This window comes from Amycolatopsis sp. lyj-108, from assembly GCF_046549005.1.
In the GTDB taxonomy this organism is placed as follows: Bacteria; Actinomycetota; Actinomycetes; order Mycobacteriales; family Pseudonocardiaceae; genus Amycolatopsis.
This window is the reverse complement of sequence record NZ_JAJPWQ010000001.1, coordinates 454,700-564,972: the sequence shown is the minus strand read 5'-3', so window position 1 is coordinate 564,972 and position 110,273 is coordinate 454,700. Positions and strand designations below refer to the sequence as shown.

Genomic DNA, 110,273 nt, shown 5'->3' with positions numbered 1-110,273 from the left:
CGACATCGACCTGCACGGGTTCTTCGGGTTCTCGGAGACTCGCCCCGGCTTCGGCGATGTGCGCGTTTCGGTGGAGCTCAGCGGGCCTGCGGGGGCGGAGGTCTACGAGGACCTGAAGCGGCAGGTGGACGAGCACTGCCCGGTGCTGGACCTGTTCCGGAACCCGACGCCGGTGAAGACCTCGCTCGCCTGAGACGCGCTATGAAAGGTCCTTTCCTTGCAAATTTTGCAAGGAAAGGACCTTTCATAGCGCGCGTAAGAGGGTCAGACGAACTCGTGACGCACGATCGTCTGCTCCCGGCCGGGACCGACGCCGATCGCCGAGATCCGCGCGCCCGAGAGCTCTTCGAGCCGCTCGACGTAGGCCCGCGCGTTCGACGGCAGCTCTTCGAAGGTGCGGCAGCCCGAGATGTCCTCGAACCAGCCCGGCAGCTCTTCGTAGATCGGCAGCGCGTGGTGCACGTCGGTCTGCGTCATCGGCATGTCGTAGGTACGGAAGCCGTCGACCTCGTAGCCGACGCACACCGGCACCTTCTCCAGCCCGGACAGCACGTCCAGCTTGGTGAGGAAGTAGTCGGTGATGCCGTTGACCCGCACCGCGTAGCGCGCGATGACGGCGTCGAACCAGCCGGTGCGCCGCGAGCGGCCGGTGGTGACGCCGAACTCGCCGCCCTGTTTGCGCAGGTACTCGCCGGACTCGTCGTCCAGTTCGGTCGGGAACGGGCCGGAGCCGACGCGTGTGGTGTAGGCCTTGAGGATGCCCAGCACGGTGCCGATCTTGCCAGGGCCGATGCCCGAACCCGCGCTCGCGCCGCCGGAGGTCGGGTTCGACGACGTCACGAACGGGTAGGTGCCGTGGTCGACGTCGAGCAGGGTGCCCTGCGAGCCTTCGAGCAGCACGGTCTCGCCGCGTTCGAGGGCCTGGTTCAGCTGAAGGCGCGTGTCGGCGATGCGGTGCGCGAACTTCTCGCCCGCGGCCAGCACCTCGTCGGCGACCTGGTCCGCGTCGAGCGCCTTGCGGTTGTAGACCTTGACCAGCACCTGGTTCTTGAACTCCAGTGCCGACTCGACCTTCTGCCGGAAGATCTTCTCGTCGAGCAGGTCCTGCACGCGGACGCCGACGCGGGCGATCTTGTCCTGGTAGCAGGGGCCGATGCCGCGGCCGGTGGTGCCGATCTTGCGGCTGCCGAGGTAACGCTCGGTGACCTTATCGATCTCCACGTGGTACGGCATGATCAAGTGCGCGTCGGCGGAGATCAGCAGCTTGCTGGTGTCGACGTCGCGTTCCTCCAGCCCGGCGAGTTCGTCGAGCAGTACGCCCGGGTCGATGACGACGCCGTTGCCGATGACGTTGGTGACGCCCGGCGTGAGGATCCCGGACGGGATCAGGTGGAGGGCGAAGTTCTGCCCGTCGGGAAGGACTACGGTGTGGCCCGCGTTGTTACCGCCTTGGTAACGCACGATCCACTGGACGCGGTCGCCGAGCAGGTCGGTGGCCTTGCCCTTGCCCTCGTCCCCCCATTGGGCCCCGATCAGCACGATGGCCGGCATGTGACACTCCAGGTGTTCGGCGACTTGTGGTTTGGCGCTGGTAAATGCCGGTGCATGAGCGTAACGGAGGGCCTTCGGGTGCGCGGAATAGTGGTGGTCTGTCCCGAGGGCGAGCCCACACTCCCGGAGATCGACGACGTCGAAATGGTGCGCGTTCCGAGCCGCCCTGGCAAGGCGGATATCGACCCCTTGCTGGGGGAACACGATCACCTGGTGGTCGCGGGCACCGACGCGGACCTCGCGGCCGTCGCGCTGCGGCTGTTACGAAAAGAACAGCTCTCGGGCGTGTCGCTCGGATTCGTGCCGTCGTCGCCCGACTCCGACGTCGCCCGCATCTGGAGCCTGCCGACGCAGCCGCTGCGTGCCCTCTCGCTCGCCCTCCGTGGTGAGGTCGATCCGGTGCCACTGATCCGCGACGACAACGGCGGGGTACTGGTCGGGCGAGGGGTGATCGGGATGATCCGCGGGGTGGCCTACTGCGACGAGCACACCGTCCTGCGCGGGCCCGCGCGCTCGATCGAGGTCGAGCCCGACGCGAGCGGCCCGGGGCTGATGGTCCGGGTGACCAAGGGAACCCTGTTCAAACGGCCTTCGACGCAGTACGCGCGGGCGTTCCAGCTCGGCTGCATCCCGACCCGGCCGAGCAGCGACGGCGTCGTCCATCCGCGCGCGATGAGCCGCTGGACCTGGTACCGGCACACCGAGGACCTCCGGCTGGTCCGCGGGCTCGACTAGGCGCTAGCCCGTTCGGCCCAGAACCATCAGCTGGACTTTCCGAAAATTTTTCGGCGGCGTACACCGGGTCCTACCTGCTCGTGACACCCTCCGTTCACGAATAGCCAGCAGAGTGTCATCCGATGGTGTTGCGTGGGTCATATCCGTCCCGCATGGTGACCAGGTCCCCAAACCTGACACGGAGGCGGCAATATGCCAACCGCGCTTGCTGTTCGTCGCTCCTTCACTGTTCTCGCCGTCTCGGCGATCGTCTCGGCAGGCGTCGCCGGTGTCGCCGAAGCGACGCCCCCGGGCATCCCCTCGGCCGACACCGCCAAGACCCAGCTCGCCGCGCTGACCGTCAAACCGGACGGTTCGTCGACCGGGTACAGCCGCGACAAGTTCCCGCACTGGTCCGATCAGGGCAACAGCTGCAACACCCGCGAGGTCGTGCTGAAGCGGGACGGCACGAACGTCCAGCAGGACAGCAGCTGCGCCGCCGTCTCCGGCAGCTGGTCCAGCCCGTACGACGGCGCCACCTGGACCGCGGCGTCCGATGTGGACATCGACCACGTCGTGCCGCTGTCCGCCGCGTGGCGCACCGGGGCGTCGTCGTGGACCACCGCGCAGCGGCAGGCGTTCGCGAACGACCTCAGCGCGCCGCAGCTGATCGCCGTCACCGACAACGTCAACCAGGAGAAGGGCGACAAGTCGCCGGACGCCTGGAAGCCGCCGACCGTCGGGTACTGGTGCACCTACGCGAAGATGTGGACCACGGTGAAGTACAAGTACAAGCTCTCCATCAAATCGGCGGAGAAGACCGCGCTGACGGACATGCTCAACCGCTGCTAGACCTGGTCGATCCGTGAGGGCCTCCTTCCCTACCTTGAGGGTAGGGAAGGAGGCCCTCACGGACTTTCGGGGCTGTCAAGCGGAAAGGTGGGACGTTTCGCGGGCTGGGAGCCGGACTCAGTATGTGGGCGGGCCTCAAGGTCGTGATTAGCGTGATTCGGGTCGGCGCAAGTAAAAGCGCCCCCGTTCCCCGCTGGAGGCCACCCGGTGTCCCGTACCGCCGCCACTTCTTTACTCGCGCTCACCGCACTTTTCGTCACCGCCTGCTCTTCCGCGGGCGGTTCGACGGGTGCCGACGCCGGACCGCCCGAACCCGGCGGCACGTTGCGCCTCGGGATCTCGTCGAGTCCGGACTGCGTCGACCCGCAGCAGGTCGGCACCAACGCTTCGCTCAACGTCGGCCGTCAGCTGGTCGATTCGCTGACCGACCAGGATCCGGCCACCGGTGAGATCAAGCCGTGGCTGGCCGCAAAATGGGAGAGCAACGCGGATTCGACCGCGTTCACCTTCCACCTGCGCGACGGCGCGACCTTCTCCGACGGCAGCCCCGTCGACGCCGCCGCGGTCAAGACGAGCTTCGACGCGATCAAGGCGCTCGGGCCGAAATCGCAGCTCGGCTCGGGCTATCTGGCCGTCTACAAGGGAACGACGGTCGTCGACCCGAAGACGATCAAGATCGAGTTCTCCGTTCCCAGCGCGCAGTTCCTGCAGGCCAGCTCGACGATGTCGCTCGGCGTCCTCGCGCCTGCCGCGTACAAGAAGACCGCCGATCAGCGCTGCCAAGGCGACGGCCTGATCGGCTCGGGCCCGTTCGTCTTCGAGAGCCTCAAGCAGAACCAGGAAATCGTCCTCGCCAAACGCAACGGCTACCGCTGGGGTTCGTCGCTGTTCAAGCACCAGGGCGAGGCGTATCTCGACAAGATCGCCTACAAGATCGTGCCGGAACCCGGTGTGCGCACCGGAAGTCTCGCTTCGGCGCAGCTCGACGCCATCACCGACGTCCAACCGGTCGACGAACCGCAGTTCACCGGCAACGGGTTCACCGAGCCCACCCGCCCGAATCCCGGTGTGGTGTTCAACCTGCACGCCAACGTCACCAAAGGCGTGCTCGTCGACGAAAAGATCCGCCAGGCGGTGGTCAAGGGCATCAACCGCCCCGAGATCACGAACACCGTGCTGACGCCGAACTACAAACCCGCCACCAGTATTCTCGGTTCGGCGACGCCGTTCTACGCCGACCTGTCGTCGCTGCTCGCCTACGATCCGGCCGGGGCGACGTCGTTGCTGGAGAGCGCGGGCTGGCTGCCCGGTCCCGACGGGATCCGGACGAAGAACGGGCAGCGGCTGACCGCGAAGGTCGTCTTCTCCCTGGTGTTCAACCAGAACAAGAGTGTGCTCGAACTCGTGCAGCAGCAGTTGCGCAAGATCGGCTTCGACCTTCAGATCGAACAGCGCACGATCGCCGAGAGCGTGCAGATCACGCAAAGCGGGAACTACGAGTACCTCTGGTACAACACCACCCGCGCAGATCCGGACATCCTGCGCAACCTGTTCTCCACCAAGGCGAACAACCGCAGCAAACTGCCCGCGGACAACCCGATCGACGCGCCGCTCGACGCACAATCGTCCACTGTGGACCCAGCAAAGCGGAAGCCCGCGGCCGAAGCGGCGCAGCGTGCGATCATCGAGCGCGGCTACTCGGCGCCGGTGTTCGAGCTGACCCAGGTACTGGCGCACGGGCCGAACGCGCACGGTGTCGGTTTCGAGGCGTCGTCCCGGTTGCAGCTGTTCGACGCCTGGGTGTCGGGCTCGTGAGGCGGTACCTGCTCCGGCGGATCCTGCAGGCGGTCTTCGTCCTGTGGGCAGCCTTCACGGTGTCGTTCGTGATCCTCTACCTCCTGCCGGGTGACGCGGTCAGCGCGAAGCTCGGCGGGGGCGAGGCCGGCCTTTCCGTGACGCCGGAACAGCTGGCCGCGGCGAAGGCGGAGTACGGATTCGACGACCCGTTGCCACTCCAGTATGGAAAACGGCTGCTCGCCGCACTGCAAGGCGACTTCGGCCGCTCGATCGCCACCGGGGACGACGCCACGAACATGGTCGTCTCCGCTCTGCCGCCGACCCTCGCGGTGACCGGATTCGCGTTGGTACTGGCGATCCTGTTCGGCGGCGGGATCGCGATCGCCGGCACCGTCACCCGGCATCGCTGGCTGGGAAACCTCCTGCTCGCGTTGCCACCGCTGGGGATCTCGCTGCCGCCGTTCTGGGTCGGATTGCTGCTCATCCAGTTCTTTTCCTTCCAGCTCAAGCTGTTGCCCGCGCTGGGCTCGAACGGCTTCGAGTCGCTGATCCTGCCCGCGATCACTCTCGCCATCCCGACCGGCGCGATCATCGGGCAGGTGCTGGCGAAGAGCCTTCGCACGCAACTCGCCGAGCCCTACGCCGAAATCGCGCTGGCCAAGGGGGCGAGCCGGTCGAGAGTCCACTTCGGACACCTCCTGCGCAACGCGGCCGTGCCGACGCTGACCATCGCCGGAGTGGTCGCGGGCAACCTGATCGCGGGTTCGGTGATCACCGAGACGGTGTTCTCCCGTGACGGCCTCGGGCGCGTGAGGTCGTCGGCGGTCACCGCGCAGGACATCCCGGTGGTGCAGGCGGTGATCGTGCTCGCCGCACTGGTGTTCGTCGGCATCAACCTGCTGGTCGACCTCGTTTATCCGCTGCTGGACCCGCGGATCCGACACCGGGAGACGGCCGATGCCTGACGTTCTCGTGCACACCAGGCGGCCGGGCCTGCTCCTCGCGGTCGCCGTCCTGGCCTTCGCCCTGCTGGCGGCGCTCGTCCCGGGCCTCTTCACCGGGCAGGACCCGCTCGCCGGTGTCCCCGCCGAGAAGATGCAGGGCCCTTCGCTCGGTCACCTCTTCGGCACCGACGAAACCGGGCGGGACATCTTCGCGCGAGTGGTGCACGGCGCCGCGCTTTCGTTGCAGGCGACGGTGATCGCCGTCGTCGTCGCGCTCGTGGCCGGTGCCGCGCTCGGCCTGCTCGCCGGGTTCCGGGGCGGCGCCCTCGACTCGGCGATCATGCGCTGCGTCGACGTCCTGCTGGCGATCCCGTCGATTCTGCTGTCACTTGCGCTGGTCACAGCGCTCGGCTTCGGTACGACCAACGTCGCGATCGCCGTCGGTGTCGCGAATCTCGCGCAGTTCGCCCGGCTGATGCGCGCCGAAGTGCTGCGTGTCCGCAGTGGTGTGTTCGTCGAGGCCGCCCGCGCGGGAGGCGTCCGCTGGACCGGGGTGCTCGGACGGCATGTGCTGCCCAACGCGCTCGGCCCGGTGCTCGCGCTCGCGACGCTCACCTTCGGCACCGCCGTATTGGAGGTGTCCGCGCTGAGCTTCCTCGGCTACGGCGCCACCCCGCCGACCCCGGAATGGGGCTCGCTCGTGGCGGGCGGGCGCGGCTTCCTCGCCACCGCCTGGTGGATGACGACCTTCCCCGGACTCACCGTCGCGGCCGTGGTGCTGTCCGCGAACCGGCTGTCCAGAGCGATCGAAGGAGACGTGCGATGAGCGATCTGCTGACCATCCGCGACCTCGCGGTTTCCTACAAGTCCGTCCCCGCCGTGGATGGCGTCTCGCTCTCTGTCCATAAAGGACAGATCATCGCGGTGGTCGGCGAGTCCGGCTCCGGCAAGAGCACGACTGCCCACGCGGCGATCGGGCTGCTGCCACGCGGCGGGCGGATCGAACGTGGCGAGATCACCTTTGACGGCCGTGACCTCACGAAGCTCTCCGACCGCGCTTGGCGTTCCGTGCGTGGCCGCGAGATCGCGCTGGTCCCCCAGGATCCGACGGTTTCGCTCAATCCCGTGCACCGGATCGGCGATCAGGTCGCGGAGGTGCTGCTGATCCACGGCCTGGCGGACAAGCGAACCGCCGGCGCGGAGGCGGTGAAACTGCTGCGCAAGGCCGGGATCGCGGATCCGGAGGCGCGGGCGCGGCAGTACCCGCACGAGCTGTCCGGCGGGCTGCGCCAGCGTGCGCTGATCGCCGCCGCGCTCGCCGGACGGCCGAAACTCATCATCGCCGACGAGCCGACCAGCGCGCTCGACGTCACCGTGCAGCGGCAGATCCTGGATCACCTCGAAGAACTCGCCGCCGAAGCGGACACCGCCGTCCTACTGATCACGCACGACCTCGGCGTCGCGTCCGATCGGGCGTCGCGGATCGTGGTGCTGTCCCAGGGGACCGTGGTCGAGGAAGGGACGACCGGCGAGATCCTCGCGGCGCCGACGCGGAAGTACACGCGGGATCTGCTCGCCGCGGCGCCGAGCCTGTCCGACACCCCGTTGCGTGAGCCGAAACCGCCGTCGTCCGACGTCCTGGTCTCGGTACGCGGTCTCGGCAAGACCTTCGGGACCGTCCGCGCCGTGGACGGCGTTTCGTTCGACATCGCCCGTGGCCGGACGCTCGCGCTGGTCGGCGAATCCGGTTCGGGCAAGTCGACCACCGCGCGGATGATCCTGCGGCTGGAGACGCCGACCGACGGCGTCGTCGAGTTCGACGGCGAGGACATCACCGCGCTGCGCGGCGAGGAACTGCGACGGCTGCGGCGCCGGTTTCAGCTGGTGTACCAGAACCCGTACGCGTCGCTGAACCCGAAGTTCAGCATCGAGGACGTCATCTCCGAGCCGCTGCGGGCGTTCGGCGTCGGCACGAAGGCGGAACGCCGGGCGCGGGCGGCGGAACTCGTCGACCAGGTCGCGCTGCCGTCTTCGGTGCTGAAGCGCAAGCCCGCCGAACTGTCCGGCGGGCAGCGGCAACGGGCGGCCATCGCGCGGGCGCTCGCGCTGCGCCCGGAGCTGATCGTCGCCGACGAACCCGTCTCCGCGCTGGACGTCTCGGTGCAGGCGCAGATCCTGCGGCTGCTCGCCGACCTTCAGGACGAACTCGGCCTGACGTATTTGTTCATCTCGCACGATCTCGCCGTGGTCCGGCAGATCGCGGACACCGTCGGCGTGCTGCGCGGCGGCGAACTCGTCGAACTCGGCCCCGCTCAGGACGTCCTCGAACGGCCGGGCGCGGATTACACCCGCGAGCTGCTCTCCGCCATCCCGGGCCGGAAACCGTTGGAGGCACGATGAAATTCGGGCTCTTCTCCCTCGTCGCGAATCATCCCGACCCGATTCGCGATCCGACCGGTGCCCCCAATGCGGCATTGGGGGCACCGCGGCGACGCCGAGCTGACGTCGCCTTCGTCCTCGAGAGGGCCGTCCTCATCACTCATGAGACGGCAAGCCTCAGGATCTCCCGCGCCACGGTGTCGTTCTGCCGGAAGGGAATCGCGTTGGTCCGCGGCCGGGTGAACGCCCCCGCGGACCGCGCGGACGTATGCGGCCCGAGCGCGAACCGGCGCGGATGCGGGCGGCCCTCGCCGTCGAGCATCCGGCCGTCGGAGACGCGGGTGTGGATGCGGCCGGCGAGCAGCCGGACGCCGGTGACCGGGTCGACCACGGCTTCCTCGCCGAGCGCGCCGCTGTCGCGCAACTGTCGCAAAAGGACATCGGACGCCCGGGTGATGCTCGGCCCGGGCAATCGCGCCTCGACGAGCGTCCGCGCCTCGGTCTCACCGGGAAAGCTCGCACCGGCGGCGACGAACGACCGGCGTTCCTCGTCTGCCGAGATCCGCATTTCGGCGCCCAGGAAGGAAACGAGGCCCGCTTCCTGGAGTGCGAGCAGCTCTTCGAGGCGCCGCGGCGGCGGCCCGCTGGCGAAGTACGAGAAGAAGCCGAGGAACCATCCGTCCAAATCGGACAGTTGTGACGCCGCGTCGAGCCGTCCGGTCTGGATCAGCGCGGGAAGCTGGCCCATCACAGACAGCAGTGCCATGAACGCGCCCAGATCCGCGCTGTATTCCGAGTCCGACCGGCGGCTCAGGTCCGCTTCGACGTACTCGCGCAGTTCCTTGCCGTACTCCTCGGTGGTGCCGAATTCGGCGCCCGCCATCGGCCGGTCGAGCCGGTCCAGGTCGAGCCGGTCGTCCTGCGCCGGGACCGCCCGCGCCACCAGCGCGGCGAGTTCGTCCGGCGCCGCGTCCGCGAAAGCGTCGGCGAAGACGGCGAAGTCCATGCGCACCCGCTCGGGGTGGGCAGTGAACAGCTCGCTGTAGTACGCCCAGGCGATCTCCTTCGAGATCAGCGGCCAGACGTCGCGGCGGAAGTCGATCCGGCCGGGTACGGCGCACAGCCTTTCGATGGCGTAGGCGTCGAAGAACCTCGGCAATTGCAACGGTTTCCCACGCGGGCGGTAGCCGATTTTCGCGTGGTACGGCACTCCTCGACGCGAACCGATGTGCAGCACGGGCTCGGCGCCGCTGGGGTGGTACTTCAACCCGCCGCACGCCTGCTCCTCGAAACGACCGCCGCGGCCTTCGGTCAGCAACAGCATCAGATCGACGAACGCGAGGCCGAATCCGCGTACCAGCACGGTTTCCCCCGGTCCGATCGCCGAATAGTCGACGTCGGCGGTGTAGCCGGCCGGGTAGTACGCGAGGTCGTGGCGGGCGGCGAAGTCCGCGAGCGCGGTCTCGCGATCGTCCGGTTCCGCGTCGAGATGCCCGACGGTGAACAGGACCGCGTCCGCTTCGAGGGGTTCCGCGCGATCCTCCAGCCAGAGCGACTGCGGTTCGCCGTCTTCGAGCCGCACCGCGCGGGTCCGGTGCTCGACGACCTCGATCCCGGCCGGGAGTTCGGCCAGGACCTTGCGGTGGAACCAGGTGAGGTACGCGCTCTGCAACCGTCGCGTCGGGAAGTGATCGTTTTGCAGCGCCTCGAGTTCGGCGCGCAGGCTGTCGTCGACCTCGGCGTCGAGGGTGCCCGCGCGAACCTGCCGCGCCCACTCGATCAGCGAGGGCCCCGGGCGGATCGGGCCGTCGATCTGCACGGTGTCGTCGGTGAAGACCGTGACGTCCTCGGGCATGGAGTTCATCCGCAGCAGCGGCGACTGCTCGAACCGCCAGACCCGCCCCGCCCCGGCGGGGAAGGGGTCGATGAGATGCACCATCAGACGCCGTCCGCCGAGCAGTTCGGCGGCGTTCGCGCCGAGCCGTTCGAGCACGCCCACCCCGCGCGGACCGGCACCGACCACCGCGAGCACGTAGGGACGCTCTGCGGTACTCACGAGGCCGAAGCTACGCCCGGATTCCGGGGCACGTTCGGCTTCTCAAAGAGCGGAACCGTCTCGAAGAGAGGGCTGCGCCGTTCACTCCTCCGGACGCGGACCGCTCAGCCATTCGGCCCAGCGTTCCGGCTGCGCTCCGTGGCGATCGGACACCTGCGGCGCGGGCTCATCCGACCCGCCCCGACCACACGGAGATTCCGGCCCCCGGCGAGGCGGTCACATCCGGATTTTACCGGCCAAAGGCACGAAAAAGGCGAAAGCCGCAGGTCTGGACCTCGGTACCGGCCATCGGGACATCTTCGCGAACGACCGTTCGCCCACGAAAAAGATCTCCAACTCCAGAAACCCGGCGAAAGAACCTAGCCAATCACCAACAGTCAGGAGACACTTACGTGAACGAATGACGCTTCGTGACGAGCTCGTGACCGCGTTACTCTCGGTCACGAGTTTGTCGCGTAATAAGGACCCTATTGGGGGCAACATGGCTTCGGCCGGACGGGTCACTTACCGAGAAGTGTTCGGGGTAGCCGAGTTCCGTTCGCTCTGGTTCGCCGAGCTGTTCTCGATCTTCGGTGATCAACTCGCCAGGGTCGCCCTCTCGGTCCTCGTCTTCACCGAAACCCGTTCCGCGACCCTGACCGGTCTCACCTACGCGCTGACCTACGCCCCTTCGCTGCTCGGCGGAATCTTCCTCACCGGGTTCGCGGACCGGTTCCCCCGGCGGACCGTGATGGTGGTCGTGGACCTGTTACGGGCGGCGCTGATCGCGCTGGTCGCGGTCCCGGTGCTGCCGTTCTGGGTCCTGTGCGTCCTCGTCGGCGCCGTCTCGCTACTGAACCCGCCGTTCAAGGCGGCGCAGCTGGCCTTGCTGCCCCAGATCCTCGAAGGCGATCGCTTCGTCGTCGGCATGGCGATCCGCAGCATGACCGTCCAATCGGCGCAGCTGGCCGGATTCGCGGGCGGCGGCCTTCTGCTGACCGCGCTCGAACCCCACCTCGCGCTCGCGCTGGACGCGGTCACCTTCTTGATCTCGGCGCTGTTCGTCCGGTTCGGGCTGAAGTCGCGTCCGGCCGCGGCCACCGGCGAGAAACGCAAGTCGTTCTTCGCGTCGATCGGCGCGGGCGGCAAGATCGTCTTCGCCAGCTCCGGGCTGCGCTCGCTGCTGCTGTTCACCTGGCTGATGGGCCTGCTGCCGGTGTACGAGGGCATCGCGGCGCCGTACGTCGCGTCTTCGGGCGGCGGCCCCGAAATCATCGGCCTGTTGCTGGCCGCCGACCCGATCGGCAGCGTGATCGGCGCGTTCATCTACTCGCGCTGGGTGCCGGCACACCTCCGGCCGAAGCTGATCGGGCCGCTTTCGGCGCTGACGGCGGTCCCGCTGCTGCTGTGCTTCCTGCAGCCGGGTCCGCTGTCGTCGATCGTGTTGTTCGTGTTCTGCGGCGCCTTCGGCACGGTGGCGCTGATGCAGGCGACCGCCTCACTGACGCTGGCCGTGCCGGACGAGAGCCGGGCACAGGTCATGGGCCTGTCGAACACCGGCCTGACCACGACGATGGGCGTGAGTCCCCTGATCGGCGGCATCCTGGCCGATCAAGTGGGCCCGCAGTCGACCGTCGGCGTCTTCGGGCTTGCGGGATTGATACTGACCGTCCCGCTGGCCCTGAGCTGGTGGCGGACCCTCAGCCGCGACCCCGAACGATGGCAGGAGAAAGACGCCGCACGCGCAGAACATTGAGGTGTTCCGCGCGCCGGCCCGATCGCGCGGACGTCTGGCGCGCGCCCCAGTTCACTGATCCCTACCGGCCATCGCTGGCACCTTTCCCTCGACCTCTCAGAGAAAAGTACACACCTAGGGAGCTTGTCGACAGCCCGCAAGTCGGTAGAAGCTGTCCGTAAGTAGGGGGTTTCGGAGAATGACGCAAGAGTCAGGGGGAAAGATGATCACATCGGAGGAACGCGCTGGACATCGTTCGGCTCTCACGGTAGCGACGTGGGAGCTGTGGAAGAGGCCTCGGCACTGGATCGCCTACACCGGGCTGTCCGTCGCGACGATGCTGGCACTGACGGGGGTCTTCGCCGCATCCATCGCCATTACGTCTTCGCAGGTCCTGCTGTGTTTCCTGCTCGCCGGGCTCGCCATCGCGCACACCGAGGCGACCCGCCGGATCGAGCGGCAGCGACGCAGCATGAGCGTCACCCCGCACATCAACATGACCTCGGTCTGGGTGCTGCCCGGTGCGATTCTGCTTCCGCCGCAGTTGACGGCGCTTCTCGTAACCGTCATCTATCTCCACCTCGGATACCGCAGTTGGGCCGGCCTTCGCACGGTCAACCCCCATCGAACTGTGGCGAACGCCACATCGATGACGCTGACCGCGTTCGCCGCCTGGGCGGCCGTGCAGGTCGTCGGCGCCGACGCGGCGTCGGTGACGTCGATCTGTGCCGCGAGCCTCGCCTTCTTCCTGATGAACGCCGTCTTCACCGGCACCGGCCTGTACTTCGCGGCGCCTGACAAGGCGACCATCCAGGCGCTCCTCGGCTCTTGGGACGACAACATCCTCGAAGCCTCGACGGTCTGCATCGGCGCCCTGGTGCTCGCCGTCATGCCGCATCAGCCGGTGCTGGTGCTGCTCGTCTTCCTGCCGCTGTACCTGCTGCAGCGTTCGGTGCTGATCAAGCAGCTGGAAGAACTCGCCACCACCGATCAGAAGACCCAGCTGCTCAACGCCACGACCTGGCAGCAGGGCGCCGTCCGCGAGGTCGCCCGCGCCGAACGCGAGAACGGCCAGTTCGGCACGCTGATGATCGACCTCGACCACTTCAAGAGCATCAACGACACCTACGGCCACCTGGCGGGCGACGACGTGCTCAAGGGGGTCGCGGCGCTGGTCAAGGCCGAAACGCGGACGCAGGACCTCGCCGGCCGCTTCGGCGGTGAGGAGTTCGTCGTACTCCTGACATCGTCGTCGAAGCAGGAGTCCGTCGCGGTCGCCGAGCGGATCCGGCAGCGGATCAGCGAAATGGTCATCAAGACCCAGGACAACGAGGGCAATCCCGTGGTCATCGAGCAGCGGACGGCGTCGGTCGGCGTCGCGAACTTCCCGCTCGACGGCCGGACGGTGGACGAGGTCATGGCCTCGGCCGACGCCTCCGTCTACGCGGCCAAACGCAACGGCCGGAACCGGGTCGTCTCGTCGCCGGACCTGGCGACGGTCGCCGAAGTGGCTGGAAAGCCTCTGGAGGCCGTCGCGGCCTAGCGCAACCGCTCCATCACATCGGCGGCCGCGGTCCGAAGGCGGACCACGCCCCCGACGGTGAATTCGGTGAGCAGGTCGATGAGCGCGTCCGCGTCGGGCGGCTCACCGTCCCAGCTCGCCTGGACGAGCGCCTCGGTCATCGCGAAGAACAGCGTGACCAGGGCCTTGTCCGCGCGGCCGGAATCGACGCCGTGGCTGGCCCAGCGCTGCCTGCTCGCCTCGGTGTAGACCCGCGCGAGCCGCTCACGGAGCCGGGTGAGGGCCGGGTCGCCCATGCGCTCGGCCTCGCGCAGCACGGGGAACGCCTCGGGATTCGCCGCGACGAAGGCGAACATGTTGGCGTAATTGCCGCGCGCCCAGGAGCGGAGCTCGGGCTGCGAGAGATCGATGGCGGGCGCGCCGATCGCCTCGAAGGCCCGCTCCTCGATATCCACCACGACCTGGGCGAACAGCGTCGTACGGTCACCGAACTGCTCGTAGACGGCCTGCCGGGAAACCCCCGCGCGCCGGGCGATCTGCTCGATCGTCGCGGCCTGCGCGCCGTGCACCGCGAAGACCCCGGCAGCCGCACTCAGCACCCGCGTGCGCTGCTCACCGATCGGGAGTTTGCGGGGCCGCCCTCTCGGCGCCGGACTTGACATTGTGCGCCACCTCACTGACTCTCTTTTTCGACACGTCTGTCGAAAATGTTTGTGCTCAACGAGGAGCAAGCATGCGTCCAGGATCCCGGCGCGGTGTGTCCGCCGCCGTCTCAGCGGCCACCATCGCGGCCCTGCTGACCTTCGGGGCACAGCAGGCCAACGCCGCCCCGTCCTTCTACGATCCCCCGTCGCCACTGCCCGCGGGTGCTCCCGGCGACATCATCCGGCACGAACCGTCCACCTTCTACGTCGATCCCGTGAAACTCATCAAGGCCGACGCCGACGTCCGGCGGATCATGTACCGCAGCACCGACACGCACGGCAAAGCCAACGCCGTGACCGGCACCGTCCTGACCCCGAAGGAGGCGTGGACCGGCGCGGGCGAGCGGCCGGTCATCGGCTACGCGGCCGGGACGCAGGGCGTCGGCGACCAGTGCGCGCCATCGAAAGCCCTCGCCGCGGGCACGGAGTACGAAGGCCCCTTCATCGCCGGACTGCTGCTTCGCGGCTACGGCGTCGTCGTCACCGACTACGAAGGCCTCGGCACCCCGGGCGTCCACACGTACGTCAACCGCGTCGCCGAAGGCAACGCCGTCCTCGACTCGATCCGCGCGGCGCAGCGCCTGCCCGAAGCGAACCTGCCGGACAACGGCCCCGTCGCGACCGCGGGCTATTCACAGGGCGGCGGCGCGTCGGCGTCGGCAGCCGAATTGCAGCCGTCATACGCACCCGAACTCAAACTGAAGGGCTCGTACGCGGGCGCCGTCCCCGCCGACCTGGCCGAGGTCGGCAAGAACATCGACGGGCACTACGCCTTCGGATTCCTCGGATTCACGCTGGTCAGCATGGACGCGGCCTATCCGGAGCTGAACATCCCCGCCCTGCTGAACGCGAAGGGCGTCGAAGCGTTCGAGAAGGTCAAGCAGGAGTGCACCGTGGACGCGATCTTCGCGCACGCGTTCACCCAGTCGAAGAACCTGACCAAGGACGGCAGGCCGCTGACCGCGTACCTCGGCGAAGAGCCGTTCAAGACGCGCGTCGGCGAACAGCTCATCGGGGCACGGAAGCCGGCTGCGCCGACGCTGGTCGTCCACAGCGCTCTCGACGACATCGTCCCCTACGCGCAGGGGCGGACCATGGCGCGCTCGTGGTGCGCGAAGGGCGCGAAGGTGCAGTTCTCGACTTCGCTGGTTCCTACGCACGTCGGCGGAGCCATCAGGGCTTTCCCGGAGGCTTTCGCTTGGCTTGAGGGGCGCTTCGCGGGGCTGCCTGCCGTGGGGAACTGCGGGCTGTTCTAGGGGTCACCAAGTGCCATGAAAGGTCCTTTCCTTGCAAATTTTGCAAGGAAAGGACCTTTCATAGCGCGCTACTTGAGGCCGGTGGCTTCCGCGGCGGCGGGGTCCGAGTCGCCGAGGAACGTCCGGCACCGGTCGTACTCTTCGGTCTCGCCGATCTTGCCGGCGGCCTTGCCGAGGACGGCGAGGGCACGCAGGAAGCCCTGGTTCGGGCGGTGCGACCACGGCACCGGTCCGTGTCCCTTCCAGCCCGCGCGGCGGAGCTGGTCGAGGCCGCGGTGGTAGCCGGTGCGGGCGTACGCGTACGCGGCGACGGTCTCGCCGGCTTCCAGTGCCCTCTCGGCGAGGGCGGCCCACGCTTCGCTGTAGTCGGGGTGCTCGGCGGCGACGGCGGTCGGGTCGGTCCCGGCGTCCAGCGCCGCCTGGGCGGCGGTGTGCTCGGGAAGATGCGTCGGCTGGGGGCCGAGGAGGTTCGTCATACGGTCCATTGTGCAGACCCGTCTCCCCAAGGGCGCCCCGCGCCCGACGGAGACTTCACAGCGCGCGATCAGCACCAGCGCTGTGACTAGAAGAACAGGCTCCCGAGAATGCCCCCACCGGCCAGCACCAGAGCGGCGACGAGGACCGCCGCGACGAGTCGTTTCGGCATCATGGCGGCACACCTTGCCCTGTTTCGCACGCCGACCGCAAATCCGCCACCCCTACGGGTGAACCCCGATTTTCGACCCCGAATGCCTGTCTCGTGACCTGGAGCAGGGAAGATATCCGCATGACAAAGGCGACAGAAGTGACCGGGGACCTTTCGCCGGGTGTCATCCCCCGCAGCCCCATCGCCAAGACGAGGCTGTTCTTCAAGCTCCACTGGCACCGCGGCGCGCCGGGACAGGCGACGCCGGACTGGGTGCTGAACTTCTGCTACTCGATGTGGCTGGCGGCGTTCGCCTTCAAGATGGTGGGCTCGTCGTGGGACATGTCGTGGCATTTCATGTGGTTGCGGGACGACCTCGCCCCGCCGCACCTGATCAACACCGTCGGCACGGTGATCATCATGGTGCTGGTGGCGATCCACAGCTACACCGGAATGGGTGCTGACCGGCGTTCGCTCCGGTTGATGCAGATCGGGCTCGTGGTGTTCCTCATCGCGGCGCCGCTGGACGTCATCAACCACCGCGTCAACGGTCTCGACCTGACCGCGTGGAGCCCGTCGCACATGATGCTCTACATCGGCACGGGCATCATGCAGGCCGGCGTGATCATGGGCTGGCTGAAGTACGCCAAACCGGGCCGGACGCGCACCGGTGTCCTGATCGGACTGTGGGTGTTCTTCCTGGAGAACACGTTCTTCCCGAACGGCCAGCAGGAGTACGGCATCCTCGGCCTGCGCGCCTGGGAACGCGGCACGCCCGAGGCCGAGCCGGAACTGCTGAACTTCGCCGCCGGCCAGATCGGGCATCCGGTCGACCAGGTGGCCGTCGAGTACTTCACGATGCCGATCGACGACTGGGTGTACCCGCTCTGGGGTATCGGCGTGATGGCCCTGATCTTCGCGCTGGCGCGGTACACCACCGGCTTCCGCTGGGCGGGGACGACGGTCGCCGCGGCGTACCTCGGCTACCGGCTGGTGATGTGGCCGCTGCTGCTCGGGATGGGCTTCCCGATCTCGACCGTGCCGTTCTACCTGCTGGCCGTCGGCCTCGCCGTCGACCTGGCGTTCCGCATCGGCCGCGGTCATCCGCTGCTGACGGCGGGCACCGGCGCGCTGCTGGTGACGGCGTCCGGCTACGGGATGCTGTGGGTGCAGTCGCAGTTCCGGCCATGGATCCTCGGCGACGCGCATACGGAGTCGGCGCCGCCGGTGGCCTACTGGACGGCCGTGGTCTGCCTGGTGGGGGTCGGTGCGCTGTGGGCCGCCGCCGGACCGGGAACGCGAGCGGTGAACTCGCTACTGGAGAAGCGCCGAGAGAAGACGACGCTCCCGGCCGCCTGAGGCTCTGAGTACGTGAAGGCCCCTTCACTGCGTCTAGCGCAGTGAAGGGGGCCTTCACGTTTCCGCATTTAGATGACTAATTGCGAACTGGTCAGAGCTTCTTGCCCGCGGAACCCAGCGACTGAGCGGCCTCGACGATGCGCGCGGCCATACCGGCCTCGGCGGCCTTCAGGTAGCTACGCGGGTCGTAGACCTTCTTGTTGCCGACCTCGCCGTCGATCTTCAGGACGCCGTCGTAGTTCTTGAAGAAGTGGTCCGCGATGGGCCGGGTGAAGGCGTACTGCGTGTCGGTGTCGACGTTCATCTTCACGACGCCGTAGGACACCGCCTCGCGGATCTCCTCCGGCAGCGAGCCGGAACCGCCGTGGAAGACCAGCTCGAACGGCTTCGAACCGGCCGGGAGGCCGAGCTTCTTCGACGCCGCTTCCTGGCCGCCCTTGAGCACGTCCGGGCGCAGCTTCACGTTGCCGGGCTTGTAGACGCCGTGCACGTTGCCGAAGGTCGCGGCCAGCAGGTAGCGGCCGTTCTCGCCGGAGCCGAGCGCGTCGATCGTCTTCAGGAAGTCGCCCTCGGCGGTGTACAGCTTCTCGTTGATCTCGGCCTCGACGCCGTCTTCCTCGCCGCCGACGACGCCGATCTCGACCTCGAGGATGATGTTCGCGGCCGCAGCCTTGGCGAGCAGTTCCTGCGCGATCTCGAGGTTCTCGTCGAGGTCGATCGCGGAGCCGTCCCACATGTGGCTCTGGAACAGCGGGTGCTGACCGTTCTTGACGCGCTCCGCCGAGATCTCGATCAGCGGGCGGACGAAGCCGTCGAGCTTGTCCTTCGGGCAGTGGTCGGTGTGCAGCGCGACGTTCACGTCGTACTTGGCGGCGACGACCTGGGCGAACTCGGCGAGCGCGACCGAACCGGTCACCATGTCCTTGACCTTCTGGCCGGACGCGAACTCCGCGCCGCCGGTGGAGAACTGGATGATCCCGTCGCTCTCCGCCTCGGCGAACCCGCGGATGGCGGCGTTCAGGGTCTCCGACGAGGTCACGTTGATGGCCGGGTAGGCGAATTCGTTCGCCTTCGCCCGGTCGAGCATCTCCGCGTAGACCTCGGGGGTGGCGATGGGCATCGTTTACTCCTCCTCGAAGCAGGCTGGTGCACCTCTCGGCCGCATCGTACGAGGTCGGCCGGGAGGTGCCTACAGCCGTCGCGTCAGAGGAGGACGCCGGCGAGCGCCCGGTAGACCGGCAGGGGGTCCTGGTTCAGTACCTGGATGTTGACGTGGTCCGCCCCGGCTTCGAGATGCGCGGTGACGCCGCGGGCGACCGTCTCGGCGTCGCCGTGGACGGCCAGCGCGTCGACCAGCTTGTCGCTGCCCTCGCCTGCCAGGTCCTCATCGGTGAAACCGAGTTTCCGCAGGGAGTTCGTGTAGTTGACGAGGCCGAGGTAGAACTTGACGGTGCCCCGCCCGATCTCGCGGGCCTTCGCCGGGTCGGTCTCGAGGACGACCTTCTGCTCGGGTGCGAGCAGCGGTCCTTCGCCGAGGATCTCGCGCGCCTGGCGGGTGTGCTCGGGGGTCATCAGGTACGGGTGGGCTCCCGCTGTGCGGTCTCCTGCGAGTTTGATCACCTTCGGGCCGAGGGCGGCCAGCGCGCGGCCCTCGACGGGCACTCCGGCGGCGTCGAGCGCGTCGAGGTACTCGACCAGCGCGGCGTACGGCTTCTTGAACTCCGCGGTGTGCTCCCGGTGCCCGGCGCCGATACCGAGCAAGAACCGGTCCGGGTGCTTCGCGGCGATGCGCTGGTACGACTCGGCGACCGTGGCCGCGTCGTCCTTCCAGATGTTGACGATGCCGGTGGCCACCTTGATCGTCTCCGTCGCGTCGAGGATTTCCTCCGCCTTCGCGAGGTCACCCGACGGCGAGCCGCCGAGCCAGATCGCGCCGTAGCCGAGTTTCTCCAGCTCACGGGCCAGGCCCGGGGTGAAAACGGATTCGTGCTGCCAGATGCCGATCCGGCCGAGTTCGATTCCCATGTACCGGGCCAACGCCGCGGACGGCCGATGTCTTCCCTTAAGTTCGGGGTATGGCGAAACTCGGCAACACCGACCTCGACGTCCGGGGGATCAACCTGGGCGGGAACGTTTTCGGCTGGACCGCGGACCAGGAGCAGTCCTTCGCCGTCCTCGACGCCTACACGGCGGCGGGCGGCAACTTCATCGACACCGCCGACCTGTACTCCAAGGGCGGCTCCGAGACGATCATCGGCGACTGGCTGGCCCGCCGCGGCCGCCGTGACGACGTCGTCATCGCGACCAAGACCGGCATGTGGGACGAGCGGAAGGGGCTGTCTGCGGCGAACATCGCCGCGGCGGCCGAAGACTCGCTGCGCCGGCTCCGTACCGACCACATCGACCTCTACTACGCGCACATCGACGATCCGGAGACCCCGATCGAGGAGACGTTGCGTGCCTTCGACGCGCTCGTGCGCGCGGGCAAGGTCCGCTACGTCGCGGCGTCGAACTACTCGGCCGAACGGCTGAGCGAGTCACTGTCCATTTCGGACCGTGAAGGGCTGGCGAAGTACGTCGCGCTGCAACCGCACTACAACCTCGTCGAGCGGGACTACGAGCGGGACCTGGCGCCGACGGTCGAACGTGAGAACCTGGCCGTGCTGCCGTATTTCTCGCTGGCCAAGGGTTTTCTCGCCGGGAAGTACCGGTCGAAGGACGATCTCGGCGACAGTCCGCGTGCCGCCCGCGCTTCGTCCTATTTGGACGAACGTGGTGAGCGGGTGCTCTCGGCGCTCGACGAGATCGCGGCCGATCGCGGCGTCTCGGTCGCGGCCGTCTCGCTCGCGTGGCTGTTCGCCCGGCCGACCGTCACCGCGCCCATCGCGAGCGCCCGCTCGGTCGAGCAGCTGAACGACCTCCTGCCCGCCGTCGACTTGGCGCTCACCCCTGCCGAGGTCGACGCCCTCACCACCGCCTCGCGCTGACAACCCCCGCAATTCGTCACCTACTTGCGCGCTCCCCCTCCCGCAAGCAGGTGACGAATTGCGTACTTACTTGTGGGTAGCTTACTCCGGGTAGGTTGAGGTACCGTCCGAAAGCCTTAGGGCTCGGACGAGGAGGCAACGTGGCCAAGAACAGCGTGAACGGCAAGGTCGTCCTGATCACCGGCGCCGCCAGGGGCATCGGCGCGGGGCTCGCCGAACGCCTGGCCGCGCAGGGCGCGAAGGTCGCACTGGTCGGCATCGAAGCCAAGGAACAGCAGGCGGTCGCCGACAAGATCGGCGCCGGCGCGCACGCCTGGGAAGCCGACGTCACCAGCTGGGACGACCTCGAGCGGGCCACCGCCGGCGTCGTCGAGCATTTCGGCGGGATCGACATCGTCATCGCGAACGCCGGCATCGCGACTTCCGGTTTCGTCCGGTCGGTGGATCCGGCGGCCTTCGAGAAGGTCATCGAAGTCGACCTCCTCGGCGTCTGGCGCACCTTCCGCGTCACCCTTCCGCATGTCATCGACCGGAAGGGCTACCTGCTCGCGATCTCCTCGCTGGCCGCGATCACCCACGCGCCCGGCATGGCCAACTACGCCGCCGCGAAGGCGGGCGTCGAGGCGTTCTGCAACAGCTTCCGCGCCGAGGTCGCGCACCTCGGCGTGAAGGTCGGCGTCGCGCACCCGACCTGGATCCGCACCGACCTCGTCGAGAGCGCGGACCAGCACCCCGTCTTCGGCAAGCTCCGCACCGGCATGCCCGGTCTGCTCGGCAAGACCTACCCGCTCTCCGTCGCGCTCGACCACCTCCAGGCCGGGGTCAACAAACGCGCCCGCACCGTGCACGTACCCCGCTGGGTCGGCGGGCTCAAGCTGATCCGCGCGTTCCTGCCGCCGATCATCGAGATCGGCGCCAAGAGCCGGATCAAGAAGGCCGACGCTGCCGCACTCGTGGACATCGAGCAGCGCGGCGCGTACGAATCTTCAATAACCGGCCAGGCAGGCCGGGCCGCCACGAAAAAGGGGTAACCGTATGTCCCGTCGCGACCAGATCCGCATGACGCCCGACGAACTCACCGCGTTCTTCGACGAGCAGAAGGTCATCAACGTCGCGACGATCGGCCCGAACGGCCGCCCGCATCTGGCGCCCCTCTGGTACTACCCGCACGAGTCCGGCGTCGCGACCTGGACTTATGGCACGTCCCAGAAGGCGAAGAACCTCGAGCGCGACCCGCGCGCCACCGTGCTCATCGAGGACGGCGAAAGCTACGACAAGCTCCGTGGGATCTCCCTCGAAGCCGACGTCGAGGTCATCACCGATACCGCCGTGGTCACCCAGATGGGTATCCAGCTCATGCAGCGATACGCGGGCGCGAAGCCCGGGGACCCCGTGCCCGACGAGCTCTCCGGATTCATCGGCAAGCAGGCCCCGAAGCGGATCGGGCTGATTTTCCGGCCGACCAAGATCGTGAGCTGGGACCACACGAAGCTCGGCGGCACGTACTGACGGGTAGGTAGTACTAGCAAGTAACTGTTACTTGAGGTAACGTCATCTGGGCACGAACGCCTCGAAGTGGAGGATTGCCAGATGACCGAGCGATTCAAGGTCGTGATCGTGGGCACCGGTTTCTCCGGGCTCGGCCAGGCCATCCAGCTCGAAAAGGCCGGGATCTCCGACTACGTGATCCTGGAGAAGGCGGACGAAGTCGGCGGTACGTGGCGCGACAACTCGTACCCCGGCTGCGCCTGCGATGTGCAGTCCCACATGTACTCGTTCTCGTACGAGCAGAACCCGGACTGGTCGCGGTCGTTCTCGCCGGCCCCGGAGATCTTCCAGTACCTCAAGGACGTCACCGACAAGTACCGGCTGCGGCGCAAGATCCGGTTCGGCGTCGAGCTCACCGGCGCCACCTGGGACGACACCGCGCGCCGCTGGCACGTCCACACCAAATCCGGCCAGGACATCGAGGCCCAGTTCGTCGTCTCGGGCGTCGGCGGCCTGCACATCCCGCAGGTGCCCAAGCTGCCGGGGATCGAGAAGTTCAAGGGCCAGACCTGGCATTCGGCGCAGTGGAACCACGAGTACGACCTGCGCGGCAAGAAGGTCGCCGTCGTCGGCACCGGCGCGAGCGCGATCCAGTTCGTCCCGAAGATCGCCCCCGAAGTCGACGAGCTGACACTGTTCCAGCGCACGCCGCCGTGGATCATGCCGAAGCCCGACCACGCCATGCCCGGCTGGGCCAAGACCGCGTTCCGCCGCGTCCCCGGCGTGCAACGGCTTTACCGCAACGCGCTCTACTGGTTCCTCGAAGTGCGCGCCGTCGGCTTCAACGGCCACCCCGCGATCATGAAGGCCGGCGAGGCGATCGCGAAGCGCCACATCGGCAAGGCCATCAAGGATCCGAAGCTGCGCAAGAAGGTCACCCCGGACTACACCATGGGCTGCAAGCGGGTGCTGATCTCCAACGACTACTACCCGGCGATCAACCGGTCCAATGTGGACGTCAACACCGAAGGCGTGCGCGAGGTCAAGGCGCACAGCGTCGTCGACGGGAACGGCGTCGAGCACGAGGCCGACGCGATCATCTACGGCACCGGCTTCAAGGTCACGGATGCCTTGGAATACCTGGACATCACCGGCGTCGACGGCCGCGACCTCGCCAAGGAATGGGCCAGCGAGGGGATGCACACGCACAAGGGCATCACCGTTTCCGGCTTCCCCAACCTGTTCTTCCTCCTCGGCCCGAACACCGCGCTGGGCCACAACTCCGTGGTCTTCATGATCGAGTCGCAGGCGCGGTACGTCGTCGACGCGATCGAACTCGCCGATTCGCGTGGTGCCGCCGCGCTCGACGTCCGCGCCGGCGTGCAGGAGAAGTTCCAGCGCGAGATCCAGGACAAACTCGTCAAGGGCGTGTGGACCCAGGGCGGTTGCAAGAGCTGGTATCTCGACGCGAAGGGCGTCAACCGGACGATCTGGCCCGGGTTCACCTGGCGCTACTGGCTCGAAACCCGCAAGGTCGACCCGAGCGACTACGAGCTCAGCGGGAGGTCGTCGTGACCGACCACGAACAGGTCGTCCTGCACGCGCGCGACGTCCGGTTCGACTGGGCGTCGCTGCCGATGCACTGGATCCCGGGCGAACCGCAGGCGACGCATACGATCAACGTGCTGCATCTGGCGCTGCCGGAGGGCGAACGCTGGTTCGTCGAGGTGTTCAAGCAGGCCGTGCCGCTGATCCGCGACGAGCGGCTCAAGGAGGACGTCCTCGGCTTCATCGGCCAGGAGGCCATGCACGCCGAAGCGCACGACGGCGCCGCGGAACACCTCGAAGCGGCGGGCGTCCACGTGCGGCCGTACATCGCGCAGATGGAGTGGATGTTCCGCCGCCTGCTCGGCGACCGCGACCTTTCCGCCAAGCGACGTGAGGAATGGCTGATCGAACGGCTCGCCATCATCGCCGCGATCGAGCACTACACCGCTTTCCTCGGCCAGTGGATCCTCGACGCCGAAGCGCTCGTCAAGGCGGGCGCCGACCCGACGATGCTGGATCTCCTGCGCTGGCACGGCGCCGAAGAGGTCGAACACCGCTCAGTCGCCTTCGATCTGTTCATGCACCTCGACGGCCGCTACACCCGCCGCGTGCGCAGCATGCTCGTGGTGACGCCGGTGCTCGCGTGGGTCTTCTTGCGGGGCACCAGGTTCCTCATGAAGAACGATCCGACGCGGCCGGGCAAGACGAGTTTCCGGACCTATCTGCGCGTCGCGAAGCTCGGCCTGCTGCCCTCGGGCAGGCAGCTGCGGCGCGAGATCCGGCCTTACTTCCGGAAGTCCTATCACCCCACCGAGACCGGCAACACCGATCAGGCCGTCGCGTACCTCGCGAGTTCCCCGGCCGCCTTGGCCGCCGACGAACCAAGATGACGCGGCCGCTACGGCTCGACGGCAGCGAGCGGACCGACCGCGCGATGGCGTCGCTGACCGGTGTCGTCGCGCTGTACCGCAGGCTCAGCGGGGTGAGCGGACGCCGTCGTCCACCGGTGGCCGTCGTCGACCGTGATCTTCCGCTGGTCGTCGATGAAATCCGTGCCGAAGCCGACGGCGTGGCCGGGCTGCGGCTGGTGCACGCACGCGGCGAACCGCTGCCGCGATGGCGGCCCGGCGCGCACATCGACCTCGCGCCGCGGCCGGGACTGGTCCGGCAGTACTCCTTGTGCGGCGATCCGGACGACCGCTCGGCCTACCGCGTCGGCGTCCGGTTGCTCGGCGAGGGATCGACGGCGGTGCACGCGCTGAAGAAGGGCGCTCGGATCACAGCACGGGGCCCGCGCAACGCGTTCCCGTTCGTCGCGAGCCCGGCGTACCTGTTCGTCGCGGGCGGCATCGGGATCACGCCGATCCTGCCGATGGTGCGGCAAGCGGCGGCTTCCGGCGCGGACTGGCGACTGGTCTACACCGGACGGGATGAGGCTTCCATGCCGTTTCTGGACGAATTGTCCCGCTTCGGCGACCGTGTCCGGATTCGTCCGGACACGGACTACGGGATCCCCGCTTCCGGCGCGGAGCTCCTCGAAGGGGCACCGGAAGGCGCGCCGATCTACTGCTGCGGCCCGGTTCCGATGATCATCGGTGTCCGCACGGACGCGGCGCTACGTGCTTCGGGGCCGGTGTTCTTCGAACGGTTTTCGACGCCGCCGATCGTCGGCGGCGAGCCGTTCCGCGTCGAACTGGCCCGCAGCGGCCGGATTTTGGACGTGCCCGCCGACCGGACGACGCTCGACGTCCTGCGCGAAACCGTGCCCGGCATCGCTTATTCGTGCCGCCAGGGGTTCTGCGGGACGTGCGAACTGCCGACGGTGACCGGCGACCGCGTCCGGGTCTGTGTCGAACGCGAGCCGGTCACCCTCGATCTCTGAGCTGTCAGGCTTCCTTGGGAATCCAGGAGCCGATCACCGGCTTGAACTCGCGGACGGTCCGCTCCGCGACAACACCTTCGAGGTGGTACGGGTCCTTGTTGATGATTTCGAGCAGCGCCGCTTCGTCGGCCGCCTGGTACATCGAGATACCGCCGGAGCCGTCGCCCAGCGGGCCGCCGAGCGCGACGACACCCTGGTCGGCGAGGGTGGACAGGAATTCCCGGTGCCGGGGGCGCACATCCGCCAGCTTCTCCCGCACGTACGTGATCTCCACCAGGAACCAGGCCATCGACATCTCCAAGGTCGCTCCAACAGACGCCCCCCAGCTTCTCAGGATCCGATCAGGCAGGACTCCCGCCCCACCCGATACGCTGATCGAGCGCCATGCACAGGTTGTGCTTCAAAGGGGTAAATGAACAGGTAGGGGTACATGCTCGAGGGCAATGCGGAACGCAGTGTCGAGGCGACCCTCGGCCATCTGCGCACCATGGACGGACCGGTCACGCCACCGCCGCCTGCGGCACCGCTGACCCTTGAGGATCTCTATCGCCAGCACCGGATGCGACTCGTCCGGCTGGCCATCCTGCTCGTGGACGAACCGGCGACCGCCGAAGACGTCGTCCAGGAGGCCTTCACCGGGCTGCACCGCAACTGGGGGCGCCTGCGCGACGCCGCCGCTGCCGTCGGGTACCTGCGCACCGCCGTGGTCAACGGATCACGCAGTGTGCTGCGCCGCCGCAAGACCGCCCGCGAGTACGTCGCGCCGCACGCCGTCAACGCGCGTTCGGCCGAAAGCCTCGCCATGCTGTCGAGTGAACATCAGGCCGTGGTGAGCGCTTTGTCCAAACTGCCCCCTCGCCAGCGCGAGGTTCTGGTCCTCCGTTACTACGGTGGGCTGAGTGAGGCCGAAATCTCTGAGGCCGCCGGGATTTCGAAAGGTACCGTTAAGTCAACCGCCAGCCGGGCGCTGGAGGCACTGCAGAAAGCGATGCAGTCGCCGAACTGACACCCGGCCTTAATCTCGAGCGCTGGGTTGTGCCGCCATGCTTGGTCCAGACCAATATATGCTGGGGGACGTGAGAGGCGCCGGAGATTTCGTGATCGTGGGCGGCCGGGTCGTCGCCCCGGACCGTGTACTCGACGACGGCTGGCTGGCTATCGCCGGCGGCAGGATCGTCCAAGTCGGTTCCGGGACACCCCCGGACATCGATCGCGTCGATGTCGACGGGTGCCTGGTCGTGCCCGGCTTCGTCGACACCCACTGCCATGGCGGTGGGGGCGGGTCGTTCTCCAGTGCGAACCCGGAGGAGCTGTTCCGCGCCATCCGCGCGCACCGGCGGCACGGGACCACGACCATGCTCGGCAGTCTGGTCTCGGACCCCGTCCCGGTGCTCAGGGACCAGATCGCCGCCCTGCGTGAGCTGGTCCAAGAGGGTGAACTTGCCGGAATTCACCTTGAAGGACCCTTCATCTCGAAGGCTCGTTGCGGAGCGCACGACCCGGCAACGCTGATCGAGCCGGACACGGCCACGGTCAACGCGCTGCTCGGTGCCGGCCGCGGTGACATCCGGATGGTCACCCTCGCCCCCGAACTACACGGCGGGATCAAGGCGGTCCGGCAACTGGCCGAATCGGGCGTCATCGCCGCCATCGGGCACACCGACGGTGTCGAGGACCAGATCATCCCCGCGATCGACGCGGGCGCCTCCGTCGCGACCCACCTCTTCAACGCCATGCGGCCCCTCCACCACCGCGAGCCGGGCCCGATCGGCGCCCTCCTCGACGACGAGCGGATCACCGTCGAGCTGATCTGCGACCTCGTCCACGTCCACCCGACCGTGCTGCGGCTCGCCGCGCACCACGCGGGCAAGGGCCGGACGGTGCTCATCACCGACGCCATGTCGGCCACCGACGCCGCCGACGGCAGCTACATCCTCGGCCGCCTCGAGGTCGACGTCCGCGACGGCGTCGCCACCCTCGCCGGGAACGGTTCGCTGGCGGGCAGCACGCTGACCATGGACGCGGCCTTCCGCAACCTGGTCCGCGGCGCGGGCATCGACCTGCTCGACGCCGTCCGCGCGACCTCCGGGCGGCCCGCCGAACTGCTCGGCCTCGCCGACCGGACCGGGTCGCTGCGCGCCGGGCTCGCGGCCGACGTCGTCGTGCTCGATCGCGACCTCCGGCCGGTCAAGGTGCTGCGCCAGGGCGAATGGGTCAAGGACGACGCTGCGGCTACATTGAGCGCCACGGCCCCGCTGAGCGGCGCGGTCGAAGGCGGTGTGTCGGTCAGCGACGGGTAGCGGCGAAGGGAGACCGGATGAGCGAGCCCAAGGACCCGGAGAAACTCCTGACTGACGCCTTGCGCGCACAGGCCGTCTTCGCTCCTTCGGCGGAGCGCGCCTCCGAAGCCACTACGGACAAACCGGCCGAAACGGACACGGAGAGTAGTGTCCCTTCCGGCAAGAACGAACTGCCCCCTCAGTACGGGCTGCTCTCGGGTGCCGGAGCCGACTCGCTCGAACGGGAACGCGTCGCGCTTGAAGACGCCGAAACGGCCAGGCTGGCCGAGCGTCCGACGCCGCCTCCAGCGCCTTCGCCAAGCAGCCCGCCCCTTCCCGCGTACTGGGTGCTGCTGCTCGCCGTGCTGCTGGGGCTGGCCGCCGGTTCCGTGATCGGGCTGCTCACGCTGATCTGAGCCGCCTCTCCCGTCGGGTCAAAGCACTCAGCGTCACCCTGTACCGTTTTGGTGTGATCCTGGCGCAGAACAACGTGACGACGATGGGCCTCCTGCCGGAGTGGCTGGACCCGCAGCACCTGCTGAGCGGGCTGACCGTTCCGGTCATCACCGTGCTCTGCCTGATCATCTTCGTCGAGAGCAGCATCTTCCCGGTGCTGCCCGGTGACTCACTGCTGTTCACCGCGGGCCTGTTCATCGCGAACGGCTCGATCGAGGCGCCGCTGTGGCTGGTGTGCGTCCTGGTCACCGTCGCCGCACTGGTCGGCAACGCGGTCGGCTACGGCCTCGGCCGGAAGGTCGGGCCCTGGCTGTTCCGCAAGCCGGATTCGAAGTTCTTCAACCAGAAGTACGTGGACCAGACCCACGCCTTCCTCGAGAAGCACGGGCCGAAGGCCGTCGTGCTGGCGCGGTTCGTGCCGTTCGTGCGGACGTTCATCACCTGGATCGCCGGCATCGGCAAGATGGACCCGAAGAAGTACTTCACCTACACCGTCATCGGCGGCATCCTGTGGGCCGCCGGGATCACCGCGCTCGGCCACCTGCTCGGCGGCGTCGCGTTCATCCGCGACAACGTCGACGCGATCTTCATCCTGATCGTGCTGGTCTCGGTGGTGCCGATCGTGATCGAGTACCTCAAGGCCCGCCGCGAGAAGAAGCACGCGGACACCGCGACCGGCCTCGTCGCCGAGGCCGCCGAGGACATCACGCAGCAGATCCCGCGCATCCGCGACTGACCCTTTCGCGAAGTACATGAAGGCCCCCTTCCTTGCGCCTAACGCAAGGAAGGGGGCCTTCATGTACTTGGGACGGCGGCAAAGGTGGCATGGTTGCGAATGCCATGGCCTCGGCTCAGAGGGAGAACATCGAACCGGGGTTGAAGAGGTTCTCCGGGTCGAGGGCCCGCTTGATCTGGCGATGCACCTGAAGGCCGACTTCGCCGATCTCCTTGACGAGCCACTCGCGTTTGATCCGGCCGATGCCGTGCTCGCCGGTGACCGTGCCGCCCAGCGACAGGCTGACGTCGAGGATCGCGTCGAAGGCCGTCCGCGCGCGAGCGAACTCCTCCTCGGAATCCTGCGCGTAGACGATCGTCGGGTGCATGTTGCCGTCACCCGCGTGGCCGACGACGGCGATCCGCAAGCCCACTTCTTCGCTGATCCGCTCGCAGCCGGCGATCAGTTCGGCGATGCGCGTGCGCGGCACACAGACGTCGTCGGTCAGCCAGACGCCGTACATCTCCAGCGCGGTGAGCACGACCCGCCGCGCCTGCAGCAGCATCTTGCCCTCTTCGATGTCCTCGGTGGCGTAGGCCAGATCCGCGCCGCAGTCGACGCAGATCTGTTCCAGCGCGGCGAGTTCCCGGCGCGCGACCTCGCCGCCGGAGTCGGATTGCGCGAGCAGCAAGGCTTTGCAGTCCGAGCTCGTGCCGAGGTCGGTTTTGAGGTACGCCTCGGCGGCCTTGATCGACGTGGCGTCCATGATCTCCAGCAGCGACGGCACCAGCCCCTCGCGCACCACCCGCGCGACGGCCTCGCCCGCGGCTTCCGTGCTGTTGAAGGCGGCGACGAGGGTGGCGGGCAACTGCGGCAACGGTTTCAGCGCGACGGTCGCCTGGGTGATCACGCCGAGCGTGCCCTCGCTGCCGACGAAGAGCCGCGCGAGGTCATAGCCGGCGACACCCTTCACCGTGCGGCGCCCGGTCTTCAGCAGTGAGCCGTCGGCGAGCACGACTTCCAGTCCCAGCACGGAATCCGTGGTGACGCCGTACTTCACGCAGCACAGCCCACCGGCGTTGGTGGACAGGTTCCCGCCGATGGTGCACCAGTCGTAGCTGGACGGATCCGGCGGATAGAACAGGCCGTGCTTCTCCACCGCGTTGCGGAAATCGAGGTTCACCACGCCGGGCTGCACGACGGCGAGCCGGTTGCCTTCGTCGATCTCGACGATCTGGTCGAGTTTGGTCAGCACCAGCACTACACAGCCGTCGATCGCGTTCGCGGCGCCGGACAGACCACTGCCGGCGCCGCGGGGCACGATCGGCACCTCGAACTCCGCGCACGCCTTCACCACGGCCTGCACACCCTCCGTGTCGGACGGCAGCACCACCGCGAGGGGTTTGCCGCTGGCGGCCAGCGGCATCATGTCGCGCGAGTAGGCGTCCGTGACGTCGGTGTCGGTGAGCACCGCGGCGTCGCCGAGATGCTCGCGGAGCCGGGTGACCAGGGCATGGTTGTTCATGCCCTCATCGTAGGCGCCATTACGTCCGCACTGCGGAAATTTTTTTCCGATCGAGCAGGATGAACGCCTGAACACCTGTATAGACGAGCACGGCCACACCCGCCCATGCGGTCACGTGCACCCCCTGGGTGAAGGCCTCGCGAGCCGACTCCAGGAGCGCCTGTCCCGCGGCAGGGTCGAGCTGCTGCGCGGTGGCGACGGCGCCGCCGAGGGTGTCCCGGGCGGCGTCGGCCGTCCCTTCCGGCAGACCGGACCGGTAGACCGCGGTCGCGACACTGCCGAGGATGGCCGTGCCGAGCGCACCGCCCAGCTCGAACCCGGTCTCGGAGATCGCCGACGCGGCCCCGGCCCGTTCGGCCGGAGCGGCCGAGATGACCAGGTCGTTCGTCAGCGTTTCCGACAGGGCGACACCGCCGCCGAGCAGCGTGAACGACACCACGACGTACGCGAGCCCGCCGCCGGATGACACCTGGGTCAACGCCAGGAAGCCGACCGCGGCGACCAGGAGACCGCCACTGACCAGCACGGATACCCGGATCCGCTTCGCGAGCCAGGCCGCGAGAAGCGCGCCCGCGACACCGGCGACCGTCGCCGGGAGCATCCACAGCGCGGCGACGACCGGGGTCAGCCCGAGCACCAGCTGCAGGTACTGCGGCACCAGGAACAGCAGGCCGACCATGGCGAACACGCCGAGCATGTTCGTCACCACGGAACCACTGAAGGCCCGGTTCGAAAACAGCTTCAGGTCGAGCATCGGCTCGTCGAGGCTGTTCTGCCTGCGGACGAACACGACACCGAGCGCGAGCCCGATCAGGACGCTGACCGCGGCCTTCCAGGTGAAGCCGTGTTCGGCGACCAGCTTGATGCCGTAGACCACCGGCAGCATCGCGGCCAGCGACAGCAGCGCCGACAACGGATCGAACCGGCCCGGCTTCGGGTCACGCGCCTCCGGCAGCAGGAACGGGCCGACGACCAGCAGGATCACCATCACCGGGACGTTGATGAGGAAGACCGAACCCCACCAGAAGTGCTCCAGCAGCCAGCCGCCGAGCACCGGCCCGAGCGCCATCCCGCCGGAGAACCCGGCACTCCAGACGGCGATCGCGGTCCGGCGTTGTTTGGCGTCGACGAAGATGCTGCGGATCAGCGACAGCGTCGACGGCATCAGCGTCGCGCCACCCACACCGAGCAGCGCCCGCGCGATGATCAGCATGAACGCGCTGGTCGAGAAGGCCGCGAGCACCGAAGCGGCACCGAACGCGGCGGCACCCATGAGCAGCAGCTTGCGACGGCCGATGCGGTCACCGAGCGTGCCCATCAGGACCAGCAGGCCCGCCAGCATGAACGAATAGATGTCGACGATCCACAACTGCTCCGCACCGGTGGGCGCCAGATCCTCGGACAGGAACGGCAGCGCGAACCCGAGCACCGTCATGTCCACGCTGATCAGCAGCACCGGAAGCACCAGTACCGCCAACGCCAACCACTGCTTGCGCCCCGCCATGGCGCACTCTCCTCGTTTAGATAAACCGTCCGGACGGTACAGTTACCGCCCTGATCGAAGGTAAACCGTCCAGACGGTATAGTCAACTGATATGGCGAAGACCTCGGCGAAGGAACACATCCTCGACTCGTACGAGGAGATACTCATCGAACAGGGCCCCGGCGGGGTCACCCTGGAAGCCGTCGCCGCCCGCGCCGGAGTGTCGAAGGGCGGCCTGCTCTACCACTTCGGCTCGAAGGATGCCCTGGTCGAAGGCCTGATGGAACGTCTCGCAACTCTGTCGGACGCAGACCTCGAACAGGCACGGACGGCGCCGGAAGGCGTCGTTTCCTGGTACCTGCGCACCGCCATCACCGACGTGACCCAGCGCAAGCCGCTGCACCGCACGACCATGGCGACGATCCGGATCATGCTCAACGAGCCACGGGTCGCCGAGGTCGTCCAGGTCTACAACCAGAAGATCCACGACCTGATCAGCGAGCACGTCGGCGACCCGCTGTCCGCCGAACTGATCATCCTGGTCGGCGACGGCCTCTACCTGCGGGCGGCGCTCGGCCGGGACGACGCGAGCGCCCTCCTCGACCGGATCGACGAGATCAAGGCCCGCATCCAGCGCAATTAGTCACCTACTTGCGCCGGACAGAGAGCGCAAGTAGGTGACTAATTGCGGGACAGACCGTAGACGCGCTCGATCGGGATGGTGAGCAGAACGCGCTGGTCGGCGACCATGGCGTCGCGGAACTCGGCCCAGTCCGGATGCTCGCCCCTGGCCCGCCGGTAGTGGTCCACCAGCGCGTCCACGGTCGCGTCGTCGCGCGAAGCGGCGGTCGGCGTCAACACCGCGGACCCCTCGACGACGACGTAGCCGTCACCGCTCTCGGTCGAGACGTGGAACGTCGCCCGCGGGTCGCGCCGCAGGTTCTTCGTCTTGGCGCGCGGCGCGGTGATCGAGATCAGGATCGCGCCGGCGTCCGCGTCGTAGAGGTAGTTGACGGTCGACAGCTGCGGCCTGCCGTCGCGCTTGATGGTGGCGAGGGTGCCGAAGTTTCGGTCGGCGAGGATCGCGTAGAGCGCGGAGTCGGTCATGTCTCCATCAAAGCAAAAGCGCAGCTCAGCGACCCAAGCCGGGTGAACCGGACAAACATGCACGAATAAATGTGCTTGCATGCGGCAACTAAAGTGTTGTCCGACACACAACGTCACTTTCTTCTTGCGAAGCTCTCCTGAGAGGAACATCCTTGCTCTAGGCAACTAGTTGCAGTGACCAAGCAACCGGCGAGAGAGACGGCGATGACACCCACGACACCCGGCACCAGGTCGAAGGCCGACCTCGACCTGGCCGACACCCTCGGGCACGAGCTCGTGCGGCTCGTCCGCCTGGTCAACCGGGCCAAGTCCCAGGTGTCCAAGCAGGGACCGGACGGCATCGAGCGGGCCGCGTACGCGATCCTCTTCTGCCTCATCCACGTCGGCCCCCAGCGGACCAGCAAACTCGCCGAGTTCCTGCACTCCGAGATCTCGACCATCAGCAGGCAGTCGAGTTCTCTCGTCCAGCACGGGCTGGTCGAGCGCCTGGCCGACCCCGAAGACGGCCGCGCCTGCCTGCTCGCACCGACCGCCGAAGGGCATCGGGTGTTCGAGGAGAACCGCAAGCAGCGGAACCAGTGGCTCGCCGAGGTGCTCGGCGACTGGTCCGACGACGACCGGAAAACCCTCAACTCGCTGTTCCACCGGCTGAACGACGACCTTGAAAAAACATCTCCACAGTTCGCTGACCCCGCGTCGGCGTCGAAGGCCAAGGGGGCCTGAAGCAATGAGTTCCACCGTAGAAAGTCCACCAGCCGTCGAAGAAGACGGACCCCGGCTCAGTCACCGTCAGATCGTCACGATCCTGATCGGCCTGATGTCGGGCATGTTCCTGGCGGCGCTCGACCAGACGATCGTGGGCACCTCGATCGTCCGTATCGCGAACGACCTCAACGGGTTCGACCTGCAGGCCTGGATCACCACGGCCTACCTGATCACCTCGACGATCGTCACGCCGATCTACGGCAAGCTGTCCGACATCTACGGGCGCAAGCCGTTCTACATCGCGGCGATCTCGATCTTCCTCATCGGCTCGATCGCCTCGGCGTTCGCGACATCGATGTACGAACTGGCCGCGTTCCGCGCGATCCAGGGCCTCGGCGCCGGCGGTCTGATGTCGCTGGCGATGACGATCATGGGCGACATCGTGCCGCCGCGGGAACGTGCCCGCTACCAGGGTTACTTCCTCGCCGTGTTCGGTATCTCCACGGTGCTCGGCCCGGTGCTCGGCGGTTTCTTCGCCGACTTCGACAAGCTCGGCACCGTCTTCGGCTACGACATCGCCGGCTGGCGCTGGGTGTTCCTGATCAACGTGCCGATCGCGATCGTCGCGCTGTTCGTCGTCGCCCGCGTGCTCAACGTGCCGCACCAGCGCCACGACCACAAGATCGACTGGTGGGGCGGGCTCGCGCTCGTCGTCGCCGTGGTGCCGTTCCTGATCGTCGCCGAGCAGGGCAACAAGTGGGGCTGGGGCTCGCAGAACGCCATCATCTGCTACGTCATCGGCGCCATCGGCGTGGTCGCCTTCATCTTCATCGAGAAGCTGATGAAGGACGCGGCGCTGATCCCGTTGCGGCTGTTCAAGAACTCGACCTTCACGGTCGCGATCGTCGGCGGCATCATCGTCGGTGTCGCGATGTTCGGCGCGATCATGATGATCCCGCAGTACATGCAGGTGGTTCTGGAGTTCTCGCCGACCGAGTCGGGGCTGCTGATGATCCCGCTGATGGCGGGCATCATGAGCGGTTCGATCATCTCGGGCCAGATCACCAGCAAGACCGGCCGCTACAAGGTGTTCCCGGTGGTCGGCACGCTGTTGATCGCGGCGGGCTCGTTCTTCTTCGCGCAGGTCGAGTACAACAGCGCGCTGTGGCACCCGCTGGTCGCGGCCGCGATCATCGGTCTCGGCCTCGGTGCCTGCATGCAGACGCTGATCATCGCGGTGCAGAACGCGGGCCCGCGCAGCGACATGGGCGTCTCGACCGCTTCGGCGACGTTCTTCCGGCAGATCGGTGGTACCGCGGGTGTCGCGGTGTTCCTGACGATCCTGTTCAACGTCCTGCCGGGCAACATCACCAAGGCGTTCGGCGGCAACGCGCCGACCGGTGAAGGCGCCGCGGCGCTGGGTGACATCACCACGAACACGAGCGGTATCGCGAACCTGCCCGAGGCCATCAAGACCCCGGTGCTGATCGGCTTCACCGAGTCGATCACCACGGTGTTCTACGTGGCGGGCGCGGTCGCGCTGCTGGCGACGCTGGTCCTGATGTTCATGAAGGAGATCCCGCTGCTCGGCGGCTCGGCTCCTTCGGCGGCTTCGGCTCTCGAAGGCGGCGAAGCACTCCTCGAGGAGGACGACGCACCTGTCGAAACGGCCTCCGAGAAGACGGTCGTGACCGCGCCCGTCGAACCGGGCAAGCACGCGATGACCAACGGGAACGGGGCTTACCGTGCCGGATCCGCGCAGATCAGCGGGCATGTCCGCCGGGACGACGCCACGAACGTCGCGGGTGCGGCGCTGACCCTGATCGACCACAACGGCAATCAGGTGGCCAGGACGCACACGAACGAGAACGGCGTCTACTCGTTCGCCGGCATCGTGGGCGGGCGGTACACGCTCGTCGCCAGCGGCCGCTGGTTCCGGCCGATCGCGGCGACGCTGACCGCCACCGGGGCCGGGGTGCTGCGCCACGACTTCGAACTGGTCAGCACGATCCTGCTGAGCGGGGTCGCCCGCACCGATGGCGACCGGGTGGTGCCCGACGCGCGGATCACCGTGCTCGACTCTTCGGGCGGCGTCGCCGCCGTGGCGAGGACCGACGCGGAGGGCAACTACACGGTCAGCGACCTGCCCGCCGGGACCTACACGGTGATCGCGAGCGGCTACCCGCCCGCGACCAGCCGAGTGGAACTGCTGGGCGGTGACCAGGCCGAACACGACGTCCGGCTGAGCTACGACCAGGCGCTCGACGAGCTCGTCGAGCACTAGTCGCCAGCGCTATGAAAGGTCCTTTCCTTGCAAATTTTGCAAGGAAAGGACCTTTCATAGCATGGGCAGGAGGCATGACCGGACCTTTCGGACACCCCCATTCCATGGTTCGGCCGCGTGCGGTTCTCGAAGTACACGTAGGCTCGCGTCGTGACTGAGGTGTACACCGAGGCCGCGGGCATCGGCGTTAGCTGGCTCGACACCGCCGGGCCGGTGCTCGTCTGGGTGATCGTGCTGAGCTTCATCTTCGTGGAGTGCGCGCTGATCATCGGGCTGTTCCTGCCAGGAGACTCCCTGCTGTTCGCGGCCGGGGTCGTCCTCGCGCAGCACGGCTCGGACCTGAACGCGTGGCTGCTGTCGGCCGCCGCGCTGCTCGTCGCGATCCTCGGCAACCAGGTGGGGTATTACATCGGCCGTACGACAGGCACGAAACTGATCGCGCGCCGCGGCGGCAAGGTGCTGAACCGGCACAATCTCGACCGCGCCAGAACGTTCCTGGATCGCAGGGGTTTCTTCGCCATCGTGGCCGCGCGCTGGATCCCGTGGATCCGCACGCTGGCGCCGCTCATCGCGGGGACCGCGCGAATGGATCCGCGCCGGTTCGCGCTCGCGACGGCGCTGGGCGGGCTGCTCTGGGTGCCGACGCTGGTGCTGCTCGGCTACTACGGCGCCGGTCTGCTCGACCAGCTGCCGTGGGTCAAGACGGCGGCACTGTGGATCAGCATCGCGTTCTTCGTGGTGGGCACGGCCTACGGCGTGATCCGCTACCGCCAGGAGATGCGGCGGCCCGCCGAAGAGACCGAAGAGAGCGCGGCCTAGACCTCGGGGTCGGCCCAGATCTCCAGCTGGATCCCGTCCGGGTCACGGAACACGATGACCGACGAGCCTTCCAGGGTCCGCGATCCCTTCGAAGGCGTGTAGAAAACGCCGTATTCGGAGAGCCGCGCTTCCCATTCGGCCAGTTCCGATCGCGAAGAGACCTTGAACGCCACGTGGTCCAGACCTGTCCGGCGTTCGTCGAATCGCGGCCGCTCGGTGTCCTGGTGCTCGACGAGCACGACCGCGAAACCCTCGCTCGGCGACCTGAGCACGACCTTCCGAAGACCCGTTTCGGGGTCTTCACGACGTGTGAACTCTTCGAGTTCGAGCACACGGGCGTACCAGGGCACGCTCCGATCCACATCGGTCACGGTGAGTGCCAGATGGTGCACAGACATGAGCTTGGACATCGGGGATGACCGTCCTGATCAAGAGCTTGGGGGCGCCACCAGGGTGACACAGGCGCCTGTGACGACGAGGTGATCCGCCGACTTCCCACATGAATCGTGATATCCGCCGGGAAAAAGTGTTAAAAAGTGGCTGAACCGCACGCGGACCCGATATCACCTCGTGACCGCTCCGTGGTCCCGGGTGTCAACGTCCTCCGCCGACGGTCAGCACCGTCCCGGTGGTGTACGACGCGGCCGGGGAAAGCAGCCACAGCACGGCTTCCGCGACTTCGCCGGGTTCGCCGGCCCGTCCCATCGGGATGGTCGGCGCGATCCGCTCCATGCGATCGGGCATTCCCGCCGCGGCGTGTAGTCCGGTGTGGATCATGCCCGGCGCGACGGCGTTGACCCGGACGGATTCTTTCGCCACTTCTTGCGCGACGCCATAGGTCATCGTTTCGACCGCGGCCTTGGTGCCCGCGTAATGGACCCATTCCCCGGGCGAACCGGTCCGCGCGGCGGTGGACGACAGCGTCACGATCGCGCCGCCCTCGCCGCCGTACCGGGTGGACATCCGGCGGATGCCCTCGCGGACGCACAGGAAGACACCCGTGATGTTGACATCGACGACGCGACGGACGACGTCGACGTCGTATTCGTCGAAGCGGCCGGGGGTGTTGCCGGTGATGGCCGCGTTCGCGACCACCCCGGCGAGCGGGCCGAGCTCGACGGCGGCGTCGAACAGGGCCACCACGTCGTCCTCGGACGCCACGTCGCCGCGCTGGGTGATCGCCCGGACGCCGTGCTTCCGGACCCGCGAAGCGACGTCTTCGGCCGCTTCGACGTCACCCGCGTAGTTGACGACGACGTCGTAACCGCGCGCGGCGGCCAGTTCACAGACCGCCGCGCCGATGCCTTTGCTGCCGCCCGTGACGATGAGAACGCCTGTCATATGGCGAAGTTGACCAGCGGCAGGTTCTCGAGGACCAGGTCGGCCCGGCTGCTGGTGGAGGCGATCAGATCGGCGTTGCGCTGGTCGGAACCGAGCGCGCGGCGACGCGCGTCGACCAGCGAACGGCCGTAGCGGCGGTGCCGTGAGACGAGCCGCTCGATGCGCTCGGGCTCATCGGGCGCGAGGAACCACGACTCGGCGAGGATCGGCTTCACGCCGCTCCACGGGTCGTCCTGCATGAGCAGGTAGTTCCCCTCGGTGATGACCAGCGGGACGTCGGGCGTGACCGCGACGGCACCGGCGATCGGCTCCTCGATCTCCCGGCGGAATTCGGGCGCGTAGACCGTCTCGCGGCCTTCGGCGAGCCTGCGCAGCAGGTGCACGTACCCGGCGGCGTCGAAGGTGTCCGGCGCGCCCTTGCGCTCCGCCCGCCCGAGCCGTTGCAGTTCCACCTGCGCCAGGTGGAAGCCGTCCATCCCGACCACCGCGGCCCTCGTGCCCAGCGCCTTCGCCAGGCCCCAGGCCAGCGTCGTCTTGCCGGACGCGGGGGCGCCGACGATGCCGAGCACACTGCGCTGTCCCGGCTTCGCCAGCGTCTGAGCCCTGCTCAACAGGTCCTCGAACACCGGAGGCATGGCTGTCATGGCAGTCCTTTCTTCGCGACCGCGGCCGTCCACGACCTCGGTCCTTCATGCCGCACCCGTTCGGCGGCCACCTCGTTGGCGAACTCGATCCAGCCCGGGACGTCCCCTCGGTCCCTGGCGACCGCGTACGCGAAAGCCCCGTGCCACACGTCGCCCGCACCCAGCGTGTCACGCGCCCGGGTGACCGGGACGGGGACCGCACCGGATCCGTCCGCCGTCGACCAGCACACCGGATCGGGGCCCGCGGTCGTGATCACGACCGGCACGCCGTGCTCGCGGGGGTCGTCCCCGCGGTACAACGAGGAGCAGGCGGCGATGTCGACCAGCGGCATGAGTTCGGGGAAGACCGGCTTCCAGCTCCCCGCATCGAGCACCACCGGCACCTTCCGCTCCCTGGCCCAGCGCGCGACTTCCAGTGCGACCTCCGGATGGTGCCCGTCGAGGAGCACACACCCCGGCAATTCGTCATCTAGTTGCGACAGTTGCGCGCGCAAGGATCGCAAGTAGGTGACGAATTGCGAGGAGGCGTGGGCGTTGCGCGAGACGACGGTGCGTTCGCCGTCGGAATCCCGGACGACGATGGCGCTGATCGCGGGCGGATCGGGCCGCTCGGGATCGAGGTCGACCAGGTCGACGCCGTGCGCTTCGAGGTCGGCGCGGGCGAGTGCCGCCAGCGGGTGCGCACCGGCGACCGTCAGGAGCGTCGCCCCGGCACCGAGCGCGGCCACGGTCACCGCCGCGTTCGTCGCCGGCCCCCCGGCGGCGACGTCCATCGACAGCGAACGCACCTTCTCGCCCGGCGCCGGGATCTCGGCGACGCGCTGAATCTGGTCGACGGTGCACAGGCCCGCCAGCAGCACCTTCAGCATCGAAGTACTTTTTCCCGCTGAGATGCCATCAGCTCAGCAGACCCGTGTGGACAGCCGAAGCGACCTCTTCGACCTCGCCGTTCTCACCGATCTTCAGCGCACCCGTGAGCAGGCCGACGACCTGGTTCATGGTGTGCGTCTTCGGTGAGACGACCGCGACCCGTTTGCCGAGGCGGTGCACGTGGATGCGGTCGGCGATGTCGAACACATGCGGCATGTTGTGGCTGATCAGGACCACCGGCAGGCCGCGTTCGCGGATCCGGTTGATCAGGTCGAGCACCTTGCCGGATTCGGCGACGCCGAGCGCGGCGGTCGGCTCGTCCATGATCACCGCTTTGGTGCCGAAGGCCGCCGCCCGGGCGACCGCGACACCTTGGCGCTGCCCGCCGGACAACGTCTCCACCGGCTGCGTGATGGATTTGATGTTGATGCCGAGTTCGTCGAGGATCCGCTGCGCGTCGGCCCGCATCGTCGCGGTGTCCAGCTTCCGGAACAGCTGCCCGAAGAGGTCCTTACGCCGTTTTTCGCGGCCGAGGAACATATTCGACGCGATGTCGAGCGCGGGCGCGACGGCGAGATCCTGGTACACCGTCTCGATGCCGTAGTGGCGAGCGTCCAAAGGGGACTTGAAGTGGACGGTCTGACCGTCCACTTTGATCTCACCGGAATCCGGGATCACCGCTCCCGAAAGGGCTTTGATGAGGCTCGACTTCCCGGCGCCGTTGTCGCCGACGACGGCGAGCACCTCGCCGGGGAACAGTTCGAAGTCGGCACCGTCGATGGCGGTGACCCGGCCGTAGCGCTTGACCAGGCCCTGCGCGGACAACGTAGGTGTCGTCATGACTGCCGCCTCCTCGCGAAACGGTCGACGCAGACAGCGCCGATGAGCAGGGCACCGGTGGCGACGTCCTGGTAGAGCGCGTCCACCCCGAGCTGGGTCAGCCCGGACCGCAGGACCGCGACGACCAGCGCGCCCATCATCGTGCCGAGTACGGAACCCCGGCCGCCGAACAGGCTCGCGCCGCCGAGCACCACCGCGGTGATGGAGTCGAGGTTGCCGAGCTGGAAGGCGTTCGGGTCGGCGTTCGGCACGCGGCCGAGCGCCTGCCAGGCGGCGATCCCGACGATCACCCCGGCGACGATGTACACCGAAAGGATCGTGCGGTTGACCTTGATGCCGGACAGCCGCGCGGATTCCGGCGCGTTGCCGACCGCGTAGACGTGCTTGCCCCACGGCGTCCGCGTGAGCGCGTACCAAAGGCCAAGGTACATCAGCAAAGCGAGCGTCATGCCGTAGGTGATCGGGATGCCGCCGAACAGGTACCGGCGGGTGCCGAGCCATTTGAGCAGTTCGTCCGCGACCGGGACGGCCTGGCCGTCGGCGAACAGTTTCGCCGCCGCGGTGAGCACCGTCAGCAAGCCGAGCGTGACGATGAACGGCGGCAGTTTGATCCGGGTGACCAGCGAACCGGTGACCATCCCGATCACCACCGTCGCCACGATTCCCAGCAGCAGCGCCCAGATCCCGGAGACGCCGCCGACCACGAGCTTCGCCATGATCAGCGTCGCGAGCACCATCGCGGCCGCGTTGGCCAGGTCGATGCCCGCGGTCAGGATGATCAGCGTCTGCCCGAGCGCGAGCGTGCCGACCACCAGGGACTGTTGCACCACAAGGGAAAGGTTGTCGAGGTCGAGGAAGGTGTCCGTCGAGAGGGAGAACACCACGATCGCGACGAGCAGGGCCAGCGCGGGCCCGACGGCCGGTGCGCGCAGGAAGAACTCACCGATCGACGGCCGTTCATTCCCTTTGAGGGTTGCCGTGGTCATTTCGTCCCCCAGCAGTTCTCGAGGCCCCACTTGGTGTCCTGGCTTTCCACGCCGGGGATCGGCTTGTCGGTGATCACCGCGGATCCGGTGTCGACGAACCCGCTCGGCTTCTTGCCGGTCTTGGCGTATTCGACGGCGGCGAGGACGCCCTGCTCGGCCATCTTCTTGGGGAACTGCATGACCGTGGCGGCGTACTGGCCGTCGCGCACGTTCTTGACGCCTTCGCAGCCGCCGTCGATCGAGCCCATCACGATCTGGTTCACCAGGCCGCGGGCCTGGAGCGCGGCGTAGGTGCCGCGGCCCATCGGCTCGTTCATCGTGTAGACGGCGTTGATGTCGGTGGTGCGCTGCAGCAGGTTCTCGACCCCCTGCTGCGCGAGGCTCTGGTCGCCGTTCGCGGGCGTCTTGCCCTTGATCTCCGGCGAAGCGTCGGTCAGCCCGATGCCCTTGAGGAACCCGGTGTGCCGCTGAGTGTCCACTGTGGACCCGGCGGTGCCGTCCACCATGAGCAGCTTCGGCGGCTTGCCCGCCAGCACGGCCTTGACGTACGCGCCTTGCCTGCGTCCGGCCTCGAAGTTGTCCGTGGCGAAGGTGGCGTCGACGGCGGTGTCCGGTTCGGTCGCCGTGTCGAGCGCGATGACCAGCACCCCGGCCTTGCGGGCGCGGTCGATGGCGTCGAGGACACCGGTCGAGGAACTCGGCGTGATCAGGATGGTGTTCGCACCCTGCTGCATGAGGTTCTCGATGGCGCGGACCTGGCCGTCGTTGTCACCGTCGAACTGGCCGGCGAGCGCGCTGAACTCCGCGCCGTTCGCCTCGGCGGCGGCCTTGGCGGACGCTCTCAGTTCCACGAAGTAGGGATTGGTGTCGGTCTTGGTGACCAGGCCGACCTTGGCCTTGCCACCGCCGCCCGCGTTCGAACCGCCACCCCAGTGGCGTTCGACGGTGCACCCGGCCGTGGTCACCGCGAGTGCGGCGGCCATGGCGAGCGCGGCGAGACTGCGCTGTCTCATGGGGATGCCCTCCGATTCAAGGCTGTCCGTGATGGACCGGAAGGTAGACAGGGTTATGCTCACTCGCAAGCGTTTGCGCAAACGCTTGCCCAGACTCTCTCGACAGAGCACTTCACGAGGATTGGTCATGCCGCCGTCTCGCTCGTCCCGGCCCACCCAACGCGACATCGCCGAGCTGGCGGGGGTCTCGATCACCACCGTTTCCCACGTGGTCAACGGGACAAGGGCGGTGGCCGAAGAGACCAAGCTGGCCGTCCTCCGCGCGATCGAGCAGACCGGCTACACCGGTGACGCCATCGCCCGCTCGCTGGTGACCGGCGGGACGAGGTCGATCGGCGTCGCGATCTCCCTGGTCGCGAACCCGTACTTCGCCGTCCTGATCCAGGCGATCGAACGCGAGGCCGCACTGGCCGGGTACACGGTCTTGCTCGCGGACACGCACGACACCGTCGACACCGAACGTGAGACCGTGCGGACCCTGCGTTCGCGCCGGGTCGACGGGTTGCTGATCACGCCGTCGCCCGGCGACGGTTCGGTGATCGGCGAACTCGTCTCGCTCGACGTCCCGACCGTGCTCATCGACCGGCTCTCCACCCGCACCGACGTCGACCAGGTCGGCGCCGAGAACATCCAATCGACGTCCGCGCTGACGGCGCATCTGGCGTCGCTCGGGCATCAGCGGATCGGCATGATCAGCGGCACGGCCGGGCTGAGCACCAGCGAGGAGCGGATCCTCGGCTATCGCTTGGGGCTCGGCCGTTCGGGTCTGACCTGGTCGGAGGAGCTGGTCGCGTGCGGGCAGTCCTCGCAGGCCGGCGGGGCCCTCGCGCTGAGCACACTGCTCGCGCTGCCCGAGCCGCCGACCGCGCTGGTGGTCGCCAACGACACGATGATGGTCGGCGTGCTGCACGAGTTGCGGCGCCGCGGGCTGCGGGCGGGCGTCGACCTGCCGGTCGTGGTCTACGACGACGTCGAATGGGCCGATCTGGTGGATCCGCCGCTGACCACGATGGCTCAGCCGATCGAGGAGATCGGCACACAGGCGGTGCGCCTCCTGCTGGCCCGGATCAACGATCCGGCACGCAAGGCCCAGACGATGCGTATTCCGCCTACGCTCCGCCATCGCGCGTCCTGCGGATGCGCTCTCGTTCACTCACATTGATGATTGTTGGGAGACTTTCCGGTCTCACCGCCGAGCGACGCTCCGTCAGCCGTTACCGTCATTCAGGCTCGTATGAAGGCGTGGAGCGATGACCGCATTGTCCCCGGCGTTACCCCTGTGGGAGGACACCCCTGTCACCCACCGGTTCGGGGTGGCCATGGCGATGCACGCGAACCCGTATTCGGGTGAACTCGTCCGCGCCATCCGCCGCGCCGCACGCCGTCACGGCTGCGAAATCACTCTCGCCGACACCGGGGACAGCGTCGCCGAAGAAGCCGCGGTCATCCGTGCGCTGCGGGCGGACCGCGTCGACGGTGTGCTGCTCGTCCCGGCGGCAGGCGACGAAGCGGTGATCAACGGACTGGTCCGGATGGGCGTGCCGACCGTGCTCGTCGACCGGATGGCCGGCCGCAACGACGTCGACCAGGTCGGCTCCGAGAACATCCAGGCCGTGTGCGCGCTCGTGCGGCACCTCGCCGGGCTGCGGCACCGCAAGATCGGCTTCATCTCGGGCGAAGAGGACATGACCACCTACGAGGAGCGGGCGCTGGGCTACCGGCTCGGCCTCGGCCGCTCCGGCCTCCGGTGGACGTCGCAGCTGGTCGCGTGCGGGCGGTCCACGCCGGGCGGGGCGGCCGCCGCGACCTCGAAACTGCTGGACAGCTGGCCGTCGCCGACCGCGCTCGTGGTGGCGAGCGAAGCGATGATGATCGGCGTCCAGTACGAGGCGCACCGGCTCGGCATCCGGATCGGGCGCGACCTCGCGATCGTCGGCTACGGCGACATGGAGTGGGCGGGACAGGTGACCCCGGCGGTCACCACGATGGCGCAGCCGATCGAGGAGATCGGGCGCAAGGCCGTCGAACTCCTGCTGGCCCGGATCACCGACCCTGAGCGACGACCCGAATCCGTACGGCTCGCACCGCGCTTCATACACCGTCATTCGTGCGGCTGCTGAATCACTACAGCGCCGATTGACCCTCAGCGGTGAAGAGTGCTTCGGATCTCGCTGGTCAGAAGCCCGCCGCCGGGTGATGATGGCGGAATGACCGAGCTGTGGACCGTGCACACCGCCGACCTCGACGCCGCCGTGCTGAAGGCGGCGCGCGCCCTGCTCGACGACGCGTTCGACGGCGATTTCAGCGACGACGACTGGGAAAACGCCCTCGGCGGCATGCACACGCTGATCTGGGAGGGCGGCGAGCTGATCGGGCACGCGTCGCTGGTCCAGCGGCGGCTGGTGCACAACGGGCGGGTCCTCCGCACGGGTTATGTCGAGGCGGTCGCCGTCCGGTCGGATCACCGGCGGCGCGGGCACGGCGCCGCGATGATGGACGCGCTGGAGCGGGTCCTGCGGAAGGCTTACGACCTCGGGGCGCTTTCGGCGTCCGAGGAGGCTCTGGAGTTCTACGCGTCGCGCGGTTGGCTGCTGTGGCGCGGGACTTCGTCGGCCATGACGCCTTCGGGCGTGGAGCCGACGAAGGAGGAAGACGGGTCGATCCACGTGCTGCCGGTGGGCGTCACCCTCGATCTGGACGGGGAGATCACCTGCGACTGGCGTGCGGGCGACGTCTGGTGACCGCCGCAATTAGTCACCTACTTGCGACACCCGTCGTGCTTGCGCGCCCTTTCGACCGTCGCAAGTAGGTGACTAATTGCGAAGGGTGGCCGCGGCCTCCAGGAGCATCCACGCGCTCACCTGAACGGACAGGTCACGTTCCGGGGCATCACCCGCGAGGGGCAGCGAAGGCGCCGGAGTCGCCCAGTCGGCGCTGAAGAGCGGCCCGTGCGGCGTCTCGGTGGCGCCGGACCAGCAAGCCTCAGCCGACCGGATGACCAGGTCGCGCGCGATCCCGCTCGGCGACAGCGGCGCCGCGAGCGCCAGGTACCGGGCCAGGATCCCGCCGAACAGGCCGCCGTCGCCGCCTTCCTGCCCCCGGATCACCCCGTTCGGCGCGACGTGGTCCGCGACCGCGCGGATCGTGCGCTTCACTCTGTCCATTTCGGACAGTTCGAGGCAAGCGCCGAGATAAACCCCTTGGCAGTACGTGAAAATATGCTTCACCAGCTCGCCGCTGCCGACGCGCAGGCCGTCCCACACCAGCCCGCTCTCCGGATCGACGAGCCGCTCGGTCATCCAGTCGGTCAAACCACGAGCGTGCTGTGTCGCACCTTCGCGGGCGTGGAAGATCGCGGCCGGGCCGTTCGCGGGGGCGTTCTTGAAATCGTCGCCGACGCGCCACCAGATCCCGCCGCCGGCGTCGTCGGTCCAGCCTTCACGCAGCCGCGAGCTGATCGCCTCCAGCCCGCCGCGGACGTCCAGCCCGAGCTGCCCGGCGCGTTGCAGCGCGAGGCCGAGCCAGGCGATGTCGTCGTAGTAGTCGTTGATCCACTTGCCGAAGTTGCGCAACCGCACGGACAGCACGAACCGGTCGATCAGCTTCAACCGATCCGGTGAAGGATCTCGCAGTTGCGCGTCGACGAGGGTGTCCAGCAGATGCGCCTGCCACCAGTAGTTCCAGTGCCAGTGGACGCGCTGGCCCATCGAGGGCGGCCAGCCGCTACGGCCGAGCACGGTGCCGGGCAGTCCCCAGACACCGCGCAGATGCCGGTCGCGGATCGCGCGCTCGGCGGCCGCGGCCCGGTCGGCGAGAGCAGTCATCGCGCCATCATCCCTTGCCCGCTGACATACCGCTCAGTATGTTGGGAGGACTCCCGAACCCGCGAGGTGCTTCATGACCACGGCGCACGTGACCTGCCCGCTCTGCGAAGCCACCTGCGGGCTGGAGGTGACGATCGACGAGAAGAGCCTGGTCACCCGCGTGCAGGGGGACCGCGAGGACGTCTTCTCGCAGGGCTACATCTGCCCGAAGGGCGCTTCGCTCGGCGCACTGCACCACGACCCGGACAGGCTCACCGCACCACTGGTGAAACGCGACGGCGAGTTCGTCGAAGTCACCTGGGACGAGGCGTTCGCCGAGATCGACCGGCGGCTCCGGCCGATCATCGACGAGTACGGCAAGAACGCCGTCGCGGTGTACTCCGGCAACCCGACGGTGCACAACGCGGCGCTGGTGCTCTACGGCCGCGTGTTCTTCAAAGCCTTGGGCACCAAGAACTTCTACACCGCGACCACGGTCGACCAGATGCCGAAGCACTTCTCCTCCGGCTACCTCTTCGGTGACCCGCAGGCCATTCCCGTCGCCGACCTCGACCGCACCGGACACCTGCTCATCCTGGGCGCGAACCCGTTGGTGTCCAACGGAAGCCTGATGACCGCGGCCGACACCAGGGGCAGGCTGCGCGGGATCCAGAAGCGCGGCGGCAAGATCGTCGTCCTCGATCCGCGCCGCACCCGGACCGCCCAGCTCGCCGACGAACACCACGCGATCCGGCCCGGCACCGACGCGTTGTTCCTGTTCGCGCTGGTCAATGTCCTGTTCGCGGAGAACCGGGTCGATCCGGGAGAGCACGTCAACGGCGTCGACGAGGTTCGCGTGCTCGCGGAGCCGTTCACCCCGGAGGCGGTCGCGCCCGCGACCGGGCTCGACGCCGCCGAGATCCGCCGCATCGCACTCGAACTCGCGGACGCCGAGCGCGCCGCGGTGTACGGCCGGATGGGGACCACGACGCAGTCTTTCGGCACCATCGCGAGCTGGCTGGTCGATGTCGTCAACACGCTCACCGGCAACCTCGATCGCGAAGGCGGCGTGATGTTCCCGCTGCCCGCGCTCTGGCGGCCGCGCCGGTCTTCGCCGTTCACCAGCGGCCGCTGGACGAGCCGGGTGCGCGGGTATCCCGAGGTGCTCGGCGAACTGCCGGTGGCCACGCTCGCGGACGAGATCGAGACACCCGGCGAGGGCAGGGTGCGGGCGCTGGTGACCATCAGCGGCAACCCGGCGCTGAGCACGCCCAACTCCGCGCGGCTCACGGAAGCGTTGCGGCAACTGGACTTCATGGTCTCGCTCGACGTGTACCTCAACGAGACCACGCGGCACGCCGACGTCATCCTGCCCGGCCCGTCACCGCTGGAGCGGCCGCATTACGACGTCGCGCTGTACGCGCTCGCCGTGCGCAACGTCGCGAACTGGACTCCGCAGCCGCTCGAAACGGACCTGCCGCAGGAATGGGTGACCCTGCTGCGGATGGCCGGGATCGCCGCCGGCCAGGGCCCGGACGTCGACGTCGCCGCCTTCGACACGATGGTCGCCGGCGAAACGGCGCGGCGCACCGGCGTCGACCTGTCGCTCGCCGAAGGCCGCACGGGACCGGCGCGGATGATCGACCTGATGCTGCGCGGCGGACCGTACGGGCTGAAACTGGCGGACCTCGAAGCCGCCCCGCACGGCATCGACCTCGGCGCGCTGAAGCCGCGGTTGCCGGAGGTGCTCACCACCGCCAGCGGGAAGGTCGAGCTGGCTCCGGACGCGATCACGAAGGACGTTCCGCGGCTGCGAGCGGAGTTGGAAAAGACACCGGACGGCGGTCTGCTGCTGATCGGACGGCGGCACCTGAGCTCGAACAACTCGTGGATGCACAACCTGACACCGCTGGTCCGCGGCGGGAACCGGTGCACCGTCCAGGTTCACCCGGACGACGCGTCCCGGCTCGGGCTGACCGACGGCGGGCTCGCGTCGGTGACGTCGCGGGCGGGAAAGCTGGAAGCCCCGGTGGAGGTCACGGCCGACGTCCGGCCCGGCGTGGTGAGCATGCCGCACGGCTGGGGTCACGACGTCGACGGCACGCGCACGCGGGTCGCGGCCGCGCACGCCGGGGTCAACTCGAACCTGGTCGCCGACGAGACCCTGCTCGACGTCCCGTCCGGAACCGCCGTGCTCAACGGCATCCCCGTCGAGGTCGCCCCCGTCTAGCCCCCCGCAATTAGTCACCTACTTGCGGCCGGTGACTCGCGCTTGATCGCCCGCGGAAGAGCCGCAAGTAGGTGACTAATTGCGGGGGTTCGGGTCACCAGGCTTGAGACAGGTCGGCGTGCTGCCGGATCCAGGCGTGCATGACGATCCCGGCGGCGACGCCGGCGTTGATCGAGCGGGTCGTGCCGAACTGCGCGATCGAGACGACCAGCGCGGCCGTCTTCTGCGCCTCGGCCGACAGACCCGGCCCTTCCTGGCCGAACAGCAGGACGCAGTCACGCGGCAGTTCGGCGGTCTCGACGGGCTGCGAGCCGGGGGTGTTGTCGACGGCGACCACGGCGAGCCCCTCCGTCGCGGCGAAGGTCAGCAGCCCGTTGACGTCCTCGTGGTGGAGAAGGTGCTGGTAGCGGTCGGTCACCATGGCGCCGCGCCGGTTCCAGCGCCGCCGCCCGACGATGTGCACCGCGGCCGCGGCGAACGCGTTCGCCGTCCGGACCACGGTGCCGATGTTGTGGTCGTGCTGGAAGTTCTCGATCGCCACGTGGAACGGGTGCCGACGGCTGTCCACATCGGACACGATGGCCTCGCGCCGCCAGTAGCGGTACGGGTCGACGACGTTGCGCCGGTCGCCGTTCGCCAGGAGTTCCGGGTCGTAGCGCTCGTCCGAGGGCCACTCGCCCTCCCACGGACCGACGCCGATCTCTTCCTTCGCCACCCATTCGGTGGGACCGGCTTCTTCCTCAGTCACTCGGTGATTGTCACTCAGCCCATGCTGACGCGGTGCGCCGGTGCTTCCCCGTCGTGGTGGCGGTGCCGCCAGCGCTGGACCGTGCCGACGTAGGAGATGATCACCGTCGCCATCGCGATCACGACGACGATCGGCAGCGACGAGCGCGGGAACACGGTGTCGTACAGGTAGTAGGCGTTGAAGCCGCCGGGCAGGTCGCCGAGCCCCTGCTGGTGCCGGAAGTAGTTCTCGGCCGCCGTCAGCGGGCAAGGCCACGGGAAGACGTTGACGAGGACCCCCCATGCGGCGAAGAACACATGCACGAAGATCACCTTCGGCCACCGCCACGCGAGAAAACCACCGAATCCGATGAACAACAGCGCGAAAATGTGCACCGCGACTGTCACGTTCGCCAGGAAACCCGCCACCTCAAGCCCCCTTTCACACCCCTACCTGGGACGTTACCCCTCTCGTATTGAGAAACGCTCACGAAAAAACGGGGCATCCTCCGTTCGCACGGAGGATGCCCCGTTCGGGACGCTTTACTCAGGACAGACCGAGGTCGTCCTTGTTCAGAATGTAACGGTATTCGAGGCCTTCCTTCTCGATGGCCTCGCGCGCTCCGGTGTCCCTGTCGACGACGGTCGCGACGCCGACCACGTTCGCTCCGGCCTCGCGCAGCGCTTCGACGGCGGTGAGCACGCTGCCGCCGGTGGTCGAGGTGTCCTCGACGGCCAGCACGCGCTGCCCGAGCACCTCGACGCCTTCGATCCGGCGCTGCATGCCGTGCGCCTTGGCGCCCTTGCGGACGACGAACGCGTCGAGCACGACACCGTCGGTGGCCGCGGAGTGCAGCATGGCCAGCGCCACCGGGTCCGCGCCGAGGGTCAGGCCGCCGGCGGCGACGTAGTCCCAGTCATGCGTGAGCTGGCGGAGCAGCTTCCCGATGAGCGGGGCGGCCGCGTGATGCAGCGTCGCCCGCCGGAGGTCGATGTAGTAGTCGGCTTCCTTGCCGGAGGACAAGGTGACCTTGCCGTGCACGACGGAGAGTTCGCCGACCAGTCTCGCCAGTTCGAGTTTCGCCGCTTGATCAACACCGGGGTACGCCACGGCCGAGAGTCTTACACACGGCTCGTGGCGCACCACCGGGGTGTTTCCCGCAGTGCGCTCAGTCACTGCCGGACGTCGCGGCGTCCACGGCCTGCCCGCGGGTCGCCAGCCAGGCCGGGACCAGGGTCGCCACCAGCGCGAGCGCCGCCGCGAGCCCGATGATGGACAGGTAGATCAGCGGGGAGCCCATCGGCAGCAGGGAATCGGTCGCCACCAGGCAGAACGGGACGATCGAGCCCGCCGCGACGACGGTGCCGAGCACGATCCCGAGCAGCGCGACGAGCCCGCCTTCGTAGCCGGCCATCCGCAGCACCTGCGCCCTGGTCGAGCCGGCGAGCCGCTGGAGGCCGAACTCGCGGCGCCGCCGCACCGTCGCCATCACCAGCGTGTTGGCCACCGAAATCACCGTGTAGGCGATGATCATCCCGACCAGCAGGTAGTTCACCCACGCGCCGACGGCCTGGTCCTTCGCGTGCGCCGCGACGAGCGCGTCCCGGTCGCCGACGGACACCGGCTGCCCGGCCGTCGCCTCGCGAAGCCGTTCGGTGAGCGCCGCCGGATCGACGTCCGGGGTGGCGCGGACCAGCATCTGCGGGGCGAGCCCGGCGGTGGTGTGCGGGGCCAGCAGCCCGGCCGGGAGTAGCAGGCTCTCGAAACCGCGGCGCTGGCTGGTCACCGCGACGACCTTGACGTCGACCGGGGTGCCGTCGCCGAGCCGCAGGCTCAGCTTGTCGCCGACGCCGCGGCCGAAGTCCTTCGCGAAGGCCTCGGGGAGCGCGACGGTCATCCCGGTCAACGCCTTCAGGTCGCCCTGGGTCACCTTGGTGTCGGTGGTCGCGGCCGCGCCGGAGGCGGTGAGACCGATCGCCGGACGGCCCTCGTCGGAGGAGTCGTACGGCTCCTCGAGGAACACGCTGCTGGTGACGTACTCGGACGCTCCGGCGACCCCGGGCACGGCCTGGATCCGCTGGACGAGGTCCGGGGACAGCCCGCCCGCCGCGGAAGCGATCACGGCGTCGGCGCGGACGTCTTCGGTGAACGCCTGGTTCGCCAGTTCCTCCTGGGTGGTCTGCAGGTAGATGTTCGCGGTCGCAATCCCGACGGCGAGCATGATCGGGGTGACCGCGCCTGCCGCCCGGACGATGCCGGCCCGGGTGTTGAGCACGGCGAGGTGCCCGGCGATCCCGCCGAACAGGCGCATCGGCCACTGCAGGATCGCCGTCATCACCTTGGCGACGCCGGGAGTGATCATCGCGACGCCGAGCGCCCAGAGGATCACCGCGGGTCCGGCGGTGCTGGCCGCGATCGGGCCGGTCATCACCGCGACGGTCACGATGGCCAGCGCGGTGCCGCCGCCGAAGCAGAGGGCTGCGAACACGACCCGCGTCGGGGTCAGCCAGCGGCGGGTCACCGCGGCCTCGGCGAGCGCCTCGGTCGGCCGGATCTTCCCGGCGCGGCGGCCCGCGAAGAAGGCGGCGATGAACACCGCGAGCATCGCGGCGCCCGCACCGACGACGGCGGGCAGCCAGCCTTGGTAGAACTGCAGAACCCCGGGCACCACACCGTTTTCGACGAGCTGCCCGAACAGCCACTCGCCGAGGAACGGGCCGAGGACGGCGGCGAGCGCGGTGGCGAGGAGGCCGACGGCCAGCGCTTCGCCGAGCACCATGCGCCGGAGCTGGCGCGGGGTCGTGCCGATCGCCCGCATCAACGCGAGTTCGCGCGAACGCTGCTGGGTGGACAGGCTGAGCGTGCTGGCGACGACGAACATCGCGACCATCACCGAAAGCCCACCGGACACCGCGGCGATGACGATCAGGTTGGCCCCGCTCGAATCGGCCTCGGGGAACTCCGCGACACCGCGGTCGATCCCGCTCAGGACGTTCGCCCCGGTAGCGACCTCGGCGACCTTCGCCCGCACCGCTTCGAGGTCGGCGCCAGGGTCGGTGAAGACGCCGATGACGTCGGCCTTGCCGGGGTACCCGGAGAGCCGGGCGGCATCGGCGGCGGAGAAGAACATGGCGGCCTGCGTGATCGAACGCGGCGCACCGGCCACGCCCGACACCCGGAAGCCTTCGATCTCGCCGTGGGCGGCGACGTCGATCCGGTCGCCGGGTTTGAAACCGGACGTCGACTCGACAACGACCTCGCCCGCGGCGGGCGCGACCCCGTCGGCCAGCGTGTACGGGGTCAGCGTGGCGGAGTCCCAAGCGTGGCCGAGGGCGGGCTTGCCGCCCGCCGCGAGCGGGAAGCTCACTTCACCGACGACGTCCGAGACACCGGGGACGGACCGCAGCCGGGAAACCAGCCCGTCGTCGAGCCGGACACGCTCGGGGAGTCGCGCGTCCTCGAATTTGCGCTTGTCATCGGCTTCGAGGGAGGCGGGGTCCGCCTTGGGCAGTGCGAAGGTCTGGCCGCCGGTGACGACGATCGGCGCGGCGGCGAGGCGCTGGGGTTCCGCGTTGCTGCGGATCCCGGTCTCCATCAGGCCACCGCAGGAGGCGACGATCAGCGCGCCGAAGAAGACGGCGATGAAGGTGCCGATGAATCCGCCCTTGCGCAGGCGCAGGGTCCGGAAGGCGAGTCGCAGCATCACGCACCGGACCTGACCTGGCTGCCCCAGGCACCCAGGTGGATCATGCGTTCGGCGACGACGTCCGCCGTCGGCGCGTGCAGTTCGTCCGCGATCCGGCCGTCGGCGAGGAAGATGACGCGGTCGGCGTAGGAGGCGGCCATCGGATCGTGGGTCACCATGATCACCGTCTGGCCGGTCGTCCGGACCGAATCGCGCAGCAGCGCGAGGACTTCGGCGGCGGTGCGGGTGTCGAGCGCGCCGGTCGGCTCGTCGGCGAAGACCACCGCGGGCCGGGTGACCAGTGCCCGCGCGATCGCGACGCGCTGCGCCTGCCCACCGGAGAGTTCACCGGGAAAGTGCTTGCGGCGGCCGGAAAGCCCGACGCGGGTCAGCATCTCCTCGACGACCCGTCGGTCCGGCTTGGCGCCGGCGAGCTGCTGAGGGAGCGTGACGTTCTGCTCGACCGTCAGCGCCGGGAGCAGGTTGAAGGCCTGGAAGATGAACCCGACCCGGTCGCGGCGCAGCTTCGTCAGCTTCGTTTCGTTCATCCCGGCCAGTTCCTGCCCGTCGAGTACGACGGACCCCGACGTCGGGCGGTCCAGCCCGGCCGCGCAGTGCAGGAAGGTGCTCTTGCCCGAACCCGAGGGGCCCATCACCGCGGTGAAACCGCCGCGCGGGAACGCCAGCGTCACCCCGTCCAGGGCGACGACGCCCTTGCCGTATTCCTTGCGGACGCCGTCGAGCCGGACCGCGTCACCGTTCCACCCAGTGTTCATGGGGAAAACCTTAGGAATTCCCGGCCGGACACACCCTGGTGCGAACGTGCGTCTCCTTGGTGGGGCGGGCCCTACCTCACCGCACCGGTCCTGGCGTCGACGTTGACGTCGTGCTCGATCCCTTTGCCGTCGCGGAGCTCCACTTCCCAGACGAGGGTGCCGTCGGCGGCGTAGTCGACCTCCATCTCGTCGAGGTCGCCCGGCTGACGTTGCTGCGCGGCCTGGAGCGCCTTGACCGCGTCGACAGCCGCCTGCTCGACCTTCGCCAAGTCGTCGCTCGGCTTGGCGGCCTGTTGCTTGCCGAGGACCTGGCCGCCGTCCGGGCTCACGCGCACCTTGTATTCCTGCCCGTGCGACGCGACCTTGATCTCCCACCCGTCGTTCGCGGGCTCCACGTCGAACACCCGTCCGTCGGGCAAAGCGCCCGCCGCCGCTTGGATCGCCTTCACCGGCTGGGCTTCGACCGGCCCCGATGCCGCCGGGGCGGGTGCCTGTTCGGTGGAACAGGCGGCCAGCGTCAGCGCCACCGCGATGACAAGAAGTGATGACTTCATGATCCACGCGTACCCGCCCGGCAGGGGCTCGAACCGTCTTCCGCGGGAGGACAATGTGGGGTGATGCTCTCCAACGGACAAGGCTGGCTCCAGATCGGTGAGCTGACGACGGCGTTCGCGCTGTCGGCGGCGATCGGACTGGAACGGCAGCTCAGGGGCAAGAGCGCCGGACTGCGGACGCAGACCATCGTGGGCACCGCGTCCGCGCTGATCCTTTTGGTCAGTAAGTACGGTTTCGGCGATATCCTCGCGACCGGGCAGGTGGTACTCGACCCGTCACGGATCGCCGCGCAGATCGTCTCCGGTGTCGGTTTCCTCGGCGCCGGGCTGATCATCACCAGACAGGGCGCGATCCGGGGACTCACCACGGCCGCCGCCGTCTGGGAGACCGCGGCCATCGGCATGGCGGCGGGCGCCGGATTACTGCTGCTGGCCGTCGTGGTGACGGCCATGCATTTCGTGGTGGTGCTCGGTTTCACCCGGCTGACCGCACGACTTCCCTGCGGATCGCCGACGACCGCGACGGCGAAGTAACGGTGACGCTCGACCTCACCGGCCCCGATGCCACCGCCGCCCCCACCGTGCTCGCCGGGGCCGACGGCGTGCGGTCGATCGAAACCGCGGACGACGACTAGGCCGTGGACTCTGCGATGAAGGACTGACCGGCGGACGGGTATCGGCCTCTTCGGCGAGTCGGAGCGGGTCGCGAAGACCGCGAACACGACTTGCAGGACAGCGCCTAAGTACGGCCCTTGCCGCCGAAACCGCCGCCGAGCTTCCGCAGTACCGCGCGCGGCAGCAGCCCGCCGACCGCGACGAGTGCCTTGTACTGCAGGCTCGGCACCGAGATCACCTTGCCGCGGCGCAGATCCGCGAGCGCCTCGTCCACGACTTGGTCGACGCCGAGCCAGAACGCCTTCGGACCGGGTTTGGCCAGTCCGGCCCGCTCGTGGAACTCCGTGGTGGTGAACCCGGGGCAGAGCGCCATCATGCGGATGTTCTTCGGCAGCGAGGCCGCGATGCCCTCGGTGAACGAGGTGACCCAGTTCTTGCTGGCCGTGTACGTCGAACCGCGGCCACTGAAGAAGCCCGCGACCGAGCTGACATTGATGATCGCGCCTTCGCCGCGGTCGATCATCCCCGGCAGCGCCGCGCGGGTGAGCCGCAGGACGGCGGTGACGTTGACGTCGAGCTGACGTTGCAGCGCGTCCGGCGGGATGGTCCAGAAATCGCCGTTGAGCCCGAAGCCCGCGTTGTTCACCAAGAGGTCCACCGGCTCTTCGGCCAGCCGTGTCTCGACCAGCGCACGTCCGTCCACTTCGGACAGATCGGCGGGCAGGACGACGACGTCGACGCCGTGCGCATCGACCAGTTCCGCGGCGAAGCTCTCCAGCCGGTCGACGTCGCGAGCGACGAGCACGAGGTCGTACGCCTCGGCGGCGAGCGTGCGCGCGAACTGCGCGCCGATGCCGGCGGTGGCGCCGGTGATCAGTGCGGTCTGGGTCATGTCGCCGAACCTACTCCTCGGTCGGGTTCGGCGGAGAGTGCCTGGAGGGGCGAGTGTGGGGGTCACCCACCGTGGGGATTTGACGTGCAACCGCTCAAGTCGGGAAGTATCGTCCGGCCCCATGGGGAAGCACAGCAGGCGCAAGCCGAGCTACCTGCCCAAAGTCGCGGCCGGCGCGGCACCGCTGGCCTTGTTGTTCGCCGGTCCGGCCACCGCACTAGCCGCCCAGACCGATCCGTCGATCCCGCTTCCACTCGATCACCAGCGCGAAGGCACCCTCGATCGCAGTGTCGGCTTCACCAGCGAAGGCGACACGTCCGTCTTCCGCGGTTTCCTGACCAACACCGAACGGGACGTCTTCAGCAAGGACGTCGGCGACGTCAAAGCCGTCGCGGACGTCCGCCGGTCGGTGAGCGAGACCGTCGAGACCCGCGAAGGTGTCACGGCGCGTCCGGACAAGGTCGGCGTGCTCGCCGCGGCGAAGACCACTGAGGCCGTCAAGCAGGGCCAGCGGGAAGCGGTGAAGCTCGACCGCTACGGCAGTGTCGTCGCCGGGAACGAGACCGAACTCGAGCGGACCGGCACCCGGTTGACCGAGGCCACGCTCACCGGCGTCCCCACCCTTGTTTCCGAGGACAGCCGCGGTCTCCGCGCGGCCGAGGGGACTTATCACGCCGTCCGGCCGCTGCCCGGGGTCGGCGTGATCAACGAGACGGAGCAGCACGTCGGCGGCGGCCTCGACCGGGCCCTGCGGCTCGACGGCGGCTTCTCCGGTGACCTCGGCGGCGTGCTGGAGGCGGGCCGGTCTTCCGGGCACGCCGTCGATGTCGGCGAACTCGCCGCCGTCGGGACGACGTCGGCGCAGCACGGCAACGGCCGGTTCAAGGGTCTCCTGCCGCTGGACGTCGGGTCGGGTACCGGCTTCGGCCAGGAACACGCGCTCGGCGGCACCATCGGCCCGTCGTCCGGGCTGGTGACCACCGGGCAGGACCTGGAGCTGGCGCAGCACGGCGCCGGGCTCACCGGCGCCGGTTCGCACCGGATCAGCGGAGACCTCGGCATCGGCGACACGGCGTCCGTCCGCGGCTCCACGACGACGACCCTGCGCGGAGTCCTGCCGACCACCGATCCCGCGCAGGCGGGGCGGGTGACGCAGTCCGGGACGCTCGATCCGACCGTGCTCGGTCAGTCGTGGCACACCGGCGCGACCGCCGGAGCGCTCCCGTTGGAACTCGAGCGTTCCTAGCTCTGCGGCTCGATGTCGTCGGCGGCTTCGGCCTGCCAGTGGCGGCCCGGGGTCGAGGCGTTGTCGTACTCCTCGTCGAACGGGTCGACGATGTCGGCGATCTCGCCGAGGTCGCGCAGCAGCCGCTCGAGCCGCGACGGTCCGGCGTTCGGGGCGACGCTCGCGAGCACCCACTCGTTCTCCAGCCACGCCACACCGACGTCGCCGCCGAGCGAATCGGCCGCGTCGACGAGGTCCTGCGTGATCACCTTGCGGGCGCCCTCGGAGTCGTCGGCGAAGGCGTAGCGCTGGCCGATCGGGCCGAGCATCTCGGGCATGTCCTGGCGCTGGAACGGCACGCTGGACAGCCACATCTCCAGCGGCACCTCGTGCACACGGTTGCACCGGACGGCGACCACGACCGCCGGGATCTGGCCCTCGGTCTCGATGTCGAAGATGAAGACCGGGCGCCGCCCGTCGGAGGTGAAGGTGGACCCGGCCACGACGTTGACCGCCAGCTGCGCGCCGAAGTACCCGATCGCGCCGTTGGACCACTGCCGCGGCAACCGCTCGTCCTCTTCGACGAACTGCCAGCCGCGCAGCTCGGCCCAGCGCATTCGCTCGCGATTACGCGAGCCCTCCTTCGCCCGGTCGGCCGCGAGCAGCGCCAGCCCCGCCACCAAGGCGACGGCGGCGATGACGAACCAGATCCACGCCGGAATACCCACGCCGGTCAGGGTATCCCCCTGCCCTCACCGGATGTGATCGCCGGGCGCCGTGTCGCGCCACCCCTTTCGGTGCCGCGCCCCGAAGACCGGCCGAAACGTCGACAAATCGCTGTGTCGCCAATGCCAGGAAAGGTCCTTTCCTGGCGAATTTCGCAAGGAAAGGACCTTTCCTGGCGTTCGGCGGGTGACCGATCCGCGTCAGTCCACCCGAGTGACCGTGAGCGCGTCCGACGCCTCCTGTGCCGGGATGTCGACCCGGACCGTGTCGCCGTCCCGGATCTCACCGGCCAGCAGCTGTTTCGCCAGCTTGTCGCCGATCGCCGACTGCACCAGCCGCCGCAGCGGCCGCGCGCCGTAGATCGGGTCGAAGCCGTTCAGCGCGAGCCACTCGCGGGCCCCGGCGGTGACGTCCAGCGTCAGGCGCCGCCGCGAAAGCCGGGTGGCGAGCCGATCGATCTGGATGTCCACAATGGACGTCAGCTCGTCGGTGCCGAGCGCGTGGAAGACCACGATGTCGTCCAGCCGGTTCAGGAACTCCGGTTTGAACTGCCGCTGCACCACCGACATCACCGCGTCGTTGCGCTGACGCTCGTCGAGCGCCGGGTCGGCGATGGCCTGCGAACCGAGGTTCGAGGTCAGCACCAGGATCGTGTTGCGGAAGTCCACCGTGCGGCCTTGGCCGTCGGTGAGCCGTCCGTCGTCGAGCACCTGCAGGAGCACGTCGAACACGTCCGGGTGCGCCTTCTCGACCTCGTCCAGCAGCACCACCGAATACGGCCGCCTGCGCACCGACTCGGTCAGCTGCCCGCCCTGGTCGTAACCGACGTAGCCAGGAGGCGCCCCGACCAGGCGCGCCACCGAATGCTTCTCGGCGTACTCGCTCATGTCGATCCGCAGCATCGCGCGCTCGTCGTCGAACAGGAACTCGGCCAGCGCCTTCGCCAGCTCGGTCTTGCCGACGCCGGTCGGGCCGAGGAACAGGAACGAACCGGTCGGCCGGTCGGGGTCGGCGACGCCTGCCCGGGTGCGGCGCACCGCGTCCGAGACGACCTGCACGGCCTCCTTCTGCCCGACGACACGCTTGCCGAGCTCCTCCTCCATCCGGAGCAGCTTGCCCGTCTCGCCCTCCAGCAGCCGCCCGGCCGGGATGCCGGTCCACGCGCTGACCACGTCCGCGACGTCGTCCGCGCCGACCTCTTCCTTGAGCATGACGTTCTGCTGGCTGACCTCGCTGGCGGCGATCGCGGCCTCGAACTCCTTCTCCAGCGCGGGAATCCGGCCGTAGCGGAGTTCGGCGGCCTTGCCGAGGTCGCCGTCGCGTTCGGCGCGTTCGGACTCGCCGCGCAGCTGCTCCAGCTGCCCCTTGAGGTCGCGGACGCGTTCGATGGAGCCCTTCTCGTTCTGCCAGCGCGCCGTCAGCGCGGTCAGCGTCTCGCGCTTTTCGGCCAGCTCCGAGCGCAGCACGGCGAGCCGGTCCTTGGAGGCGGCATCGTCCTCTTTGGACAGTGCCATCTCCTCGATCTCCATCCGCCGCACGGCGCGCTCGACCTCGTCGATCTCGACCGGCCGCGAGTCGATCTCCATGCGGAGCTTCGACGCGGCCTCGTCGACAAGGTCGATCGCCTTGTCCGGCAGGAACCGGGCGGTGATGTAGCGGTCGGACAGGGTCGCGGCGGCGACCAGCGCGGCATCGGTGATGCGCACCCCGTGGTGCACCTCGTACCGCTCCTTGAGCCCGCGCAGGATACCGATGGTGTCCTCTGTGGACGGTTCGCCGACCAGTACCTGCTGGAAGCGCCGCTCCAGCGCGGCGTCCTTCTCGATGTGCTGCCGGTACTCGTCGAGCGTGGTCGCGCCGACCATCCGCAGCTCACCGCGCGCGAGCATCGGCTTGATCATGTTGCCCGCGTCCATCGCTCCCTCGCCGGTCGCGCCGGCGCCGACGATGGTGTGCAGCTCGTCGATGAAGGTGACGACCTCGCCCGCGGAGTCGGTGATCTCCTTGAGCACGGCCTTCAGCCGCTCCTCGAACTCGCCGCGGAACTTGGCCCCGGCGACCATCGAGCCGAGGTCCAGCGCCACCACTCGCTTGCCGCGCAGCGATTCCGGCACGTCACCGGCGACGATGCGCTGGGCGAGCCCTTCGACGATGGCCGTCTTGCCGACGCCGGGTTCGCCGATGAGCACCGGGTTGTTCTTGGTGCGGCGCGAGAGCACCTGCACCACGCGGCGGATCTCGGTGTCGCGGCCGATCACCGGGTCCAGCTCGCCGGCGCGGGCGCGTTCGGTCAGGTCGACGCCGTACTTCTCCAGCGCTTTGAAGGTGCTCTCCGGATCCGGGCTGGTGATCCGCGCGGAGCCGCGCACCTTGGCGAACGCGTCACGCAACGCGTCCGGGGTGGCGCCGTGCCGTTTGAGCAGGTCGGCCACCGGGCCGCCCTCGGTGGCGAGGCCGACGAGGAGGTGCTCCGTCGAGACGTACTCGTCGCCGAGTTCGGTCGCGAGCTTCTGCGCGTGCGTCAGCGCCTTGACCGCGTGCGCGTCGAACTGCGGGCTCGACACGGTCGCGCCGGTCGCCGACGGCAGCGCCGCGATCAGCGGCTCCAGCTCCTTGTGCACCTGCTCCGGATCGGCCCCGACCGCGGTCAGCAGCGGGGCGGTGAGCCCCTCACCCTGCGCCAGCAGGGCGCCGAGCAGATGCGCGGCCGCCACGTGCGGGTTGCCCGCCATGGTGGCCGCCTGCGCCGCCGACGAGATCGCCTGCTGGGTCTTCGTGGTCGGGTTGAAAGCGTCCATCCCTCACCTCGTACTAGGTCCTGCGTAAGTCCGTCGACCGGTACAACGTCAGAAAAGTTGAGTCTGTTCCGCTCAACTTGAGAAAATTCAGCCTCCGGTCGGCGAGACGGCCTCCGCCGGCAGACGCGGGCCCACCCGGCCGAGGCCGACGACGGCCGTGCAGGCGCACGCGGCCACGAGCACCCACGGGATCCAGACTGCCACGGAGAACAGCGCGACGACGGCCGGAGCGATCACCGCGGCGAGCGTGAACGCGTACTGGAACGCCGCCAGATACCGGCCTCGCGCCTCCGGCGGTGCCGCGGCTTCGGCCAGCGCCCCGGATCGCGGGCCGAACGCGAGATCGCCCGCGGCCAGCACGAGGGTCGCGCCGAGCAGGTAAACCGGCTGGAAGACCTTCGGCACGAACACCACCAGGAGACACGCCAGGCACCACACCGCGAACAACGCCGAGCCCGCGCGCATCGCGGCGATCCGGGTCAGCCTCCGGGTGAGCCGCAACCCGACGACTCCACCCAGACTGGTGACGACGGTGAGCAGCGCGATGATCGCGCCGGGAAGCCACCGCGGGCCCTGCAGGGCGTTGAAGATGTACACCGGCATCCCGATGAGGAAGAAGTCCATCGTGAGCGCGAAGAGTCCGCTGAACACGATGAGCGCCAGGTACGGGCGGTTCCGCCAGACCCGCGCGGGCCCCGAGCGGCGCGGCAAATGCCGCGGGACCGGCGCGACCAGCGTCGAGAGGATGGCCGCGGCGACGACGAAGGTCGCGACGTCGACCATCACGGCGACGTACAGGCCGTCGCGCCCGATCCACACCAGCAGTCCGGCCGCCGCGAGCCCACCCAGCCCGAAGCCCGCGGAGCGGACCATCGCGGCTTCGGCGAACGGCCGGTCCTTCGGCCCTTCGCCCGCGACGTCGGCGATGAGCGAGAACTGGGAGCTGTAGAACAGCTGCTGCCCGGCCGCGAGCATGACGGACGCGCCGACGACCCCGGCGAAACCGTCGGCCAGCAGGAAAGCGCTCGCTCCCGCGGCCTGGAGAACGTGGGAGCAGATCATCACCGTCCGCGGGCCGATCAGGTCGACGATGCGCCCGGCGAGTGCGGGGACGAGCAGACCGGCGAACGCACCGAGAGTGACCGCCGCCCCCGCCTGGGCGAGGGGCAAACCCACCACACGGATGACGAAGACCAGCCCGAGCGGAAGGAAAAGTCCCGAGCCGAAGTTGTCGATTCCCAAGGCGACCAGCAACGCGACCCTGCTCCGCACAACATCGACGCTACCGGCGTGACAGCCAGGCGAAAGGTCCGTTCAGTCAAGACCGGCGGGTAGTAATGGCACCCATCAAACGTCGCACGTCTGCACCGACAAGGCCGCGCGGAGGTCGGCGTTCATCTCGGCGAGGCGAGTGGTCAGGCCGAGGACCTTTTCGTCGTCCCAGTCACCGAGCGCACGCTCCATGAACTGCAGATAACCGGCCCGCCTGCGACCCAGTTCCTCGCGTCCGCGTTCGGAGATGCTGATGATCGACGCGCGGCCGTCCTCGGGCGCGGGGCGGCGGTCGACCATCCCCGCCGCGGACAGCTGGGAGATTTGACGGCTTACGACCGAAAGGTCCACAAAGCGTCGTTTGGCCAATTCCGAGGGGCGCGCCTCGCCGTGCTTCGCCAGGTCCGACAACAGCATCGCGGCCGCCGGATGCAGACCGGGCTCGTCCTGCCAGGCCTGCATGATCCAGGCGTGCTGCAGCTGGGAGGCGGCCTTCAACTCACGCATCAACTCGACCCTGGCGTCGTCTGCGGAGCTCATCGGTGCCTCCCGGCTACTTGTACAGTACAACTTTATTCGGCGACGCTTGCGTAAGACAACTGTTTACCTCGTGAGATCCCCCACTGCCGACCGGTTTCGAGTACACCCGTCCGGAGCAACGATGCAGGCAAAAGGGCTCTAGGCGGCTAGTCTCGCGAGCGAGCCGGAACCAGCCGACCGGCCCGAAAGCCACTGACCGGAGAGGTGAATGACCCGTGAATTCTTCTCCAGTGGACCCTCGTTCGTGAACCTGGGGAACTGTCTTCCGGTATGCGCTTCCCGATCAGCGACTCCCAGCCCGTGACGGCCGACGCGGTCAGTCCGGTGCCGCGTTCCTCGGCACCGAGGGAAGCGCCGCCCGCGGTCACCGCGATGGTGCGGCTCATCCGGGACACCTGGGCGAAGTCGGAGCCCTTCATCCCGGAGATCTCGCAGTTCTTCTACGGGATGCTGTTCACCCTCGCGCCCGCCACCCGCGACTTCTTCCCGATCAACATGGAGGTCCAGCGCGGCAGGCTGGTGCGCGCGCTGGTCCACATCGTGCAGATGGTCGACCGGCCGGACGACCTGGTGCCGTTCCTGACCCAGCTCGGCCGCGACCACCGCAAGTTCGGCGTCATCCCCCGGCATTACGAGGCCGTCGGCACCGCGCTGCTCGCCTCGCTCAAGAACCATCTGGGTCCGGACTGGACACCGGAGGTCGAGCGGGCCTGGGCGGAGGCGTTCACCATCGTCGCCCGCGCGATGCAGGAGGCCGCCGCGGCCGACGTCAACCCGGCGTCGTGGTCGGCGACCGTACTCGAACACCGGCGGCTCACCTGGGATCTCGCCCTGGTCCGCGTCCAGCCCGAATTCCCGGTGCCGTACCAGCCCGGTCAGTACATGAGCGTCGAAGTCCCGCAGCGGCCGAGGCTCTGGCGCTACCTGTCGCCGGCGAACGCGCCGCGCGAAGACGGCGGCATCGAGTTCCACGTGCGCGCGGTCGACGGCGGCTGGGTGTCCCGCGCGATCGTGAGCCACACGCAGCCGGGCGACGTCTGGCGGCTGGGGCCGCCGCTCGGCAGGCTTTCGGTCGACCGCACCGACGGTCGCGGCGTCCTGATGATCGCGGGCGGCACCGGCATCGCGCCGCTGCGCGCCATTCTGGACGACCTCGCGCAATGGGGCGAGAACCCGAAGGTCCAGTTGTTCTACGGCGGACCGTCGCGTGAGGACCTTTACGACCTCGACGAGTTGCGTGCCCTCGCGTCCACCAACCCCTGGCTCACCGTGACCCCGGTGGTCGAGCACGGTGAAGAAGCCCCCGGCTGCGTCCAGGGCACGCTCGCGGAAGCCGTTACCCAGAACGGATCCTGGCCAGGGCACCGCATCCTCGTCGCCGGTTCGCCCGCGATGATCCGGGCGACGGTGTCCCGGATGCTGGTCGCGGGCAGCGCGCTCGACCAGATCGCGTACGACCCGTTCACCATCGACTAGGCACTGTCGAAACCGATTCCACAATGGTGGATCATTCGCCGGGTTCGTGTCGTTACGTGACGCGGTAATCACGGAGAAAAAGCCACCCGATCGGCGGATCACGCCATCCTGTCGAACTGGCGAAAACCACTGGTGAGCAAGGGAAACCCAGCCTGCTTGATCACCTTTACTTAGTGCCAGACGGTGTTGACCGCGCGTATATCGTTTGCTCCGTTCGAGCGGGAAACAACCATTAGCGGATCCTTTTGCGACTTCCGGGCATACAGTCGGGAACCCTCGGGGGGAACACGAGCAAGATGACATCGGGTCTGGAGAATATGCCCGATCCAACTGGAGAAAATCGTTCACCCATGACTGCCGAAACAGTGAAATACGAGCATCCACCGAGTTCGTCGAGATCCTCGCCGATTCCCGTTCCGCCCCTGGTCGAAACACCCGCGGCGGACAAGACCGTCCGGATGGCCAAGCTCATCCGGGAAAGTTTCGCCGCCGTCGAAACGAAGGCAGAGGAGCTGTCCCAGTACTTTTACGGGGCGCTCTTCACCGTCGCACCGGACGCGCGGGCGTTGTTCCCGATCAACATGGCCACCCAGCGAAATCGTTTGCTGCGCGCGCTCGTCTACGTCGTGCAGATGGTGGACCGGCCGGACGAACTGGCCACTTTCCTCGGCCAACTCGGCCGGGACCACCGGAAGTTCGACGTCCTCGGCCGCCATTACGACGCCGTCGGTGTCGCACTGATCGCCGCGCTGAAAAGATTCTCGAAGGACGACTGGACGCCCGAGGTGGAAGACGCCTGGGTCACCGCGTACGGCGTCATTTCGAAGAGCATGCGCGAGGCCGCCGGCAAGGAAGTCGGGCCGGCGTGGTGGAAGGCGACCGTCGTCGAGCACCGGCTCGCCTCCCGTGACGTCGCCGTCATCAAGGTGCGCACGAACCAGCCGCTCCCGTACCGGGCCGGCGGCTACGTCAGCGTCGAAGTCCCGCAGCGCCCGCGGATGTGGCGCTACTTCTCGCCCGCCACCGCGCCGCACGACGACGGGACGATGGAGTTCCACGTGCACGCCGTGCGCGGCGGCTGGGTCTCGCGCGCGATCGTCCACCACACCCGGCCCGGCGACGTCTGGCGTATCGGCCCGTCGCTCGGCGCGCTTTCGGTGCACCACACGGAAAACCGTCCGCTGCTGATGGTCGGCGGTGGCACCGGTGTCGCGCCGCTGCTCGCCCTGCTCGACGACATGTCGCGCTGGAAGCACAACCCGCCGGTGCACCTGTTCTTCGGCGGCCGGAAGCCGGAAGACCTCTACGCCCTCGACGAGCTCCGCGGGCTGACCGTCACCTGCCCTTGGCTGACGGTGACCCCGGTGACCGAGGAAGGCACCGTCACCGGCGGTGACCGCGGCACGCTGGCCACGGCGGTCACGCAGCGCGGCGGCTGGAAGGACCGCGACGTCTACGTCGCCGGGTCGCCTTCGATGATCCGCGCGACGATCGCGAAACTGCTCGCCGCAGGCACGGACCTGGCGCGGATCAAGTACGACCCCTTCACTCTGGACTGAGCAGGCACTCCGTTCGTATTAGGCCGATCGGCTGTACCACTTGGGCTCGACGCAGCAGTAGGTCAGTGAATCATTGACCACGGTCACCGGCGGATTTATGGTCTAGACCACATTGCTCCCCCTCACGGGAACACCGTCGTTCCATCCCCAGGAGCCGGCATGACCGTCAAACGCAAGCTCGTGGCAGCCGCCGCCGGTGCGATCCTCGCCCCGATCGCCATCGTCGCCATCCCCCAGGCGGCCAGCGCCCACGGCTACGTGCTGTCCCCGCCCAGCCGCCAGGCGAACTGCGCCCAGGGCAAGGTTTCCGGCTGCGGCGCCATCGTCTACGAACCCCAGAGCGTCGAAGGCCCCAAGGGGCTCCGCAGCTGCAACGGCGGCCTTCCCGGATTCGCCGAGCTCAACGACGAATCGAAGCCGTGGCCCGCCGCCTCGGTCGGCAACAGCGTGACCTTCAACTGGAAGTTCACCGCCTACCACCGGACCACGAACTACGAGTACTACATCGGCGGCACCAAGATCGCCGACATCAGCGGCAACAACTCCGCGCCGAAGGACCCGACGTCGCACACCGTGAGCCTGAACGGCTTCAGCGGCCGCCAGAAGGTGCTCGCCATCTGGAACATCGCGGACACGCCGATGGCCTTCTACAGCTGCATCGACCTGCAGATCGGCGGCGGCAACCCGCCCACCACGAGCAACCCGCCGACCACCAGCAACCCGCCCACGACGTCGAACCCGCCCACCAGCACCAGCAACCCGCCCGCCGGCGGCACCTGGGCGGCCGGGACGGCGTACTCGGTCGGCAGCATGGTGACCTACGGCGGCGCGACCTATCGCTGCCAGCTGGCGCACACCGCGCTGCAGGGCTGGGAACCGCCGAACACCCCCGCACTGTGGACCCGGCAGTGAAGCTGGCCCTCGTTCTCGTCGCCGGTCTCGTGGCCCTCGCGGGCTGCGGGACCGGTGATGGCTCACCGACCACCGCCGGCGGCCCGATCTCTCCGGTCCCCCAATCCGCCGCCGCGGCGTCCGCCGAGTACAACGACGCCGACGTGATGTTCCTGCAGATGATGATCGCCCACAACAACCAGGGCGTGGAGATCGTCAAGCTGGTGAAGGCCAAGCAGGCGCAAAAGCAGGAGCTCAAGGATCTCGCGGCCGCCATCGAGGCGACGCAGCAGACCGAGAGCACCGAAATGCGGAACTGGCTGAAGGGCTGGGGCAAACCCGAGACGGGTTCGGCCGATCCGCACGCGCACCACCATCACGGTGGCGACGGGCTCACGGACAAGGGGTTGCTCGAAGCACTGTCCAAAAAGGATGGTTCGGAGTTCACCCTCGACTTCGCGGACATCTTCGTCGCGCACCAGCACAACGGGGTCGCGCTCGCGAGGACCGAGCTGAAGGACGGCAAGAACCCGGAGGCGAAGGCGCTGGCCCAGCGGATCATGGACTCGCGCACCGGCGAAGTCCAGCAGATCCGGACCCTGGTCCCCGGCCAATAACGCAACTAGTCACCTACTTGCGCCGGATTTCCGGGCAAGTAGGTGACTAATTGCGGCGTTTGGGCTTCCAGACGACCAGGGCCGTCTGCTGCCGCAGCGGGACGAGGTCCTTGCGGTAGGAGGCGTGCACGGCCGCGGCCGTCTGTTCGGCGGTGAGGTACGCCGCCGTGAGCTCTTCGGTCAGTTCGGCGATGCGCGCCCGGAGGGCGTCGACCTGGTTTTCCAGCTCGATGATCCGCTTGATGCCCGCGAGGTTGACACCGTCCTCTTGGGACAGTCGCTGCACTTCGCGCAGCAACGCGATGTCCCGCATCGAGTAACGCCGTCCACCACCGGAGGTTCGGCCAGGCGACACGAGACCCTGGCGGTCGTAGGACCGCAGGGTCTGCGCGTGCAGGCCGGACAGCTGCGCCGCCACCGAAATGACGAACACCGGCGTGTCCTCGTCCGCACCGTGCGGCAACCCGCCGAACATCGCGCTCACCTGCCTTCGAGAAGTTCGGTGATCTCCGGTCGTGGATCGTGGTCGGCCATGGCCTCGGCGTAGGCCTCCAGCGCTTCACGCGCCTTGTCGTCCAATTTGGCCGGGATGGCCGCCTGCAGGGTGACCAGCAGGTCGCCCTGCGAGCCGTCACGCTTCGCGATTCCCTTGCCGCGCACGCGAAGCACCCGGCCGCTCGCCGTACCTTGCGGCACCTTCAGCGAGACCTTGCCCTCGAGCGTCGGCACGGTGATCGTGCCGCCGAGGGCCAGTTCCGCGAAGGACACCGGCACGGCGATCGTCAGGTCGAGGCCCTGACGCCCGAACAACGTATGCGGTGCGACGTGCACGCGGACGTACAGATCGCCCGGCTGCGCGCCGCCTCGGCCCGGTTCGCCCTGGCCGGCCAGGCGGATCCGCTGGTCGTCGGCGACGCCCGGCGGGATCCGCACGGTCAGCGTGCGGGTGCGGGTGCTGATGCCCTCGCCCGCGCATTCCGGGCAGGGGTCGTCGATGATCGTGCCGCGGCCACGGCAGTCGCGGCACGGCTCGGAGAACGCGAACGCGCCCTGGCTCCGGCTGACCAGCCCGCTGCCCTGGCAGGTCGAACACGTCCTCGGGGAGGTTCCCGGCTTCGCGCCGTTCCCGCCGCAGGTGGAGCAGGTCGCCGGACTCGACAGCCGCAGCGGCAGGGTCGCACCCTTGACCGCCTCGGTGAAGTCGATCCGGACGTCGGTCTCCACGTCCGAGCCGCGCTGCGGCCGGTTCGCCGTGGCACCGGCGGCACCACCGCGGCGGCCGAAGAGACCGCCGAGGATGTCGCCGAGGCCGCCGAAACCGCCCTGCTGCTGGCCCGCCTGGCCGAAGATGTCGCCGACGTCGAAACCGCCGCTGCCACCGCCGCCGCCCGGGAAGCCGAAGCCGCCGGGACCGCCGGAGCCGAAGAGGCGGCGAGCCTCGTCGTACTCCTTGCGCTTGGCCGTGTCGGACAGCACGCCGTACGCCTCGGAGACCGCCTTGAACTTCTTCTCGGCCTCCGCGTTGCCCGCGTTGGCGTCGGGGTGGTTCTCCTTGGCCAGCTTGCGATAGGCCTTCTTGATCTCGTCCGCGGTGGCGTCGGAGGAGACGCCCAGCTCACGGTAGAAGTCCTTACCGATCCATTCCCGTGCACTCACCGAACGTCTCCTCCTTTCACGCCGTATCGCCGATCAGCGGTTGTTCTCATCGAAAAGTTCGCCCTCGAGCGGCAGCTCGCCGCCGACGGGCGGGTCCACCGGGGCGTCCTGCGTCGCCGCCGCGGGTGCCGGAGCGGCACCCGGCTCGTGGTCGGTGACGCCGACCAGCGCCGCGCGCAGCACGCGTTCGCCGAAGCGGTAACCGCGGCGCATGACCGTGGTGACCGTCGGCCCGGCGACGTCCGGCGACGTGCTGTGCTGGACGGCCTCGTGCACGCTCGGGTCGAAGGGCTCACCCTCCGCGCCGAACGGCTCGAGCCCCGACCGCTGCAGGCTCCCGACCAGCTTCTCGCCGACCGCCTTGAAGGCACCCGTCAGATCGCCGTGCTGCTCCGCGCGCTCGAGGTCGTCGAGCAGCGGGAGCAGATCACCGACGACCGACGCCTTCGCGCCGGCGACGACCTGCTCGCGGTCACGGTCGACGCGCTTGCGGTAGTTGGCGTACTCCGCCTGGAGGCGCTGGAGATCGGCGGTGCGTTCCGCCAGCTCCTTCTCCAGCCCGGTCGCCACCGACACCGAGTCGTCCACAATGGACTCCCCGAGGCCGGGGCCCGCGTGTTCCGCGGGCTCCGGCTCCGTCGGGACAGCCGGCTCTTCGGCAGGAGCGGCGTGCTTCGGACCGTCCTTGGGTTCGGCCTCCGGGGCGGCCGAGCGGACCTCACCGGTCAGCGGATCGATCCGCCTGCGGTCCCGCACGACCACCGGTTCGTCCGGGCCCCGGCCCTCGGTTTCGTCGTAGCGTCCCGTCACTTCTTGTCCTTCTTGTCCTTCTCGTCCTCTTCGACGATCTCGGCGTCGACGACGTCGTCGGCCTTGGCCTGCGAACCGGTGCCCGCACCCGCGGTCCCGGTCGCGCCTTCACCGGCGGCGGCCTCATCGGCGGCGTTGCCTGCCGCGTTGGCGTAGAGCGCGGTGCCCAGCTCCTGCGAAGCGGTGTTCAGCTTCTCGATGGACTCGCGGATCTTCGCCGAGTCGGTGCCCTTGAGCGCCTCGTTGGCCTCGTCGATCGCGGACTTGACCTTGCCCTTGAGCTCGTCGGGCAGCTTGTCCTCGTTGTCCTTGACGAACTTCTCGGTCTGGTAGACGAGCGTCTCCGCCTGGTTGCGGGTCTCCGCTTCCTCGCGGCGCTGCTTGTCTTCCTCGGCGTGCGCCTCGGCGTCCTTGACCATGCGCTCGATGTCGTCCTTCGGCAGCGCGGAGCCACCGGTGATCGTCATCGACTGCTCCTTGTTCGTGCCGAGGTCCTTCGCGAGGACGTGCACGATGCCGTTGGCGTCGATGTCGAAGGTGACCTCGATCTGCGGCACGCCACGCGGGGCGGGCGGGAGACCGGTCAGCTCGAACATGCCGAGCTTCTTGTTGTGCGCCGCGATCTCGCGCTCACCCTGGAACACCTGGATCTGCACCGACGGCTGGTTGTCGTCCGCGGTGGAGAAGATCTCCGAACGCTTGGTCGGGATCGTGGTGTTGCGCTCGATGAGCTTGGTGAACACGCCGCCCTTGGTCTCGATGCCCAGCGAAAGCGGGGTCACGTCGAGCAGCAGGACGTCCTTGACCTCACCCTTGAGCACACCGGCCTGCAGCGCGGCGCCGACGGCGACGACCTCGTCCGGGTTGACGCCCTTGTTCGGCTCGCGGCCGCCGGTCAGCTCCTTGACCAGGTCCGACACGGCGGGCATGCGGGTGGAACCACCCACGAGCACGACGTGGTCGATGTCGCCGACGGCGACACCGGCGTCGCGGATGACGTTGTTGAACGGCTTGCGGGTGCGCTCGAGCAGGTCCGAGGTGATCTTCTGGAACTCGGCGCGGGAGAGCTGCTCGTCGAGGAACAGCGGGTTCTTGTCCGCGTCCACGGTGATGTACGGCAGGTTGATGCCCGCCGAGTTGGAGCTGGAGAGCTCGATCTTCGCCTTCTCGGCCGCCTCACGGATGCGCTGGAGCGCCATCTTGTCCTTGGTGAGGTCGATGCCGTTGGACGACTTGAACTTGTCGACCAGCCAGGTGACGATCCGCTCGTCCCAGTCGTCACCGCCGAGGTGGTTGTCACCCGAGGTCGCGCGGACCTCGACGACACCCTCGCCGATCTCCAGCAGCGAGACGTCGAACGTACCGCCACCGAGGTCGAAGACCAGGATGGTCTGTTCCTTCTCGCCCTTGTCCAGGCCGTACGCCAGCGCCGCCGCGGTGGGCTCGTTGACGATGCGGAGCACGTTCAGGCCGGCGATCTGCCCGGCCTCCTTGGTGGCCTGCCGCTGCGCGTCCTCGAAGTAGGCGGGGACGGTGATGACCGCGTCGGTGATGGTCTCGCCGAGGTACGCCTCGGCGTCGCGCTTGAGCTTCATCAGCACGCGGGCGCTGATCTCCTGCGAGGTGTACGCCTTGCCGTCGATCTCGGTCTTCCAGTCGGTACCGACGTGCCGCTTGACCGACCGGATGGTGCGGTCGACGTTCGTCACGGCCTGGTTCTTCGCCGGCTGGCCGGTCAGCACTTCGCCGTTCTTGGCGAAGGCGACGATGGACGGGGTGGTGCGTGAACCTTCCGAGTTGGCGATGACCGTCGGCTCGCCGCCCTCAAGGACAGCGACGACCGAGTTGGTCGTGCCGAGGTCGATGCCGACCGCTCGCGCCATGGTGTGATCCTCCTGCTAGTTTCGTGACCTGCACGTTCTCGCCCACCTTGAGCGGGCTCAACGCAAGTTGTATCGGGCCGGTGCGGCTTCCGTCAAGCCGGACTTGAGCCGACCGCACTCAACCTTGTATCCGGCTCAACGAGCGGCACGGGCGTCTTGTTCCCGGGCTACCGGCAGACCGTGCCCGGAGCCGGTGTGACCCCGCTCACCAGGTATTTCACTTCTTCGGTGCGCACGCAGGCGGAGTTCAGCAGCCCCGTGTGCCCGTACCCGGCGTCGACGAGCAATGTCGAGTTCTCGATGTTCCGCGCGAGCCCCTTCGCCCACACGAGCGGCGTCGCCGGGTCGTGTTCGCCGCCGACCACGAGGATCGGCGCCGCACCCGAGATCTTCTGCGGCCGCGGCAGGTACGCCGAGGGCACCGGCCAGCCCGTACACCCGCTCGCGATGTCCCAGAACTCCGAGTACCGCCAGCTGTGCGGCGCGAGGGTCTTCACCAGGCCCTGCATCGCCCTCATGTCAGGGTAGGAGGTGAACGGCGAGCCGAAGTCGTGGCAGCCGATCGAGCGGTACGCGCCGTAGGACGGGTCCAGCTGGGAGTACGGCACCAGCCCGTCCGCGTTCCCCGCTGTCGCGGCCTCGATGCCCTTCGCCACGTCCGGCCAGAACGCCGGCAGGATCAACCCGCCGTAGACACCGGCCGCGATCTCCTCGGCGGTCACGTTCCGCCCCAGTTGCTGCGACGGCACGCCGCCAGGCGTCCGCATGAGCTTGTCGTAGGTGGCGAGAACGTCCTTGCCGCGAAGCACGCAGTCGGAAGACGTCGTGCACCACTTCGCGAAGTCGTTGAGCGCGCCCTCGGTCGCGATGGCCTCGTCGAGGATCGCAAGCCGTGTCGGCCGGGAGTGGTCGATGGCACCGTCGAGCACCATCGTCCTGACGCGCTTCGGGTACTTCTCCGCGTACACGGCGCCGAGTTCGGAACCGTAGGAGACACCGAGCCAGTTCACCTTCGGCTCGCCGAGGGCGACCCGGATCGCTTCGATGTCGTCCGCGGCGCGCCAAGTGTCCACAGAGGACAAAGCAGGCCCTGTCCTCTTGAGACATTCCTCGCCCGAAGCGCGGTTGTGCGCGATGAGCTTTTCGTAGTCCGCGCGGCTCCGCGGGAACCGGCTGAGCGCAGGATCGTGCAGATTCGGCGCGCAACCGATCGCGGGCGTGCTGGCCCCGACGCCACGCGGGTCGAACCCGATGACGTCGAACCGCTGCCGCACCTCGGCCATTTCCGGCTGGTCCAGCGCGAACCCGCGGCCGCCGTACTTGAGCACGGTGACGCCGGCACCGCCCGGCCCGCCCGGGTTCGTCAGCAGCGAACCGACGCGGCGCGCGGGATCGGTCGCGGGCAGTTTCGCCAGTGCGATGGAAAAGCCGCCGCTCACCGGAAGGTTCGCGCATTCCAGCGTCGGCGCGTACTCGGTCGCGCACGGCTTCCAGTCGATGCCGGGCGCGGCGGACGCGGGCACCGCGGAAAGCGGCAGCAGGGTCAGCGCGGTGATCGCGGCAAGTGTCTTCATGCGGGCTTCACCGTGATCGAGCCGGTGCCGGACTGGAGGTCGAGGAGGTTCGCCGAAGCCTGGTCCTGCCGGACGCCGCCGGTCTCGACCTTGCCGACCTCCGCCTTCGCGCGGACCTGGTACGCGCCGTCGGGCACGGTGACGACGACCTTGCCGACCTCGGCGTTCGCGGTGACCGCGCCCGGTTTCGTGAGGCCGACCTCGATGTCACCGGTGCCGGTGCGCAGGTTGACCGGGCCGGACGTGCTCAGCACCTTCAGGTCGCCGACGTCCCCCTTCAGATCGACCGACGTGGCGCGCGCGAGCGTGATCTTGCCGGTGCCGATGGACCCGGAGATCGCCAGCTCGCGCGGCACCACGACGTCGTAGTCCACGCCACACTGCTTGCAGCCGCCGAGGACCAGCGTGCCGTTCTCGACGCTGTACGTCTTGCCCGGGTTCTTGCCCGTGTACGTCACTTCGCGGCGCAGCGAGACCGGTGCGCCGTCCTCGACCCGGAGCGTGACCGCGCCGACCGGGACGTCCACCCGGATCGCGGTGATCTGCTCGGTGACGGGCGCGCCGTCGCTCAGCTTCTCGTGGCTTTCGGTCGTGCAGCCGACGATCCCGAAGGCGGTCAGCGCGCCGAGAGCGAGCGCGCCGAGGACGCGCTTCTCTGTGGTTCCCATGAAAAAGTGTTCCCCCGATGAATTCCGTCAGGCCGCTTTGACCTTGACGCTTCCGCTGTCGGTGTTGAGATCGAGCTTGTGCTGGGCCGAACCGGACTGGTTCACGTCGATGTCGCGGCGGCCGCTGTCGCTGGCGCCGGTGACGTTGTAGTCGCCCGCCGGGACGGTGACCTCGACCGAACCGCTGTCGGTCTGCGCGGTGACGTCGGCGCCCTTGATCAGTTCGAGTTCGATGCGGCCGCTGTCGGTGCGGGCTTCGACGTTGCCGCCGAGCCGTTCCCCCTTGATGGCGCCGGACGCGGCCTGCACCGTGACGGCCTGGCCGATGTTCGCGAGTTCGACGCGACCGGCGTCGGACCGCACCTTCACCGTGCCCGGCACGTCCCGCACCTCGACCCGGCCGGAGTCGACCGTGACGTCCACAGTGGACACTCCGGCGATGTCGAGCGACCCGGAGTCCAGATTGCCCGTGACCGGTACGCCCGCCGGGACCACCACGTCGTAACGGACCTCGCAGTTGCTGCCGCAGCCGGCGAGGACCAGGGTGTCGCCGTCCACGCGGAACGAGTCGCCCGGCTTGTTCCAGCGGTACTCGAATTCCTGGTGGACCCGGACCGGCCCCTCGCCGGTGCGGATCTTGATGCCACCCTCGTCGTTCTCGATCCGCACGCTGCGGATCGGCTGGGTCACCTCCGCGGTGGCCTCCGCGTCGGACGGCCACCACCAGCCGAGGCCGGTGAGGACACCGACGCCGATCAACGCGATGCCTCCGATCGCGAGGAGTGGGCGCGCCATGGTCTTGAGTCCCTCCAGAGCAGGTTTCGTGTAGCTCGACGCTAAGGGCAGCACGGCGGGATGGACATAGGGGTAACCCCCGGAATCGTCCCTGATCCCGCACCGGGGTCCTCGGGGTCCTAGGTGCTGTCCTGCAGGTCATGTTCGCGGTCTTCGCGCCCAGGCGGTCCCTGACGGCACGGGCGGATGCGGCCGAGTACGACCCGGTACGAGGCCGATCCGCCCGCACCGCCAGGAACCACCTGGATCACGAAGCCCATCGAACAGACCCACAGGACAGCACCTAGCCTGGCTTTGTCATCGGTTCCACGATCAGGAGGACGCATGCCGCAGGCACCCGATCCGTACGACTTCCTGCCCGATCTGCCTGCCTTCACCTTGAGCAGCACCGACATCGAAGAAGGCGGCTTCCTGCCGACAGCCCAGCTTTCCGGGCTCTTCGGGGCGGGCGGCGAAGACCGTTCCCCGCAGCTGTCCTGGGAGGGCTTCCCCGAGGGGACCAAGAGCTTCGCCGTGACCTGCTACGACCCCGACGCCCCGACGGCGAGCGGTTTCTGGCACTGGGCGGTCTTCAACATCCCCGCGTCGGTGACCGCGCTGGCCGCGAACGCGGGCGACGAGACGGGCTCCGGCCTGCCGGCGGGCGCTGTCACCCTGAAGGGGGACGGGGGCGTGAAGCAGTTCCTCGGCGCCGCCCCGCCGCCCGGACACGGGCCGCACCGGTACATCTTCGCGGTGCACGCTGTCGACGTCGAAAAGCTTGAGGTCGGCGAAGACGCTACGCCGGCTTTCCTCGGCTTCAACCTCTTCGGCCACGCCATCGGCCGGGCCACGCTTACGGCCCTGCACGAGAACAAGGGCTGAGCGGCTTTCCGTGAGGGCCTCCTTCCCTACTCTCAGGGTAGGGAAGGAGACCCTCACGGACTTTGACCGCTAGACCTGCCCGTTGGCCCGGCTCCGCTCCATGTACTGCCCCTCGGGCGGGTCGCCGAAGCCGAACGGCCGGTACAGCCCGTGCGCGTCGGCGGTGTGCAGCATCCACCGGAACTCCGCGCCCGGTCCGTTGTCGATCATCTCCCGGACCAGTTCCTTGCCGAGCCCCGAGCCGCGCGCCTCGTCGACGACGAAGACGTCCGCGAGGTACGCGCTGCCGATGGTGTCCGAGAACGCCCGAGCGAAGCCGACCTGGCGGCCTGTCGAGCTCTCGTACGCGCCGACGACTCGCCACGCGTTCCTGAAGACCTTCTCGACCTGCTCGCGATCTCGCCATTTGCCCCAGTAAACGCTGGTGGACAAGTACTTCCACACCATGTCGAGGTCCACCCGAGCCGGGTCGTCGTCCAGTTCGTATGCGCCGACAGTCCTCATGATCCGAAAGTTACCCGGCAGGTCAACGGGGTTTCAGCAGGTAGTCGACCACCGGCCGCAGCTCTTCCGCCGACGGCGGCTCGTCGTCGATGAGGCCCTGGATCAGGAGGCCGTCGATACCGGCGAGGAACACCCGGAACGCGACCTCGTCGTCGTGCCGGACCATCGAGGTCAGCACGTCCAGCCAGCGCCGGGCGGCGGGCCGCAGTTCGGGTTTGCGCGCGGCCAGCAGGTACAGCTCGTACTCCGCCATCGTCCGCCCGCGCCGCGGGCCCAGTGCCTCCGCGAGCAGTCCGGCGACCTCTTCCGCGCCGCGGCTGCCGCGCGAACGGGCGCGGTCGATCATCCAGTAGACCTCGGTCGCCATATCCCGCGCGCACGAGATGAGGGTGGCGATCAGCAGGTCGTCGAGGCTGGAGAAGTGATAGGTCGTCGAAGCCGTCGGCACGCCTGCCTCGGCGGCGACCGTCCGATGGGTGACGCCGGCGACGCCGTCGCGTTCGATCACCCGCAACGCGGCCGCGATGATCTCGTCGCGCCGCTTCTCGCCCCTGGCCTTCCGGCCGTCGATCTGGATCTTCACTTAGTGCGCGCCCCCTGCCTCGATCAGCACGACGCCGCCGATCACCAGTACCAATCCGGCGATCACGGAGAAGTTGACGGGTTCGGAGAAGAACACGATGCCGACGGCGGCCACCAGCGCGACACCGGCCGCGGCCCAGATCGCGTAGGCGACGCTCACCGGCACGCCCGCCTTCAGCACGTACGCCAGCGCGACGAACGCGACGGCGTATCCGAGGACCACGACGATCGACGGGCCCAGCTTGCTGAACCCCTCGGAAAGTTTCAGCGACACCGTCGCGGATACCTCTGCGGCGATGGCCAAAGCGAGAAGAAGGTACGCACCCATGTCACAAAAACTACCTGGACGATCGTCTTAAAACCAAGAGAGGCGTACACCACATCGGTGGGACTTGGGCGCGGCCAGTGGGTTACCCATCAGTAAGAAGCATTAGTCTGCCCGAACCACCACAGCTTCACTCGGACGAAAGGCACCCGACGATGGGCGCTGTACAGCTGACGCTCGGCGGGATCTCGGTCCTGCTCGGCGTCGTCGCCTGGGGAATGTTCTTCGCGACCATCGCCCGCTTCGTGCGGGTGATCCGCCTCGGTCAGCCGGACTCGACCCGCAACGGCCCGTTCATTCCGCGCATGAAGACCCTGATCAAGGAATTCGCCGCGCACACCCGGATGAACAAGGTCAAGAGCGTCGGCCCGGCGCACTGGCTGGTCATGTGGGGCTTCCTGATCGGGTCGCTCGCCCTCTTCGAGGCGTACGGCGAGGTCTTCGTTCCCACGTGGGGCTGGCCCATCCTCGACGACTGGTCGCTGTTCCAGCTGCTCATGGAGCTGCTCGGGGCCGGCACCATCGTCGGCATCCTGGTGCTGATCTGGGTCCGCCAGAAGAACCACCCGCGCCGCGCCGACCGGCAGTCCCGCTTCCAGGGCTCCAACTTCAAGTGGGCGTACTTCATCGAGGCCGTCGTGCTCATCGAGGGCATCGGCATCATCGGCGTGCGCGCCGCGAAGTCCGCGCTGAACGTCCACGAGACCCCGGTCTGGGCCGCGTTCGTCTCGCATCCGATCGGTGAGCTGCTGCCCGCGAGCCCGAACCTGGTCTCGGTGTTCGCGTTCGTCAAGCTGATGAGCGCCACGATCTGGCTGATCGTCATCGCGCGCACGATGACCATGGGCATCGCGTGGCACCGGTTCAGCGCCTTCTTCAACATCTACTTCAAGCGCGAGGCCGACGGCGGCGTCGCGCTGGGCGCGCTCAAGCCGATGATGAGCAACGGCAAGGTGCTCGACCTCGAAGAGGCCGACCCGGACGAGGACACCTTCGGCGTCGGCAAGATCGAGGACTTCAGCTGGAAGGGCTGGCTGGACTTCTCCACCTGCACCGAATGCGGCCGCTGCCAGTCGCAGTGCCCCGCGTGGAACACCGGCAAGCCGCTTTCGCCGAAGCTGCTCATCACGCAGCTTCGCGACCACGCCTACGCGAAGGCGCCGTACCTGCTCGCGGGCGGCAAGCGTGACATGGCCGGTGACGAGGTCGGGCTCTCCGGCGACGACATGTACGCGGGCATCGACGTCCTCGCGATCGCGGAGTCGCAGAAGGCCCTCATCGGCGATGACGGCGGCGTGATCGACCCCGAGGTGCTGTGGTCCTGCACCTCCTGCGGCGCGTGCGTCGAGCAGTGCCCGGTGGACATCGAACACGTCGACCACATCGTCGACATGCGCCGCTACCAGGTGATGATCGAGTCCTCGTTCCCCAGCGAGCTCAACGGGATGTTCAAGAACCTGGAGAACAAGGGCAACCCGTGGGGCCAGAACGCCAAGGACCGGCTCGCCTGGACCGAGGACCTGGAGTTCGAGGTGCCGGTGTTCGACGGCGACCTCGGCGACGCCGAGTACCTCTTCTGGGTCGGCTGCGCCGGCGCGTTCGAGGACCGCGCGAAGAAGACCACGCGCGCTGTCGCGGAACTGCTGCACATCGCGGGCGTCAAGTACACCGTGCTCGGCTCGGAGGAGTCCTGCACCGGTGACCCGGCCCGCCGCGCGGGCAACGAGTTCCTGTTCCAGATGCTGGCGCAGCAGAACGTCGAGATCCTGAACTCGGTGTTCGAGGGCCGCGAACGCAAGGAGCGCAAGGTGGTCGTCACCTGTGCCCACTGCTTCAACACGCTCGCGAACGAGTACCCGGAACTGGGCGGCCAGTTCGAGGTCGTGCACCACACGCAGCTGCTCAACCGCCTGGTGCGGGAGAAGCACCTGACCCCGGTGGCCCCGGTCGCCGAGGACGTCACCTACCACGACCCGTGCTACCTGGGCCGCCACAACAAGATCTACGACGCTCCGCGTGAGCTCGTCGGCGCTTCGGGCGCGCAACTGCGCGAGATGCCGCGGCACGGCGACCGTTCGATGTGCTGTGGTGCCGGTGGCGCGCGGATGTGGATGGAAGAGAAGATCGGCAAGCGCATCAACGTCGAGCGCGTCGACGAAGCGCTCGGCACCGCGCCTTCGAAGATCGCGACCGGCTGCCCGTTCTGCCGCGTGATGCTGACCGACGGCGTCACGGCGCGCCAGAGCGACGGGCAGGCGAGCGAGAAGGTCGAGGTCGTCGACGTCGCCCAGCTGCTGCTGACCGCCGTCAAGCGGAAGCCGGAGCCGCAACTGGTCCCGGCGGGAGCGCCGTCCCTGGACGGCGTCTCGGATGCCGAACTCGACGGAAAGGCCGACGTGCCCACCGACGAAACAGCCACCGGAACACCACTTCCCGAGGAAGACAAGTAGAAGCCCGAGACCGGAGGGAACATTCTCTCGCACATAATGCGAGAGAATGTTCCCTCTTGTTTTATCCGGTCCGGACCATTCGGTCCCGTTACCCGTTCGGCGGTACACCGTGCCGATAGGCTGCAGCGGATTCGGAAAAACGGGGGCGAGGAAATCGATGGGCAACCGGCACGAACTCCGCTCGGTCAAGGAACACCGGCTCGCCATGCCGGGGTCGCCGACCGTTCGCCCGCCCGCTCGCGTCCCGTCGACCGCGGCACTCGCCAGAATGGCCCAGGAAGCGACCATCCCCAGCATCCCGGCAGCCAGGCGACCACCGCGACAGGAACGCCGCCGCACGCGCGTCCGCCCGTACGTCCGCACGGGCGGACGCACACAGTCCAAACGGAACTTCGCCATCGAAGCGATGATTTCCGTCCGGAACGACGCGCCGTGGAACGCGCCAGGGTTCAGCGTCGAATTCCATTCCGTGAGAACACTGTGCCGTCGTCCGACTTCCGTCGCCGAAGTAGCGGCGTCACTAAGCGTTCCACTCGGCGTTGCAAAGGTCCTTTTGGGTGATATGGCCGAACTCGGTTTGGTCACCGTTCATGAAACGCAGGCTGAATTCGACGGTCATCCGGCACTCGCCTTGATGGAACGTGTACTGCAGGGTTTGCGTCGCCTGTGAGATCGACTCACTCGCACTACGCTACGCGAGGTGAGTGAAGAATCCGGTGACGAAAGCACGCTGACCGTGGTGCTGGCGGGTGGGGTCAACCTCGCCATCGCCGTGCTGAAACTGATCGCCGGGATCATCACCGGCTCCGGCGCGATGCTGTCGGAGGCCGCGCACTCGGTGGCCGACACGATCACCGAAGTCCTCCTGCTGACCGCGCTGAAACGGTCGGACCGCCCCGCCGACCGCGTCCACCCCTTCGGCTACGGCAAGGAACGCTACTTCTGGTCGCTGCTCGCGGCGGTGTCGATCTTCGCCTCCGGCGCGATGTTCGCGCTCTACGAAGGCTTCTCGACGGTGTTCGGCGAAGCGACCGAGCAGTCCGATCCGATCGTCGGCTACGTCGTCCTCGCGATCGCGTTCGTCCTCGAGTCCGTCTCGTGGTTCCAGGCCGTGCGGCAGGTGCGGCGCGACGCCGCGGAGTCCGGCCAGAAGGTCTCGGTGTACCTGCGGATGATCGACGACCCGGCCCCGAAGACCGTCCTGTTCGAGGACTCGGCCGCGCTGATCGGCCTGCTGCTCGCGTTCGCCGGGATCGGGCTGCACCAGCTCACCGGATCGCATGTCTGGGACGGCGCGGCGTCGATCGCGATCGGGGTGCTGCTGGCGCTCGTCGCGTACGTGCTCGGGCGCACCAACCGCGGCCTGCTGATCGGCAGGCAGGCCGATCCGAGGCTGGTGCGCGCGGTGCGCGATCACTTGATGGGCGCGCCCGAGATCGAGGCCGTCGTCGACCTGCAGACCATGCTGATGGGCACCGATCAGGTGCTCGTCTGCGCCCGCGTCGACTTCGACGACGCGCTCTCCGCCGCGGAGGTCGAACGAGCCTGTGTCCGGATGGCGAGCGAACTGACGCGGACCTTCGGCGACGTCACCGAGGTGTTCATCGAACCGGTCCCGCGCACGGACGCCGAACTGCGCGCGGCCGTGCTGGCCCGCTACGGCGACTGGGACAAGGGTCAGTAGCCGAAGTTCTGCGTCCAGTACATGCCCTTGGTGTTGACGCCGACACCGATCTTCTTCAGCTTGCAGTTGAGGATGTTCGCGCGGTGGCCCTCGGAGTTCATCCAGGCGTCCATCACCTTCGCGGCGTTCGACTGGCCCTTGGCGATGTTCTCGGCGCCGGGTTTGTCGTAGCCGGCGGCACGGATGCGCTGGTCGAACGTGACGCCTTCCGGCGTGGTGTGCGAGAAGTAGTTCCTGGCGGACATGTCGTCGCTGTGGCCCTGCGCGGCGGCGGCCAGACGCGACTCGTTGCTCACCGGCGAGCAGCCCGCGTCGGCGCGCTCGGCGTTGACGAGGTCGACGACCTGGGCGGCGAGCGAGCTGTCCTGCGAACGAGGCGGCTCCGGAGCCTTGCTGGGCGTCGGCTTCGGGGCTTCGGAACTCTGGGCGGGCGGCTCGGCCGGAGCGGACGACGAGCTCGGCGGCGCGGAGGAAGACGTGGGGGCGGCCGAAGACGACGTCGGGGCCGCGGAGTCGGACGCGGGGCCGCCAGGGGCCGGAGCGGACGTCTGGCCGAAGTAAGAGGGAGGCTTCGCGAGGGCGTCGCCAGGTCTGCCCTTGGTGTCGGGAACACTCAGTGACAGATTACTCAGCGCAGTACCCTGGAACCGATCGGTCACCATCAGGTAGCTCGCACTGGCGATCACCCCGCCCAGCAGGACGCTGAGCGTGACCAGCAGTAACCGGCTTCGTGTTCTATTGGGGGACACGGGGCCGAAAACTATCACGAACCGGTTACGGCAATACCCCCGAAAGTAGTAATACCGGTCAGCGGTCGCGCTCGGTGCTCTGTCTTCCAGTGATCGACTTTGTCGAGTCATGCGTGATCGCCGCGGCGTCCGTGAGGAACCGGATCACCGTCTCGAGCTCACCGTCCGTGTAGTTCTCGCAGGCCTCGCGGACAGACTTCACCAGGTGGTCCCACAACGGCGCGGCGGAGACCATCGCCGCCCCGTCGATCTCGATGAGCACCTTGCGCCGATCCTCGGGATGCGGCTTCCGCGCGACGATCCCCTTGCCCTCGAGTCTGTCGATGAGCGCGGTGATCGACGCCGGCGCGAGCCCCGAGAGCTGCGAGAGCGCCTTCGGCGTCTGCGGCCCGAGGCGGGCGAGGTAGTCGGTCACCTTGCTTTCGACGGCCGAAAGGCCGCGCTGCTCGGCGATCGCCGCATGGAACATGACCGTCTCCGTCGACAGCGCCCGCGATCCGCCGAGGACCCGTTCGACCAGCTCCGCCCGCTCACTTGACACGTCGGCCAGCCTAGCGGAGTCTTTAGTTCGATAGAACGAATTAGTTTCTAAGATATTCGATGAGGTGAACGACATGGCGCAGGTACTGATCGCCGGCGGGGGTATCGCGGGCACGGTCACGGCGATCGCGCTGCACGAGATCGGCCACGAACCGGTGATCCACGAGGCGTACGACCGGACCGCGGAAGGCGTCGGCGCGTTTTTGACTCTCGCGGTGAACGGACTCGACGCGCTGGCGCCGCTGGCACTGAAAGACCTGGTCAAAGAACTGGGATTCGACACGCCGCGGATCAAGATGCGGCTGGGGAACGGGCGCGAACTGGCGGACCTCGCGCTCGGCGGCCGACTGGAAGACGGCACCACGAGCCAGACCGTGCTGCGCTCCGAGCTCTACATCGGCCTTCGCGACGAAGCCGTCAGACGCGGCATCGAGGTCCGCTACGGCAAGCGCCTGGCCGACGCTCGCGAGACCGCTTCCGGCGTACTCGCGACGTTCGAGGACGGCTCGTCGGCCGAGGGCGACCTGCTGATCGGTGCGGACGGGCTCCGCTCGCGGGTGCGGACGATCATCGACCCGCGGGCGCCGTCACCGCGCTACGTGCCCCTGCTGAACACCGGTGGGCTGGCCGAGGGCCTGCGGCTGGACGACGAACCCGGCGTCATGCACATGACCTTCGGCAAGCGGCTGTTCTTCGCACACGTCGTCCACCCGGACGGCGGCGTCTGGTGGTTCGCGAACGTGCCCCGGAAGCATGAGCCGTCTCCGGCCGACCTCGCCGTGATGACCACCTGGCGCGAAGACCTGATCCGGGAACTCGCGGTGGACCGCACTCCGGCCGTCGAGATCGTGCGCGCGACGCGCGAGATCTACCGGCCGTGGGCGACGTACGACTTCCCGAACGTGCCGACCTGGCGGACGGACCGGATGGTCATCATCGGCGACGCCGCCCACGCGACCTCACCGGCCGCGGGACAAGGCGCGGCGATGGCCGTCGAGGACGCCGTCACGCTGGCGCGATGCCTGCGCGACGTGCCCTCGATCCCGAAAGCGCTCGCCGCCTACGAAGGACTGCGACGCGAGCGCGTCGAGGCCGTCGTCGAGCGCGGCAAGCGCAACGGCGACGCGAAGGCGGTCGGCCCCGTCGGACGGGTGATCCGCGACTTCTTCCTCACGCGGGCGTTCAAGAACCCACCGAAGGAGGATCCGAACGCCTTCATGTGGCGGCACCGGATCGAGTGGGAAGCTCCAGTCGGTTAGCGCCAAGTGTCGACGCGGTGGAAGTTCTTGTACGCGCGGCTCGGGGTCGGTCCCCGCTGCCCCTGGTAGCGCGAACCGGCCTCGTTCGAGCCGTACGGGAACTCCGCCGCGCTGGACAGGCGGAAGATGCAGAGCTGGCCGATCTTCATACCCGGCCACAGCGTGATCGGCAGGTTCGCGACGTTCGACAGCTCCAGCGTGATGTGACCCGAGAAGCCCGGGTCGATGAAGCCCGCGGTGGAGTGCGTGAGCAGGCCGAGGCGGCCGAGGGAGGACTTGCCCTCCAGACGGCCGGCGAGGTCGTCGGCGAGGGTGACGGTCTCGTACGTCGAACCCAGAACGAACTCGCCGGGGTGGAGCACGAAGGGGTCTTCGCCCTCCTTCTCGACCAGCGAGGTCAGCTCGTCCTGCTGGAGCTGCGGGTCGATGTGCGTGTACTTGCTGTTGTCGAACACGCGGAAATAGCGGTCGAGTCGCACGTCGATGCTCGACGGCTGGACCATCGTCGGGTCGAACGGGTCGACACCGAGACGGCCGGCGTCGAGCTCTTTACGGAGGTCACGGTCGCTGAGGAGCACGCGGTCAGCGTAGTCAAGCGGCCTTCATGTGCCTGCCGTAGGTGGGGTCGAGCCCGAACACCTTGGTGACCTGCCGGAGGTAGTGACGACGGCCGGCGGCCCCGATCAGCTCCTGGAGCGCCGTCGCGCCGGGCACCACCCGCCGGACCGTCTCGGCGGCGAAGTTGACGCCCGCCACCGCGACCACGGCCGCCTGCGCGATCGGATCGTCCGGCAGCTCCAGGAAGTCGGCGTTGGTCTTGCCGAGAAGGAGCCTGCTGATCGACCCGTGCGCCGCGACCGACACATGCGAGAGGACCTTGCCCACCGCGCCCCGGCCCTCGCCGATCGCGGCGTGGGACTTCATGAGCGCCGCGGCGAGCCGTTTGGAATCGTCGTCGGGGATGAACTCGGTGGTGGCGAGCAGCCACAGCAGCCGCCAAGCGTCGTCCTCGCCGGCGGGCAGGAGCTCCTCGTCGACGCCCATCAGCCAACCGACGTAACGCCAAAGGTGCAGGATGTCGGCGCGCTCGCGGGCGCTGTAGCGGAGCCCGAGCAGTTGCGTGCCGAACACGTAGACGAGCGAGAAGAGCAGGAGCGTGCCCGCGGTCTGGACCTGATTGACCGGCCTGTCCCAAGCGGCGTAATCCCAATCCTTGCGGCGGTTCATCGCGGCACGGACATGCGCGTGCACGATCCGCACCCGCAACGCGGCCTCGTACCCGCGCCCGCCGGGCACCAGCGCACCCGGCGTCGTCACGTGGATCCACCAGGTCGCCGTCTCGACGAGACGCCGCGCCGCCTTGTACTCGATCTCGCCCGTGCCGACGAGCGACTTCGTGGCACGCGACGCGAGATAGCCGCCCATCAACGAAACGTCACCTAGCGGAAAGAGCCCGAGCAACCCGGCACGCGTGATCGCCCGCGCTCCGCGCTCCAACCGGTCCTGATCGACCCAGTACGGCGTCGCCTCGACGTCACGAAAGAAGGCTTCGAGCTCCTCCGGCGGACTCTCGACACTCTCGATGCCTTGCCGCAGCGCCTGTTCGAACTGTCCCTGGGCACCTTTTCGCAGCAACGGCACCAGCACGTCGGCCGCCGGATCCTCCCGCTGCGCGAACCCCCGCAACCGGGCCACCTGGCGTTCGTCACCCCTGATGTCGCCCTCGATGAACAACCTCGACGCGACCCGGAACCCGCCTTGGCGGAACAGCTCGGGGTCGGGCAGCCTCTCGTCCATCCGGCTCACCTCCGACGTAGACAACAAGTGTTGTCACTTGAAGGCGGCGACGTCAAGACGAGGTGGGGTCTTGGCAAGGAGAGATCCGGACCATGTATGCTGGCCGAGCACTGCGGATGTAGTTCAATGGTAGAACATCAGCTTCCCAAGCTGAATACGCGGGTTCGATTCCCGTCATCCGCTCAGATGCGAAAGCCCCAGGTCAGTGGATGTCCACTTAGGACCTGGGGCTTTCGTTTTGGTAGATCATTCTCCGAGCCGGGCCATTAACGGGCCATTAGCCGACCGGGACCGGCTGACCGCTCAAGCCGTCGTCATCGTCATCCGCGTTGCCCGTCCGGTGCTGGTCGACGAGCTTCGAGAGCCGGTCGGCGATCCGTTCGTCAGCGTCACTGGTCGCCCGCTGGTAGATGAGCGCCGCCCGCATGTCGTCATGCCCCATCCGCGCCATGAGGTCCTTGGTCGACGTGCCCGCCTTTGACGCCCAGATGTTCCCCGCGTGCCGGAGGTCATGGAAGTGCAGACCCTTGAGACCCATCTTCGCCACAACCTCCGTCCACTTCGTCCGCTGACTGAAGTTCGGCCGACGCACCGGGTTGCCCGCACGCTCACCGGTGAACAACAGCGCGTCGCCCTCCGGCTTCACGAACGCATCGAGGTGCTTCACCACGTCTCGCCGAATCGCCGCCGGAACGATCAGTGTCCGCACTCCTGCCCGCGACTTCGGCGGACCGACGATCAACCCACGCCCGGGAACTTCGACCAGTGCCCGCGAGATCCGGACCCAGCTCCCGTCCTCCGCGACGTCGCACCGCCGCAGCGCCGACACCTCACCCCAACGGAGCGACGCGAACGCGGCCAGCAGTACGAGCGCCCGGAACCGCTCCGGCATCCGTCCAGCCAGATCGAACACCTGCGGAACGGTCACAATCGGCCGCTCCGCCGGATTCTCCTTGTCGGCACCCCGCACCCGGCAGGGGTTCCGCTGCATGATCTTGTCTTCGTCGACAGCCGTAGTGAGGATCGCCCGGAGCAACCTATAAGCCTTGGCAGTGACCGACTCCGACACTCCGGCCGCCAGGCGATCCGCACGCCATTGCCGAATGATCGCCGTCGACAACTTGCCCAGTTCGACACCGCCGAGATCCGCTGCGATGTGCTTCCGCAGAAGCCACCGGTACAACTCGACCGTGCGCGGACGCAAGCCGGGCCGCTGCGTGATCCACTGGTCCGCATAGTGCCCGAGCTTGACTTTCGCCCGTTCAGGGTCGACCCACTCGCCTTTCATGATCTGCGTTTCGGTCACCGACAACCACTGTTCGGCCGTGCGCTTACTCGTGAACATGTTGGGAGCGTTACGAATCTGGCCATCCGGCCCCGGATAACGCGCCTGCCACTTCCCTGATTCCCGCTGTCGGACATTGCCGAAACCCCGGTGTCCTCGTTTGTTAGCCATGTCAGGCCGCCCTTCCGAGGTCCCGGATCACCGAGGCCCGCGTGATCGGTTCGACCCGACCGGCCTGGACGAACTCCTCAAGGTCGGCGACGGCGAACCGCACGTGTACACCGACCTTGTGGAACGCCACGCGCCGCTCCGAGATCAACCGCCGCACGAACCGGACGCGCGTGTTCAGATACGCCGCCGCTTCGTCGACTGTCAGGTAGTTCTTTCCCACGTTCGCCTCCCCAGTTCCTAAGCCGCCAGCGGAGTTGCCGAAACATCCGGTGGGCTCTGCGCGGCGAGTAGTGCTCTGTCGTACTCGGCCTTCCACGTGATCCGCTCCGAAATCGCGTGCATCACCAGGTGATCCCGAGGAGGCACGTTCGCGTCACCGGAGTCGACTTTGCGCCAGACCAGCCGAGCCGGGTCCGGTGCGGGTTTCTCGATCCCGACCGCCGCCAGGGCTTCGATCACGAACGCCTTTCGGTCGGCCTTGTGGTCGACGAGCGTCTTCCCTGACCACTTCCGGGACACCAGGACCCGACGACCGGGAAGGCCGAGCGTGGTCCGCCGATGCGCCCTTCCTTTGCAATGCCCTGGTGTGGTCTTTCCTTTGGCACCCTTGGGATTGATCCCATACAACAGCCACACAGCGCACCGGGGCGAGCAGGGTGTCACGGACAGTTCCGCGTGCAACCGGTCGTGGTGACCCCTCTGCCGCGCGGTGTCGGCTTCCACGACTTCACCGGTGGATTTGGTGAGGTATTTGGTCAGGTAGCCGATGTGTCGTCCGGCTTCTTCGGAGCCGCCCAGGATGCCCTTCGAGTGCACCTGGCGGCCGAAGGTGACCACGTGCGCCGGGTCTTCCACGGCTTCAACAGCGTCGTCCCAGTCGGTCAGTGGTTCGCGGGTGTCGGGGTCGACGAACACCCTGCGGTCGCCGTCCCACAGTGGCATCCGATCGACGTAGACCACTTCGTCGTGCGTAGGCCACCACACCTGGTGATAGGTCGCTTCGGTGACTTGGCGGATCACATCGTGCGGAACCGATCCCCGGACAGCCGCGTGCAGGTGCGGAGCGGCCCGCCGTTGAGGCTCCACGGTCGCGAAGTACTGCGCGTCCCAGCCCACGACTCGCCGCAGGTTCTGCCACCACCTGTCCACCAGGGCCGAGAAGTGCACCGCGTCTCGAGCCGCCCGCCGGTAGTCATACGTCGCCGGGTTCACCGGAGCACCATCGGAGCGAACAGGGCCGTAGGTGTCGCAGGTGAGCGTGACGAACATCGAGGGCCGGAACTTGCCCGCGTACTCCCGTCCGAGCGTGGTCTTGGCGACCTTGCGTCGAGGCAGGTTCGGCGCGTCCTGTCGCCGCTTGGTCGACCGCTTGACCGCCGTTTTCGTGGGCAGGTCGATGGAGGGGAGGCGGCCGCGCATCCCGAGTTGCCGAAGTTCGTCGTCGACGCCCTGGATCTCCTCCCTCAGCTCGTCGGCTTCGGCCTGGTCGCTCACCTCGCGGTAGGCCGCGACCAGGTCAGCCCGGAACGCCAACAGCTCCGTCTGTGTCTCGGTCGGTGGTTCCGGCGTGAAGTCCGGTTCGGTGTCGATGTGCCAGCCCTCGCGGCACTGAACCTGTCGCAGCGCCTTCGCCTTCCGGGCACACGGCAGGCACACCGATTCCACGGTCGAGCCGCAGGGGACGGGAACGTACCGGAGTTCACCGGTCTCGGTATCCCCGACTTCCATCGTGAACGGCCGGACACAGACCCCGTGCTTCTCAGCGGTCGCCTTGACTACGTCCGAGGCCAGAGGTTCGCGCATCCGAGCGGCCCGCGAGTTGGCCGGCGGGGTCACCGCGGCTTCCTTGGTGCCTGTCACGCTGCCACCTCCCCAGCGCTGTTCCACTGCCGCAGCACGAACACCGGCATCTCCTGCCGCATCCCCGCAGGGAGGTCCGGGAAGATCACTTCGTCGAACCGGACTCCGCCGTAGACCACGACCGGGATGCCGCAGGGCGTCCGGCCCTGTACTTCCAGATGCACACGGCCGCCATGGGGAACCCGCCAAATCGAGGCGGTCACGTTCTCCAGCGAATCCGCCCAGACGACCAGGCCCCGCGCCACGTTCGTCAGGCGGTCGGTATCGAGCTGGACAGACACGGGGTCCGAGCCAATCCCAACCCGCACGGACGCAACCGGCGGAAAGGCATAGGAGTCGAGGTGATCGCGGATCGCATCGAGGAACACCAAAACGCGGTTCACGCCGCCACCTCCTCTCCGCCGCGACGGATAGGAAGGTCGATCACGTGGGCACCGCCGTTGGTCACGTAGGTCTCCAGCGCCTTGACCGTCTCGTCCGGGACCCAGCCAGCCCGGACCCGCAGCGGTTCGCGGATGCCTTCGCCCCAGATGTAGCCGACGCCCGCAGCCGACTCCTCGATCCGGTTCGCCCACGCGCCCCGCTCGTAAGCGCCGTCGCCGAGGACCATCCCGACGTGAGTTTTCGAGGTGACGCGCAGGCACACCCGGCGTGGGAACAGCTCCCGAACCGGAACCGTGTCCTTTGTCGGCTCCTGCACATATCCGCGCACCGTGTAACCCAGCGCCCGGCCCTGCGTGGTCAGGATCGCGACCCGTTCCACGATTGCTTCACGGGTCTTGCGGTCGGCGTACTTGGTCAGCGCACCGATCTCGTCGAACTCCAGGATCTCCAAGGGGTGATCGGTGGAGATGGGGACATTGCGGGTATGTCCGGCGAATTCGCGCTTGCGCGATTCGAGACCATCGAGGAGGTCGTCCAGGACCTCGATCGCTTCCTTGCCCGCAACCCCGTAGCGGGCGAAGATTCCACGTCCGTAGGCGAGTTCCATCCCCTTCGGGTCGATCCCCGACACCCGCACTGTCCCGGCCCGGATCGCCGAGGCCGCCGACACCAGCGGGCACCACATCACGGAGTTCTTCCCGGCCCCGGTGGCACCGGCGACGAGCATGTGAGCGCCCGGACCGGTCAGTGGCAGCCGCCAGTCCTTCCCGTACTCGGTGCGTCCGGCGAGCACCCGCCGCAGATCCACCGCGTCGACGGCCGCCAGCTCGGGTAGCTCCACACAGTCCACCGGTGCTGCGAGTAGGTCTCGGCGCTGGAAGTCGAGCGAGGCTACGTTGGGTTCCAGCTCCCGCACCTGGCACCGCGTGACCTTGCGAGCCACGGCCAACGCGCGGGCAGCGTCGTCGAAGTCCTCCGGCTTCTGGCCCGGTACGAGCCGGACACGGACCTCATCCCACGACGGCCCCGACTTCACCCCCAGCACCTTCGGCACCTGCACCGCAGCACCACCGCCCGCAGTACGAGAGACGGCCCTACCGCGACGGCCGACGAGATTGACGGTGACTTCGACGGGCACGGTGCCGTCGGAGATGGACAGGCCGCAGGCGTGCAGCCAGCCCGGCAGCTTCCGGGCGTAGGTGAACCAGCGCAGCCACCACGCCCGCAGGAACCGGCCACAACACCGGTCGAACGACACCACGTCGAGCAGCCGCCACACCACCAGCACCGCCGCGGCCGAACCCGCCGTGATGGCCAGCGACGGCCAACCCAGCCACTGCCACCACGCCGCCAGCGCGACCACGCCAAGACTCGTCCGCCAGTGCGTGAAGACTTGCTTTCCCAGCCACCACAACAACTTCACCGCCGACCACAGCGCGATGAAGACCACCGCAGCCGCAGCCAGGACTTCCGCGATCGTGGCGAGCGCACGGCCGAGCTTGTGCAGCAGCCACACCACCACACCCAGCACCCCGCCGCCGACGAGGAGAAGACCGATCCCGTTCGTGTTCATCGGCGACCACCGCCGGTCAGGTCCAGCGGCAGCATTCCCCGGCAGGGAGGGCATTCCGTCTCACCGGCGAGGAGCTTCGCGAACCGCTTACAGACTGTGCAGCGCGTTCGGGTGACCCCGTCTAGCGGACGCTTGTTGCCATCGTTTAGCGTTGTCATTGTTCACTTCCAGAGGTTGTGGACAGCGCAGGACCGGCGAGGTTTCCTAGGCCAGGTACCGGTTCTGCGCCTTACGAGACACGGGAAGCGCGTGAGGACGTGTTTGTACGCCGCACGTCCCCACGCACGTTTTCCCTACTGCTGTTCAGTTCTCAGATAGCTTCCGACTTGTTCTTCTGGATCTGCGCGGCCACCTCCTCCACCTTGCGCTCCTCATAGCCCACCCAGTAACGGAGTTCGTGGTGGTGCGCGCGATCCACATCGGACACTTCGCGGTACATGCGCGCATTCGCCTGATGGAACTTCAGCCACGTCGTCAGGTTCGACCCCGGCTTCGGGCGACGAGCGGAGGCGACGAGGTGCGCGTCCTGAAGCGTCTGCGGCTCATTCCGGCCGGGCGTCGTCATCGCGCACCGTCGCGTGTTTGCCGAGGAACACGGCCAGTTCGTCCGCGCTGTCGCGGATTTGGCGAAGGAGCCGGATGAACTCCGGCCACTCGGCCGGGTCGGACGGCGGCAGGATCGCCAGACTGTCCGGGTCGAGATAGATCACCAGAGCTGGGTTCGCCGAACCATTGCCCTGCATTCCCGCGACCGCCTGCTGTCCCGGCTTCCACATCGCGTTGAACGCCACGGCCTTGCCCTTCCTCGCTGTAAGCGCGGATCTCCCACGACCGCGCGTTCTCCTCGAACCCCTCAGCCGCCGCCGACACCGCAGCCAGCACCCACCACGGCAACCGGCCCTGAGTCGCTAGTTCTCGCCATGCCGACGCCACCGCCAAGGAAGCGACGGTCATGTCATGCGCCGCCAGGGCATCCCCGTCCTGCGCAGTCCGCTGCATCATCGCGTCGTAGTGGCGATACGCCGCCTCCCAGCTCTGGACCAGGTGCGGCGGAACCACGGCCACACCCTGACTGCCAGGCACCCGGCCCGTCATCACGCCGCCTTGGGCGTCGACTCAGCAGCGCCCGAGGTCCGCGACGACTTCGACGCCCCACCCGAAGCAACAGCCTTGAAGCCGGTCGCGCGGAACACGTAGGACTGGTACTTGAACTCGCCCTGACCAGCCACCTTGGGCTCAGCCGTCAGGCCCTCCAGTTCGATCGGCCGCATACCCGGCAGCACCTCCGACGTCGTCGGCACCGGCTGCACATCAGCCAGGAACGTGACGTCGTAAGACGCACGCTTGGAGTTGGTTTCGCTCGGGTCGGTGACCGTGGCCTTCCACTGGCGCTTGCCCGTTACTTCGTCGACCCGCTGACGAACAGGTCGACCAGCGGACCGATCTTCCCGCGACTGGTACTCGTTGTCCGGCGCGACTTCGCCGACCATCACCAGCCCCAGCGGGAACGCGGCATCAAAGTCGATCTCGAAACGGTGTCCCTTGCCGATCGCCATGTCGTCTGTCTCCTGTCGTCTCTGGAGCCCTAGCGGGCTTACACCTTTTTAGAGGTAGTTCTATTAAGCGCTTCGTCGCGCGAGTTGTCAATAGAACTATCTCTATCGGGCTCCGTAGACCATGATGGGGTGATACCGCTAGCGTTATCGACCGACGAAGGAGGACCAGGTGGGCACCGGATACCGAGAGCTGGCCGCGATCCTGCGAGACGCAATCCAGCGGGGCGACTATGCCCCGGATACCACGCTGCCCAAGCAAGACGAGCTGGCCGACGAGTACGACGTCAACGTCAACACCGTTCGCAAGGCCGTTGGGGTCCTCGAAGCCGAAGGACTGGTTACGCCGATCAGACGACGTGGGACAGTCGTTCGTGCCCGCCCTCCCATGAAGCGCCTGGGCAAGGACCGGTACGCGAAGAGCAAGTGGAAGTACGGCGACACCGTCGCCTTCGTCGCCGACCGCGAAGCGTCCGGCCGAGACTGGAAGCCGACCGACCAGACGCAGACCGTCGCCAAGATCGAAGCTGACCGAGAAGTCGCCGACGCCCTCGGTGTCATCGTCGGATCACCGGTCTACGAGCGGGCCCGACTGGTCAAGGACGCCGGCCAACCCACCCACGTACTCACCAGCTACTACCGGCCTGCCGACGTCGAAGGCACGCCCATCGTGGACCCGACCCCCGGACCGGCCGGACGAGGTGGCGGGTTCCTGGTCCTCACCCTGCAAGGCCTTGAGCCGGACACCATGACCGAGACCTTCTACGCGCGGATGCCGACGCCTGACGAGGCGGAACAGCTCGAACTGCCCGCAGGCGAACCCGTCATGGTCCTGCAACGCCGCACGTATACCGAAGACGGCCGCGTGGTCGAGTTCGCACGAGGCGTGCACGCCGCAAGCCGGTTCTCCTGGACCTACACTTTCAAGATCCCCGACTGACCCCGGAGACCCAGATGCCCGAGCGTTCGACCACCCTGCCGGACGACCTCCGCGCCGACGTCCAGACGCTCTGGGACTACCACGACATGCACCACGAACTCCGGCCTGCCGACGTCGGGATCGGACTTGGCAGTCACGATCTCGGGGTCGCGACCTTCACCGCGGAACTGTTCCACGCCGGAATGTTCCCGCTCATCGTCTTCACCGGGGCCAACGCGCCGACGACCATCGAACGGTTTCCGCGCGGCGAGGCGGTGCACTACCGCGAACATGCGCTTGAGCTGGGCGTGCCGGATGACGCCATCCTGGTCGAACCCGAGGCGCGGAACACCGGCGACAACATCACGCTCACTCGGAAGCTGCTGGAGTCACGCGGCATCGAGGTCAGGTCGGTCGTCCTCATCTCCCGGCCGTACCAGCAGCGCCGCGCGTATGCGACCTGCAAGAAGCTCTGGCCCGAGGTGGACGCCATCTGCGCTTCACAGCCACTGCCGTTGGACGAGTACATCGAGAGCATCGGCGATGTGGACCGCGTCATCAACATGCTTGTTGGCGACACGCAGCGCATCACCGTCTATGCCGAGAAAGGCTTCGCTATCGAACAGCGAATCCCGGCCAACGTAGTTAGCTCCCTTAAGCACCTGACCAAATCGGGATACACGAAACGCCTAGTCTGACCGATCGAATCAAACCGCAGACTGCGATGCTTCAATAAGTCTCCTAACTGGAATAACTTACTCGCCGGGCTCATCAAGACGTTTAACCTGTACAACTATGGCAGATTTAAGTGATCGAACCACCTGCTTGTCTTTGATAAAAACGAAGAATTGGCCTTCAATCTTATACGAGTCTGCCTCTACAATTTCATCGAGACCGGAACGACCGGTGCTGTAGAGCACTGCAAATTTAGCCATCTCGCCTCCCGCTAGCTTTTGATCTTCGACGCCGAGGGCTTATTGTAATTTCTGGCATCAACAAATATTGGCTCGATCTTTACATCTTTTGCCTCCGAAAGTGCTTTGCATGTGTCACGAACCCGCTTGAGCCTCTCTTCCTCAAAGTCTTGATCCGTGAATCCAACACACAGATAGAACCCGCCTTCAATCTTCTCCGATTTGAGATATTGAGGAAGCTGTTTCGATGCACCAGAGAAGAACTGCGTACTCTTAATCAGCTTTATCTCCGCGAGCGCACGCTTCGTCCACCCCGCAGAGAATTTGAAGTCTACTGGACCACGTCCAATATTTACTTCGCGAGAAATATCTACATCGACAGCCCGACACTGCGAGACCCACATACAGGATGCAACAGCCTGAACGATCTTTTCGGGCCGATGCTTAGTTAGATCATCGCTCCATAAAACCTTCCACAAGTCAGTTTGCTCAACGGCATCCTTGAACTCAACCATCAAGCCTCTGACCCAAGTCAAAAAGCCCTCCTCGCTGGCTGGTTGTTCCAGGTTTCGCCCAGCCGCCTCAGCCGCATTTCGCCCCGCCTCCGCCCAACCCACAAGGAGTTTTGGGTCATTGTCGACGTCGTAAGGCTCGTGATCTTCTTCCGCCTTCTCGTCGAGATAGCGAAACGCCATTCCGGGTTCCCTGCGCGCCACATGGCGTCCCTCGGCAATCTTTTCGCTCTTGCTCAAACTCTCCGCAAGATCGTAATTCAAGTCATCCCGAAGAACCCTTCCCTCGTTTATTTCAGCCCAGGACCAAAACCCATCTGGCGTAACGATCGGAATGTCCTTCAAAAAACGTGTTGGACATAGAATTACACCTCTATCAGTGGCGGGGTTCTTTGGAAGCATCACATTGGCGTCAACCCATCGCCCCGTCGCCTTGCTCCAATCAGCGTGCTTTACTCGAACCGAAGTGACATCTATTGAATGTTTGTCTACAACCTTCAACGTGTATTTGATGAAACGCTGCTTAACAACGTTACAGAACAAATCACTAATTCGATCAACACCCATTCCATCACAGAATAGCGCGAACGCCTCTACGTACTTCATTGTATCAATCGAATGACGGCGAAGAATATCAAGAGCGTCAGCCATGCGAAATGCGAAGTCGAGTCCAGTTCCCGACCCTAGGGGGTGACCCATCGATAGACCCAAGACGAATTCACTAGGTTCAGGAAACATGAGCATACGCTCCGCTTTTCCCCAGTGAGCAGAGTCATGATTTCCATTTGCCTTGCGAACATAATCGAGCGCGATGCCGAAGAACTTCACAACTTCGTCGTGCGTATCCGACCAAAATTTGTCATCATCTTCGAACACAAGAAATGGATCTACGTAGAGCGGGGTATCCTCGGTGACTTCGACGTCAAACCAATCGTCGTCAGCATCTGGCGTGATACCAAATTCTTCCGTGAATCTCATGCTTGACTCCGTGGTCCCGTTGCGGCGGCCTCGAGCCAGCGTCGACGCCTACACAAGGTCAGCACATGCAGTCCGATTTGTCGCCAACGACACGCGGCACATTTCGCGAATTGTCGTGCAGCGAACCAAGCAGGTGCGGATCATGACGATCGCGCGGCACACTAGTCCATCCGGATGGAGACGTAAGTCAAGTTCAACAACGAGTCGTTGGAGCTGACTACTGGACCCGATAATGGACGCACTCTACAGGCTGGAGGTACTTCAGATGAGCGACGACCCAATGCTCGGACCAGGTCGACACGAGACACAGGCACTGGCGGCCCTTGGAGGCAACAAGCTAGCCGACGCACATGTTCACGCCCTGCTGGCGATAGCCTCTGCCCTCAACCGTCTCGCCGCAGCTCAAGAATTCGCCGCGAACGAGGCGGCAAACAGTCGTCGAGCACACTGACGCGCCCGACTCCAACCCGCGCCTGCTGCCGAACTTGGCTCTATGGGATCAAGGCGCCGCCAGCGGCGGCGCGCATGTCACCGCCCGTACGGCGGGCTTCGCCCCATGGCGGACGCCGGCCTCCCGCTCCGCTCCGGCAGGCGCCGCCGGGCGAGCCCGCCGACGAGGCAGCACCGCACAGCGCGCCGCCGCCACCGGAGACCCAGGGAACACGACGCCAGATCACCCGACCCACCTGATCGCGTGGCAGTGGTCACCGGGTGTCCCTCGCTGCTCAGCGTCTAACACCGTGCCGCCCGCATCAAGGCGGGAAAGCGTGCCTTGACACGACCGACCCGGCGCTAGAGATAGCAAGGACGAGGGAAGCGGAGCGAACAGGCACAAAGACGCAGGTGGAGACAGGGTGCGTTGGGCCATTAACGGGCCATTCAGAGGGGTCAACCAAGGTCAATCGCGGCCACCCCGAGCAAGCACCGCCCGCAGGTCAAGGGTACTTTCCAGCATGATCACCCTGGTTCCCAAGCTGAATACGCGGGTTCGATTCCCGTCATCCGCTCTCACGCGAAAGCCCCAGGTCAGTGGATGTCCACTTAGGACCTGGGGCTTTCGCTTTGTCCAGCCGATCTTCCGACTGTGCCATTAGCCAATCGGTATGGGCTTGCCGCTCAGACCGTCGTCTCCGCGTTCGTGACGGGCTGCTTGCTTGCAAGCCCGCCCGAGATCGGGTTCACCGTCGAACACGCCGACGGTGCGAAAACGGCGCGCCTCCTCGCGAGGCGGAACCGGTTCCGGGCTTTCGCCAGTCGCCATACCGTGATCCTGCCTCAGTCACGGCATGCGCCGATCGGTTCGGGACTCCTCCCCCAGCCCCGCTGTTACCTTCCGAAGCGTGCGGAGAATGTCGAGCGACAGTACGGCGGCCGTCGTGTTGACCGTGCTGGCTGGGTCGCTGATCTTCCCGCTGGTGCTGGTCGGCGTGGTCTTCCTCCTCATCGGCTTGAACGCGGGCAGCGGGCCAGGGCCGTACACCGTCGTTTTCGCCAAGGCGGGCGAGGAATGCGGGGCGACGGGGCAGTATCTCGACGCGTCCACCGGCGAGCCGTTGAGGTGTATGGGTCCTGGGCTGCTCCGGACGTCCGCGGTCGAGTTTCCCGGTTTCTCCGCTGAGCAGAACGACGAGGTTCGCCGCTGGCTGACCACGTTGGCGGAGGACGGCGATCTGAGCGTCTTCGACCACCGGTCGGTCCAGGCCAAGATCGACGGGATCGCGGCCGGATTGCCGCCGGGAACGCGGGTCGAGCGGGAATCCCGCTCAACGGAGGTCTGGATCGGCGCGGCCTTGACGGGGGCCGGACTGCTTATGGGTTCCGGCTTCGCCTGGCGATGGCACCAGAACCGCCGGACCGGTTTTTGACTACGGTGCCGGACATGGAGATCCGGGAGTTCACCGAAGACGACTGGGTACAGATCTGGCCGATCGTGCGCGAAGTCGTGCGGGCGGCGGACACGTACACCTACGACCCGAACCTCACCGAAGAAGCCGCTCGCGGGACCTGGGTGCAGACGCCGCCGGGCCGGACGGTGGTGGCGGTCGAGGACGGCCGCGTGCTCGGCACGGCCAAGACCGGTCCGAACCACGGCGGGCCGGGGTCGCATATCGCGACGGCCAGTTTCATGGTGGACAAGGACTTGCGCGGCAAGGGTGTCGGCAGTGCGCTGTGCGCGCATGTCCTGGAATGGGCCAAGGAACAGGGTTTCGCGGGCATGCAGTTCAACGCGGTGGCCGAATCCAACGTCGCCGGGATCCGCGTCTACGAACGGCTCGGGTTCAAGATCGTCGGAACGGTGCCGGGCGCGTTCGAGCATCCGACGCTGGGACGCATCGGGCTGCACGTCATGTACTGCGACTTCGGCTGAAGGTCAGCCTTCGACGAGTTCCCAGGGGGCGCCGGCGCTCGGCCGGTCGTAGACCTGGCCGGGTGCGGCGCTCAGCACCAGCGCGACGTCCGGGTACAGGGTGACGGCGTGCTCCATTTCGAGGGCTTCGACCTCGAAGTCCTCGTTCTCCGGTACCTCGAAGCCGACGAGCAGCCAGCTGCCGTCGGCCTCGCGCACGACCTGGCGCACGGCGCGGGCCGGGGCGGCGGGGTCGGCGGAGATCTCGGCGAGTTCGGTGCTCACCTGGACTTCTTCCAGCGGCGAGCCCGGATGCGTCCACGCGGCGAGGCGGGCGGCGCGCACCAGGAGGTCTTCCTCGTCGTCATCCGAGTCGGCGACGGAGCTCAGCAGCCACGTGCGCCGTTCCTGGTCCCAGTCGGCGGCCATGCCGGTGGGGAGGCCGGCGAGCGCGACGAGTTCGGGGATGAGCTCCACCGCTTCCCGCAGCGGCAGCGCGCCGAACGCGTCGCGGTTGAGGTCCATGTCCTCGGAGAACTCGTTGCCGTCGCTGATGAACCAGTCACCGTCGTCGTCCAGTACGACGAACGCGAGGTTCGACGGATCGTCCACCAGCGACCGGGAGATGATCACCGGCGATTCGGGATCCTGACGCAGCGGCCAGTTCTCGCTCGACATGCTGGGCTCCCAACGGGGTTGTCCGGCTGTGGGGCCCCATCCCACCATGACCGCCGGAAGGTCATTCGCTGAGGTCGTACTCGTCGACGTCGAGCGCGGCGGCGGCTTCGGTGAGGAACGCGAGCACGGCGGGCGAGAGGTGCCAGCCGAATTCCTCGCCGCCGTCGCGGTGGTGGAAGTAGCGCACCACTTGCAGCACCGCGCTCGCTCCTTCGTCCACCAGCTTCCGGATCCCCGGGCGGACCGGGGCGAGCCTGCCGATCACGCTCTCGATCTGATCGTCGACCGGTTCGGAACCGCTTTGCGTCACCTTCCAGGCGTGCATCCGCGGCAACCGGTGTTCGGCGGACCGCGACCCCAGCACCAGTACCTCGTCGGGCGCCATGCCGAGCCGCGCGGTGATCTCCCCGGCGGACACGGTTTCGCTCTTCAAGGCGAAGTAGCAGTACTGGTGGACCTTCATACGCCCGGCACCCTAGCTTTCGGGCAAGCTGACCAGGTGAAACGTGATCAATCGCTTATCGAACGTCTCGCGCGGGAACGCAACGTCTGGTTTTGCACGCTCCGCGCGGACGGTTCGCCGCACGTCACGCCGGTGTGGTTCGTGTATCTCGGCGATGCCTTCTGGATCGGCAGCGGCGAGCGGAACGTGAAGGTGCGCAACATCGGCGCCGACCCGCGCGTCAGCCTCGCGCTGGAAGACGGCGACGCCCCTGCTGTCGCCGAAGGCGTAGCGCGCGTCCATCGCGGGGCTCTCCGCGAAGACGTTCTCGCGGCACTGGCTGCGAAGTACGACAGCTGGGCGGCAGGCGAGGAGATCGAGCCGTTCGGCGCCAGGGTGCTGCTGGAAGTCCCCGTTAAGCGGTGGCTGCTCGCGGGTGTCGCCTAATAGTCTGGAAAGTCCGGATACCGATCTTGGGATGGACGATGCTGACCGGTGAACTGATCCGCTTGCGGCCGCTGGAACCCGAGGACGCGGACACGCTGTGGCGCTGGCACAACGACCCGGAGGTCACCCGCTGGCTGCCCGCGGACCATCCGGAATCCCTCGCCCAGATCCGCGAGCGCTTCGCCCGCCGGAAGCCCAACAGCTTCAGCCAGGTGGACTTCGCGATCGAGAGCCTCGCCGTCGGCACGTTGATCGGCACCTGCACGCTGCGCGACGCCACGCCGGAAGGGGGCCGCGCCGAGCTCGACATCTATCTCGGCGAGAAGGACCACTGGGGCGGCGGCTACGGCACCGACGCCATGCGCACGCTCTGCCGCTACGGCTTCGACATGATGCGGCTGCACCTGATCGCGCTGTGGGTGGTGGTCGACAACGAGGCCGCGATCCACGTCTACAAGAAGCTCGGGTTCCAGGTGGACGGCAGGCATCGGCAGTCGTTCCGCGGCCAGAACGGCCAGTGGCACGACGAGTACCTAATGAGTCTGCTCGAAGGGGAACTCCGCTAGTCGTTCAGTCCTTTCGTGAGCCTGGCGGGCGCCTTCATCCGCCAGGCTTCTTCGATGAGCTCACGCAGCTGTGTCTTCTCGACCTTCTCCAGATCGACGAGGATCGCGCCGTAGCCGTCGTAATGCGGCGTGGTGAAGTACGCGGGGTCGCCGGAGGCCAGCAGTGCCTCCTTCTCCGCGTGCTCGCACAGCAGCATCAGCCCGCCCTCGGCCTCGGTGCGCAGGCGGGCGAAGCTCTTGCCCGCGACCTTGAGCGACGGCGTGCGGTACGAAGTGGACTCCTCGACCTCCGGCAGCCTGCCCGCCAGTGCCACGACTTCTTCCCAGGTCGTCATGGCGGCCATTGTGCCCTGGGTCACTGACAAAACCACCCCGCAGACGCTATGAAAGGTCCTTTCCTTGCAAATTTTGCAAGGAAAGGACCTTTCATAGCACTCGCGAGAGCTACGGCAGCACGGTGATCCGGTCCGCGGGAGGCGGCGCGATGCCCGGGTGCGCCCCGAAGTACGCGATCAGCGCGTCCAGGTCCACCGGACCACCCGACAGGTTGGTCCCCTTGGTGAATTCGGTGAAGCCGTCCCCGCCGGCGGCGAGGAAGTTGTTCACCGAGACGCGGTACGACGCCGCCGGGTCGATCGGCGTGCCGTTGAGCGTCAGGTTCGAGATACGCGCGCCCTGGGCGGCCGACGTCGAGTACGAGTACTTCAGCGACTTCGAGATCTGCAGGATCCGCACGACACCGTTGGCCTGCCACTGCTGTTCGAGCACGTTCTTCAGATCCGCCCCGGTGAGCGTGATCGTCTGCATGATGTTCGCGAACGGCTGCACGGCGAACGCCTCGCCGTAGGTCACGACACCGTCGCCTTCACCGGCGGGCGAGGACAGGTGGGTGAAGTCCGTGCGGATGCCGCCCGGGTTCGTCATGGCGATCTGCGCGCCGTTCGACTGCGTGGCCTCGAGCTGGGCGTCGGCGATGACGTCGCCCAGCGGGACCTCACCGGAGGCCGCGCCCTCGTCGGCCAGGTCCGCGGTGATGGTGCCGACGGCCTTGTTCGCGATCGGCGCGGCCTTGGTCTTCGCCTCGTCGATCAGGTCCTGCACGGCACGGTCGGGCTTGACGTCGTGGGTGACGATCTGGTTGTGCGCCTTGGTCTCGTCACGCACGACGTCGCGGGTCCGGCGGTCGATCTTCAGGTCGACGACCGAAAGCAGGCGGCCGAACGACGCGCCCTGGATCACCGGACGCGGCTTGCCGGCCGGGTCGGCGAGCACGCAGTTGTACTGCTGGTGGCTGTGCCCGGTGAAGATGGCGTCCACTTTGGACGTCACCTTCTGCGCGATCGCGGTCGCCGCGCCCGGCTTGACCTTGCACTCGTCCGGGCCGGCGGTCTCGGAGCCGTCGCCCTGGTGTAGCAGCACGACCTGCGCCTTGACGCCGAAGAGGTCGAGCAGCTTCGCGGTGCGGTCGATCGCCTCGACCTCTTCACCGAACTTCAAGCCCTTGATCGCCTCCGGGGTGACGACCTGCGGCAGATCCTTCAGCGTCGCGCCGATGACGCCGATCGGGACACCGCCGGAGAACTCGATGCTGAACGGCAGCAGCGCCGGGATGCCGTTCTCGTAGTACACATTGGACCCGAGGAAGGGGAAGTTCGCGCCCTTGAAGGACTTCCGGAACTGGCAGCCGTCGGTCTCGTGGCAGCCACCGTGCTCCATCCGGCGGAGTTCCTCGATCCCCTCGTCGAATTCGTGGTTGCCCACCACGGAAGCCCGCACACCGAGCTGGTTCAGCAGTTCGACGGTCGGTTCGTCGTGGAACAACGCCGAGATCACCGGCGACGCGCCGATGCTGTCACCGGCCGAGAGGACGACCGAGTTGGGCGCTTCGCCGCGGAGCTTCTTCAGGTGCGTCGCGAGGTAGGCGGCGCCGCCCGCGTTGACCGTCCCACCGCCGGGCAGCGTGACCCTGCCGCTCGAACCGGACGGCGGTTCGAGGTTGCCGTGCAGGTCGTTGAACGTGATGATCCGGACGTCGGTGGTCGCCGACGTGGCGGACGCGGACGCGGGCGCGGCGACGGCGACCAGCGCGGTCAGCGCGACTGCAATTCCATTGCGCATCAGCGATCTCATCGACAGGGCGCTCCTTTGGTGCGTTTGTTGCGAATGTCTGAAGGGCGCCCCGCCGCCGAGATAGCCGGGCCTTCGGCCAAGGCGCAACCCCAGAAGATCAAAAGACCTTGGTCGCCCAGCCGCAGTCACCTTAGTCGCGCTCGATACTGCCGTCGAGAATCACTTTCGCCACCAGCTCGGGCTCGTCGTTCATCGGCACGTGCCCGCAGCCGCGCAGCACCAGCAGCTCGGCCTTCGGCGCGATCCGGCGCAGCTCGGCGGCCTTCGGACGGGCGAGGATGCGATCGCGTTCCGCCCACGCGATGGTCACCGGGACGTCCCGGACGACGCCGTCGAACCGGAAGCCGCCGCGGGCCTGCGCCAGCGTCGGCCGGAAGCCGGGGCAGCCGGCGAGCGCGCGGATGTCCTCCAGCACGACCTGCGTGGTGAGCCGGTCCGGACGGCCGACGATCATCCCGGTCAGCATCGACCGGCCCGCCGGTGTCGCGGCGAGGCGCCGGGCGGTGCGTTCGGGGATGCGCTCGGCCAGCAGCCGGTGGGTGCGCAGCATGCTCAGCGCGTATCGCTGCTGCCGCGGTGTCCACAGCCCGGCCGGGGACAACGCCGTCACGCTGCGGACGAGACCCGCTTCCCCGAGCGCGAGCGAGAGCAGGCCGCCGAGCGAGTTGCCCGCGACGTGCGGTTTGCCGAGGCCGAGTTCGCCGAAGAACTTCGCGAACATCTCGACAGCGGCCTCGACGCCGTACCCGCCGGAGTGCGGTGCGGATTCACCGAAGCCGGGCAGGTCGACGGTGATGACGTCGCGGTGCGGCGTGAGCAGGCCGAGCACGGGCGACCAGGCCTGGCGCCGGTGGCCGACCCCGTGGATCAGCACCAGCGGCTCACCCTTGCCCGCGCGGTCGAAGACGACGTTGTCCATCCCGCGAGGTTAAGCTATTTACTGCTACCTCCGGTAACAGGTAAATAAAGACGTTCACGCCGCCGGGTGACGTCGTTCGGCATCGGCTCCAGGTCACCCGTCGCGATGAACCCGAGCTTCAAATACAGCCGCCGCGCCCGGTCGTTGTCCTCCGCGACGTGCAGCCACACCTCACGCGCGCCGTCGGCCTCGGCGGCCGACCGCACCTCGTCCATCAGCTTCGTGGCCAGCCCGCGACCGCGCGTTTCGGGCGCGACCCACATCGAATAGAGGATCCAGCCGTCGTCACGCGCCCGCCCTGCGACGAGACCCACCGGACGGTCTTCGTCGAAGGCCGCGAACCAGGCGTCACCCGCCAGCTTCGCGAGCCATTCCTCGTCGGACTGCGCCCGCTCGGCCGCGGCGACCGAGCCGTAGTTCTCGGGGGTGTCCATCAAGGCGCGCAGGCGGATCTCGCGGAAGACGTCGAGGTCCGCGGGAGTGAGCCGTCGAACGAGCAACATCCGGGCAGACTCCCATGTCGGCGGGTGAAACGCGGAACGAATATCGCCGATCGGCCAAGATCGGGGTCGGCCACTCGGCCGATCCCGCCCCGGCTGTCGCGGCCCTTCGACCGAAGTGGCGGGGCCTGCCGGATCCATAACGTCGACGGCATGACGAACGCACAGGTCACCGCCCTGCAGTACGGCTTGATCGGCTTCTTCGCGCTCTGGGCGACGGCGCTGATCCCGCAGCTGATCATCCTGCATTCGCGGCACGGCCGGGTGCGCCTTCGTCCGGTTCTGACCATGGCCGCCGTGCTGCTCTACGGCAGCATGACGCTGGCGGTGACCTTCCTGCCGCTGCCCGGCCCCGGCGTCAAACGGCTGAGCCAGACCGTGCAGCTGAACCCGTTCCAGTGGATCGCCGACATCCACACCGAACTGCTCAAGCACGGGCTGCCCGCCGCCGACTGGTTCACCACGCAGACCTTCCAGCAGGCCACCATGAACGTGCTGCTGTTCGTGCCGCTCGGGTTCTTCGCCAGGACGCTCTGGAAGCGCGGCCTCATCGGCACGACGCTGATCGGTCTCGCCGCTTCGCTGCTGATCGAGATCACGCAGCTCACCGCGAACTTCGGCACCGCGCCCTACGTGTACCGGATCTTCGACGTCGACGATCTGCTCAACAACACCGGCGGCGCGATGCTCGGCTGGATCGCCGGGGCGCTGCTTCTCAGCCTCGTGCGGAAGCCCGTTCCGTCAACGGTCGAGCTTCAGCTTCCGCGCCGCGAGCGGGTCGACCTCGCCCAGATCCGCTAGCCTCGCCTGCCGTCGCTGGGCCGCGCGCCGCGCGGACCGCCGGTCTTCCGCGATCACCAGCACGGTCGCCACCACGAAGATCAACGCGACCACGCCGAGGATGAGCGAGAACTGCAAGACGCCTCCCCGAATACGACCTTGTGTGCGAGATCACAAACAGTACGCACGTCGTGGTGACTTGGCCACCCCTTGCGACGAAAGTGGGTGTCGTGGATCACGCGGGGACGGCCGCGAACCAGGTCCGGTCGCCGGTGCACCAGCACTCGAAGACCAGTCCGGCGTCGGCGAGCGCGGCATTCAGTGCCGGGAGTTCCAGCCGGCGGCAGGTGAAGGCCTGCGTCCACGAGCGGCCACCGGCCGAGTACCGGATGACCGCCGACAGCAGATTCCCCTGGTGGACGACCTGTTCGAGCCGGACGTCGACCTCGCCGAGTCTGCCGCCCTGCGCGTCGCGGACCGACTCGAACCACTCCGGCGGATGCCATTCGACGAGCACCCGCCCGCCGGGCGCGATATGCGCGCGGGCGGTGGCCAGGAAGGCCGCACGATCGGTGTCGGCGGCGGTGTTGACCAAATGGCTGCCGAGCAGCACCACGTCGAAGACCCGGTCGAGCCGCAGCTCCTCGATCTTCGAACACACCTTTTCGGCGCGGACATCGGCGAGCATCTCCGGCGAATCGTCCACCGCGACCACCGGATGCCCCAGGTCCAGCAGCGCGTGCGTGACCCGCCCGACGCCGCTGCCGAGCTCCAGGATCGAGGCACCCTCCGGGACCGCCTCGTGCACGATCCCGGGCTCGCCGCCGGGTGGCAGCAGCCGGTACACCTCCACCGGACAGCCGTCGGCCGTGAACGCCCCTTCGCCCATACCCGCCAGCGTGCCGGAAACTGGCCGGGTGAGGACGAAACCGACCAAGGAAGAGCTGGCCGCCGCCTACGGCAGGACCATCGACGACGTCATCGCGCCGGATCTGGACGTGCTGTTCTGCGGGATCAACCCCGGTCTCTACTCCGGCGCGCTCGGCCTGCACTTCGCCAGGCCGGGGAACCGGTTCTGGCCCGCGCTGTACCGCGGCGGTTTCACCCCGCGCCTGCTCGACCCCAGCGAGCAGGAGGAACTGCTCGAACTCGGCCTCGGCATCACCAACGTCGTCGCGCGGACGACGGCGCGGGCCGACGAGCTGACCCCGGACGAGTTCCGCGAAGGCGGACGGCTCCTCGCGGCGAGGGTCGCCGAATACCGGCCACGCTGGCTGGCCGTCGTGGGGATCACGGCGTTCCGGGCCGCGTTCGGCCTGCCGAAGGCGAAGGTCGGCCCGCAGGACGCCGAGATCGGCGGAGCCCGGGTCTGGGTTCTGCCCAATCCGAGCGGGCTGAACGCGCATTGGACGCCCGCGGCGCTCGGGGACGAGTTCGGCCGGCTCTTTGATCAAGCACGGTGCGGCGAAGTCCACTCTGAGTAGCGAACACGCCAAGAACTCCCCTCGTCGCGCTCATTCGAGCCAGAGATCCACGACCAGCCGATACGCAGAGTTTGCTGCGACGAGGCGATACATCTATGAGGGGGATATCGCGTCACGTGCACCGACCTGCTGACTCGTAATAGTTACGAGGTGTCATCTCTGTCCGGTCCCGCAGGGGGGACCGGTTGACGAGGGTGACCACGCCGGGGGGCGGTGGTCACCGAATGGACTTTCGAGTCCTCTCGTCCGGAGATGACGGGCAGGAAAACGGAGGGGTCCGTGATGCGAGGCATCGAGCCGAACCGAACGCAGGCCGGCAGGCCTGGTGGCCTGTCACCAGGCGGCCGAGGCCTCGGCGTGGCCGCCGTCGACCCGATCCCGATCTTCTGCGAGGGACTGAGTTCGCTGGTCCACCGCACGCCGGGATTGCAGTGGCTCGGGCACGCGTCGAGCCACCACGCCGCGCTCCAGCTGTGCGAGCAGCTCAAACCGGACGTGATCGTGCTGGATTCGGCGCTCGACCCGAACTGCCATCTGTCCCGGCTGCTCAGCGGCGGTGATCCGGCGCTGGTCATCATCACGCTGGTCAGGGACACCAACCGCACCCAGCAGTACCTCGCCGCGGCGATCGCGGCAGGCGTGCACGCGATCGTGCCGCGCGCGACCGACGGACGGCATCTGACCGAGGCGATCCGGCGCGCGCACAGCGACCGCCGGTACATCGACCCGACGCTGGCGGCGCTGACCGCCCGGCCGAAACGCCAGCCCGTGCTCCCCAAGCCGGGTGACGCTCCCAAGCCCGCGACCGCGCGCGGCCTGATGCCGCTGTCCCGTCGCGAGTACCAGGTCCTGCAACTGGTCGCCGAGGGGCTGGAGAACTCCGGGATCGCGAAGATCCTGTTCCTGTCCGTGGAAACCGTGCGGACCCACGTCAAGAGCATCCTGCGCAAGCTGTCGGCCCGAGACCGGACGCACGCGGTGACCATCGCGTTCCGCTCCGGCATCCTGATCGCGACCCCCGACGACACGCACACCCCGGCCGATGCGACGCCGGCCACTTCCATCGCGCCGTCGACCCGCTGAGACCCCCGTATTGCTGATTTACACATCACAACAGTGGCCATTCACTTGCCGCCGGTTACCCACAGGTAATATCCTTATGTTACCGGCGAGTAGGGAACATGTGCCCGGCCGGGGAGCCGAACACATTGGAGTGACGACATGGGCCACTACAAGAGCAACGTCCGAGACCTGGAGTTCAACCTCTTCGAGGTACTCGGCGTGCAGGACCGCCTCGGAAAGGGCGTCCTCGCGGAGTCCGACGAGGAGACCGCCCGCGGTGTGCTGACCGAGCTGAACAAGCTGGCTTCCGGTCCCCTCGCCGATTCGTACGCCGACGCGGACCGCAACCCGCCGGTGTACGACCCGAAGACCTTCTCGGTGAAGATCCCCGAGTCGTTCAAGAAGAGCTACCAGGCGCTGATGGACGGCGAATGGTGGCGGCTGGGCCTGCCGAACGAGCTTGGCGGCTTCGGCCTGCCCCCGACCGTGCAGTGGGCCGCGGCCGAGCTGATCCTCGGGGCCAACGCGCCGCTGTTCATGTACATGGCGGGCCCGAACTTCGCCGGCATCGTCGACAAGAACGGCACCGCCGAGCAGAAGCGCTGGGCGCAGATCATGATCGACCGCGGCTGGGGCGCCACGATGGTGCTCACCGAGCCCGACGCCGGTTCCGACGTCGGCGCCGGTCGCGCCAAGGCCGTCAAGCAGGAGGACGGCTCCTGGCACATCGACGGCGTGAAGCGGTTCATCACCTCGGCCGAGAACGACATGGTCGAGAACATCATGCACCTGGTGCTGGCCCGCCCCGAGGGCCCCGGCATCGAGACCAGGCCCGGCACCAAGGGCCTTTCGCTCTTCCTCGTGCCGAAGTTCCACTTCGACAGCGAGTCCGGTGAGCTGGGCGAGCGCAACGGCGCCTTCGTCACAGGAGTCGAGCACAAGATGGGCATCAAGGCCTCCACCACCTGCGAGCTGACCTTCGGCCAGCACGGCACCCCCGCCAAGGGCTGGCTGCTCGGCGAGGTGCACGACGGCATCGCGCAGATGTTCCAGGTCATCGAGTACGCCCGCATGATGGTCGGCACGAAGGCCATCGCGACGCTGTCGACCGGTTACCTCAACGCGCTCGAGTACGCCAAGGAGCGCGTCCAGGGCGCCGACTTGCCGAACATGCTGAACAAGGCGGCGCCGCGCGTCACGATCACCAACCACCCGGACGTCCGCCGTTCGCTGATGCTGCAGAAGGCGTACGCCGAGGGCCTGCGCGCGGTGTACCTCTACACGGCGACCTTCCAGGACCAGGTGTGGACCGGCGAGGGCGACGAGGCTTCGCTGAAGGTCGCGCACGGCGTCAACGACCTGCTGCTCCCGATCGTCAAGGGGGTCGGCTCCGAGCGTGCGACCGAGCAGCTCGTGCAGTCGCTGCAGACCCTCGGCGGGTCCGGCTTCCTGCAGGACTACCCGATCGAGCAGTACATCCGTGACGCGAAGATCGACTCGTTGTACGAAGGCACCACGGCCATCCAGTCGCTGGACTTCTTCTTCCGCAAGATCGTCCGTGACAAGGGTGCTTCGCTGGCCTACGTCGCCGGGGAGATCACGAAGACCATCGAGTCGGAGATCGGCAACGGGCGGCTCAAGAACGAGCGCGGTCTGCTCAAGCAGGCGCTCGAGGACACCCAGGGCATGCTCGGCTCGCTGATCGGCTACCTGACCTCGTCGCAGGAAGACCCGCAGAACATCAACAAGGTCGGCCAGCACACGGTCCGCCTGCTGATGTCGGTCGGCGACCTGCTCATCGGCTGGCAGCTCATCAAGCACGCCGAGGTCGCCATCACCAAGCTCGACGCGGGCGCGTCGGCGAAGGACACCCCGTTCTACGAGGGCAAGCTCGCCGTGGCGTCGTTCTTCGCGAAGAGCGTGCTGCCGGAGCTGACCGCGCGCCGCGCGATCGTCGAGGCCGCGGACAACAGCCTCATGGAGATCTCCGAAGCCGCGTTCTAAACGGTTTAGTGACGAAAGGCCCTCTCCCTCGTGGAGAGGGCCTTTCTGGTTTCGAGGGGGTTTCGGGCGGGCATCACCGTGCTGAGTCCGCCTCCGGGCGGAGACCTCGGCAAAGGAGTCTCAATGACAGTCACCGGCATCATCACGGCGATCGTGGTCGGTTTGATCCTCGGGGTGCTCGGCAGGTTCTTCGCACCCGGCAAGCAGTCCATCCCGATCTGGCTGACCATCATCGTCGGTATCGTCGCCGCCTTCATCGGTACGGCGATCGCCCGTGGACTCGGCTACGCGGACACGAAGGGCTTCGACTGGCTCGAACTCATCACCCAGATCGTCATCGCCGGTCTCGGGGTCACCCTGGCCGCGAACCTCTACGGACGCCGCAGTGTCACCCGGTAAGGGGTCTTGAGGCGCGACGAGCCCGAATCGGTGCCACCGTGGGCTCATCGATTTCCAGCTAAGGAGGAACCATGTTGGGTGGCCTTTGGGGCATCATCACCACGATCGTGGTCGGCCTGATCCTCGGTGTCATCGGTCGGATGATCGCGCCGGGCGATCAGAAGATCCCGATGTGGCTGACGATCATCGTCGGCATCATCGCCGCGTTCATCGGCAACTGGCTGGCCGGGGTGTTCGGGGTCCGCGACACCGCGGGCATCGACTGGATCCGGCACGCCTTCCAGGTCGGCGCGGCCATCGTCGGCGTGATCGGCGCGGCGGCGATCTACGCGAAGGTCAAGGGCGGTGGCGGGCACCGGGCCGTGACCTGAGCCCACTGGTCCATCGTCTACGGTCGGCCCCTGTGACCACTCGGCTCGAACTCAGTGGCCAGGGGCTGACCTCCTTGCGCGGACTTCCCCTCCCGGCCTCGCTCGAATACCTGGATCTCTACGACAACCGGCTGACGTCGGTTCCCGACGACCTGTGGTCGCTTTCCGGGCTACGCGTGCTGAATCTGGCGACCAACCGGCTGACCGCCATCTCGCCGTCGATCGGCGCCCTGCGGAATCTGCACACGCTCGATCTGGGGCACAACGAGCTTTCGACCCTGCCGGACGAACTCGGCGAGCTTTCGGGGCTGACGGAATACCTCTACGTGAGCGACAACCGGCTCACCGAGTTCCCCGTCGCGCTGTGCTCGCTCGGCAGGCTGAAATACCTGGGGTGTACGGACAATCGCATCTCCACGCTCCCGGATGACCTCTCCGGGCTGGCTTCGTTACGCGAATTTCGCTTGTACGGCAACGGGTTGACCGAGCTGCCGGAGTCGATCGGGACGCTGTCCGCGTTACGCGAGCTGCACCTGCGGCGCAACCGGCTGACGGCGTTGCCGCCCTCCATCGGGGAGCTGAGCGAGTTGCGTCAGCTGGACCTGCGCGAGAATCAGCTCACCTCGCTGCCGTCATCGATCGCTCAGTTGTCCAAATTGGACAAGCTGGATCTGCGGTGGAACAAGGAGTTGCGGGAACCGTCTTGGCTCGCGGACTTCGAAGCCCGCGGCTGCATGGTGCTGCGGTGATGAGCGGACGGTTATCGACGGTGTCGCGAAAGCCACTTTCAGGACGCTAGGCGTCGCGAAAGTGGCTTTCGCGACGCATTGCCTTACCGCTCAAGCGCAGATGACGGTGGCGCGCGGCGAGTAGGTCGCGTTGCGGGTCTCCCGGCGGACCTCCGTGCCGGTGACGACGTCGACGAGCACCCGCGTGTCCGAGGTGCTGAAACCGGCCGCGCCGGGATCCGGCACGCAGCCCGGACCGGAGCCGGCCTGCACCGGCTGCGGGACGAAGGAGTGCC

Annotated in this window: 114 protein-coding genes and 1 tRNA gene (2 of these 115 running past the window's edge); 54 read left to right on the top strand and 61 right to left on the bottom strand. The window is 67.7% G+C overall.

Annotation, left to right across the window (positions count from 1 at the left end):
- Positions 1-193 carry the 3' end of an OsmC family protein gene (locus tag ACLJO0_RS02745; protein WP_038521494.1) on the top strand. The gene continues 302 nt to the left of window position 1, outside the view, so the window shows 193 of its 495 coding nt (coding positions 303-495); the start codon falls outside the window, past its left edge; it ends in the stop codon at positions 191-193.
- 71 nt (positions 194-264) lie between these two features.
- On the opposite strand, the gene ACLJO0_RS02740 is transcribed toward ACLJO0_RS02745, so the two are convergent.
- The gene (locus ACLJO0_RS02740) at positions 265-1,551 is read right to left on the bottom strand and encodes an adenylosuccinate synthase (protein ID WP_125790955.1); all 1,287 of its coding nucleotides are present in this window, start codon (positions 1,549-1,551) and stop codon (positions 265-267) included.
- A gap of 54 nt (positions 1,552-1,605) precedes the next feature.
- Between ACLJO0_RS02740 and ACLJO0_RS02735 the strand changes: the two genes are divergently transcribed.
- From ACLJO0_RS02735 to ACLJO0_RS02710, 6 genes are all read left to right on the top strand, one after another.
- Complete coding sequence (locus ACLJO0_RS02735; protein WP_370310642.1) at positions 1,606-2,286, top strand: hypothetical protein; 681 nt, start codon at positions 1,606-1,608, stop codon at positions 2,284-2,286.
- A gap of 192 nt (positions 2,287-2,478) precedes the next feature.
- On the top strand, positions 2,479-3,117 hold the full coding sequence (locus ACLJO0_RS02730; RefSeq protein WP_410576409.1) for a DUF1524 domain-containing protein: 639 nt from the start codon (positions 2,479-2,481) through the stop codon (positions 3,115-3,117).
- A gap of 207 nt (positions 3,118-3,324) precedes the next feature.
- On the top strand, positions 3,325-4,932 hold the full coding sequence (locus tag ACLJO0_RS02725) for an ABC transporter substrate-binding protein (RefSeq protein WP_410576408.1): 1,608 nt from the start codon (positions 3,325-3,327) through the stop codon (positions 4,930-4,932).
- Positions 4,929-5,879 (top strand): ABC transporter permease, encoded by a 951-nt coding sequence (locus ACLJO0_RS02720; protein ID WP_410576407.1) that lies wholly within the window; start codon positions 4,929-4,931, stop codon positions 5,877-5,879. The genes ACLJO0_RS02725 and ACLJO0_RS02720 overlap by 4 nt, the downstream gene beginning before the upstream one ends.
- On the top strand, positions 5,872-6,684 hold the full coding sequence (locus ACLJO0_RS02715) for an ABC transporter permease (RefSeq protein WP_410576406.1): 813 nt from the start codon (positions 5,872-5,874) through the stop codon (positions 6,682-6,684). Before ACLJO0_RS02720 ends, ACLJO0_RS02715 begins: the two co-directional genes overlap by 8 nt.
- The gene (locus ACLJO0_RS02710) at positions 6,681-8,258 is read left to right on the top strand and encodes a dipeptide ABC transporter ATP-binding protein (protein WP_410576405.1); all 1,578 of its coding nucleotides are present in this window, start codon (positions 6,681-6,683) and stop codon (positions 8,256-8,258) included. Before ACLJO0_RS02715 ends, ACLJO0_RS02710 begins: the two co-directional genes overlap by 4 nt.
- Before the next feature lie 139 nt (positions 8,259-8,397).
- Here ACLJO0_RS02710 and ACLJO0_RS02705 read toward each other — a convergent pair whose 3' ends face one another.
- Positions 8,398-10,293 (bottom strand): FAD/NAD(P)-binding protein, encoded by a 1,896-nt coding sequence (locus ACLJO0_RS02705; protein ID WP_410576404.1) that lies wholly within the window; start codon positions 10,291-10,293, stop codon positions 8,398-8,400.
- A 481-nt stretch (positions 10,294-10,774) separates the two neighbouring features.
- Here ACLJO0_RS02705 and ACLJO0_RS02700 point away from each other — a divergent pair, with 481 nt between their 5' ends.
- Together ACLJO0_RS02700 and ACLJO0_RS02695 are read left to right on the top strand one after the other, a co-directional pair.
- Entirely contained in the window at positions 10,775-12,028 is a 1,254-nt protein-coding gene (locus ACLJO0_RS02700) for an MFS transporter (protein WP_410576403.1), read from the top strand.
- A gap of 202 nt (positions 12,029-12,230) precedes the next feature.
- Positions 12,231-13,550, top strand: coding sequence for a GGDEF domain-containing protein (locus ACLJO0_RS02695; RefSeq protein ID WP_410576402.1), 1,320 nt, complete (start codon positions 12,231-12,233; stop codon positions 13,548-13,550).
- Here the strand turns inward: ACLJO0_RS02695 and ACLJO0_RS02690 are convergent.
- Positions 13,547-14,128: a TetR/AcrR family transcriptional regulator gene (locus ACLJO0_RS02690; protein WP_410576955.1), complete on the bottom strand. Its 582-nt coding sequence runs from the start codon at positions 14,126-14,128 to the stop codon at positions 13,547-13,549. The two genes, ACLJO0_RS02695 and ACLJO0_RS02690, sit on opposite strands and share 4 nt — an antisense overlap.
- A 134-nt stretch (positions 14,129-14,262) precedes the next feature.
- On the opposite strand from ACLJO0_RS02690, the gene ACLJO0_RS02685 reads away from it, so the two are divergent.
- Positions 14,263-15,489, top strand: a complete 1,227-nt coding sequence (locus ACLJO0_RS02685) for a lipase family protein (protein WP_410576401.1) — start codon at positions 14,263-14,265, stop codon at positions 15,487-15,489.
- A gap of 68 nt (positions 15,490-15,557) precedes the next feature.
- On the opposite strand, the gene ACLJO0_RS02680 is transcribed toward ACLJO0_RS02685, so the two are convergent.
- Positions 15,558-15,965 carry a DUF3151 domain-containing protein gene (locus ACLJO0_RS02680; protein ID WP_410576400.1) on the bottom strand — a complete coding sequence of 136 codons (408 nt, stop codon included), beginning with the start codon at positions 15,963-15,965 and terminating at the stop codon, positions 15,558-15,560.
- A gap of 290 nt (positions 15,966-16,255) precedes the next feature.
- On the opposite strand from ACLJO0_RS02680, the gene ACLJO0_RS02675 reads away from it, so the two are divergent.
- Complete coding sequence (locus ACLJO0_RS02675) at positions 16,256-17,473, top strand: hypothetical protein (protein WP_410576399.1); 1,218 nt, start codon at positions 16,256-16,258, stop codon at positions 17,471-17,473.
- A 91-nt stretch (positions 17,474-17,564) separates the two neighbouring features.
- On the opposite strand, the gene fbaA is transcribed toward ACLJO0_RS02675, so the two are convergent.
- Both fbaA and ACLJO0_RS02665 read right to left on the bottom strand, forming a co-directional pair.
- Complete coding sequence (fbaA, locus tag ACLJO0_RS02670) at positions 17,565-18,593, bottom strand: class II fructose-bisphosphate aldolase (protein WP_125790898.1); 1,029 nt, start codon at positions 18,591-18,593, stop codon at positions 17,565-17,567.
- 83 nt (positions 18,594-18,676) lie between these two features.
- On the bottom strand, positions 18,677-19,498 hold the full coding sequence (locus tag ACLJO0_RS02665; RefSeq protein WP_410576398.1) for an LLM class F420-dependent oxidoreductase: 822 nt from the start codon (positions 19,496-19,498) through the stop codon (positions 18,677-18,679).
- Between the two features lie 50 nt (positions 19,499-19,548).
- On the opposite strand from ACLJO0_RS02665, the gene ACLJO0_RS02660 reads away from it, so the two are divergent.
- The 6 genes from ACLJO0_RS02660 to ACLJO0_RS02635 all read left to right on the top strand — a co-directional run bounded on the left by ACLJO0_RS02660 (position 19,549) and on the right by ACLJO0_RS02635 (position 25,378).
- The gene (locus tag ACLJO0_RS02660) at positions 19,549-20,460 is read left to right on the top strand and encodes an aldo/keto reductase (RefSeq protein ID WP_410576397.1); all 912 of its coding nucleotides are present in this window, start codon (positions 19,549-19,551) and stop codon (positions 20,458-20,460) included.
- Positions 20,461-20,600: 140 nt separating this feature from the next.
- Entirely contained in the window at positions 20,601-21,491 is an 891-nt protein-coding gene (locus ACLJO0_RS02655; protein WP_410576396.1) for an SDR family oxidoreductase, read from the top strand.
- 4 nt (positions 21,492-21,495) lie between these two features.
- Complete coding sequence (locus ACLJO0_RS02650) at positions 21,496-21,969, top strand: pyridoxamine 5'-phosphate oxidase family protein (protein ID WP_410576395.1); 474 nt, start codon at positions 21,496-21,498, stop codon at positions 21,967-21,969.
- An 81-nt stretch (positions 21,970-22,050) separates the two neighbouring features.
- A complete protein-coding gene (locus tag ACLJO0_RS02645; RefSeq protein WP_410576394.1) occupies positions 22,051-23,523 on the top strand; it encodes a flavin-containing monooxygenase in 1,473 nt (490 codons plus the stop codon).
- Positions 23,520-24,386, top strand: coding sequence for a metal-dependent hydrolase (locus tag ACLJO0_RS02640; protein WP_410576393.1), 867 nt, complete (start codon positions 23,520-23,522; stop codon positions 24,384-24,386). The genes ACLJO0_RS02645 and ACLJO0_RS02640 overlap by 4 nt, the downstream gene beginning before the upstream one ends.
- Entirely contained in the window at positions 24,383-25,378 is a 996-nt protein-coding gene (locus ACLJO0_RS02635; RefSeq protein WP_410576392.1) for a PDR/VanB family oxidoreductase, read from the top strand. The genes ACLJO0_RS02640 and ACLJO0_RS02635 overlap by 4 nt, the downstream gene beginning before the upstream one ends.
- Before the next feature lie 4 nt (positions 25,379-25,382).
- Here ACLJO0_RS02635 and ACLJO0_RS02630 read toward each other — a convergent pair whose 3' ends face one another.
- Complete coding sequence (locus ACLJO0_RS02630; protein ID WP_410576391.1) at positions 25,383-25,667, bottom strand: YciI family protein; 285 nt, start codon at positions 25,665-25,667, stop codon at positions 25,383-25,385.
- A gap of 141 nt (positions 25,668-25,808) precedes the next feature.
- On the opposite strand from ACLJO0_RS02630, the gene ACLJO0_RS02625 reads away from it, so the two are divergent.
- From ACLJO0_RS02625 to ACLJO0_RS02610, 4 genes are all read left to right on the top strand, one after another.
- Positions 25,809-26,384 carry a SigE family RNA polymerase sigma factor gene (locus tag ACLJO0_RS02625; RefSeq protein WP_007032484.1) on the top strand — a complete coding sequence of 192 codons (576 nt, stop codon included), beginning with the start codon at positions 25,809-25,811 and terminating at the stop codon, positions 26,382-26,384.
- 91 nt (positions 26,385-26,475) lie between these two features.
- Entirely contained in the window at positions 26,476-27,678 is a 1,203-nt protein-coding gene (nagA, locus tag ACLJO0_RS02620) for an N-acetylglucosamine-6-phosphate deacetylase (RefSeq protein WP_125791561.1), read from the top strand.
- 17 nt (positions 27,679-27,695) lie between these two features.
- The gene (locus tag ACLJO0_RS02615; RefSeq protein WP_410576390.1) at positions 27,696-28,073 is read left to right on the top strand and encodes a hypothetical protein; all 378 of its coding nucleotides are present in this window, start codon (positions 27,696-27,698) and stop codon (positions 28,071-28,073) included.
- 53 nt (positions 28,074-28,126) lie between these two features.
- Positions 28,127-28,849, top strand: coding sequence for a DedA family protein (locus ACLJO0_RS02610; RefSeq protein ID WP_125790888.1), 723 nt, complete (start codon positions 28,127-28,129; stop codon positions 28,847-28,849).
- Between the two features lie 115 nt (positions 28,850-28,964).
- On the opposite strand, the gene ACLJO0_RS02605 is transcribed toward ACLJO0_RS02610, so the two are convergent.
- A complete protein-coding gene (locus tag ACLJO0_RS02605; protein ID WP_410576389.1) occupies positions 28,965-30,353 on the bottom strand; it encodes an FAD-binding oxidoreductase in 1,389 nt (462 codons plus the stop codon).
- Between the two features lie 19 nt (positions 30,354-30,372).
- Positions 30,373-31,857: an MFS transporter gene (locus tag ACLJO0_RS02600; protein WP_410576388.1), complete on the bottom strand. Its 1,485-nt coding sequence runs from the start codon at positions 31,855-31,857 to the stop codon at positions 30,373-30,375.
- 91 nt (positions 31,858-31,948) lie between these two features.
- Here ACLJO0_RS02600 and ACLJO0_RS02595 point away from each other — a divergent pair, with 91 nt between their 5' ends.
- Positions 31,949-32,479: a TetR/AcrR family transcriptional regulator gene (locus tag ACLJO0_RS02595; RefSeq protein ID WP_410576387.1), complete on the top strand. Its 531-nt coding sequence runs from the start codon at positions 31,949-31,951 to the stop codon at positions 32,477-32,479.
- Between the two features lie 38 nt (positions 32,480-32,517).
- Here the strand turns inward: ACLJO0_RS02595 and ACLJO0_RS02590 are convergent, their stop codons facing one another.
- Complete coding sequence (locus tag ACLJO0_RS02590; protein WP_410576386.1) at positions 32,518-32,943, bottom strand: PPOX class F420-dependent oxidoreductase; 426 nt, start codon at positions 32,941-32,943, stop codon at positions 32,518-32,520.
- A gap of 204 nt (positions 32,944-33,147) precedes the next feature.
- Here ACLJO0_RS02590 and ACLJO0_RS02585 point away from each other — a divergent pair, with 204 nt between their 5' ends.
- The 3 genes from ACLJO0_RS02585 (at position 33,148) to ACLJO0_RS02575 (ending at position 36,751) form a co-directional block, all read left to right on the top strand.
- Complete coding sequence (locus ACLJO0_RS02585; RefSeq protein ID WP_125784806.1) at positions 33,148-33,666, top strand: MarR family winged helix-turn-helix transcriptional regulator; 519 nt, start codon at positions 33,148-33,150, stop codon at positions 33,664-33,666.
- Between the two features lie 4 nt (positions 33,667-33,670).
- Positions 33,671-35,932 (top strand): MFS transporter, encoded by a 2,262-nt coding sequence (locus tag ACLJO0_RS02580; protein WP_410576385.1) that lies wholly within the window; start codon positions 33,671-33,673, stop codon positions 35,930-35,932.
- A 150-nt stretch (positions 35,933-36,082) separates the two neighbouring features.
- Positions 36,083-36,751, top strand: coding sequence for a DedA family protein (locus tag ACLJO0_RS02575; protein ID WP_410576384.1), 669 nt, complete (start codon positions 36,083-36,085; stop codon positions 36,749-36,751).
- Here ACLJO0_RS02575 and ACLJO0_RS02570 read toward each other — a convergent pair.
- From ACLJO0_RS02570 to ACLJO0_RS02540, 7 genes are all read right to left on the bottom strand, one after another.
- Complete coding sequence (locus tag ACLJO0_RS02570; protein ID WP_125679557.1) at positions 36,748-37,161, bottom strand: VOC family protein; 414 nt, start codon at positions 37,159-37,161, stop codon at positions 36,748-36,750. The two genes, ACLJO0_RS02575 and ACLJO0_RS02570, sit on opposite strands and share 4 nt — an antisense overlap.
- A 184-nt stretch (positions 37,162-37,345) precedes the next feature.
- Entirely contained in the window at positions 37,346-38,092 is a 747-nt protein-coding gene (locus tag ACLJO0_RS02565; protein WP_410576383.1) for an SDR family oxidoreductase, read from the bottom strand.
- Positions 38,089-38,736: a nucleoside/nucleotide kinase family protein gene (locus ACLJO0_RS02560; RefSeq protein ID WP_125784801.1), complete on the bottom strand. Its 648-nt coding sequence runs from the start codon at positions 38,734-38,736 to the stop codon at positions 38,089-38,091. The genes ACLJO0_RS02565 and ACLJO0_RS02560 overlap by 4 nt, the downstream gene beginning before the upstream one ends.
- Positions 38,733-39,596 carry a PfkB family carbohydrate kinase gene (locus ACLJO0_RS02555; protein ID WP_410576954.1) on the bottom strand — a complete coding sequence of 288 codons (864 nt, stop codon included), beginning with the start codon at positions 39,594-39,596 and terminating at the stop codon, positions 38,733-38,735. The genes ACLJO0_RS02560 and ACLJO0_RS02555 overlap by 4 nt, the downstream gene beginning before the upstream one ends.
- A 37-nt stretch (positions 39,597-39,633) precedes the next feature.
- Positions 39,634-40,446: an ATP-binding cassette domain-containing protein gene (locus ACLJO0_RS02550; RefSeq protein WP_410576382.1), complete on the bottom strand. Its 813-nt coding sequence runs from the start codon at positions 40,444-40,446 to the stop codon at positions 39,634-39,636.
- Positions 40,443-41,432, bottom strand: a complete 990-nt coding sequence (locus tag ACLJO0_RS02545) for an ABC transporter permease (RefSeq protein WP_125790878.1) — start codon at positions 41,430-41,432, stop codon at positions 40,443-40,445. The genes ACLJO0_RS02550 and ACLJO0_RS02545 overlap by 4 nt, the downstream gene beginning before the upstream one ends.
- The gene (locus tag ACLJO0_RS02540) at positions 41,429-42,445 is read right to left on the bottom strand and encodes a substrate-binding domain-containing protein (protein ID WP_410576381.1); all 1,017 of its coding nucleotides are present in this window, start codon (positions 42,443-42,445) and stop codon (positions 41,429-41,431) included. Before ACLJO0_RS02540 ends, ACLJO0_RS02545 begins: the two co-directional genes overlap by 4 nt.
- A gap of 127 nt (positions 42,446-42,572) precedes the next feature.
- Between ACLJO0_RS02540 and ACLJO0_RS02535 the strand changes: the two genes are divergently transcribed.
- From ACLJO0_RS02535 to ACLJO0_RS02525, 3 genes are all read left to right on the top strand, one after another.
- Entirely contained in the window at positions 42,573-43,607 is a 1,035-nt protein-coding gene (locus tag ACLJO0_RS02535) for a LacI family DNA-binding transcriptional regulator (RefSeq protein ID WP_410576380.1), read from the top strand.
- A gap of 88 nt (positions 43,608-43,695) precedes the next feature.
- On the top strand, positions 43,696-44,565 hold the full coding sequence (locus tag ACLJO0_RS02530) for a LacI family DNA-binding transcriptional regulator (RefSeq protein ID WP_410576379.1): 870 nt from the start codon (positions 43,696-43,698) through the stop codon (positions 44,563-44,565).
- An 87-nt stretch (positions 44,566-44,652) separates the two neighbouring features.
- Entirely contained in the window at positions 44,653-45,186 is a 534-nt protein-coding gene (locus tag ACLJO0_RS02525; protein WP_410576378.1) for a GNAT family N-acetyltransferase, read from the top strand.
- A 72-nt stretch (positions 45,187-45,258) separates the two neighbouring features.
- Here ACLJO0_RS02525 and ACLJO0_RS02520 read toward each other — a convergent pair whose 3' ends face one another.
- Positions 45,259-46,269 carry a glycoside hydrolase family 76 protein gene (locus ACLJO0_RS02520; protein WP_410576377.1) on the bottom strand — a complete coding sequence of 337 codons (1,011 nt, stop codon included), beginning with the start codon at positions 46,267-46,269 and terminating at the stop codon, positions 45,259-45,261.
- Between the two features lie 73 nt (positions 46,270-46,342).
- Here ACLJO0_RS02520 and ACLJO0_RS02515 point away from each other — a divergent pair, with 73 nt between their 5' ends.
- Positions 46,343-48,478: a molybdopterin-dependent oxidoreductase gene (locus tag ACLJO0_RS02515; protein WP_410576376.1), complete on the top strand. Its 2,136-nt coding sequence runs from the start codon at positions 46,343-46,345 to the stop codon at positions 48,476-48,478.
- A 94-nt stretch (positions 48,479-48,572) separates the two neighbouring features.
- Here ACLJO0_RS02515 and ACLJO0_RS02510 read toward each other — a convergent pair whose 3' ends face one another.
- The 6 genes from ACLJO0_RS02510 to ACLJO0_RS02485 form a co-directional block, all read right to left on the bottom strand.
- A complete protein-coding gene (locus tag ACLJO0_RS02510) occupies positions 48,573-49,226 on the bottom strand; it encodes a TrmH family RNA methyltransferase (protein ID WP_410576375.1) in 654 nt (217 codons plus the stop codon).
- Between the two features lie 14 nt (positions 49,227-49,240).
- Positions 49,241-49,633: a DUF2784 domain-containing protein gene (locus ACLJO0_RS02505; RefSeq protein ID WP_125790871.1), complete on the bottom strand. Its 393-nt coding sequence runs from the start codon at positions 49,631-49,633 to the stop codon at positions 49,241-49,243.
- 118 nt (positions 49,634-49,751) lie between these two features.
- Positions 49,752-50,315, bottom strand: coding sequence for an orotate phosphoribosyltransferase (pyrE, locus tag ACLJO0_RS02500; protein WP_396554175.1), 564 nt, complete (start codon positions 50,313-50,315; stop codon positions 49,752-49,754).
- A gap of 58 nt (positions 50,316-50,373) precedes the next feature.
- Positions 50,374-52,908, bottom strand: coding sequence for an FtsX-like permease family protein (locus ACLJO0_RS02495; protein WP_410576953.1), 2,535 nt, complete (start codon positions 52,906-52,908; stop codon positions 50,374-50,376).
- On the bottom strand, positions 52,908-53,666 hold the full coding sequence (locus ACLJO0_RS02490; RefSeq protein ID WP_410576374.1) for an ABC transporter ATP-binding protein: 759 nt from the start codon (positions 53,664-53,666) through the stop codon (positions 52,908-52,910). The genes ACLJO0_RS02495 and ACLJO0_RS02490 overlap by 1 nt, the downstream gene beginning before the upstream one ends.
- A gap of 71 nt (positions 53,667-53,737) precedes the next feature.
- On the bottom strand, positions 53,738-54,220 hold the full coding sequence (locus tag ACLJO0_RS02485; RefSeq protein ID WP_410576373.1) for a PepSY domain-containing protein: 483 nt from the start codon (positions 54,218-54,220) through the stop codon (positions 53,738-53,740).
- 63 nt (positions 54,221-54,283) lie between these two features.
- On the opposite strand from ACLJO0_RS02485, the gene ACLJO0_RS02480 reads away from it, so the two are divergent.
- On the top strand, positions 54,284-54,754 hold the full coding sequence (locus ACLJO0_RS02480) for an MgtC/SapB family protein (RefSeq protein ID WP_410576372.1): 471 nt from the start codon (positions 54,284-54,286) through the stop codon (positions 54,752-54,754).
- Between the two features lie 205 nt (positions 54,755-54,959).
- Here ACLJO0_RS02480 and ACLJO0_RS02475 read toward each other — a convergent pair whose 3' ends face one another.
- A complete protein-coding gene (locus ACLJO0_RS02475; RefSeq protein WP_125790866.1) occupies positions 54,960-55,727 on the bottom strand; it encodes an SDR family NAD(P)-dependent oxidoreductase in 768 nt (255 codons plus the stop codon).
- A gap of 121 nt (positions 55,728-55,848) precedes the next feature.
- Here ACLJO0_RS02475 and ACLJO0_RS02470 point away from each other — a divergent pair, with 121 nt between their 5' ends.
- Positions 55,849-56,973 carry a hypothetical protein gene (locus ACLJO0_RS02470; RefSeq protein WP_410576371.1) on the top strand — a complete coding sequence of 375 codons (1,125 nt, stop codon included), beginning with the start codon at positions 55,849-55,851 and terminating at the stop codon, positions 56,971-56,973.
- Here ACLJO0_RS02470 and ACLJO0_RS02465 read toward each other — a convergent pair.
- The 4 genes from ACLJO0_RS02465 to ACLJO0_RS02450 form a co-directional block, all read right to left on the bottom strand.
- Positions 56,970-57,680, bottom strand: coding sequence for a hypothetical protein (locus ACLJO0_RS02465; RefSeq protein WP_125784786.1), 711 nt, complete (start codon positions 57,678-57,680; stop codon positions 56,970-56,972). The two genes, ACLJO0_RS02470 and ACLJO0_RS02465, sit on opposite strands and share 4 nt — an antisense overlap.
- Before the next feature lie 198 nt (positions 57,681-57,878).
- Positions 57,879-60,476: an ATP-dependent chaperone ClpB gene (gene clpB, locus ACLJO0_RS02460; protein WP_125797722.1), complete on the bottom strand. Its 2,598-nt coding sequence runs from the start codon at positions 60,474-60,476 to the stop codon at positions 57,879-57,881.
- Between the two features lie 87 nt (positions 60,477-60,563).
- Positions 60,564-61,748, bottom strand: a complete 1,185-nt coding sequence (locus ACLJO0_RS02455) for an MFS transporter (RefSeq protein ID WP_410576370.1) — start codon at positions 61,746-61,748, stop codon at positions 60,564-60,566.
- Between the two features lie 75 nt (positions 61,749-61,823).
- On the bottom strand, positions 61,824-62,288 hold the full coding sequence (locus ACLJO0_RS02450; RefSeq protein WP_410576369.1) for a MarR family winged helix-turn-helix transcriptional regulator: 465 nt from the start codon (positions 62,286-62,288) through the stop codon (positions 61,824-61,826).
- Positions 62,289-62,558: 270 nt separating this feature from the next.
- On the opposite strand from ACLJO0_RS02450, the gene ACLJO0_RS02445 reads away from it, so the two are divergent.
- The 4 genes from ACLJO0_RS02445 (at position 62,559) to ACLJO0_RS02430 (ending at position 66,831) form a co-directional block, all read left to right on the top strand.
- Positions 62,559-63,764, top strand: coding sequence for a globin domain-containing protein (locus tag ACLJO0_RS02445; RefSeq protein ID WP_410576368.1), 1,206 nt, complete (start codon positions 62,559-62,561; stop codon positions 63,762-63,764).
- 458 nt (positions 63,765-64,222) lie between these two features.
- Complete coding sequence (locus ACLJO0_RS02440; RefSeq protein ID WP_410576952.1) at positions 64,223-65,323, top strand: globin domain-containing protein; 1,101 nt, start codon at positions 64,223-64,225, stop codon at positions 65,321-65,323.
- Between the two features lie 159 nt (positions 65,324-65,482).
- Positions 65,483-66,235: a lytic polysaccharide monooxygenase gene (locus tag ACLJO0_RS02435; protein WP_410576367.1), complete on the top strand. Its 753-nt coding sequence runs from the start codon at positions 65,483-65,485 to the stop codon at positions 66,233-66,235.
- Positions 66,232-66,831, top strand: a complete 600-nt coding sequence (locus tag ACLJO0_RS02430; protein ID WP_125790859.1) for a DUF305 domain-containing protein — start codon at positions 66,232-66,234, stop codon at positions 66,829-66,831. Before ACLJO0_RS02435 ends, ACLJO0_RS02430 begins: the two co-directional genes overlap by 4 nt.
- A gap of 46 nt (positions 66,832-66,877) precedes the next feature.
- Here the strand turns inward: ACLJO0_RS02430 and ACLJO0_RS02425 are convergent, their stop codons facing one another.
- The 7 genes from ACLJO0_RS02425 to ACLJO0_RS02395 form a co-directional block, all read right to left on the bottom strand.
- Positions 66,878-67,306 (bottom strand): heat shock protein transcriptional repressor HspR, encoded by a 429-nt coding sequence (locus ACLJO0_RS02425; RefSeq protein WP_396554189.1) that lies wholly within the window; start codon positions 67,304-67,306, stop codon positions 66,878-66,880.
- A gap of 5 nt (positions 67,307-67,311) precedes the next feature.
- A complete protein-coding gene (gene dnaJ / locus ACLJO0_RS02420; RefSeq protein WP_125790857.1) occupies positions 67,312-68,487 on the bottom strand; it encodes a molecular chaperone DnaJ in 1,176 nt (391 codons plus the stop codon).
- Between the two features lie 33 nt (positions 68,488-68,520).
- Entirely contained in the window at positions 68,521-69,297 is a 777-nt protein-coding gene (gene grpE / locus ACLJO0_RS02415; protein ID WP_410576366.1) for a nucleotide exchange factor GrpE, read from the bottom strand.
- The gene (gene dnaK / locus ACLJO0_RS02410; protein ID WP_410576365.1) at positions 69,294-71,180 is read right to left on the bottom strand and encodes a molecular chaperone DnaK; all 1,887 of its coding nucleotides are present in this window, start codon (positions 71,178-71,180) and stop codon (positions 69,294-69,296) included. The genes grpE and dnaK overlap by 4 nt, the downstream gene beginning before the upstream one ends.
- A 167-nt stretch (positions 71,181-71,347) precedes the next feature.
- Positions 71,348-72,754, bottom strand: a complete 1,407-nt coding sequence (locus ACLJO0_RS02405; protein WP_410576364.1) for an alpha/beta hydrolase — start codon at positions 72,752-72,754, stop codon at positions 71,348-71,350.
- Positions 72,751-73,422, bottom strand: coding sequence for a DUF4097 family beta strand repeat-containing protein (locus ACLJO0_RS02400; protein WP_410576363.1), 672 nt, complete (start codon positions 73,420-73,422; stop codon positions 72,751-72,753). The genes ACLJO0_RS02405 and ACLJO0_RS02400 overlap by 4 nt, the downstream gene beginning before the upstream one ends.
- A 27-nt stretch (positions 73,423-73,449) precedes the next feature.
- Entirely contained in the window at positions 73,450-74,217 is a 768-nt protein-coding gene (locus ACLJO0_RS02395; RefSeq protein ID WP_410576362.1) for a DUF4097 family beta strand repeat-containing protein, read from the bottom strand.
- A 324-nt stretch (positions 74,218-74,541) separates the two neighbouring features.
- Here ACLJO0_RS02395 and ACLJO0_RS02390 point away from each other — a divergent pair, with 324 nt between their 5' ends.
- Entirely contained in the window at positions 74,542-75,081 is a 540-nt protein-coding gene (locus tag ACLJO0_RS02390) for a YbhB/YbcL family Raf kinase inhibitor-like protein (protein ID WP_410576361.1), read from the top strand.
- A 69-nt stretch (positions 75,082-75,150) separates the two neighbouring features.
- Here ACLJO0_RS02390 and ACLJO0_RS02385 read toward each other — a convergent pair whose 3' ends face one another.
- The 3 genes from ACLJO0_RS02385 to ACLJO0_RS02375 are packed head-to-tail and all read right to left on the bottom strand — an operon-like array spanning position 75,151 to position 76,495.
- Complete coding sequence (locus ACLJO0_RS02385; RefSeq protein ID WP_410576360.1) at positions 75,151-75,585, bottom strand: GNAT family N-acetyltransferase; 435 nt, start codon at positions 75,583-75,585, stop codon at positions 75,151-75,153.
- 22 nt (positions 75,586-75,607) lie between these two features.
- Positions 75,608-76,168, bottom strand: coding sequence for a TetR/AcrR family transcriptional regulator (locus ACLJO0_RS02380; protein WP_125790849.1), 561 nt, complete (start codon positions 76,166-76,168; stop codon positions 75,608-75,610).
- Positions 76,169-76,495 carry a DMT family transporter gene (locus ACLJO0_RS02375; RefSeq protein WP_125790848.1) on the bottom strand — a complete coding sequence of 109 codons (327 nt, stop codon included), beginning with the start codon at positions 76,493-76,495 and terminating at the stop codon, positions 76,169-76,171.
- Positions 76,496-76,647: 152 nt separating this feature from the next.
- On the opposite strand from ACLJO0_RS02375, the gene ACLJO0_RS02370 reads away from it, so the two are divergent.
- The 3 genes from ACLJO0_RS02370 to ACLJO0_RS02360 all read left to right on the top strand — a co-directional run bounded on the left by ACLJO0_RS02370 (position 76,648) and on the right by ACLJO0_RS02360 (position 80,626).
- Positions 76,648-78,942 (top strand): (Fe-S)-binding protein, encoded by a 2,295-nt coding sequence (locus tag ACLJO0_RS02370; RefSeq protein WP_410576359.1) that lies wholly within the window; start codon positions 76,648-76,650, stop codon positions 78,940-78,942.
- Positions 78,943-79,099: 157 nt separating this feature from the next.
- A complete protein-coding gene (locus tag ACLJO0_RS02365; RefSeq protein ID WP_410576358.1) occupies positions 79,100-79,612 on the top strand; it encodes a DUF742 domain-containing protein in 513 nt (170 codons plus the stop codon).
- Between the two features lie 30 nt (positions 79,613-79,642).
- Complete coding sequence (locus ACLJO0_RS02360) at positions 79,643-80,626, top strand: cation diffusion facilitator family transporter (RefSeq protein WP_410576357.1); 984 nt, start codon at positions 79,643-79,645, stop codon at positions 80,624-80,626.
- Here the strand turns inward: ACLJO0_RS02360 and ACLJO0_RS02355 are convergent.
- Both ACLJO0_RS02355 and ACLJO0_RS02350 read right to left on the bottom strand, forming a co-directional pair.
- Complete coding sequence (locus ACLJO0_RS02355) at positions 80,620-81,312, bottom strand: CAP domain-containing protein (protein ID WP_410576951.1); 693 nt, start codon at positions 81,310-81,312, stop codon at positions 80,620-80,622. The two genes, ACLJO0_RS02360 and ACLJO0_RS02355, sit on opposite strands and share 7 nt — an antisense overlap.
- A gap of 121 nt (positions 81,313-81,433) precedes the next feature.
- Entirely contained in the window at positions 81,434-81,916 is a 483-nt protein-coding gene (locus ACLJO0_RS02350; RefSeq protein WP_410576356.1) for a MarR family winged helix-turn-helix transcriptional regulator, read from the bottom strand.
- A 73-nt stretch (positions 81,917-81,989) separates the two neighbouring features.
- On the opposite strand from ACLJO0_RS02350, the gene ACLJO0_RS02345 reads away from it, so the two are divergent.
- Entirely contained in the window at positions 81,990-83,174 is a 1,185-nt protein-coding gene (locus ACLJO0_RS02345; RefSeq protein WP_410576355.1) for an FAD-dependent oxidoreductase, read from the top strand.
- Here the strand turns inward: ACLJO0_RS02345 and dcd are convergent.
- Both dcd and ACLJO0_RS02335 read right to left on the bottom strand, forming a co-directional pair.
- Positions 83,171-83,752 carry a dCTP deaminase gene (gene dcd, locus ACLJO0_RS02340; protein WP_125679521.1) on the bottom strand — a complete coding sequence of 194 codons (582 nt, stop codon included), beginning with the start codon at positions 83,750-83,752 and terminating at the stop codon, positions 83,171-83,173. The two genes, ACLJO0_RS02345 and dcd, sit on opposite strands and share 4 nt — an antisense overlap.
- A gap of 13 nt (positions 83,753-83,765) precedes the next feature.
- Positions 83,766-84,971, bottom strand: a complete 1,206-nt coding sequence (locus ACLJO0_RS02335; RefSeq protein WP_410576354.1) for an oxygenase MpaB family protein — start codon at positions 84,969-84,971, stop codon at positions 83,766-83,768.
- 112 nt (positions 84,972-85,083) lie between these two features.
- On the opposite strand from ACLJO0_RS02335, the gene ACLJO0_RS02330 reads away from it, so the two are divergent.
- A tRNA-Gly gene (locus tag ACLJO0_RS02330) sits at positions 85,084-85,154 on the top strand.
- 94 nt (positions 85,155-85,248) lie between these two features.
- On the opposite strand, the gene ACLJO0_RS02325 is transcribed toward ACLJO0_RS02330, so the two are convergent.
- From ACLJO0_RS02325 to ACLJO0_RS02290, 8 genes are all read right to left on the bottom strand, one after another.
- Positions 85,249-86,316: a tyrosine-type recombinase/integrase gene (locus tag ACLJO0_RS02325; protein ID WP_410576353.1), complete on the bottom strand. Its 1,068-nt coding sequence runs from the start codon at positions 86,314-86,316 to the stop codon at positions 85,249-85,251.
- A gap of 112 nt (positions 86,317-86,428) precedes the next feature.
- Positions 86,429-86,647 carry a helix-turn-helix domain-containing protein gene (locus ACLJO0_RS02320; RefSeq protein WP_410576352.1) on the bottom strand — a complete coding sequence of 73 codons (219 nt, stop codon included), beginning with the start codon at positions 86,645-86,647 and terminating at the stop codon, positions 86,429-86,431.
- A gap of 17 nt (positions 86,648-86,664) precedes the next feature.
- Positions 86,665-88,230 (bottom strand): replication initiator, encoded by a 1,566-nt coding sequence (locus tag ACLJO0_RS02315; RefSeq protein ID WP_410576950.1) that lies wholly within the window; start codon positions 88,228-88,230, stop codon positions 86,665-86,667.
- A 53-nt stretch (positions 88,231-88,283) separates the two neighbouring features.
- Entirely contained in the window at positions 88,284-88,670 is a 387-nt protein-coding gene (locus ACLJO0_RS02310; RefSeq protein WP_410576351.1) for a hypothetical protein, read from the bottom strand.
- Entirely contained in the window at positions 88,667-90,244 is a 1,578-nt protein-coding gene (locus ACLJO0_RS02305) for an FtsK/SpoIIIE domain-containing protein (RefSeq protein ID WP_410576350.1), read from the bottom strand. Before ACLJO0_RS02305 ends, ACLJO0_RS02310 begins: the two co-directional genes overlap by 4 nt.
- A gap of 310 nt (positions 90,245-90,554) precedes the next feature.
- Entirely contained in the window at positions 90,555-90,809 is a 255-nt protein-coding gene (locus tag ACLJO0_RS02300) for an AMED_5909 family protein (protein ID WP_410576349.1), read from the bottom strand.
- Positions 90,787-91,035, bottom strand: coding sequence for a hypothetical protein (locus tag ACLJO0_RS02295; RefSeq protein WP_410576348.1), 249 nt, complete (start codon positions 91,033-91,035; stop codon positions 90,787-90,789). Before ACLJO0_RS02295 ends, ACLJO0_RS02300 begins: the two co-directional genes overlap by 23 nt.
- A gap of 303 nt (positions 91,036-91,338) precedes the next feature.
- On the bottom strand, positions 91,339-91,800 hold the full coding sequence (locus tag ACLJO0_RS02290) for a hypothetical protein (RefSeq protein WP_073845834.1): 462 nt from the start codon (positions 91,798-91,800) through the stop codon (positions 91,339-91,341).
- Positions 91,801-91,969: 169 nt separating this feature from the next.
- On the opposite strand from ACLJO0_RS02290, the gene ACLJO0_RS02285 reads away from it, so the two are divergent.
- On the top strand, positions 91,970-92,737 hold the full coding sequence (locus tag ACLJO0_RS02285; protein ID WP_073845835.1) for a GntR family transcriptional regulator: 768 nt from the start codon (positions 91,970-91,972) through the stop codon (positions 92,735-92,737).
- 14 nt (positions 92,738-92,751) lie between these two features.
- Entirely contained in the window at positions 92,752-93,414 is a 663-nt protein-coding gene (locus ACLJO0_RS02280) for a YdcF family protein (RefSeq protein WP_410576347.1), read from the top strand.
- Between the two features lie 248 nt (positions 93,415-93,662).
- Here ACLJO0_RS02280 and ACLJO0_RS02275 read toward each other — a convergent pair whose 3' ends face one another.
- Positions 93,663-95,120, bottom strand: coding sequence for a hypothetical protein (locus ACLJO0_RS02275; protein ID WP_410576346.1), 1,458 nt, complete (start codon positions 95,118-95,120; stop codon positions 93,663-93,665).
- Between the two features lie 1,349 nt (positions 95,121-96,469).
- Between ACLJO0_RS02275 and ACLJO0_RS02270 the strand changes: the two genes are divergently transcribed.
- Both ACLJO0_RS02270 and ACLJO0_RS02265 read left to right on the top strand, forming a co-directional pair.
- A complete protein-coding gene (locus tag ACLJO0_RS02270) occupies positions 96,470-96,985 on the top strand; it encodes a hypothetical protein (protein WP_410576345.1) in 516 nt (171 codons plus the stop codon).
- Between the two features lie 14 nt (positions 96,986-96,999).
- Positions 97,000-97,488: a GNAT family N-acetyltransferase gene (locus ACLJO0_RS02265; RefSeq protein ID WP_125779822.1), complete on the top strand. Its 489-nt coding sequence runs from the start codon at positions 97,000-97,002 to the stop codon at positions 97,486-97,488.
- Between the two features lie 3 nt (positions 97,489-97,491).
- On the opposite strand, the gene ACLJO0_RS02260 is transcribed toward ACLJO0_RS02265, so the two are convergent.
- Positions 97,492-98,145: a hypothetical protein gene (locus ACLJO0_RS02260; RefSeq protein ID WP_410576344.1), complete on the bottom strand. Its 654-nt coding sequence runs from the start codon at positions 98,143-98,145 to the stop codon at positions 97,492-97,494.
- 61 nt (positions 98,146-98,206) lie between these two features.
- The gene (locus ACLJO0_RS02255) at positions 98,207-98,608 is read right to left on the bottom strand and encodes a DUF4279 domain-containing protein (protein ID WP_410576343.1); all 402 of its coding nucleotides are present in this window, start codon (positions 98,606-98,608) and stop codon (positions 98,207-98,209) included.
- 36 nt (positions 98,609-98,644) lie between these two features.
- Here ACLJO0_RS02255 and ACLJO0_RS02250 point away from each other — a divergent pair, with 36 nt between their 5' ends.
- Together ACLJO0_RS02250 and ACLJO0_RS02245 are read left to right on the top strand one after the other, a co-directional pair.
- Positions 98,645-99,034, top strand: coding sequence for a nitroreductase/quinone reductase family protein (locus ACLJO0_RS02250; RefSeq protein ID WP_410576342.1), 390 nt, complete (start codon positions 98,645-98,647; stop codon positions 99,032-99,034).
- Positions 99,035-99,072: 38 nt separating this feature from the next.
- Entirely contained in the window at positions 99,073-99,600 is a 528-nt protein-coding gene (locus tag ACLJO0_RS02245; RefSeq protein ID WP_410576341.1) for a GNAT family N-acetyltransferase, read from the top strand.
- On the opposite strand, the gene ACLJO0_RS02240 is transcribed toward ACLJO0_RS02245, so the two are convergent.
- The 4 genes from ACLJO0_RS02240 to ACLJO0_RS02225 all read right to left on the bottom strand — a co-directional run bounded on the left by ACLJO0_RS02240 (position 99,597) and on the right by ACLJO0_RS02225 (position 103,152).
- Complete coding sequence (locus ACLJO0_RS02240; protein ID WP_125779836.1) at positions 99,597-99,935, bottom strand: MmcQ/YjbR family DNA-binding protein; 339 nt, start codon at positions 99,933-99,935, stop codon at positions 99,597-99,599. The two genes, ACLJO0_RS02245 and ACLJO0_RS02240, sit on opposite strands and share 4 nt — an antisense overlap.
- Before the next feature lie 109 nt (positions 99,936-100,044).
- On the bottom strand, positions 100,045-101,730 hold the full coding sequence (locus ACLJO0_RS02235; RefSeq protein WP_410576340.1) for a bifunctional metallophosphatase/5'-nucleotidase: 1,686 nt from the start codon (positions 101,728-101,730) through the stop codon (positions 100,045-100,047).
- 130 nt (positions 101,731-101,860) lie between these two features.
- Positions 101,861-102,649, bottom strand: a complete 789-nt coding sequence (locus tag ACLJO0_RS02230; protein WP_410576339.1) for an alpha/beta fold hydrolase — start codon at positions 102,647-102,649, stop codon at positions 101,861-101,863.
- A gap of 14 nt (positions 102,650-102,663) precedes the next feature.
- A complete protein-coding gene (locus tag ACLJO0_RS02225; RefSeq protein ID WP_410576338.1) occupies positions 102,664-103,152 on the bottom strand; it encodes a GNAT family N-acetyltransferase in 489 nt (162 codons plus the stop codon).
- A 150-nt stretch (positions 103,153-103,302) separates the two neighbouring features.
- Here ACLJO0_RS02225 and ACLJO0_RS02220 point away from each other — a divergent pair, with 150 nt between their 5' ends.
- On the top strand, positions 103,303-103,950 hold the full coding sequence (locus ACLJO0_RS02220) for a VanZ family protein (protein ID WP_410576337.1): 648 nt from the start codon (positions 103,303-103,305) through the stop codon (positions 103,948-103,950).
- Here the strand turns inward: ACLJO0_RS02220 and ACLJO0_RS02215 are convergent.
- Together ACLJO0_RS02215 and ACLJO0_RS02210 are read right to left on the bottom strand one after the other, a co-directional pair.
- Positions 103,891-104,067, bottom strand: coding sequence for a hypothetical protein (locus tag ACLJO0_RS02215; protein ID WP_199753775.1), 177 nt, complete (start codon positions 104,065-104,067; stop codon positions 103,891-103,893). The genes ACLJO0_RS02220 and ACLJO0_RS02215 overlap by 60 nt on opposite strands.
- 97 nt (positions 104,068-104,164) lie before the next feature.
- A complete protein-coding gene (locus tag ACLJO0_RS02210; protein WP_410576336.1) occupies positions 104,165-104,818 on the bottom strand; it encodes a class I SAM-dependent methyltransferase in 654 nt (217 codons plus the stop codon).
- A gap of 28 nt (positions 104,819-104,846) precedes the next feature.
- Between ACLJO0_RS02210 and mug the strand changes: the two genes are divergently transcribed.
- The 6 genes from mug (at position 104,847) to ACLJO0_RS02180 (ending at position 109,998) form a co-directional block, all read left to right on the top strand.
- Positions 104,847-105,413 (top strand): G/U mismatch-specific DNA glycosylase, encoded by a 567-nt coding sequence (gene mug, locus ACLJO0_RS02205; RefSeq protein ID WP_410576335.1) that lies wholly within the window; start codon positions 104,847-104,849, stop codon positions 105,411-105,413.
- 282 nt (positions 105,414-105,695) lie between these two features.
- A complete protein-coding gene (locus ACLJO0_RS02200; RefSeq protein ID WP_125790830.1) occupies positions 105,696-106,496 on the top strand; it encodes a response regulator transcription factor in 801 nt (266 codons plus the stop codon).
- A gap of 138 nt (positions 106,497-106,634) precedes the next feature.
- Entirely contained in the window at positions 106,635-108,479 is a 1,845-nt protein-coding gene (locus ACLJO0_RS02195; protein WP_410576334.1) for an acyl-CoA dehydrogenase, read from the top strand.
- Between the two features lie 123 nt (positions 108,480-108,602).
- Positions 108,603-108,878 carry a GlsB/YeaQ/YmgE family stress response membrane protein gene (locus ACLJO0_RS02190; protein ID WP_125790828.1) on the top strand — a complete coding sequence of 92 codons (276 nt, stop codon included), beginning with the start codon at positions 108,603-108,605 and terminating at the stop codon, positions 108,876-108,878.
- Between the two features lie 71 nt (positions 108,879-108,949).
- A complete protein-coding gene (locus ACLJO0_RS02185; RefSeq protein WP_125790827.1) occupies positions 108,950-109,249 on the top strand; it encodes a GlsB/YeaQ/YmgE family stress response membrane protein in 300 nt (99 codons plus the stop codon).
- Between the two features lie 32 nt (positions 109,250-109,281).
- Complete coding sequence (locus ACLJO0_RS02180) at positions 109,282-109,998, top strand: leucine-rich repeat domain-containing protein (protein ID WP_410576333.1); 717 nt, start codon at positions 109,282-109,284, stop codon at positions 109,996-109,998.
- A 90-nt stretch (positions 109,999-110,088) separates the two neighbouring features.
- Here ACLJO0_RS02180 and ACLJO0_RS02175 read toward each other — a convergent pair whose 3' ends face one another.
- Positions 110,089-110,273: the 3' portion of a VanW family protein gene (locus tag ACLJO0_RS02175; RefSeq protein ID WP_410576332.1), read on the bottom strand. The gene runs 1,660 nt beyond the window's last position; only the last 185 of its 1,845 coding nucleotides appear in the window; its start codon lies off the right edge, out of view; its stop codon occupies positions 110,089-110,091.

What these genes read in the sequence shown, in the direction of transcription:
- ACLJO0_RS02345 (WP_410576355.1), top strand. Translation starts at nt 81,990, where the DNA reads ATGGCGCAGGTACTGATCGCCGGCGGGGGTATCGCGGGCACGGTCACG.
- ACLJO0_RS02590 (WP_410576386.1), bottom strand. Translation starts at nt 32,943, where the DNA reads ATGACCGACTCCGCGCTCTACGCGATCCTCGCCGACCGAAACTTCGGC.
- ACLJO0_RS02700 (WP_410576403.1), top strand. Translation starts at nt 10,775, where the DNA reads ATGGCTTCGGCCGGACGGGTCACTTACCGAGAAGTGTTCGGGGTAGCC.
- ACLJO0_RS02470 (WP_410576371.1), top strand. Translation starts at nt 55,849, where the DNA reads ATGGGGAAGCACAGCAGGCGCAAGCCGAGCTACCTGCCCAAAGTCGCG.
- ACLJO0_RS02615 (WP_410576390.1), top strand. Translation starts at nt 27,696, where the DNA reads ATGAGCGAGCCCAAGGACCCGGAGAAACTCCTGACTGACGCCTTGCGC.
- ACLJO0_RS02300 (WP_410576349.1), bottom strand. Translation starts at nt 90,809, where the DNA reads ATGACGACGCCCGGCCGGAATGAGCCGCAGACGCTTCAGGACGCGCAC.
- ACLJO0_RS02685 (WP_410576401.1), top strand. Translation starts at nt 14,263, where the DNA reads ATGCGTCCAGGATCCCGGCGCGGTGTGTCCGCCGCCGTCTCAGCGGCC.
- ACLJO0_RS02245 (WP_410576341.1), top strand. Translation starts at nt 99,073, where the DNA reads ATGCTGACCGGTGAACTGATCCGCTTGCGGCCGCTGGAACCCGAGGAC.
- ACLJO0_RS02515 (WP_410576376.1), top strand. Translation starts at nt 46,343, where the DNA reads ATGACCACGGCGCACGTGACCTGCCCGCTCTGCGAAGCCACCTGCGGG.
- ACLJO0_RS02290 (WP_073845834.1), bottom strand. Translation starts at nt 91,800, where the DNA reads ATGGCGATCGGCAAGGGACACCGTTTCGAGATCGACTTTGATGCCGCG.
- ACLJO0_RS02480 (WP_410576372.1), top strand. Translation starts at nt 54,284, where the DNA reads ATGCTCTCCAACGGACAAGGCTGGCTCCAGATCGGTGAGCTGACGACG.
- ACLJO0_RS02710 (WP_410576405.1), top strand. Translation starts at nt 6,681, where the DNA reads ATGAGCGATCTGCTGACCATCCGCGACCTCGCGGTTTCCTACAAGTCC.
- ACLJO0_RS02560 (WP_125784801.1), bottom strand. Translation starts at nt 38,736, where the DNA reads ATGACAGCCATGCCTCCGGTGTTCGAGGACCTGTTGAGCAGGGCTCAG.
- ACLJO0_RS02370 (WP_410576359.1), top strand. Translation starts at nt 76,648, where the DNA reads ATGGGCGCTGTACAGCTGACGCTCGGCGGGATCTCGGTCCTGCTCGGC.
- ACLJO0_RS02540 (WP_410576381.1), bottom strand. Translation starts at nt 42,445, where the DNA reads ATGAGACAGCGCAGTCTCGCCGCGCTCGCCATGGCCGCCGCACTCGCG.
- ACLJO0_RS02225 (WP_410576338.1), bottom strand. Translation starts at nt 103,152, where the DNA reads ATGTTGCTCGTTCGACGGCTCACTCCCGCGGACCTCGACGTCTTCCGC.
- ACLJO0_RS02730 (WP_410576409.1), top strand. Translation starts at nt 2,479, where the DNA reads ATGCCAACCGCGCTTGCTGTTCGTCGCTCCTTCACTGTTCTCGCCGTC.
- ACLJO0_RS02535 (WP_410576380.1), top strand. Translation starts at nt 42,573, where the DNA reads ATGCCGCCGTCTCGCTCGTCCCGGCCCACCCAACGCGACATCGCCGAG.
- ACLJO0_RS02530 (WP_410576379.1), top strand. Translation starts at nt 43,696, where the DNA reads ATGACCGCATTGTCCCCGGCGTTACCCCTGTGGGAGGACACCCCTGTC.
- fbaA (WP_125790898.1), bottom strand. Translation starts at nt 18,593, where the DNA reads ATGCCCATCGCCACCCCCGAGGTCTACGCGGAGATGCTCGACCGGGCG.
- ACLJO0_RS02395 (WP_410576362.1), bottom strand. Translation starts at nt 74,217, where the DNA reads ATGGCGCGCCCACTCCTCGCGATCGGAGGCATCGCGTTGATCGGCGTC.
- ACLJO0_RS02585 (WP_125784806.1), top strand. Translation starts at nt 33,148, where the DNA reads ATGACACCCACGACACCCGGCACCAGGTCGAAGGCCGACCTCGACCTG.
- ACLJO0_RS02665 (WP_410576398.1), bottom strand. Translation starts at nt 19,498, where the DNA reads ATGGGAATCGAACTCGGCCGGATCGGCATCTGGCAGCACGAATCCGTT.
- ACLJO0_RS02275 (WP_410576346.1), bottom strand. Translation starts at nt 95,120, where the DNA reads ATGAGATTCACGGAAGAATTTGGTATCACGCCAGATGCTGACGACGAT.
- ACLJO0_RS02365 (WP_410576358.1), top strand. Translation starts at nt 79,100, where the DNA reads ATGGGCAACCGGCACGAACTCCGCTCGGTCAAGGAACACCGGCTCGCC.
- ACLJO0_RS02525 (WP_410576378.1), top strand. Translation starts at nt 44,653, where the DNA reads ATGACCGAGCTGTGGACCGTGCACACCGCCGACCTCGACGCCGCCGTG.
- ACLJO0_RS02240 (WP_125779836.1), bottom strand. Translation starts at nt 99,935, where the DNA reads ATGACGACCTGGGAAGAAGTCGTGGCACTGGCGGGCAGGCTGCCGGAG.
- ACLJO0_RS02390 (WP_410576361.1), top strand. Translation starts at nt 74,542, where the DNA reads ATGCCGCAGGCACCCGATCCGTACGACTTCCTGCCCGATCTGCCTGCC.
- ACLJO0_RS02185 (WP_125790827.1), top strand. Translation starts at nt 108,950, where the DNA reads ATGTTGGGTGGCCTTTGGGGCATCATCACCACGATCGTGGTCGGCCTG.
- ACLJO0_RS02645 (WP_410576394.1), top strand. Translation starts at nt 22,051, where the DNA reads ATGACCGAGCGATTCAAGGTCGTGATCGTGGGCACCGGTTTCTCCGGG.
- ACLJO0_RS02485 (WP_410576373.1), bottom strand. Translation starts at nt 54,220, where the DNA reads ATGAAGTCATCACTTCTTGTCATCGCGGTGGCGCTGACGCTGGCCGCC.
- ACLJO0_RS02230 (WP_410576339.1), bottom strand. Translation starts at nt 102,649, where the DNA reads ATGGACAACGTCGTCTTCGACCGCGCGGGCAAGGGTGAGCCGCTGGTG.
- ACLJO0_RS02740 (WP_125790955.1), bottom strand. Translation starts at nt 1,551, where the DNA reads ATGCCGGCCATCGTGCTGATCGGGGCCCAATGGGGGGACGAGGGCAAG.
- ACLJO0_RS02550 (WP_410576382.1), bottom strand. Translation starts at nt 40,446, where the DNA reads ATGACGACACCTACGTTGTCCGCGCAGGGCCTGGTCAAGCGCTACGGC.
- ACLJO0_RS02715 (WP_410576406.1), top strand. Translation starts at nt 5,872, where the DNA reads ATGCCTGACGTTCTCGTGCACACCAGGCGGCCGGGCCTGCTCCTCGCG.
- ACLJO0_RS02735 (WP_370310642.1), top strand. Translation starts at nt 1,606, where the DNA reads ATGAGCGTAACGGAGGGCCTTCGGGTGCGCGGAATAGTGGTGGTCTGT.
- ACLJO0_RS02440 (WP_410576952.1), top strand. Translation starts at nt 64,223, where the DNA reads ATGGCCAAGCTCATCCGGGAAAGTTTCGCCGCCGTCGAAACGAAGGCA.
- ACLJO0_RS02255 (WP_410576343.1), bottom strand. Translation starts at nt 98,608, where the DNA reads ATGAAGGTCCACCAGTACTGCTACTTCGCCTTGAAGAGCGAAACCGTG.
- ACLJO0_RS02565 (WP_410576383.1), bottom strand. Translation starts at nt 38,092, where the DNA reads ATGACAGGCGTTCTCATCGTCACGGGCGGCAGCAAAGGCATCGGCGCG.
- ACLJO0_RS02650 (WP_410576395.1), top strand. Translation starts at nt 21,496, where the DNA reads ATGTCCCGTCGCGACCAGATCCGCATGACGCCCGACGAACTCACCGCG.
- ACLJO0_RS02335 (WP_410576354.1), bottom strand. Translation starts at nt 84,971, where the DNA reads ATGGACGAGAGGCTGCCCGACCCCGAGCTGTTCCGCCAAGGCGGGTTC.
- ACLJO0_RS02635 (WP_410576392.1), top strand. Translation starts at nt 24,383, where the DNA reads ATGACGCGGCCGCTACGGCTCGACGGCAGCGAGCGGACCGACCGCGCG.
- ACLJO0_RS02195 (WP_410576334.1), top strand. Translation starts at nt 106,635, where the DNA reads ATGGGCCACTACAAGAGCAACGTCCGAGACCTGGAGTTCAACCTCTTC.
- ACLJO0_RS02220 (WP_410576337.1), top strand. Translation starts at nt 103,303, where the DNA reads ATGACGAACGCACAGGTCACCGCCCTGCAGTACGGCTTGATCGGCTTC.
- ACLJO0_RS02580 (WP_410576385.1), top strand. Translation starts at nt 33,671, where the DNA reads ATGAGTTCCACCGTAGAAAGTCCACCAGCCGTCGAAGAAGACGGACCC.
- ACLJO0_RS02680 (WP_410576400.1), bottom strand. Translation starts at nt 15,965, where the DNA reads ATGACGAACCTCCTCGGCCCCCAGCCGACGCATCTTCCCGAGCACACC.
- ACLJO0_RS02190 (WP_125790828.1), top strand. Translation starts at nt 108,603, where the DNA reads ATGACAGTCACCGGCATCATCACGGCGATCGTGGTCGGTTTGATCCTC.
- ACLJO0_RS02385 (WP_410576360.1), bottom strand. Translation starts at nt 75,585, where the DNA reads ATGAGGACTGTCGGCGCATACGAACTGGACGACGACCCGGCTCGGGTG.
- ACLJO0_RS02305 (WP_410576350.1), bottom strand. Translation starts at nt 90,244, where the DNA reads ATGAACACGAACGGGATCGGTCTTCTCCTCGTCGGCGGCGGGGTGCTG.
- ACLJO0_RS02695 (WP_410576402.1), top strand. Translation starts at nt 12,231, where the DNA reads ATGATCACATCGGAGGAACGCGCTGGACATCGTTCGGCTCTCACGGTA.
- ACLJO0_RS02625 (WP_007032484.1), top strand. Translation starts at nt 25,809, where the DNA reads ATGCTCGAGGGCAATGCGGAACGCAGTGTCGAGGCGACCCTCGGCCAT.
- ACLJO0_RS02280 (WP_410576347.1), top strand. Translation starts at nt 92,752, where the DNA reads ATGCCCGAGCGTTCGACCACCCTGCCGGACGACCTCCGCGCCGACGTC.
- ACLJO0_RS02270 (WP_410576345.1), top strand. Translation starts at nt 96,470, where the DNA reads ATGTCGAGCGACAGTACGGCGGCCGTCGTGTTGACCGTGCTGGCTGGG.
- ACLJO0_RS02570 (WP_125679557.1), bottom strand. Translation starts at nt 37,161, where the DNA reads ATGTCCAAGCTCATGTCTGTGCACCATCTGGCACTCACCGTGACCGAT.
- ACLJO0_RS02400 (WP_410576363.1), bottom strand. Translation starts at nt 73,422, where the DNA reads ATGGGAACCACAGAGAAGCGCGTCCTCGGCGCGCTCGCTCTCGGCGCG.
- ACLJO0_RS02265 (WP_125779822.1), top strand. Translation starts at nt 97,000, where the DNA reads ATGGAGATCCGGGAGTTCACCGAAGACGACTGGGTACAGATCTGGCCG.
- ACLJO0_RS02600 (WP_410576388.1), bottom strand. Translation starts at nt 31,857, where the DNA reads ATGGCGGGGCGCAAGCAGTGGTTGGCGTTGGCGGTACTGGTGCTTCCG.
- ACLJO0_RS02490 (WP_410576374.1), bottom strand. Translation starts at nt 53,666, where the DNA reads ATGAACACTGGGTGGAACGGTGACGCGGTCCGGCTCGACGGCGTCCGC.
- ACLJO0_RS02520 (WP_410576377.1), bottom strand. Translation starts at nt 46,269, where the DNA reads ATGACTGCTCTCGCCGACCGGGCCGCGGCCGCCGAGCGCGCGATCCGC.
- ACLJO0_RS02325 (WP_410576353.1), bottom strand. Translation starts at nt 86,316, where the DNA reads ATGTTCACGAGTAAGCGCACGGCCGAACAGTGGTTGTCGGTGACCGAA.
- ACLJO0_RS02630 (WP_410576391.1), bottom strand. Translation starts at nt 25,667, where the DNA reads ATGGCCTGGTTCCTGGTGGAGATCACGTACGTGCGGGAGAAGCTGGCG.
- ACLJO0_RS02235 (WP_410576340.1), bottom strand. Translation starts at nt 101,730, where the DNA reads ATGAGATCGCTGATGCGCAATGGAATTGCAGTCGCGCTGACCGCGCTG.
- ACLJO0_RS02595 (WP_410576387.1), top strand. Translation starts at nt 31,949, where the DNA reads ATGGCGAAGACCTCGGCGAAGGAACACATCCTCGACTCGTACGAGGAG.
- ACLJO0_RS02405 (WP_410576364.1), bottom strand. Translation starts at nt 72,754, where the DNA reads ATGAAGACACTTGCCGCGATCACCGCGCTGACCCTGCTGCCGCTTTCC.
- ACLJO0_RS02315 (WP_410576950.1), bottom strand. Translation starts at nt 88,230, where the DNA reads ATGCGCGAACCTCTGGCCTCGGACGTAGTCAAGGCGACCGCTGAGAAG.
- ACLJO0_RS02495 (WP_410576953.1), bottom strand. Translation starts at nt 52,908, where the DNA reads ATGCTGCGACTCGCCTTCCGGACCCTGCGCCTGCGCAAGGGCGGATTC.
- ACLJO0_RS02260 (WP_410576344.1), bottom strand. Translation starts at nt 98,145, where the DNA reads ATGTCGAGCGAGAACTGGCCGCTGCGTCAGGATCCCGAATCGCCGGTG.
- dnaK (WP_410576365.1), bottom strand. Translation starts at nt 71,180, where the DNA reads ATGGCGCGAGCGGTCGGCATCGACCTCGGCACGACCAACTCGGTCGTC.
- ACLJO0_RS02660 (WP_410576397.1), top strand. Translation starts at nt 19,549, where the DNA reads ATGGCGAAACTCGGCAACACCGACCTCGACGTCCGGGGGATCAACCTG.
- ACLJO0_RS02200 (WP_125790830.1), top strand. Translation starts at nt 105,696, where the DNA reads ATGCGAGGCATCGAGCCGAACCGAACGCAGGCCGGCAGGCCTGGTGGC.
- ACLJO0_RS02545 (WP_125790878.1), bottom strand. Translation starts at nt 41,432, where the DNA reads ATGACCACGGCAACCCTCAAAGGGAATGAACGGCCGTCGATCGGTGAG.
- ACLJO0_RS02450 (WP_410576369.1), bottom strand. Translation starts at nt 62,288, where the DNA reads ATGAGCTCCGCAGACGACGCCAGGGTCGAGTTGATGCGTGAGTTGAAG.
- ACLJO0_RS02445 (WP_410576368.1), top strand. Translation starts at nt 62,559, where the DNA reads ATGCGCTTCCCGATCAGCGACTCCCAGCCCGTGACGGCCGACGCGGTC.
- ACLJO0_RS02375 (WP_125790848.1), bottom strand. Translation starts at nt 76,495, where the DNA reads ATGGGTGCGTACCTTCTTCTCGCTTTGGCCATCGCCGCAGAGGTATCC.
- ACLJO0_RS02210 (WP_410576336.1), bottom strand. Translation starts at nt 104,818, where the DNA reads ATGGGCGAAGGGGCGTTCACGGCCGACGGCTGTCCGGTGGAGGTGTAC.
- ACLJO0_RS02425 (WP_396554189.1), bottom strand. Translation starts at nt 67,306, where the DNA reads ATGTTCGGCGGGTTGCCGCACGGTGCGGACGAGGACACGCCGGTGTTC.
- ACLJO0_RS02675 (WP_410576399.1), top strand. Translation starts at nt 16,256, where the DNA reads ATGACAAAGGCGACAGAAGTGACCGGGGACCTTTCGCCGGGTGTCATC.
- ACLJO0_RS02605 (WP_410576389.1), bottom strand. Translation starts at nt 30,353, where the DNA reads ATGAACAACCATGCCCTGGTCACCCGGCTCCGCGAGCATCTCGGCGAC.
- clpB (WP_125797722.1), bottom strand. Translation starts at nt 60,476, where the DNA reads ATGGACGCTTTCAACCCGACCACGAAGACCCAGCAGGCGATCTCGTCG.
- ACLJO0_RS02435 (WP_410576367.1), top strand. Translation starts at nt 65,483, where the DNA reads ATGACCGTCAAACGCAAGCTCGTGGCAGCCGCCGCCGGTGCGATCCTC.
- ACLJO0_RS02475 (WP_125790866.1), bottom strand. Translation starts at nt 55,727, where the DNA reads ATGACCCAGACCGCACTGATCACCGGCGCCACCGCCGGCATCGGCGCG.